Here is a 98,213-nt window from a genome sequence, read left to right as displayed (position 1 = left end):
GGGGCTCACCTCTTCCCATTTCGAACAGAGAAGTTAAGCCCGTTAGCGCAGATGGTACTGCATTTATGTGGGAGAGTATGTCGTCGCCTTTCTTTTAAGAACCCTCATCATTTATTTGGTGAGGGTTTTTTGTTATAATCATTTCACCCCTACGGGGTTTTCGTGATTCGATAATCGATTTTCGTAAGTCGAATCACGATTTTCGAACAACGACTCACAAACAAAAAGTCCCTAATCTTTATTGATCAGGGACTTTTGGCCTATAAGCAAATGTGCGTATTGGCGTATCCGCTTTAGAATCATGTCACCCCTACGGGGTTTTCGTGATTCGATAGTCGGTAGTCGAATCACGATTTTCGAACATCGACTTACGAACAACGACTCACGACAATCTGTTGAACAATAAATTCAGCATCTTCCAGAATTCCAAAAATAATACCTGATTTCTTTTTTCTTAACCACGGTAAACCGATAAAGTAAACATTTGATAGAGAGGTTACGCCATCGGTATGAATGGGAATAGCATTGCGATCGAGAATCGGAAGTTGTATCCACTTAAAATCAGATCGAAATCCGGTGGACCAAATAATCGTGTCGATTTCTGTAGTCGCTACTTGTTCGGCTAGGGATGTTGTCATAGTGGTGTCGGCTATGTCTGCGCTGTCTATATAGTGGTCAACAGTAGCGGTTATGGAGTTTTCTTGGATGTAATTATCAACTTTTTTCTTTAGTAATTCTGAAAATTGATCCGCATATCTAATGTTGGACTGTAAACTATGGTCAAAATAGAGTTGTTCAGGGTCGGTGTCGATAAAGCGTCCCAATAGGATGACGCCTTTTTGTCTTAGGCTTTGTAGGCTTATAGTATGACCATTAGGACCAACGCCCGATACTTGTGGTTGTGTAGGTTCGGGGCTTTTTGTAGCTTTTAGTTCGCTTGTTGTTTGATCCATCATACCCGTTTGATTCATCCAGTCCATCATGTCTAAACCGCGGTACCGCCTTGGTGAACGACCTACTTTGCCGGTAGCGAGATAAACTTTGTGGGTGGCGGATAGTTCTTCAGCGATTTGACAACCGGTTTGTCCACTGCCGACAATTAGTACTCTTTTTTTGGGAAGTTGGCTTGGGTTTTTATAATCCACCGCGTGAAGTTGCTGAATGTGAGTTGGTAGTTTATTGGCAAAAGTAGGAATTTGGGGTTGGTTTTGAGATCCTGTAGCAACGACTACTTGTTTTGTATGCCAGATAGCCTCTTGGCTGTCACTAAGGGTTTCAAGGCGGTAGAGATTTAGTTGTGAATCGTAAGATAGACTTCGTATCTCTGTGTTTTCGATTATGGGTAAGTGATGGGTTTCAGCATAATTCTTTAATTGGCTTGCAAATTCGATGTGGTTGATAAAGGCTTCTCGGTCTGCGTGTCTAGCTAAGTTTTGTCCGGGTAAAAAATTCATCCAATTGGGGGTATTCAATTTAAAAGAATCCCAGCGTTGAGATTTCCAGCTAGAACCTATTACTGTTTTTTCGAAGACGAGGTGATCGATTTTTTCTTGGGTGAGGAGGTAACTTACAGCTAATCCAGCTTGTCCAGCTCCAATTATGATTACATCGGTATAATTTTTATTGTTCATGGGTTTATTTTAAGTAATTTTGAGTAAACTTAACCTTAAGAAGTCAGGAGCGGGTAACGAATTTGGGGGTATTAAAGACGTTTTTGAGCTAATTATGAAGGAGGAAATCTATATACGACGCGATAATTTAAAGGAGAATCAATTTGTTGATTTCTCGGAGAAGAGTTATGAACTGTTAGTAGGAGATCAAACAGCTAAGTTGTTTGCGTTTAAGGAAACTGCTTTTCGAGGATTGCAAATAGTCCATTGTGATTATGATCTTAATAGTGACGAGCGTATTTCATTGGATATAGAAAGTGATGTCGTGGAAATGCATTTCCGCTTGTCGGGTAATTCAACGGCGGTTTGTGATGATGGATTGCAATTGTATATTAATAGTGGGCAGCATAGCCTGCTGTTTCACAATGATGGACAAAAGAAAATCGATATGCATCAATCAAAGAATCCGGGATCATTTTTAGAAATACGCGCTTCAATAGCGACTGTACAGGATGTTTTTACGGAAGGAAATGATTTTCAAAAACGCTTTTTTGAACACTTAAAGGAAGGACGCCACTATTGGGAAGGGTATACCTTACCAATAACAGCTCAAATGTATACGGTGGTTCAGCAATTGACTTCCTGTACTTACAGCGGTATGATGAAAAGTTATTTTCTAGAAGCTAAAATAATGGAATTAATGCTTTTACAGGCAGATGCGTATGCAAACCATGATCCACAAGCACAACAAATCAAATCGACTGATATTGATAAGTTATATGCAGTAAAAAACTATATAGATTTAAATAATGGTGCTCCTGCTAGTTTGGATTTTTTGTCCAAAAGTATGATGATACCAACAAAAAATCTAACTAGCGGTTTTAAACAGCTTTTTAATTGTACGGTATTCGAGTATAGAATAACAGTTATGATGCAGCAAGCTGTTTATTTGCTTCAAGAAGAGAAATTATATGTGTCCGAAGTTTCCGATCGTTTGGGTTATGCAAACCCGCAGCACTTTACTGCGGCTTTTAAAAAGCACTTTGGTTACCTACCGAGTGCCTTAAAGGCATAAAAACTTTTAAGAATAACTCGCTCGTTTAATGATTTATTGGGTATGATGGAGAGTTGTCCGACAATATAATCTGCAGCGTTAATCATTTTTGTCTCGTATAGTATAAGACACTTCTTAGGTGTCAATTAATCTGGGTGGAAATGTCTATTTGATAAAATATTGGATTAATTAGTGTTATAGTGTTTTTATATGGGTATTTTTAGTAGTATTGCACTGTTAAAAAAAACACAAAATATATGAATTCAATACCATGGCTGGCACTTGCTGTACTAGCAAGTGCACAGATGAACGCGCAAGACATCTCACTAGATTCTGTTTTAGATTATGAAATACCTTCACACGAAATTCGATATGGTGCGTTGAAATTGGCTTTTGGAGGAATCTTTGAAGGCGGATATGAATATGTATTTAAACCCAGACATGGATTTGGAACTAATGTCTTAGTTAATTTTAATCCCAAAGAATATGGAGAAGGTTATTACGAAGATTTTGCTATAAATCCCTATTATCGTTTTTATTTGTTAAAGACAAAAAATTACTGGGGTAAGGGATTGTTTGTTGAGGGGTTTTTAAACTTTTATACGGGAAGGGAATCTCCAAGTACGATAGAATTTGAAGGGGCTAATATTGTGGTAACTCATGAAGACCGCAGGTATTTTGAAACGGCAATAGGATTGGCTGTTGGGCAAAAATGGGTATATAAGTCTGGTTTTGTTTTGGAGCTTAAAGCGGGGGTTGGAAATAGTTTATTAGGAAATTCAGATGTTCAAGCCAATTTTAAGGGTGATGTCAGTTTGGGGTATCGTTTTTAGCCGTCAATGATGCATAGATGTTGATAACCAGAACTTTTAATTAAAATATTTTTGCAGAGTTAAAAATAAGTATTAATTTTGCACAGCTTTTAGGCCAGTTAAGTTTACTAAAAGTATTTTTAAAAGAAACCAACATCTTCTGACGTTTTATAGCTGGTATATAGAAACTTATAAAATTCAGAATACAAATTATTATCAGCACAAATGTCTGAACAAATAAAAACACAAGACGAGTTCTTACAAGATTTTAACTGGGAAAGCTACGAACACGGTATTGACGCTGTAGACGATACGCAACTTAAAGAATTCGAAAGCTTAGTAGACAAAACTTTCATCTCTACAGATGATGAAGAAGTTGTTGAAGGTGTAGTAGTAAGAATTACTGACAGAGATGCAATCGTTGATATCAACGCTAAATCTGAAGGAGTTATTTCTTTAAACGAATTCCGTTACAATCCAAACTTAAAAGTTGGAGACAAAGTTGAAGTATTAATCGACGTAAGAGAAGATAAATACGGACAGTTAGTTCTTTCACACAGAAAAGCACGTACTATCAAAGCATGGGATCGCGTTATTTCTGCACATGAAACAGGAGAAATTGTAAACGGTTTTGTGAAATGTAGAACAAAAGGAGGAATGATCGTTGATGTATTCGGTATTGAAGCTTTCTTGCCAGGATCACAAATTGACGTTAAACCAATCCGTGACTACGATCAGTACGTAAACAAAACTATGGAATTCAAAGTGGTTAAAATTAACCATGAATTCAAAAACGTAGTTGTTTCTCATAAAGCGCTTATCGAAGCAGATATCGAGGTACAGAAAAAAGAAATCATCGGTCAATTACAAAAAGGTCAAGTATTAGAAGGTGTTGTTAAAAACATTACTTCTTACGGTGTATTCATCGACCTTGGAGGTGTTGACGGTTTAATCCACATTACAGATCTTTCTTGGTCAAGAATCAATCACCCATCTGAGGTATTGGAATTAGATCAAAAATTAAACGTTGTAATCTTGGATTTCGATGACGAAAAAACAAGAATCCAATTAGGTTTAAAACAATTATTCGCTCATCCTTGGGATGCTTTAGATGCTAAACTTGCTGTTGGTGATAAAGTAAAAGGTAAAGTAGTTGTTTTAGCTGACTACGGTGCATTCATCGAAGTTGCTGAAGGTGTTGAAGGTCTAATCCACGTTTCTGAAATGTCTTGGTCTACTCACTTGAGATCAGCACAAGATTTCGTAAAAGTTGGTGACGAAGTAGAAGCAGTTATCTTGACTTTGGATAGAGAAGAGCGTAAGATGTCATTAGGTATCAAACAATTATCTCAAGATCCTTGGACTGATATTACTTCTAAATACCCAGTTGCATCTAAACATGTAGGTATCGTTCGTAACTTTACAAACTTTGGTGTATTCGTAGAACTAGAAGAAGGAATTGATGGATTGATTTACATCTCTGACCTTTCTTGGACTAAGAAAATCAAACACCCATCTGAATTTGTTAACGTAGGTGATAAATTAGATGTTGTTGTATTGGAATTAGACGTTGAAGGTCGTAAATTATCTTTAGGTCACAAACAAACTACAGCTAACCCATGGGACAAATATGAAGATGCTTTCGCAGTTGGAACTATCCATACAGGTGAAATCTCTGAAATCGTTGACAAAGGGGCTACAGTAGAATTTGGTGACGATATCGTTGCTTTCATTCCAACTCGTCATTTAGAGAAAGAAGATGGTAAAAAATTGAAAAAAGGAGAATCAGCTGACTTCAAAGTTATTGAGTTCAATAAAGAATTCAAAAGAGTTGTTGCTTCTCACACAGCAATTTTCCGTCAGGAAGAAGAGAAAAATGTTAAATCTGTAGAGGCGAATAACAATTCAAATGCTTCAGAAAAAACAACTCTTGGAGATATCGATGCTCTAGCAGAATTGAAAGAAAGAATGGAAAAAGGAGGAAACTAATCCTGGATTCAATCTATTATATTAAAAGCCCTAACGCGAGTTAGGGCTTTTTTTTTGTGCTTTATTTTTTGTGCGTTCCCTGCGGTCGGGCTTTCCGCACTCGCTTTTTTACTGCGCTGCGCTACGTAAAAAGAGCTCAGACAAAGCTCCAATCCCTAACGCCAATAGATTTCCAGCATATACAAAGGCTGTACAAAAAGCTTACAAAGTAGTTTGTTTGTTAGCGATTGATAGTGAGTTGTTTTGCTTGCGAATTACAAATAGTGTACAAATAGGATACAAAAGGGTAGTTAGCTTATAGCGTTGCTGTCAATATATATTACAATGCGGTGAGTTGTTGTTGTTTGCAATATGATATTTGGGCTTTAAGCTGGGAAGTAAGGGTATAAAAAAAAGGCCGTCTCATAATTTGAGAGGACCTTTTGATTTATTTTAAAAGAACGAAATGAAATTTAGCCTCTTTTCTTTTTGGCTGCTATAGCTCTTTTCTTTTCAACACCACGGTTGGTCGGTTTGGTTTTACGCGGGTTACGTTTTCCAGGACCACCGAGATTGACCTTTTTATTCTTGTCAGAACGCTCGTGAAAAGCAGCTCCTTTGGTTTCGTCTTTCTTATAGCGTTTTGGAGCACTTTTTTGAATCAAATGTTTCTTTTCGAATTCTAATAAACGATCAGAAATTTCAACTCCTTCCGGTATGTCTAGTGTTTTGATTTCGCGTTCCATCAACATTTCTGCAGCAAACTTAACATCCTCTTCTTTAGGGTCAATGATGCTGATTGCGATCCCCGTTTTGTCTGCACGACCTGTACGTCCAATACGGTGCATATATTGCTCAGGGCTCTCTGTAAACTGTAAGTTGATAACGTGGCTGATGTCTGAAATGTCCAAACCTCTGGCCATGATATCTGTAGTTACCAATCCGCGTAATTCGTTGTTTTGGAAATCTCTCATAGCCGTTAAACGGAAGTTCTGAGATTTATTGGAGTGAATAACCGTAAATTCTTCCGGATAAAGCACTTCCAGTTTTTCTAACACATAATCGGCGATTCGTTTGTTGTTGATAAAAATCAAAACGCGATTAAAGGTTTCTTTATCTGCTAATAAATGAGCTAATAAATTTAATTTGGTAGTGAAATTGGGAACCAAATACAATTGCTGTTCGATTTGCTCTAGTGGAGTACCTGATGGAGCTAGTGTGATCTCTTCAGGGTAATCAAAATAATCTTCGAGCATCTCATCCACTTCTTCTGTCATCGTGGCGGAAAACAGTATGTTTTGCCTTTTGGATTTCATCATCGAAAGGATAGAGGTAATTTGAAATCTAAAACCGAGATTAAGAATTTCATCAAACTCATCGATAACCAGTTTTTGCATGGCATCAAAACGCACTACACCGTCTAAAGCTAAGTCCATAGTACGCCCCGGTGTACCTACTAATACATCAACACCGGCGTAAACCGCTTTCTTTTGTGTATTGATATTAACACCTCCATAAATACCCAAAGTACGGATAGACATGTATTGGGTTAGTTTTTCGACTTCAGCAGCAACTTGTACTACTAATTCTCTGGTAGGAACAATTATGACCACTCTAGGAGTATCGGTCTTAGCAAATTTCCATTGTTTTAGGATAGGCAATAAATAGGCATAGGTTTTTCCAGTACCCGTTTGTGCAATTCCCATAACATCTCTTCCGGACAATATAGCTGAGAAAGATTTTTCCTGAATTGGGGTGGGGTGATTGATATTTAACTCACTTAAGGCTTTATCTAAAGCTTTAGGGAGATTAAAATGTTCGAAAGTGATCATAAAAATTCAATTTCGACAAAGATACGCTTTTTATTATTTTTAAATCGGCAGTGGGTAAGCCGATTAAATGATTTTTTTTATCACGCGTAGTTTATGGGTATGCCTGCCGCTGTCAACATTGCAGATACCAAGGTGGTCTAGGCGATCGATGCGCACCTTTCCATGAGCGTGAATGATGTAGTTGTTTTCCATGATGATCCCGACGTGAACGATAATGCCTTCTTCGTTGTCAAAGAACGCCAAATCACCGACTTCGCTTTCTTCTATAAAGCTCAAGGCCTCGCCAATAGTAGCTTGTTGCGAAGCGTCTCGCGGAATTTGATAACCGTTGATGGCATATACCATTTGGGTGAAACCCGAACAATCGATACCAAAAGGAGTTTTACCACCCCATAAATAGGGTGCATTTAAATACAGAAATGCTGTATTGAGTAAATTGGTTTTGGCTGATTTTCCAGTTAGTGTGGTACCTTCAAACGCAAATTGCTGAGTGTTGATTTGGGTTTGATTTAAAAAAGTAAGGTTGCTTCCCAGTGGAATTGGGATCAAAGCGTGATCAGCAGTAGTGATGAAATCAATTAAATCCCCACTGAGTACGGCGCTTTCCTGAGATAAATTTTTAAATTCGACCTCCGAAATAATTTGATATTGCTTGTTGTCAATCCATCCCTGATAGCGGTCAAAGGCCAATTCGATCAGCGACCATTTTGGCGTTTGCTCCAAAATGCTAAAATGCTCTCCAAATAAGACCTGCGTCACCATTTCACTGGTATCGGTGGGGTCTTTACGTAAAGGAACTATAGCGAGATTACAGATGGCAAACATGGGCATGGGATTTATGATACAAAAGTAAAAGATGAGTTTTGATTTTACAATCAAAACCCATCTTTTTGTGGGGTTATAGTATGTTTAGATTCTTTCGATAACCATAGCAGAAGCACCACCACCACCATTACAGATTGCGGCAGCTCCTATTTTTGCATTATTTTGTTCCAATACACTTAATAAAGTTACGATAATTCTAGCTCCTGAACAACCTAGAGGGTGACCTAAAGAAACCGCTCCACCGTTCACGTTAATTTTATCAGCATCTAAATTTAATATTTTAGCGTTAGCCAAACCAACTACTGCAAAAGCCTCATTGAATTCGAAGAAGTCAACATCTCCTAATTCTAAATTCGCTTTTTTAAGCGCTTTTGGTAAAGCTTTAGCAGGAGCTGTTGTAAACCATTGTGGCTCTTGAGCAGCATCTGCATAACCTTTGATATAAGCTAAAGGTTTTAGACCCAATTCCAAAGCTTTTTCTTCACTCATCAATACTACAGCGGCAGCACCGTCATTGATAGTAGAAGCATTAGCAGCAGTAACGCTACCGTCTTTAGTGAACACGGCGTTAAGTGTAGGAATACGATCTAATTTAACATTGGTGTACTCCTCATCTTTGGTAACCATAATTGGATCACCTTTTCTTTGTGGAACGGCAACTGGAACGATTTCACTATTGAACTTTCCAGCTTCCCAAGCTTGAGTGGATTTCGTGTATGAAGCAATGGCAAAAGCATCTTGCTCTTCACGAGAGATATTATATTCTGTAGCGCATAAGTCAGCACAAACTCCCATCGCATTATTGTCATAAGCATCGGTAAGTCCATCTTTTTGCATACCATCTACCAAAGTAGTAGGTCCAAATTTCTGACCGTTTCTCATCGGTAAATAGTGAGGAATCATGCTCATGTTTTCCATACCACCAGCAACAACGATTTCAGCATCGCCGCTCATAATAGCTTGAGCACCTTGCATAATCGCTTTCATACCAGAAGCACAAACTTTATTTACTGTAGTACAAGCAACTTCATTAGACAATCCTGCAAATATGGCTGCCTGGCGTGCTGGTGCTTGACCAACTCCTGCCTGAACAACGTTACCCATAATTACTTCATCAACAAGTTTTGGATCAAGGTTGATTTTTTCTAAGGCTCCTTTAATTGCAGTAGCACCTAATTTAGGGGCAGGAACTGTAGATAGGGCTCCCAAGAAACTTCCGATTGGAGTCCTTGCTGCTGAAACGATTACGATTTTTTTATTCATGATTGATAGTTTTTATTAGTTTGAATACGCGAATTTAATGATTATTCGGCAATTAAACGGTATTATTATCTTTCTAAAAGACTTTTTACGCCCGCTCACTAACGACTTTTGAAGAATTCGATAATTAGTATTTAAATTTTTAATTTTTTTATAATAACTAGGCGGCTGATAATTAGTGGTTTTGCTTTCGATGACGAAAATATTCGTGATTTTTGTCTCAAAACACTTGTGTGAATTGAAAAGTTGTAGTACGTTTGCAACCGCAAAGAGAGTAATTCTCTTTTGCAACGGAGAGGTGCCGGAGTGGTAACGGAGCAGATTGCTAATCTGTCGACGGGTGACTGTCGCCAGGGTTCGAGTCCCTGTCTCTCCGCAATTTTCGGGGTGTAGCGTAGCTCGGTTATCGCGCCTGGTTTGGGACCAGGAGGTCGCAGGTTCGAATCCTGCCACCCCGACCAATAAAACCCAAAAAGATTATGGTCCAATAGCTCAGCTGGATAGAGCAACTGCCTTCTAAGCAGTAGGTCCCAGGTTCGAATCCTGGTTGGATCACAAAAAGCCTCAACGAAAGTTGAGGCTTTTTTGTTTTATAGCAGTAAATTTACCTTCTAATTGAATTTTTTCGATACTGCTGCTAAAGCGACTAAACCTATACCAGCTTTTGGGCATTTTCGTATAATTAGGCGTAGCCAAAATGCGATAAAATAAAAAAGATGATTTTAAAAACAGAACGATTGGAATTGCGGCCGTGGCGTGAGACCGATGCGGTAACTTTATACGAATACGCTAAAGATGAGCGAATCGGTCCTATTGCGGGTTGGCCTGCACATCGCAGTGTTGAGGAAAGTGCGGAAATTATTAAAACGGTATTTGCGCATGAAGGGATTTTTGCGGTGACCTTAAAGGACGACAATATAGCCATTGGTCTCATTGGATTGCTGCTTGGTTCCAATAGTAATTTTGACATAGCAGCTAACGAAGGGGAGGTTTCGTATTGGATTGGCGTACCGTTTTGGGGAAGGGGATTGATACCGGAAGCGGTATGTGAAATTTTGCGTTATGGATTTGAGGACTTAAAACTGGAATCGATATGGTGTGGTTGTTTTGACAATAACGCACAGTCAAAAAAGGTACAGGAGAAATGCGGTTTTACATACCAATATACACAACAGAGTCGGTTGTCGTTTTTAGATAATGAAGAACGAACGGAATTGGTGAGTCGCATCACGAGAACAGCGTGGTTGCAAGGACTGGGACTGGGACTGGGATAAGTTTGTTAAAAGGAGTACATTGTAAATGAATTATTTAATCAATTGAATATGAATAGGTACCTGTTTAACTAAAAATAATCCCCGATATAAGTTTGTAATTAATAAAACTTTTTCTTACGTTTGCAATCGCAAAGGGGGTAATTCTCTAGAGCAAGGAGAGGTGCCGGAGTGGTAACGGAGCAGATTGCTAATCTGTCGACGGGTGACTGTCGCCAGGGTTCGAGTCCCTGTCTCTCCGCAACTTCGGGGTGTAGCGTAGCCCGGTCATCGCGCCTGGTTTGGGACCAGGAGGTCGCAGGTTCGAATCCTGCCACCCCGACAAAAAAGCTCTGACGAAAGTCAGAGCTTTTTTTATGCGCTAAAACGGCGCAAGCTTACTTAAGCGCCGTGATAGCGCATAAAAAAAGGATTAGCGCGTCTAGCGCTAAGTTGCTTTTTTGTCGAATCTCCCCTTTAGGATGCCGTAGCGCAGCGGAGGCAATCCTGCCACCTCGTTAATCCTGCCATTTTCATTTTGCTTAAGCGCTGTGATAGCGCATAAAAAAAGAGTTAGCGCGCCTAGCGCTAAGTTGCTTTTTTATCGAATCTCCCCTTTAGGATGCCGTAGCGCAGCGGAGGCAATCCTGCCACCTCGTTAATCCTGCCATTTTCATTTTGCTTAAGCGCCGTGATAGCGCATAAAAAAAGGATTAGCGCGCCTAGCGCTAAGTTGCTTTTTTATCGAATCTCCCCTTTAGGATGCCGTAGCACAGCGGAGGCAATCCTATTTATAGCTATTTTGTGAACTCCTTGAGTTTTTACAACATTATTTTCTTCAAAAGATGGAGCTCTTATTTTTATTGTAATAGATCAGATTTTAAAATATTTAATAGAAAAACATTTAGAAAACATTTTAATCCTGTATTGAGAACTGTTTTATAGTAAGAGCGAACAGACATATTTTCATCGAATCCTTCAAACACTTTTTTAATTAATGTTGCCTCTGGCTCACGGGGAATTATTGTTTTTGTTCCGTCTGGTAGGGATATATTCAGATAACCTATGGGCGCTCATCCCATATATCTCCCTTCCTTTTTAGCTTTGTGTATACCTTGCTTAATATTTAAAGATCTTCGGTCATTCTCTACTTCTGCTGTGACGATGTATATCGCCAGTAATACTTTGTTTTCAGGTACTGACATATTCAAAGATTGATCTGTAGCCTGAGGTTCAATACCGAGTTTTTGGAGCTGAGAAATCATGTAATAAGCATTCGCCGTATTCCTACTTAACCGATCCCAACGAGTAATTAGAATAACTTGCGGTCTATTAGATTTATTGATATTTAATTGTTTCATCATGGTAGTCCATGCTGGCCGTTCGAAATTTTTTGTTGAATGGTCTTCAAAGATGGTCTGGAAAATTTCAATACGATTGTCTTTGAAATATTTATTTAATTTTTCTTTCTAGCAACGCTGATAGTACCCTATTTGTGCATGTTCGTCTGTCCTGACTCTGAAGTAGATCATTGCTGATACCATGTCTTTCTCATGATAACGTTAAAGTTCTAAAAAAGAATCAGCTCCGCGTTAAATAAGACACTCTTATTTACGACTCAAATACGGTTTTCCGTAAATGAGAGAGCTCTTATTTGGTTATATTTGTCTGTTTAGTAATTGATTAAATTTCCATTTAAAAATTTTATAAATCCAAAATTACCTTGATAATACTGCTGTTATGAGAATAAAAAAACTCGAAATAAAAAATTTCAGACTTTTAAAAGACATTGAACTTTCACTTGAAGAAAAATCGACAGTAATTGTTGGAAGAAACAATTCCGGCAAGACATCTTTAACAGAAATTTTTAGACGACTTCTGTCTGATAAAACTCCTTCTTTTAGCTTGTATGATTTTAATATATCATCCGTAGAAAAATTTAAGGAAGCATTGATTCTCCATCTGAAAAAAGAAGAGCAGGATGAAATTAGAAAAATACTCCCTACTATAGAAATTAAGTTTACTATTGAATATAATCCTGAAGCTATTGACTTGGGTATACTTGGTGATTTTATTATTGATTTAAACCCAGAATCTACAACAGTAGTAATTATTATAAAATATCAATTACAAGATGGTAAAATAGATACCTTTTTTAATGGTATTCCCGATGATAGCCCAGAAAGTATCTCTGAATTTTTAAAGAACCTGAAAGAGAGAATACCACAATTACATGAAGTAAAAGTTTTTGCACAAGATCCAAATGATGATACCAATCTAGCATCCATGGAATATTCAAAATTTAGACAGCTTTTAGGCGCTGGATTTATAAATGCTCAACGTGGTCTTGATGACATCACCCATACAGAAAAAGATGTATTAGGAAAGGTTTTATCTAAATTATTTAAAACGGCAAATGTAACTACTGCTCCGGCCGATATGAAAGAAAAGTCAGAAGCTTTGCAAACCGTTGTCAAAGAAATTCAACAAACAGTAGATACTGAATTTAATGAAAAGCTTGACAAATTACTTCCAGCCTTAAAAATATTTGGTTATCCAGGATTAGCAGATCCTAATTTGAGTACTGAAACAACTCTAGACGTAGCGAATATACTTGACAGCCATACAAAAATAAGATATAGTCAGGGGAACGGATTATTTCTTCCTGAAACTTATAACGGATTAGGATCTCGCAATCTAATTTACATTCTTTTCCAATTGTTTGAGTTCTTCAGAGATTGGCAAAGCAGGCCAATAGCAAATGGTCTTTATATAGTTTTTATTGAGGAACCAGAAGCTCATTTACATCCGCAAATGCAACAGGTATTTATAAAACAACTCAATGAGATAGCATCTGAGTTTTCAAAAACATTAAACAATAATATCCCATGGCCTGTCCAGTTTGTAGTAACTACACATTCCACTCATATAGCAAATGAAGCTAAATTCGATGCTATACGTTATTTTCTGACTTCTAAAAACGAACAGAGAGCAACCAGAATAAAAGATTTAAGAAATGAATTTATTAACCCTGAATTACAAAAAGATAAAGAATTTTTACATAAATATCTTACTCTTACAAAGTGTGATTTATATTTTGCAGACAAGGCAATTTTAATTGAAGGCGCTACAGAACGTATCCTAATGCCTGTTATAATTGAAAAAATAGATTCATTAGCAAACGAAAATACACCTAAACTCAACCCACAATATATATCTGTAATTGAAGTAGGCGGAGCATATATGCATCATTTTTATAAATTTCTTGATTTTCTTGAATTAAGAACGGTTTTAATAACAGATTTGGACTCTGTAAGAGCGACAGTCCTAAAAGATAAAAATGATAAAGATAGAACAGTCTATTCTTCTCATCAAGTAGATGGCGCAACCCATAGCAGTAATTCTGGTATCAAGAACTGGTTTGACAAAGAAGCCAAAGGGCATATTTCTCTTGCTGACTTAATGGCAAAAACTCCTGAACAAAAAACTAATGGATTTAGGAGAATTGCATATCAAATCCCTGAATCTGGTAAAAATTGTTGTGCAAGGAGTTATGAAGATGCGTTTATGTTAGCCAATATTGAACTGTGTGCATTATCTGGTGATAATGATATTGAGCAGGCTCTTAATGCATATAAAAATGCTCCAAGAGATGATGACAAAACAGATTTCGCATTAAAATATGCCCTAGAAGTTACAGCGTGGAATGTCCCTTATTACCTTATTGAAGGATTACAATGGTTAGCTCAGTATCCTAACACTCCAGCCCCAGAAGTACAAAAAGTAATAGCAACTGTAATAGACGAAATAAAATGACACAAGTAGAAAACATGAGCCCGGCTGAAAAGGCTTCGATTAAGTGTATTGAAAAAGTTTTCGCCTCTTTAGCGGCTAATAAAAATTTTTTAGTAGAAGCTGGTGCAGGAGCAGGAAAAACCTACACTTTAATTAAAGCTTTAAAGCATCAAATAAAGAATAATAGTGATAGTTTCCTACGCTCGAACAAAAAAATAGCATGTATAACTTATACAAATGTTGCAAAAGAAGAAATACAATCACGTACAGATAACAACCCAATTATTTTCGCTGAAACAATTCATGCTTTTGGCTGGCATGTGATTAAAGATTTCCAAAAAGCAATACGTGAGCAAATTCCAAATCTAACTGATCGATGGAAAGAAAGAATTGAAGAAGTAGGGGGCATTACTCAACAAACAGTAATATACAACTTAGGATACCCGAAAATTACAGCAGATGAGATATTCCTACATCACGATGATGTTATAAAGCTGTTGACATATTTATTAGATGACAAAAAATTTCAAAAAATACTTACTAATAAATTTCCAGTAATTTTTATAGATGAATATCAAGATACAAATAAAAATCTTGCTGATGCAATTGTTGAAAATTTTATTGAAACAGAAGAAGGGCCTCTAATTGGTTTTTTTGGAGACCACTGGCAAAAAATTTATGGCAGTAATTCATGTGGTCTAATTACTGCAACAGAAGGTAAGCTTGAAATTATAGGTAAACAAGCCAATTTTAGATCAGACAAATTGATTGTTAAAGCATTAAATAAAATAAGACCAGAATTAGAACAACACGAATCTGACCCAGATTCAACAGGTGAAATTTTAATATATCATTCCAATTATTATACTGGAGAAAGAAGAACTGGCAACCATTGGAAAGATGATTTACCAGAAGTAACGGCACACGATTATCTATCAAAAACAATTACTAAGCTACAAGAAAAAGGTTGGAATATAGCTGCTGACACAACAAAAGTATTAATGCTTACAAATAGTGTATTGGCATCAGAGCAAAATTATCAAAACATATTTAAAGTGTTCAGTGATACAGATGATTATTTGAAAAAGAATGATGATTATATTTCATTTTTATCTGATGTAGTTGAACCCGGGTCAGTAGCTTTCCGTAATAAAAAATACGGCGAAATGCTAAATGCTTTTAATATGAATGCACCTCGTATTAGAAAACATGCTGATAAAGAAGCCTGGTATTCTGATATGACACGACTAATTGAGGCTCGCAATAATGGAACAATAGGCAATGTAATAGATATTTTAAAAAAAACTAAAAGACCAAGAATATCAAAAAAGATAGAAGAAAAAGAAAAACGTCATTTTGAAATAAATCAGAAAGCTATAGAACAGCAAACAGAAGAAGAAATTGCATTTGCAGAAAAGATTAAAAATATCAGAAGTATTCCTTATTCAGAACTTATTAATGTTGTGCAATATATTGATGATAAGACTTTGTTTTCAACAAAACATGGTGTTAAAGGTGCAGAGTTTGAAAATGTTCTTGTTGTATTTGGAAGGGGTTGGAACAACTATAACTGGAATCAAATGCTAGAATGGGCTACAAATGGTGTCCCTAAAGGCAAACAAGACTCCTTCGAAAGAAACCGAAATTTATTTTATGTTGCATGTTCCCGACCTAAAAAACGCCTAACCTTATTATTTACGCAAGAACTATCTGCGACAGCTATTACAACATTGCAAAATTGGTTCGGAAACGTAGTTGAGCCTTTAGTTATTCAATAATCGATCATAAAATACAAATGAAAATTATCGCCATTCGACCATTAGAAAATTGTCACCCTGAATATATAAAACTACTATCAACTGATACTCTATATTTTTTATTAAATAATTTTGAAATCGATGCTGAAGACAAAATCACTGAGAGAACTAGTCTCCCGATGCATTTTTTTTCTACACAAAAAACACAAATAAATATTCAGGCAATAGTTGGTAAAAACGGTTCAGGAAAAAGTACGCTCATTGAATTACTCTTTCGAGTCATTAATAATATAGCTTTTGATTATCAAAAAATTAAAATCGCTGATATACAGAAGTTAAAGAATCTAAAAGTAGAACTATATTTTGAAACCGATACTTTTTATAAAGTTAAAATTGTTGACGACAAGATTTCTTTCTTTAAATATGATGGAAGAAGTAAAAAAATAAATATTCCCATTAAACATGAAGCGATAGACCTAAAAGATTTCTTCTATTCTATCGTAGTTAACTATTCTCATTACGCTTACAATGCAAGTGACAACGATAAGTGGCTCGATGGATTATTTCACAAAAACGACGGATATCGTACTCCTCTAGTATTAAATCCGTTTAGGAAACAAGGAAATATTGATATTAATAGTGAAAATCATCTTGTTAAGTCACGCTTTATTACAAATCTGCTCCTGCCAATACCAGACAATCATTTCAGAAGTATTTCAAAGAATCTTTATGCCAGCGATTTAGAATTAAAAGTAAATAAGAATATCAGTAATAAGCCCTATAAAGAACTTTATAGACTGAATGACAAAACTTCGATCACGATGAGAGAGATAATTTTAGATAAAGACAATCTACTAAGAAAACTTGATCGTTACTTTAAATTTGGATATAAGAACCTTGATTTAAATAAATATCAAATTGCTATTGACTATGTTATTTACAAGCTGGTAAGTATTGCATTAAAATATTACAATCACGAAGACGATTATTTTCTGAAAGAAGAAAAGAAATTTAATAATTCAAAAATAGAGCAATTTTTTAAAGAAATATATGAAGACTCTTCACATATCACTTTAAAATTGAGACAAACTATCAATTTTCTAAAATTTAAACATATTGAATTAAAAGATCAGATAATATCTCTTGAAAATTTATCAAAAATAAATAATGACATTCTGAAACGTAAAACCATAAAAGCTGAAAGTATAGAACTTCTTCCTCCACCCATCTTTACTGTTGAGGTAGGACTAGCTTCAGTAAACAATAAAAAGAAGAGAGTGTCATTTAAAACATTAAGTTCAGGAGAAAAGCAAATGATTTATTCTGTCAGTTCTATCCTCTACCATATTCTTAATTTAGAGTCAGTTCCTTCTAACACTCAAAAAAGAACTGCATACAGATATATAAATGTAGTACTTGAAGAAATAGAAATGTATGCTCATCCAGAAATGCAAAGAACATACATTGATTATATTATAAAAAGTATAGAAAAACTTTCCCTTAAGCGAACTTTAGGCATCAATATCTGCTTTATTACTCATTCCCCATTTATACTGTCAGATATTCCTGAATCAAACATTTTATTTTTGAATGAAGTTGGGTTACCAGAACCATTAGCGGAGAAACTAAAAACATTTGGAGGAAATATTCACGATCTGTTAGGCCAAAGTTTCTTTTTAACAGAGGGAGCAGTTGGGGCATTCGCTTTAAATAAAATAGATCAGACTATTAAGACTCTAAAAGAAAAAAACATGGAAAACAGTACTGATGATGAAAGAAATGAAATATTAGAAAATATAAATATTATTGGTGAACCCTTTTTGAGAAACAAACTCTTGGATATGTATTATTTGAAATTTGAAAAACAAAAACGTATCGATGAACTAGAAGCTGAACTTCAAAAATTGAAATCAAATGGTTAATTTAAATCTAAATGATATTGAAGCTAACAACCATTTTAATACTGTAAAAGATATCATTCAATCAAGAATAAGAAATATTATAAAATCAGGAATAAGCATAAATGGTTGCAAAGCAAGTCCTTTTGGAGAATTAAGAAACTATTTACAATCATTATTGAACGATAATGAATTAGAAAGATTAATAACAGCAAGACCTAATACCTTAGAAAGAATTATTGCCAGCATCACTAACTTTTATCCTGATTTTATAGACTCTACTACTGATTCACACTTTGTTCTTTACAATATTTTTGTTAAAAACTGTTATGATAAATCAGATAAATTTTCTAAATACGATTTCATTACTAGAATAGATAGGGACACATGTCCATACTGTAATAGAAATTATATCTATTACATTTCCAGAAGTAAAGAGATTAAACCTCAAATAGATCACTTTTTCCCACAATCAAAGTACCCTTTCCTTGCAATGTCATTTTATAACCTTATTCCGAGTTGTCAAACTTGTAATGGCTTTGGAGCAAAGGAAGAAAAAGATCCATTAATAGTAGGCCTGACTAACCCATATTTATTAAAAAGCTCTGCTTTTTCATTCACATTTGAACCAGTCTCGAGCAGAATCATAAGTACATTGCTTGATAAAAACAGTATTAAAGTTAAAATCATCAAGAATATTCCAGGACATTTAGAAGTTTTTAAATTAAAAGACTTATATGAATTACATTCTGACCATGTTGTAGAATTAATATTTAAGAGTAAAATCAAATATTCAGACACTTATAGGACTTATCTTGAGAAATATAAAGAGAAAGGTTTAGAGTTTAGTGACAATGAAATCGACAGGATGATTTTAGGAAATTATGCTACAGAAGAAGATATTCATAAAAGACCTTTGGCTAAACTATATCAAGACATCGGAAAAGAATTAGGATTAATAAAATAACTAATAAATATGTGGTCGAGTGTAAATACTCCAAGTGTATCTTATTTTGTGAAAATATCGAATTTCGAAACGTCTTACATTAGTAAGAGCCAATAACATAAAATTATGGTATTGGGTGCGAAAAACGTTACTAAACAATAGTAAATTGGATAATATAAAAGATAAGAATATAAATTCCCTATTAAAACAAGAGTAATCAGACATTTTAAAGAGCTTATTTCTGGATAATCAATGGATTATTGAGGAATCATATGATCTTATTGAAATGATTAATAACTATCTAAGTTTAACTAAATATATTTTTGAAAATGAATACAACCAAAGAAGATGATGATCACGCTCGTTCTAATTTTGTTAAAGCACTCGTTCAAAACACAAATGCTAATAATGATAGATTATTAGACAATAATAAAATTCCAAAGAAAATTGTACAATTTTGGGATAATCTTGAAAGATTACCTGAAGATGTAAACGAGTGTATTCAAAGTTGGTGTCAACTCGAAACCTTAGGTTATGAAAGATTACTTTTTGATAGTAAAAAATCAGGAGAATTTATTCTCGAAAAATTGGGGCAAAGATATAAAAGTGCTTACGATAAATGTTATCATCCAGCAATGCAATCTGACTTTTTTCGCCTTTGTTATATTTTTATTGAAGGAGGTTGCTATATAGATGCAGATGATGTTTATAATGGTGCAGATATTAATCATCTCTTTGATGATGGAAGATTAAAGATTCAGCCACTATGTTATGACATGTCTACACATTTTATGGTTTCTCCATCTGTTTTTACCAAGTTTGGAGCAAATTCGGAAAGTTGGATTTTCTATTTCAATAATAATCCTCTGATAGCTAAAAGTAGGCATCCGATAATTGAGCAAGCCCTTTCTCTTGCTATCTCATTATTAGAAACAGATACAATTGATAGTTTACCTGAGATACAATCTACAACTGGTCCAGGTAACCTTACGAAATCAGTAATTGATATCCTAGCTGAAACGAATACAGAGGAACAATTAATTTTAGTATTAACTAATTGGGAGGATATTGCTGAAAGTAAGTGGCCCTTGAGCTATCGCAATGATGCAAGAAATTGGCGTTTGTCAAATGGTCAAAATTTTAAAGGAATCAATTGAATAACTATTTATGAGGAAAAATTCTAATTGGTCATCGCATTTAAAATATTTGTTTGGTACGGCACTAAAATATAGACGATTACTCCCTAATAAAAAATGTCAAGCATTTGGAGCCCAAAATAACAATTCAAGCTTCCTAATTAGCCATATTTATGTAATTAATTTGAAGCGTCAACCTTCTCGTTGGAAAGAGATTGATGCAGAATTAAAACAAATATTAGACATCTCAGGAACTAAGCTCAATAGCTTGGTAGAGCGGTATAATGCTATAGACGCAAAGGATTTTTTAAAAGATCCTATTAGGAATAATAATTTAGATCCAAATTATACACTTGAAGATCAACTTTTCGTAGAGCCTCAACCTCTTGCGATGCCGACTCATGTGGATCTTTATTCCCAAATCCGAATGAGTAGACCTGAGATAGCTGTTGCATATTCACACATAGAATTATGGAAAAGTATAGCTTCTAACAATAATGAGTATACTCTCATTCTGGAAGATGATATTTGGTTTAAACCTGGTTTTACTAAAGAACTCAATAAAGCTTGGTTAGAAATAAAAGAAAATGGACAAAGTAAATTTGATATACTTTATTTATCCTTTGAAGAGGTAAAGAACGGGGCTCCAAAAACTTTTATATCTAATAAAGTATTTCGTCCAGTCTGTGGTTTATGGAATCTCTCAGGTTATGTCATTTCAAAACAAGGGGCAGAAAAACTACTTAAACTTCTTCCGTGTAAAGGACCAATAGATTTATGGATAAATCATAAATTTAAATTTTTGAATGTTATCGCTACACATAAGTCTATAATCAATCAAAGACTTGATTTAGCCTCTACTAATTCATATTCAATACTGCCTACACTTACAAAAATTGGAGCTATTACCAGCGAGGGTGCAGCATTATTTCACAATACTCCAAGAGAAGTTCCAGTATTTGCGTTTGGTCCGAAAGATTCTGGGCTTACATCTCTTGCAATGGCATTGTCAATGCTTGGTTATCGATGTTGCAGTGATTTAGAAACTATACCAGAAACTGAATTTGATAATCTTATATCAGGAAAGAATCAACCGCTTTTCAACGCTTATGTTAATATTAGTGTCTTACAACAACATATCAGCGACTTAAAGGAGTCTTATCCCAATGCTAAATTTATTTTTACATTACATAAAAACGAATTGATGAACGAAAGTTATTTAGGATTAATTGAAAATCTTGATAAAAATAATTTTGTGGTTTTAAATTCAACAGATTTACATAAATGGAAGATTATATGTCAACTTCTCAGAACTGCACCTCCAGATTGTCCTTTTCCAGATTTAACAGATAGAGGAATTAGAATACTTAAAACTCAACAAAAGGAAAACAATAAAATTGTAGAGTTAGGAAAACTAAAGCACGACTCTTCTCCATGGGTGGTAGAAACTGATCGCCAATGGAGAGGGATTGATATAATTTGTAATGACCGAGGATTAAAGGCGAATTATACAATAAGAAAAGAAAAATTCAGGGTTTTAGATAATGAATTTTGGACACTTAGGAATGATACTTTTACTGATAATCTTGCTTTGTTTAGAGACGCAAATATAGAGCTTGATTTAAAAGAAGGTCTTACGTTAGTTGTCAAAAAAAACAATCTTGGTGTTAGAAAGTATAGTGCAGGAGCTATAACGAGTAACCGTCAATATTTGTACGGTAGATTTGAAGCTATCTTGAAAGCATCTAATGTCCCAGGAGTTATAACAGGTTTCTTTTTACATAGAGACTCTCCTCGTCAAGAGATTGATATTGAAATCGCTGGTAAAAACACTAATCGTCTACTGGTGAATGTCTTTTACAATCCTGGTGATGAAGGTGATAAATTTGATTATGGTTATCGAGGAACACCGACTTATATTGACCTTGGTTTTGATGCGTCAAAATCCTTTCATAAATATACCATTGAATGGTATGAATTTGAGATACGATGGTTTGTAGATGATTACTTAGTGCACAAACGTGTTGTATGGAATCCAACACCAATTCCGCATCTTCCAATGTCACTTCACTTAAATATTTGGCCATGTCGGTCAAAAGAACTTGCTGGAACACTATCTGACCGATTACTTCCTACTGTGACTATTTTTAAAAATGTAATAATTAACGCAAAACAATTATAAAACATGAATATACTTTCATTTAACCCTGGACATGATGGTTCGATTGCATATCTGAAAAATAATAAACTAATATTTTCAATTGAAGCAGAAAAAAATTCAAATTATCGATATTCTCCAATATCTAGCCACGATGTATTTCGTACTTTAAGCGAAATGAATGAAATTCCTGACGTTATTTGCACAGGAGGTTGGTGGCCCCGAGAGGAGCCGATAATAGGATTCTCTCAGCATGTAGGATATCGTGGTATTGAAAAAAGCAGTATTACAATACGGAAACAACAAATGTTAGGAAAAGAAGTGTACTTTTTCTCATCTTCACACGAGAGATCACATTTGCTTTCTGCTTTTGGTATGTCAAACTTACCTAAAGGAAGTCCTTTCTATGCTTTAATATGGGAAGGAGCAATAGGTGCCTTTTATGAAGTTGACTCAGCATTGAATATCAAACTTATTTCAGATGTATTGAATGAACCAGGAAATCGATATACTTCAATATATGGTTTGGCTGATCCAAGTTTTCCAAAAAACGCACCTTTTTCTAGGTTTTCTGATGCTGGTAAATTAATGGCTTTATCTTCTTTTTCAAAACGAAGTATTCCTACAATAGAGGAAGAAAAATTAATGAATTTTCTATTAGATTCTTCACATGTTCAACTAAGTTTATATGATGATCTTGAAAATGCACCATATTATAATGTTGGAGTTGAGGATAACGAATTCAGAAATTTTGCAGGTATTTTTAGTGATAGAGTTTTTGATATTTTTTATCAGTTTGCAAAAGCTAATTTAAAAAAAAAATTACCTCTTGTTATTGCTGGAGGTTGTGGATTAAATTGTGACTGGAATAGCAAATGGAAGCAAACAGGGCTTTTTTCTGAGATCTTTGTGCCTCCAGTAGCGAATGATTCAGGTTCTGCGATCGGAACTGCTATAGATGCTCAATTTTATTTTACCGGCACTCCAAAAATTGATTGGGATGTGTACTCAGGTCAGCACTTTGATGTTGATTGCAATATAAATTTAGATGAGTATGATATCCTTGAGGCTAATAATGAAAAAGTCGCCAAAATGTTAGCTGATGATATGATTTTAGCATGGATTAATGGCAAATATGAAATAGGACCTAGAGCCTTAGGTAATCGTTCAATTATTGCAGCACCTTTTAATGAGAGTATTAAGACAAGATTGAACGAAATCAAGCAGCGTGAGCAATTTAGACCAATTGCACCAGTTTGTTTAGAAGAAGATGCTACTCGTTGGTTTGGATGTAATCATCCAAGTCCATATATGCTTTATACCTATATTGCAAAAACTGATGCATTAGCAGCAGTTACTCATGTCAATAAAACAGCAAGAATACAAACAGTTTCGCCTGTATCAAATCAAAATCTTTATAACTTGCTTGAGGCTTTTAAGAAACTGACAGGTTATGGGGTTTTATGTAATACTTCGTTGAATTTTAATGGAAGAGGTTTTATAAACAAGCTTGACGACCTTTCACTATATACAATTCAGCATAAGTTAGATGGTTTTGTAGTAAATGGAAAAATCTACGTTTTAAAGTCTTCAAAATATTATCAAGATCATTTGAAAAAATGATATCATTCATAACCGTATGGACTTTAAGAGATGAGTAGCAATCTTACATATAATAGAACTTTTTCAAGAAACTTGAGGTCAACCTTCCATAAAGTAACAAGTATGTAAGGAATTTTCTTTAGATAGAGAAGGTTAGTTTTTATGGATTTGATCGAGTTAGTTAATACATGAAATATAACGCTTTAAAATCTATTTTGAGATTTATCGCGTTCTATTTCATTCAAAAATAAAGTTTTAAAAAATAGAAATAAATCTTATCTTCTGAGACCAATTTTCTCAAATCCTCCAAAAAGTGGTTCGAAAATTGTCCCGACAGGACGACAAAAAAGCTCTGACGAAAGTCAGAGCTTTTTTATGCGCTAAAATGGCGCAAGCTTGCTTAAGCGCCGTTTTAGCGCATAAAAAAAGAGTTAGCGCGCCTAGCGCTAAGTTGCTTTTTTGTCGAATTTTTCCTCTAGGATGCCGCAGCGTAGCGGTAGGAATCTACACGTAAATTTGTAATGCCATTGCTCTTATATTCTTTGAATTTGCTTTTTTTATAACTATCAAAGGTATTGACTTTTATGGTCAGGCAGTTGGAAACACCGCTATGAGTTTCTTGGAGCGATTTAGTAAAGTACTACAAAAAATATTTATATCATTCTTCCGAATACTTTTGTGTTTCTAACCTAAGAGAAAGCTTGTGTTCAGAAACAAAGCGCTAACCTCCCATAAATAAAAAAGCTGCGTTTGTCTATACGGAGAAGTACATTCTTCAATTAAATGCACAACTTAATATTGCAGTACCAAATCAAAAGATTTTGAATGGTGTTCCTATTATAAGCTATAGCCCTTTACTTCTATTTTATCAACTTTTCCAAGCGTAACATCATTTCCTCTTTTTCTTTCAACATACGCTCATATAAAGCTATTTTTTCTTCATGAAGTTGAACTAATTTGTCAATTGGATGAATGTTTTGCGTACCAAAAAAAGAAGCATAATCCCCAAAAGTATTTGCTATGATATTAACGGCTTGTTCCTCATCAAAATTTTCAATTGCTTCAACAGGAATCTTGAGTAATCTAGCTATTTGAGCAAGCATACTTTTTTCAACCGTTTCTTTTTGTTCAAGCAACGATATTTTTTGTTGGTTCCAATCATCACCAAGTTCAAAGGCTAAAGCGTCTTGTTTGATACCGAGCATTTCTCGAAAACGCTTAATATTTCTGCCATGATGTATTTTTTTGTGGGTATTGGTCTGGTTCATGGTTTCAAAATTACTATATTCTTTGAACTAAAGATAGTGAAATGCCTGTTAAAAACAGGTGATTCTATGTAAAATATAAGATTTATGTGTTTTTAACAAGAACCCAAATATGTTTATTTATAATATAACTTAAAATAAACGAAAATGAAAAACACAGAAATAAAACAAGGAAACTAATGATTTGTAAAAAATATATAAAGCGAAAGGATACTTCCTTTAACGTTTTTCCCATCGTTGTTCTAAGTGGAAAATGGTTAAAAGGAAAGCGGTTTTAAACCTGGTCATCAAATTGATGTGACCTATGTGGATCGTTGCAGACTACTTATTACTCTGGCGAGAGAACAACACTTCAAAATTCGCTAAGAAGAAGTTTGTTTTCTTGAGGCTTTTGATTGATATTCTATATTTTAAATAGGGCTATAATCCGCACAATATTTTTAGCATCTTAGCCACCTCAAGATCCATTCTTGAAAAGGCAAACCATTTTTTGCCCAGGTCCTTTAATGATGCTCCAATATGATAAAGCTCCGTACCGTCAATTATTATAAATCGGTCGTGAGCATCGGAGAAAATCTCAATCTCAATCGGAGGATATTGGCTGTTGTACCTTTGTAAATCCAGCCGTAACTGATTGCTGATGCTCTTGGTATATATTGTTGCGGTCACTTTGTGTATGCGTTTTCCTAACAAGGTAAGTACTGTATCATCTACATAATTATCAATAAGTATGATGGAGATTTTTGCATTTCGGATGATATTGGATACAAAAGTATAAGCATCAAAAATCTGCCCATCATAAAAAACACCTTTATCACTGTGTAGTTTATCTTTTTCCAATGCTTTAAAGATTGCTTCAAATTTTTGATCAGCTTCCAATTGTTTCAGTTCAATCTTATCCAAACGATGAAACAAAGAAGCGTTACTGATAAGTAAATGCCGCATTTCAACAAAGGCTTCCATAATTTCGACACTGACTTTAACGGCAATAGCTGAACGGAGTATGGCAGAAGCCATCGCAACACCTTGTTCAGTAAAAACATAGGGAAAATAACGTCTTCCGCCGTAGCTCAAACTTGAGGTTCCAATTTGGAACCTCAAGTTTTCAACTTCCTCTTTGCTCAGTTGAAAGCAGAAAGAAGCAGGAAACCTTTCAATATTTCTTTTTACGGCTTTGTTGAGATTCTTTGTTTCCACCTGATATAAGGAAGCAAGGTCGCTGTCAAGCATCACTTGCTTGCCACGAATGGTATAGATTAAATTCTCTATTTCTTTTTGAGCTATGATAAGTTTATTAGCCATTGTTTTTTCAATATTCTGATTATATGTAGGTTGAATGGTAAATATAATTATTTTTTCTTTTTATTTTCAAACTCAAATGAGGTTGTACAATCTTCTTTCAATACGATATACGCATCGAATTTTTTACCAGCTTTGCTTTTCATCCTTTTAATGAGTGTAGTTTTCCTTTTATTGATCAGGCTTTCAATATCGGCTATGCCGATATGTACGCCACACACATTGCGGAACTGAATCCAACTACAAACCTCATCTAGACATTTAACCAGTTTCTCTTTAATAGTCAATTTTTGATTTTTACATTTGGGGCAAGTAAGTTGAGGTAAGTTTTCTTGAATAATTGCAGATTTCATTAGCTCATTGGTAATCGCTTTAGCAAATGATTCCTGTTTTTCAGGAAAGCAATGGTTTCAAGTTCGCTATTTTTAATTTTTTTAATGCATCTGCATCAGTGATATAACTCTTAAAACTTGTCCAATCTCAATTGTTTAGGATGAATGCAAAGAAAACCTTACTTATAAATCGGAAGAATTTGGTTTGTGTTTTAAGGGGATGTTATTCATACTGTTGATAAACTGAGTTGTTGTCTGATTTGTTTGTGCTTTAAAGAACCTCATCAGATGGTTTGATTCTGAAAAATGGAGTATGTAGGCTATTTCGCTAATAGTTTTGTTGGAGTGTAGTAGTAAGTTTTGTATTTCAAAAAGAAGTCGTTGTTTTAGTAATTGAGTCGCTGTAGTATTAAACTGGGCTTTGACGGCTTTATTAAGCGAAATTCGACTGATGCCAAGCATTTCTGTATAATCTGCAATACGCTGCTTCTCCTTGATATGGATTTCCATTAGACTCTTAAAGAGAAAAGCGAAATTGTTTTCGGATTTCTTTAAAAGCAAGTTGTGTTGATTGGCGTATTGGCGATTCAGTGTTTGTAACAGATAGTACAACAAAGAGCGAATAATATGAACACTATCGGTTTGAGTATCCAGCAGTTCCTTTTTAATCTCTGTCAACAGTCCGCAGTATTTTAATAATTCATCCGTATTTATAGTCATTTTCAAAGGATGAACTAACTGATAAAAATAGAGTAATCGGTGAGTAAATAGTTTGTCTGCGAAAAAATCATTTAAAAAAGCTTCTTGAAAAATCAAAGAAGTTACTTCAAGGTCATTTGGCTCAAATTCCCATTTTCGTTTTTGGAATGGAGAAATAAAGATAATAGAACCTGCATTCAATTGAATTTCTTTTTGGTTTAGAAGCAGTACGCCCTTTGCTTTTTTAAAAAATAAAATTTCAAAATGATCGGTATCATAAACACCTAAATGGGTATAATCGATATCTTTTTCTGTCAACACATTTAATAGAAAATCAACACCGCATTCCGTTTTATGAAATTTAATCGTTTTCATATCTTACTTTTTAGTTTATAAAAGTAGTGAATTTTAAAAAAAGCAGCTCATACTGATAAGCTGTACCAAAGTATAGCGCTTATCAAAATGGTAGTATTCAATATCTTTTTGATACCTAAAAAATAACGCCTTGTATGGACCTTTGTATAGAACTCATCAATCCCAAAGACTTAATAGGGAAAAGTGGGATATTATTAAAAAGAAATATAGAAACTTATGAAAAGAAATCTTTTAGTAGCAATGACGCTGTTCGCTGGTTTAGCAATGGCACAAACTAATCCAGGGACAACGATAAGCGTTCAGTTGGTCAGAAACGCAACTTTGCTCCTAGAGTATGGGGGGAAAAAGATTTTGGTAGACCCCATGTTATCTCCTAAAGGAGTTATGGAGTCATGGGCTGGAATCGAGAAAAACCCTACAGTTGATTTAGTGGTACCTATACATCAAATCGTCGAAGATCTTGACTTGGTTTTGGTGACCCATGTACACCCTGATCATTTTGACGATGCTGCGAGTAAAGTTTTAGATAAATCTATAAGACTGATAAATCAGCCAGCAGATAAAACTTTTTTTGAAAAGCGCGGTTTTAGTAATGCAAGCGTTTTAGACGACCATATATTATGGAATACTATAAGTATCACGCGTATAGATGCGCAGCACGGCTCTGGCGAGGTACTGGAAATGATGGGCAAGACATCGGGCTTTGTATTAAAGGCAGAAAACCAACCGACGGTGTACATTGTTGGAGATGCAATCTGGACAGATGAAGTTAAGAGCACTATCAAAAATTTTAATCCGGACTATATCATTGTTAATTCCGGAGGGGCGTATATTCAAGGTTTCGACGCTACACCAATCATCATGGATGAAGCGCAGACGATGGATTTGATAGGACATAGTGGCAAGGCTAAGGTAATTGCTGTGCCTATGGACGCTTTGGATCATTGTCGGACAACTAGAAAATCTTTAAAACAGAAGGCTGCTGAATTCAATATCGGAACAGACAAATTGATAATTCCTCAGGATGGCGAAAAAATCATACTTTCTCTTTAAGCTGCATTAAATCCCTTAGTCACAAAGATGCTGTTTAAATTTTTCAACGTTCAAGGGAGTCGTTGTAAGCATAAATGAAAGGTTTGATATATATTTATAAAGCACCTTTTTATCATTAATGTCGACAAATTTATGTACCGTATTGTTTTTAAGCCATAGAATGTTCCCCAATTTAAAACAGGAGTTATGCTAGTTTACAACAGGGTGAAAAACCTTTGCGTTTAGCTAGAAAAAGCTTGGTACTACTGACAACAAGCTGAAAATTGAATTTTTTATTGCGGTTTTAATTATTTAGGTGATACTTTGTAACTTTGGAGTTCTAAAAACATTTATTACTTCACTCATTACAAAGCGTATGAAGACAATTAATCAGAGATTGTTTGATTTACTACAAAGTTATTTTAGCGCAATATCCGTAAAATCAAAAACGAAGCTGATTGAAGAGGGGCAGCGGTCTAAGCAGTTTTATTTCTTAAAAAAGGGTGTTTTAAGAGGATGGACCTTACATGATGGCAAAGAAATTACCTTTCAATTTTTGTATGAAGAACAGTTCTTCTGTAGTATTGAGAGCTTTTGGTATGACAAGCCCAGTCAATACACCTTGGAAACTCTCGAAGATGCAGATTTGCTTATGATTGATAAAGAGCGGTTACTCGAATTGCTAAAACGCGATTTGCCACTGCTACAAGCTTTTAATGAGTATATTATTCAACGGATGTTGGACTATCAGAAATTACTTATCGGGCGCATTAAAGATAATCCTGAAAAACGGTATCAGAAGTTAGTGACGACGGCTCCTGAGATTTTTCAACGAGTGCCACAACATTATATTGCTTCGTATTTGGGAATCACAGCTGTTTCGTTAAGTAGGATTCGAAATAGACTCTAATTAACAATTGTTATCGCAATTCTTGTTGCGGTGTTTCATCTTTGCTGTATCATTAAAATATTTAAAAGATGGAAACTACAGTTAAAGAAATGTTGCACGAGATTATTGAAAATCCGGTGTTTGACGAAAAAATAATTGATTCTTATTTTGCGTATAATTATCTACAAATCGTAGATCACACTCACTTAAATCTCAAGCAGTTTAAAAGCCATATTCAAAAATTAAAATCTCTAATAGCTAGGGTGGAAGTGGAAGTTTTGAACTGTGCCTCTAATGATAAATCCGTTTTTACCAAGCATTTGGTTCGTTCGATATTAAAAGATGGATCGAAACACACTCATAAGGTTTTTGCTGAATTTGTAATAAAGAATGGGAAAATTTTGAAATGTGAAGAGCTGACCTTTTTAATTGAGGGTTCTGAAGCGGGGAAAGATTTGGGGTCTGTATTGTAAATGATTACCGTGTTTTTTTTACAACTGAATTGGAATTACATATCCCAAATAAACGTATAACCATTTTTTCAGATGGTTTATAGAATTCCATTATAGTAATATGTTTCTTAAAAATACTCAAGCCTTTAAATACGATTCCAAAAGGTTAACTAAAATGCTCTCATTTGAGAAAAAAAATTCCCGAGTTATGACTTTTTAGGAGAATGACGGCATTCTAATATAAGTTCTAAATTCTTTCACTATACAAGTACTAGCTTCTCCGGAACTCGGTGGGAGCTAGGTTTTTTTGCTTGCGTACGAATTTGTTTAAGTGACTTTCATCGTTGAAACCAAATTCGAAAGCGATTTCACCTATTCGCATATCGCTATATTTCAATCTGTTTTCAATTAGGTTCATACGATAATGCGTTGCATATTGCTGAATGGTTTCGTCTGTATGTTTTTTAAAAAACCGACTAATGTATGTCTCCGAAAACCCAAGGTGTTTAGCTATAACTTCTAATCTCAATTGTTCAGGTTGATAGATATTACTCTGAATATATTGCAAAATATCCCCCACTTTTGTATCTGTCGATGCCTTGATTTTTTCAGGTAAATGAATAGCAATATTACGTGCAATGACCATAATCAAGGTATTAATTAACTGCTGTACCATATCGTTGCTATACAATTGCTGTTGACGATTCTCATCACTGATTGTACGGGTTAGCGATTCGACTAATTTCTTATCGTTTGGACTGTTTATCACACATCCTATCCTTAAACTGGTGTTATTGAGTATGTATTCCAATTGATGTACACTATCGGTACCCAACTTTTTATCATGGAGGTAGAAATTATTGAACTTAATAAATAAAAATTCAGTAGTCTCCTCAACATCAAAAGAGTATTTATCCTCAGGAATCAATAATAACAAATCTCCTGATTGATAAGGCGCTTTGTGATCATTAACCCATTGTTGACCCCGCCCTTTGACGATATATACAATCTGAAAGAAATTGAGAATATTATCACGTAGCGGACAGTCGTCAACTATCTCAACTTCGATCTCGTAAGGGCTATACATGTTTTCTGCTTTCATGTTGCAAAGATACCGAACAAGTGTTGATATGTACAAATTTTAAGGCTATTAATCTGTATAAATTTGCTTTGTAAAAATAAAATTATATATGAGAGAACTACAGCTTTATTTCAACCTAGATTATTTGAATGCATCCGTTTTCCTTAAAACCAATTAAAATGAAAAAAATAATTTATAGTATCACTGTACTATTTCTTTACAGTTGTTCTTCAAAAACTACTCCCGAATCTACTGAAAAACTTGCCTTACCTGTTATTGAACTAAAGCAAATAAATACGGAAACGTTTAAAGAATACCCAGCAACGATAGAAGGTATCATGGACATTGAAATTCGTTCTAGGGTAGATGGACATTTAATTCAGCTCTATGTTGATGAGGGGACCTACGTAAAAAAAGGAGATCCTTTATTTAAAATAGATGACTTGCCTTATTTAGAACAACACAATCACGCAAGAGCTGAGTTAACTGCGTCAGAACACGCATTGATAAATGCAAAATTAGAACTGGATAGACTTGTGCCTTTAATTGAAAATAAAATCAGTTCTGATTATGAATTGAAGATTGCAGAAACGAATTACAAAATAGCAATAGCAAAAGTTACGCAGACAAAGGCAGCAGTTGCAACAGCAAAAATTAATGTTGACTTTACAACGATAAAAGCTCCAATTTCGGGTTATGTGGGACGACTTCCTAAAAAGTTAGGAAGTTTAATTAATCGCGGTGATTTAGAGCCTTTGACAAGCATTTCCAACACTGACCAAGTTTTAGTATATTTTTCTTTAAGCGAACTAGATTTTATCGATTTTAAGGAAACTTATGAAGGAAATACCCTAACGGATAAAGTAAGGCAAGTGCCTGCAGTTTCTCTTCTGTTAGCAGATCATCAACTTTATAGCGAAAAAGGAAAAATAGATATGATTAATGGTCGGTTTGATAAAACGACTGGAGCGATAACTCTTCGCGCAATTTTCGCCAATCCAAAAGCAGTAATTCGATCCGGCAATACTGGAAAAATACAATTGCGTATAATGCATCAGCACGTTTTTTCGGTTCCCCAGTCCGCAACAGTAGATATACAAGACAAAACTTTTGTTTATGTACTCGATGAGCATAATAAAGTTCATGCTCAAGCGATTCAAATCATAGCCAGTCGCGGTAATAATTATTTATTCAAATCAGACTTACAATTCGGAAATCGGATTGTGACAAAAGGTATTGATGCGCTGGCGGATGGAGATGTCGTAACGGTTATCGAAGAAAATTTGTAATTACTAATACCTTATAAATCAAGTAAAAAAATGTTCAAAATATTTATTCAACGACCTGTATTAGCTACAGTAATCTCAATTTTTTTAGTCATGTTGGGGTTATTGGGCTTATACAAATTACCGTTACAACAATTTCCAGATATTGCTTTGCCTGCAGTTCAGGTCAATGCAACTTACCCGGGGGCCAATGCTGAAACTATTTTACGGTCGGTAGCTCCATCACTCGAAGAAGCAATAAATGGCGTAGAAAACATGAGCTATATACGATCTACCGCGAGTAATGACGGCTCCTTGACTATTGTTATTTATTTCCGTTTGGGAACTGATCCTGACCAAGCCGCAGTTAATGTGCAAAATCGAGTGTCTCAGGCAACAAGTCAATTGCCTCAAGAGGTTTTACTTGCTGGTATCACCACAACAAAACAACAAAACAGTTTGATTATGGTATTGGGTATGTACACGGAAGATGAAACTCTATACGACCAAACTTTTTTATCTAATTACGCCCAGATCAATATAATTCCTGAGATCAAACGAATTCCAGGAGTGGGAAAAGCGGGAATTGATGGTGGTGATAAAAGTTACGCGATGCGTGTTTGGTTAAATCCGACCAAAATGGCCAATTATAATCTAACGCCAACGGAGGTATATGAAGCCATAAATGACAACAACTTGGAGGCTGCGCCGGGAAAATTGGGGGCGAACAGTACGGAATCCTTCGAATACGTTATTAAATATAAAGGGAAACTAAATAAACCAATAGATTATGAGTCTATTATTGTAAGAATGCATACAGACGGTTCGTTGATACGGCTTCGTGACGTGGCACGTATTGAGTTTGGTGCGGCTACCTATACCAACCATGTACGCATAAACGGCAAACCGGGAATTAATATTGATATTTTACAAGCCCCAGGGTCCAATTCAAATGAAATACAAAAAACGGTTGCTGAGATTATGTCCAAAGCCGAGAAAAACCTTCCTCACGGAATAAAACAGGCTACTATATATAATACGAAGGAAGCTTTAGATCAATCTATAGAACAAGTAATATATACCTTGATCGAAGCATTTATTTTTGTTTTTATTGTGGTATTTCTCTTCCTACAAGATATTCGATCTACACTTATTCCTGCAATTTCAGCTATTGTAGCTATAATAGGAACCTTTTTTTTCATGTATATTTTTGGATTTTCTATTAATCTGTTAACTCTTTTTGCGCTTATATTATCGATTGGAATTGTAGTAGATGATGCCATTGTGGTGGTAGAAGCCGTGCATAGTAAAATGCATCAGGAGCATATGCCTGCTAAAGAGGCAACCCTATCGGCAATGAGTGAAATTACCCAGGCAATCATCTCGATTACCTTAGTGATGTCGGCAGTATTTTTACCTGTAAGCTTCACAGAGGGCTCAACAGGAGTATTCTATCGGCAATTTGCATTAACCTTGGCCATTGCGATTCTTTTATCTGCAATCAATGCCTTGACATTAAGTCCCGCGCTTGCAGCGATATTACTGAAAGTAGATCCGAAAAAAGATAAAGCGCTTAGTGTAAAAACGAGCTTTAAAGAGCGATTTTTTACTGGGTTTAATACGGGATTTGAGAAATTAACAAACAAATATGCTCGGACCATTAGGTTTTTAATACAGTATAAATGGTGGAGTATGTCGATGTTAATAGTCGTTGCATCCCTGACTTTATTTATTTCAAAGAAAACACCTACCGGTTTTATCCCTTCGGAGGATCTACGGTTTATAGTCATAGCCTTGTCTATGCCTGCGGGTACATCACAATACCAAACCGAAAAAACAATGCAAAGATCAGAAGCATTACTTCAACCATTGGAATCAAATGAAATTGTAAATGCACTGTACGGTTCTGATCCGCTTACAGGGACCACGAGTCCGTCAGCAGGAGCTATATTTATGCTTTTAAAGCCTGCTAAAGCTCGAGGCGAAATACAGGATATTAATTTAATCATGGAACAGATTAGAAAACGACTAACTGCAATTAAAGAAGCTGAATTTTTTGTTTTTACCGTGCCTACTGTTGCAGGTTTTAGTAACGTTGACGGTTTGGATATGGTATTGCAGGATCGAATGGGCAGGGATTTGCACGTTTTTGGAGATGTCTCAGATAATTTTATTAAAAAATTACAAGAACGTCCCGAAATTGATATGGCTTTTACCTCATTCAAATCCGATTATCCTCAATTAGAGATTCAAGTTGATAAGGAAAAAGCAGCTCAGTTGCATGTAAGGGTTAGGGATATACTAGAAACCATGCAAACGTATTTTGGAAGTACACAAGCTTCCGATTTTAATAGATTTGGAAAGTATTTCAGAGTGATTTTACAAGCAGATAAATCCGATCGTTCCGAGCTGTCTGCAATGGATGCTATTTACGTTCAGAATAAATTAGGCGAGAAAGTGCCACTTAATTCCTTAGTTCGCTTTGAAAGGAGCTACGGCCCAGAAACCGCTTCTCGATACAATCTTTTTAATTCAATCGGAGTTAATGCTATTCCTAATAACGGATACAGCACCGGCGATGCGATTAATGCTGTTGATGAGGTTGCCTTGCAATATTTACCGGCTGGGTATTCTTATGAATTTACTGGTATGACTAAAGAAGAGATTGCTTCATCTGGACAGTCTTTAATAATCTTTCTCATTAGTATTTTGTTTATTTACTTTATTCTGGCGGCTTTGTATGAAAGTTACATCTTGCCCCTTGCTATCTTGTTTTCTATTCCTACGGGTTTATTAGGGGTGTTTTTGGCAATAGGCATGGTTGGTATAGAAAATAATATTTACATACAGGTTGCTTTGCTGATGCTGATCGGATTATTAGCCAAAAATGCTATTCTTATTGTGGAATTTGCTATTCAGAGAAGGCGTTCTGGCAAATCATTACTAGCTTCTGCTATAGAAGCTTCTAAACTTCGTTTACGACCTATATTAATGACTTCTTTCGCATTTACAGCGGGACTTATTCCGATGATGCGAGTAACAGGACCCTCTGCCATGGGAAATCAGTCGATTAGTGTCGCTGCAACAGGTGGTATGTTGAGCGGTGTGTTATTGGGAATTTTCATTATACCTGTGCTCTATGTACTGTTCCAGTATTTACACGAAAAAATTTCAGGTAAAACTCAAAAATTAAATTAAATCATATGATTAAAAATATAATAATCGTTATAACGGTATTAGCGTTGACAGCCTTGTCTGGATGTAAGGTATCAAAGGTAGAAATTGATACACCAATGAATGCTTTTCCAGACAAATATCGAACGGACAATCTAATGGCGGAAGGACCTACAATAGGGCAATTATCGTGGCGATCTTTTTTCCAAGATGAACAATTAATTCAGCTGATAGAGATCGCATTAAAAAGAAATTCAGATGTTTTGATAGCACTTCAAAACATAGAAATTTCAAAATGGCACTTAAAAAATGCGCAAGGGGGAAATATACCTGATGTACAGTTAGAGATCTATACTTCTAGAGCATTTCCTTCCGAGTACAATGCGTTAGTTAACCAGAATAATACGCACATTGATGATTTTAAAGTTGATTTAGCGATGAGCTGGGAAGCAGATATTTGGGGAAAAATTAAAAATCAAAAAAAAGCAGATTGGGCAAGTTATTTACAATCTGGAGAAACTAAAAACGCAGTACAAACAGCTTTGGTAGCACAAATAGCGCAATGCTACTATAACTTAGTGATCTTGGACAACCAAATGGGTTTAGTTCAAAAAAATATCGAGTTAAGTAAGAGTACGACTACAGCAATTCAATTGCAATTTGAAGCGGGTAAAAGCACTTCATTAGCCTTAGAGCAATCAAAAGTCCAAGAACTAGAAGCTGAAAAATTAATACCCAATTTACAGTTGCAAATTTTGATTCAAGAAAATGTATTAAGTGCCCTGACTGGAGTTTTTCCCGATACGCAACAACGACAGCAATCTTTACAGTATATAGGAATAATAAATAATGTGCAAATAGGCATTCCTGCGATTCTTTTATCTCAACGACCAGACGTCAAAAGTGCTGAATTAGACCTTAAAATCGCCAATGCAAATGTGGGAATTGCACAGGCTGCATTTTACCCTACTTTAACTTTAAGTGCAAACGGAGGGCTGCTTGCATTTAAAGCGAGTGACTGGTTTAATATCCCTGCATCGGTATTTGGAATGGTAGCAGGAGGTATTAGCCAACCAATTTTACAACGCAGAACAATCAAGACAAAATACCAAATAGCACTAGCTAATCGGGAAAAAGCGGTTATTAAGTTTCGCGCAGCAGTATTGAGTGCAGTTACAGAGGTATCTAATGCCCTAGTACAATTAGATAAACAAAAGGAACAACAAGTGATTTTGGTCAAACAGAGAGAGGCTTTAGAGAATAATATAGTTAAGGTAAAGATGCTGTTTACTGGAGGGCGAGCTAATTATCTTGAAATATTAACTACTCAAAATAATTTGCTGACTTGTGATATGAATTACACTATCAGTAAACGCGACGAGTTATTTGCCCGTATCGAATTATACCGTGTTTTAGGAGGAGGATGGCAATAAAACAAAAATTCAGTAGGTTTTCTAAATATTAGTTTTAATTTCGGTCGGAATAATAAAATTTTAAATGCAAGATTTAAACAGAACAACGCCTGTTGGCGCAGTGGCATATTTTCGAAATTGTATAAAAGATGGGGATGTGAACGGAGCGCTGAGTTGCTTTCATCCGGAAGCGGTTTATATCGATAGAGATGGTAGGGAATTAAGGGGTTTGAACCAGATTGAGAAAGCCATGCAAGCGATTTGTGCTTTACAATTTCATATTAGCGGAGCTACTCCACATATATCCATTGTCGGAGATTTGGCTATGTGGATGGACCTTTGGGAAATGAGCGGCACTACTCCAGATGGGCATCCGATTCAGATGACGGGACATACCGCTTGTATTATGAAAAAAGATCAAGCCGGAAATTGGTTGTGGATCGTGGATAATCCTTTTGGTTCTGCGGTGTTGCAAGCAAGTGGATTATAAGAAACCTCAACTTATTTGTAAAATATAGATCGACTACAGTTTTATTATGAATATGGTGTTTGTAAGAAACAACAAGGTCAGGTGTTCGTTATAGTGGGATTGAATTTTAAAATTGTCAAATGGCACAAACTTCAGCAGTGTATTAAAACCTTTAAATAATGCAATTCAAAATAATATTTATTCTTATCTTATGTACTGTAAGCTTTGGTTATGGGCAAAAAAAGATGGCTAATCCTGAAGGATTTATTCAAAGTCAGAAAAAGAAAGTAGACCAGACATGGATACGAGAAAACCCGACTTTAAAACCTACAAAGTCGTCATTCTTCAATAAGAATAATGAGCATTTATATTTTGTGGGTATAGCTCAAATAAGCGGAGAAAACAGACCTTTTAGTTGGGATGACGATTTGTCTTTTCTACAGTATTTGCTGAATGCTAATCCTCAAACGACCATCACAGGAGGGAAAGCTGCGGATGACTATTTTAAAGGAACAAAAGTACGGTGGAATAATACGGTAGATGCCCTGCTTGTATTCGATAATCAGAACTATAAAACCGCAGTAGATTATTGGCATTTAGGGGAGGTTACAGAATGTGCGGAGACAATCATTTTTCCCAATCTTTTTTTTACTAATGTTTCGAATCTTTCTACAAGTGAGAATACGGGTATTCAAGGTTTGGTTTTATTGCCCTATAGCGCTAGTTTTAAAGTCAAAAGCAGTGAGGTCAAAGTAATTACCCAACAAAATCAAACCATCTCGGGCATGGGGTACGATATAGATAATGATGTTGTATGGGATGTTTTTATTTATGTAGAGGAAATTGATGAAAGCGCTTCCTATACCCGACTGTATCGCAATATCAGTGGACAATGGATTTGTACTGGAGTTCACTTAGATCAAGAGTGTGTTTAGGTTGTTTTAATACGTTTGTTGGAAAAGTAAAAAATGAATAAAATTTATATTTTAAGCGGATTAGGTGTCGATAGAAGAGTCTTTGATCGCATTGATTTTGGAAATCTTAACCCAGAATTTATCGATTGGATAGAAACGATTTACAACGAATCATTGGCTGATTATGCTAAAAGAATGGTACAATTAATTCCAGATGAGAATCCTATTCTAATTGGTTTGTCTTTTGGCGGAATGGTTGCCATAGAAATTTCTAAAATCATCCAAACGGAGAAACTAATCTTAATCGCTTCTGCAAAAACCAAATACGAACTCCCTTTACTTTATCGAATTGCAGTAATTTTGAAATTGAACAAGTTAATTCCCACTTTTTTTTAAAACAACAAAACTTTATACGAATTGGTTTTTTGGAGTTACTACAACGAAAGACAGACAATTGTTAAGGACCATTTTACTAGAGACGAACCCTCGTTTTTTAACGTGGGCAATTCGTGAAATTGCCAATTGGAACAACGAGTTTGTGCCCAATAATTATATTCATATTCATGGAAATGCAGACAAAATAATTCCGATTAAAAATGTAAAACACGATTTTCTAATTGAAGGTGGAGGTCATTTTATGACCGTAAATAAAGCAAAGCAAATTGAAAAAATATTTCTTAATAATTTGCGTGAAATCCGTGAAAAGAAAACTGAGTGAAATTTTTAAAATAGTCGAAAAAAAAAGTCATAGACACTATTACTTCAATGTTGAATAATACGCTATATTGCAAATCTCAGGAGTATACATAACACTAGTGAAAAAGAGTATAATATGGAGATAAAAAGTATAGAATATGACTGTTGATTTTGTAAAACCAACAGTCATATTTTCAATTGTAGGATTTTTCATTCCTGGATTTACAGCTATTGCAAATTTAGCAGTTCAGATGCTTTTAAATGGTTTAGGCGTAGAATGTACTATTGCATTTGAGCTGATTTGGATATTGTCAAGTATTGGTGCGTTATTGCTGCCTTTTCTGTTTTATAGATATTTAAAATGGTTGCCGCTTGAAAAATTAAAAACATTACCCATATTGTTGACGGTTTTTAATGCATTAGAATATGTTCTAATTCAATCGAGTTTGATTCCAGTGTTTACAAATGCACAAAGTCTCTGCTATGGAAATGGAGGCCAAAATGGACTTGAATTGGTTTTTACGGCGTGGATAGGATTACCAATTTTAATTTTATTAAGCTTTTTATACAACCAAATTCTTAAAAACAGAATTTTTTAGTTGGCACGAGATTGTGCCGCGAAAACATCAGTTCGATAAAGAAATAGATATAAGGTTTTAAAAACAAGTTGTATATAAAATGAAAATACCGACAATACACGGATATATTGAAAGAAGAATTTTAATAAACTTCATCGCAGATCCCAAAGTTATTGAGCAAATTGTGCCGCTACCTTTTCGACCCAAAATTTATAAGGGAAAAGCCATTGTAGGAATCTGTTTGATCCGACTAAAAAGCATAAAACCAAAAGGGTGGCCTGATTTTTTAGGAGTGAGCTCTGAAAATGGGGCTCATAGAATTGCAGTGGAATGGGATGAAGAAGGAGAAACAAGATCGGGGGTATATATTCCTCGAAGGGATACTTCATTACAGTTAAATGCCCTCATAGGAGGGAAATTATTCCCAGGTAAGCACAACTTCGCAAAATTCAATGTCAGTGAAAATGACGGAAATTATCATATTGCTTTTAAAAGCGATGATGACACTGAAATTGCGATTGAAGCTTCTGAGACAAAAAATTTTAATAAACAGTCTGTTTTTGAAACCATTGAAAACGCTTCTGTTTTTTTTGAAGCAGGGGACTTGGGGTATTCTCCAAATAAAAGTAATTTCGAGGGTTTGAAATTAAAAACTTATAGCTGGAAAGTTCAACCACTAAATGTTGCAAGGATTAAGTCAAGTTTCTTTGAAAACGAAGCTGTTTTTCCAAATGGTTCGGTGGTTTTTGACAACGCTTTGCTAATGACAAATATCGAACACGAGTGGACAACTGAAGCCGATAAATAAAAAGGCGCGTTTTACAGTGCTTAAACCGCATGTATAAAAACTTCAATCAAGTGTTTTCGTATGCTTTTATTTATAAATTAAAAATGGATAAGTGCCAGTTGTAAACGTCTAATAAAAAAAGAAACATGCTTAAAGAAATAAAAATATTTTTACTCGTAATAGGGAGTATATTACTGATATCGATAGGATCTTTTTTTCTTTTTTTACATTTTGCGTTTGACGGGGCTTTTACAGGACCTTCTTATAACAAAAAAGATCTTATTGAGAATTATAAAAAGAAAAAAGATGAAATAATTGAAGTAAGGAATTATTTTAAGTCAATATTGCCAGATGGAGCAGGAGTATCTATTGAATTTAAAAATGACGATGAACTATCGATATTTCACGTTAAATTAGACAGTGTATATCAGAGTAATTGGAAGCTAAATACAAAATCGCCTAAAGTAGACTCACTTCTTGTTGAATTGGGGTGGTCAACAATAGAACTTCAAACTCTAAAAGAGAAATTAGACAAAGCCAATTGTATATCTATAAAAGGTAGAAATCCAGTTGTTATTGGATGGCAAAGAAGTGGTATGGGGATGTTTTCTTATAATATTTTTAATCAAAATTTAGCCGATGATGAAATTCCAAGTTATAACGATGGCTGTAATTATATCTTTTATAAGACTAACGTGGTTTTAGAATATGCTGGGGGTGCCATTGGCGAGCAATGTTTTTCAGAATTGGATCGCAAATAATCGAGAGTGAAAATTTCAGTTGGTTAGACATGACTTATATGAAGTTATCAAAGATTAGCTAATAATTCAAGGTTGTAAAAACAATGTTATGTATAAATACTTAATACTTATGCAATCAATGGAGCGTTACATGAAAAATTAGAAAAGGAAGAAATAGAACAAAAGCTTTTAAATCAGTTTCAGATTTTAATCTTTGGGTGTAGCCCAATTGAGGATGTTTTTTGCTGTAAACATGTGGTCCTCGGCAACAAGGAACGGTCAGCATCGACTAAAAATCAACCAATTTAGATAACGAAATGTTCAAGGCATTGGCAACTTCCAATAAAGTAAAAAGTGTTGGGTTGACCTTGCCATTTTCGAGCTTTTCGATCGCCTGACGGTCTTTGTTGCATGCTCGCGCTAAATCAGACTGACTCCAACCACGCTGTTCTCGTAGTTTTACAATCTGCTTGCCGAAATCCATCTTTAGTTTTTCTCTTGTCATATAAAAATACTATAGTTTGATTTTGTTATTTATGTCTGTCGTATAATGTTGTGACGATGAAGAATTTTATTTAAAACAAGGTTTTACTCAAATAATGCGTAGCATGTCCCTTTGGTCTATCCTGTAAAGTGGCGAGTAGGTTATAACCGTTTTTCTCGTAAAAGGGTTTGGCTTGCCAACTGGTGGTTTCTACCAAAGCCTTTTCACAGTGATTTTGTCGGGCAAAATTTTCAGCTGCCTCTATCAATTGCTTACCGGTTCCTTGACCTCGACAGGCTTCGGACAACCACAACAACTCGATGTGTAACGTATTCCAATAACAACTGGCTCTAATGCCTCCTTTCACTTCATCCGCATCGTCCTTAGCAAATACAAAAAAGCGCACTTCCGCTTCATTTGGTTCAAGTTCTGGTATACTGGCTTTATTAAAATCAGTAATACCTTGGCTAATGCTTTGCGCATCAGTACTACTGGCAGTTGTTGTAATCGTTATATGCATTTAAAGTTTTTTTAGAGTTAAAAAATCAGAATGCCATCAATTGCGACACCGAATTATATATTGAAATTTATTAAAAGTTTAGAATATAAAACGCTAACAAATTATAAATCGAACTAAAATAGGCAATTCGATCCATTTTTTTTGCCTACGTTAATAAATAAATGGTATTAACAGGGTTGAAATAGGATGTTGATTGCGCGTAATGCTGTAGTAGTCGTAACAATTTTTCTATCTTTAGGCAAATCAAATTAGAATTAAAGACTTGAGTAAGGTCAAGTTGAAAATAAAAAAAATAAATATGAAGGAGTCTGGCATATCGCGAATGGATTTTATTAAACGCTCCGCGTTGGGATTGGGAGGAGCTGCTCTACTGCCGAGTATATTGCATGCAGAAAACCAAGACACCACCCCAGATGTTACCACTAAATCGATACATACAGAAAAAGACTATACGTTAAAGAACGTGAGATTAGAAGTGGGTTTTGACTATGAGGGCGATGAGGTGGTTGCAACAAAAACGGCGCTTTTTACCATTGAAATAGCCGATTATCGGATAAAGGATATTAGAGCCAATCAACCGGATTCGAAGGTTATGGATATGAAAGGAATGTTGATGCTCCCTTCTTTTAGAGATATGCACATCCATTTGGATAAAACCTTTTATGGAGGGCCTTGGCAAGCCGTAAAACGCAGAACAGGCGGCGTAAAGGGTATGATTGAAATGGAAAAGGAGCTTTTGCCCGAGCTGTTAAAAACATCGACACAGCGTGCTGAAAAACTGATTGAATTATTACAATCTAAGGGCAGTGCTTTTGCGCGTAGTCATGTAAATATAGATCCGACAGTAAAACTGGACTCGCTTAAAAATTTGCAAATAGCCTTAGAGAACAAGAAAAACGGTTTTGGAGCGGAAATTGTCGCTTTTCCTCAACACGGTGTATATTATACTGATAGTGTTCCTTACTTAAAAGAAGCGGCTAAAATGGATATAGATTTTATCGGAGGGGTAGATCCTTTTTCCATCGATGGAGCTATTGAAAAAACGATGGATCTTACGGTTCAACTCGCTTTAGATCATCAGAAAGGGATTGATATCCACCTACATGAATCGGGGGAATCTGGCGTTAAAACGATAAACTATTTGATTGATAAGGTCAATGAAAATCCAAGTCTAAAAGACAAAACCTATTTGAGTCATTGTTTTGCCTTAGGCAGATTGGACAAAGTTAAACAGGAGGAGATGGCAGAAAAATTAGCTGCCGCTCAAATTGGTATTGTATCGACCATTCCTTTTGGCGGATTGGTAATGCCCATTCCAATCTTGATGAAAAAAGGAGTAAAGGTATGGGTGGGAAATGACAGTATAATTGATCATTGGAACACTTTTGGAACAGGAAGTGTATTGGAAAAAGCCAATCTTGCCGCACAGTTATACGGATATTCCACGGAATTTGACTTATCGAGGATACTTAAATTAGCGACTTCAGATGTCTTACCTTTAGATGACAAAGGGGTGCAACAGTGGCCCAAGGTTGGCGATGAGGCCAATTTGGTGTTTCTCGATGCGAGTTGTTCCGCCGAAGCCGTTGCTCGAATATCACCCGTAACCGCATTGATATACCAGGGAAATAGGGTATTTTAAAACATATAATTATGAGAAAAAATTTTTTTTTATTCGTGCTTGCAGCCCCTCTAAGTATGTGGAGCTGTACGGCGAGTTCAACTGAAAATACAGAAGTTATGACAGATCAGGAAATAGTAAAATTAGTCCAAAACAATGATGTAAACGCTGTAGCCCAAGCTTTAAAAGCAGGTGCTAAAGTTCAGGCAACCGACAGTGATCAACGCAGTTTATTACTTATCGCTACGGTCAGAAGTCAGATCGAAATGGCGAAACTATTAGTAAAGCACGGAGCCGATGTCAATCAGCAAGCACTTAATTTAGACAGTGCATTTCTCTACGCTGGAGCGACTGGACAAACCGAATTGGTAAAATTGTATTTGGACCACGGTGCCCGTTTCGATGTGTTTAACAGATATAACGGTACGGCTTTGATTCCCGCTTGTGAACGCGGACATGTAGAAACCGTACGTTTGTTGGCCAATACTAAAGACTTTCCGATTGATCACATCAATCGCTTGCAATGGACTGGCTTGATGGAGGCAGTTGTTTTGGGAGATGGTAGTGTAAAGTTTCAGCAAATCGTTCAAATTCTAAAAGAGGCAGGAGCCGATTTAAGTATTCCCGATCGAGATGGAATCACAGCTTTACAACATGCTAAAGCTAAAGGGTACAAGGAAATAGAGCAAATTTTAAAAATTTAAAAATTTGGTATTACATTATATGTATAATTACGAATCTAGGTGGTTATAATAGAGGAATTTAATACTATTTGTTTTAATTGTTTACTAATTGTTTGTGTTGTATTTTTGAAAAAAATACCTAAACGAATATCTTATGTTTAAAAAAATAGCTTTTTTTGTTTTAGCTTCTTGTATGTTAGCTTCTTGCTCTAACGATGATTCTACATTGCAAAATCCTGAAATTGTAAACCCAGAAGTGGGAAATCCGATTATAGAGGGACAATTAAAATCACTAAAAGTTGTAAGTAACCTTGATGAACAAAACATTTTAAGTATGGTTGTTTTTAAGTTGCAGGACAGTAGTGCTAGTGGAAACATAAAATTCCTTGCATTGGCTGATAAACTAAAAAGTAATCTAGATTCGCTTACTTGGGAGATTAAGGGAGGAGCCACAAAAATGCAACTATTGCAAAAGCAAGGTGATTCTTATAGTGTTAAACTTGAATGGGGACATCACTTTTATCTACCAGGAACTTATACCACCTATTTAAAAGCGTATAAAGATGGCTTAGTTGTCGCAAAAGATTCAACGAGTACTCGAGTTTATGTGGATGGCGATTTTTTAAATATACAGTGGAACAAGCCCGATGGAAATTTCAATATGAATACCGGATTTATCAATAATGGTAATGAGGATTATAGTTTTTCTCTTTTCACTGAAAATCGAGATGGCATACTTTCGTCTATATTGAATGTTCGATTTGACGATAAACTATACGAAGGAAATTCAGATGATCTCGCAAATCGAGAATTGGAGGTGCTTACTAATTACATAACAACTTTGTATGGGGAGGCAAAATACCAACAAACGAACGAGTCAACTTTTATCGAATATAAGAAGCTGTTTAAGAGAACAGTGCAACAAGACCAAGTTTTAAAAATATGGGTTGGAAAAACTTCTAATATAGTTCTTTTAAAGAAAGCCACTTGGGCAGAATACGGACATGGATATGAAATCTATGCCGAACCCAAATCTTAATTTTCAACAATAATTGTTGAGATTTTACCTAAAAGGGACGGCAGTTATTTTAAATATTGCCAATGTTTATATCTGGTAAAATTTTTATAGTGCGCGTAAAAAAATCGCAATGATTTTACAGCCCTAAAGTAGTCTTTAAATCCCACTGTATTAAAATACGTAAAAAAGCCTAAAACTTCAATGTTTTGGGCTTTTTTGTTTTTCCACAATAAAAAATTTTAACAGCATTTGATTGGTCAAACTCACCGCTATGTTGCTGATCCCATTTCCTTTTTGATTTAAGTCAATGCTTCCAAAAATGAAGCGGTATAATTTTGTCGAATAATTGTATATAGATGCAAGAACTCGAAAAAATTATTTGGATATCGACTGTTTTAATCATTCTGATATCGCTAAAGGATAGGATCAAATTAGCTTTACCGATTTTACTGGTTTTGGCTGGATTGCTGTTGAGCTTGACTAGTTTTGTTCCATCGATTGACATGACTCCAGAGTTGATTTTTTACGTCGTCTTACCTCCGATATTGTTTGATGCAGCTTGGAATACGTCTATACCCGAATTTAAAAAGGAGTTTCCGAAAATTTCGATACTCGCTGTGGTTCTGGTGTTTTTAACCACCACCATAGTAGCGGTAGTGGTTCACAGTCTTATTCCTGGTTTCGGCTGGCCTATGGCATTTGTGTTAGGAGCTATTGTTTCCCCTCCCGATGCTGTAGCAGCTACGAGTATTACCAAAAGTATAGCTTTGCCCAAAAAGATGATTACCATCTTAGAAGGCGAGAGTTTACTCAACGACGCCTCGGCTTTGATAGCCTATAAATTTGCTGTAGTGGCTGTGCTCAGTGGTGGTTTTTCGTTTTGGAATGCCGGTTTTCAATTTGTTTTTATCAGTTTGGGTGGAATTGTTGCCGGTATCATCATTGGATTTTTGTTTTTAAGAATCTACCGATTCTTTAACGGTAATAGCAATGTCGAAACCTTCGCTGTGGTTTTATTGCCTTTTGCTACTTATAGTTTGGCAGAGCATTTAGGCTGTTCGGGCGTCTTAGCCGTAGTGGTGGTGGGGATGTATTTATCGTGGAATTCCTTTGTGGTTTTTACGACAAACAGTCGTATGCAAATGGGGCATTTTTGGGATGTGATTATCTTTGTAATCAACGGATTCGTGTTTTTGGTTTTAGGTATGCAATTGCCGAAAATTATTTCAGACACTCCCCAAAACGAACTGCCGCTTTTAATTTTCTATGGCTTTCTAATTTTTATCATCTTGGTTTTGGTGCGTTTGTGTGTATTGTTTGCCTTTCCCCTTTTAGGAGGTGCATTAAGAAATAAAAGTCAATCGGGCTTATCGCAGTCAAGCAAGGAGTATTTGATTATTTCTTGGGCAGGTATGCGCGGTGTGGTGTCGTTGGCAACGGCCTTAGCTTTGCCGTTAACGACCAGCGAGATGGTTCCATTAGCGCATCGAAACACGGTATTATTGCTGTCTTTTGTTGTGATCGTTTTTACCTTGTTAATACAAGGCTTAACCTTGCCCAAATTGATTCAATGGATCAAACCCGCTAAGGATTTAGATCGAGAGGAGGGGACCTTAAATGTTTTACTACTATACAAATCCATTTCGTTTCTAAAAGAATTTAGCGCGGATGATGTTGATATGAAGCAAGCCGCGACGACTATGCTGGAGAAACTGCAAGCGGAAAATCACAACCTCCTAACGGAATCGGAATCCGTTAAAGGGATCAATTCGAAAAAGGCCTATTTAAATCTGGAATTGCAATTGGTCGAATGGCAGCGTACAACATTGACTCAAAGTTATAAAATCGGCGCCTTTTCGTTGGAAACCATTAGGAAAAAAGAAATAGAACTCGATTTCTGGAAGACAACCATTGAACACGAAAGTGGGCAATCGTATTAATTCAACAAGTGTGGTGTTTATCAGTACAAACAGTGCGAATATGGAAGAGGTCTATTTACGATTGGAACGCGATTCACATGATTTAAATAATTTTTTTTTTTGACCTAAGTCAAAGTTTAGTACAGGCATTACTCACAAATTTGTACGTGTTATCACAACGGTGATATTTAATAAAAACAGCTATAGAGATGAAAGATATGTTACAGACATTTGGTATCAATGCCAAGGAAAGAGTAGAACGGGCACTCAGTGAATTACAAAACGGAAAAGGAGTTTTATTAATTGACGATGAAGATCGAGAAAATGAAGGCGATTTGATTTTCTCTGCGGAGAAAATGAATTTGGACAATATGGTGCAGATGATTCGCTATTGCAGTGGGGTGGTTTGTTTGTGCATGTCGCATCAAAAGGCTGATGCACTTGATTTACCTTATATGGTTACAGAGAATTCCAGTTTGTACCAAACCCCATTTACCATTTCTATTGACGCTCGAGTAGGAGCTACCACGGGACTCTCAGCTGCTGATCGACTCGCGGCTATCAAAGCGGCCAGTGCAGACAATGCTCAGCCTAATGATTTGGTGAGACCGGGGCATATATACCCTTTGCGAGCTCATAACGATGGTGTATTTGGTAGAATAGGTCATACGGAAGGCAGTGTTGATTTGATGCGTCTCGCTGGCTTAAAACCGTTGTCTGTCTTATGTGAATTGATGAATGACGACGGTACGATGTCGCGATTACCTGAAATTACGGCCTTTGCCTTGGAATGGCAGCTAACCGTGTTGACCATTGCAGATATCGTTGATTATAGAAAACAGTTTCCGAGTGAATAACCGCAATAACCCCTATCTCTAAAGATGAATAATACCCCTATTAAAAAAATACGCAGCGTTTTTACGGTCAAAAATAAAAGCTTCCTTACGCCACATTTTATTCGTGTGGTATTTGATATTCGAGAAGACCAATTACCGCTTTTATCCGAAGTTACTTCAGGGTCTAATAATAAAATTTTTATACCGCCTAAAGGAGTTAAACTGATTTATTTTCCGGAAAGAGGTAGAGAAATAAATTCTGAACTCGTTGCCAAAGTGCGAACCTATACCAATCGCAGCATTGATTTAGAGAAACGGGAATTAACCATTGACTTTGTAGTGCATGGAGAAAATGGTCCAGCTTCAGCATGGGCTATAAATGCTCAAGCTGGAGATTGTTTGGGGATTGGAATGAAACAAAGTCACAAACCGATACTGCCCAATTTGGAGTCCTATTTATTGGTTGGAGACGCTACAGCTGTACCAGTTATAAGTGCGATTTTGGAACAATTGGCTGTGGGGGTAACGGCCAAGGTGTTCTTGGAAGTAACTGAAAAAAGTGACGAATTGATGTTGTGTTCGGCAGCATCTGTTGATATAAGGTGGTTGTACAATCCAGAACCGGAACGGGGTAGTTTGTTGAGTCATTGTATAAAACAATTTCAGATGAACAACCCCGCTCAAAACAATTTTGTATTTGTAGCGGCAGAATACAGCACGGTAAAAGACCTCAAAGTATTTTTTAGAGTGCAACTTGGGTGGGATCCCGATTTTATCTCTACCACTACCTACTGGAAATCTGGGGCGTCCGAAGAAGCAACTGTTGAAAAGCAGCAAGGCACTTTATAAAGCGACTTTTTATCGGTAAATTTACAAATCACGGATTGGGAAAAAATGGAAGCACAATTAACTTCATATATAAAAGACAGAATAACCGTATCGGATGCGGATTTGGCAACGATACTGTCGTATTTTAAACCGATGCATTTGAAGAAAAACGAGTTGTTATTGACGCACGGCCAAGCCAGTCAACGCACGTTTTTTGTAAATCAAGGGTGCCTTCGGATTTTTTTCATCAATGAAGAGGGGATAGATTCTACCCGATATTTTGCTTTTGAAAATCAGTTTGCTACAGCATTGGTCAGTTTTATTACTTCGGAACCATCGGAAGAATTTGTCCAAGCCGTTGAAGAATCCGAAGTTTATTATATCACCCATACCGATTTTTACCACTTACTTGACGTCGTTCCCCAATGGGATAAATTTTATAGAATGTATCTTGAGATGGCCTATGTCAACAATACCAAAAGGTTGATGTCGATGATGATTCAAGATGCCTTGCAAAAATACCGCCAACTGTTAGATGAAAATCCGCGTGTTGTACGTAGGTTGTCGAACAAAATGGTAGCTTCGTATCTCAATATTTCCCAGGAAACCCTGAGCCGTTTAAAATCTAAACTCTAACTTTTTTTTGACTCAAATCAATGTTTTGAATGGTAAAAACCAGCAATTTTACCATATTAAAATGCAGATTATGAGCAGTCAAGAAAAAACTTTTGAGATTTATAGTGGGGTGATACTTCAAAAGCGTCAAATAGCCCTTCATACTTACCACATCAAAATTCAAAGTGCGTATTTTTCGAGGATCAAATACCAAGCGGGTTTGGCGATTGAAGTGTTTTTGTCTAATCCGTATTACGATTCGGGTAGTGTGGCACGTACGTATTCTTTTTGGAATTATGAACCGGTATATAACACGGTTGATTTGGCGATCAATACGTTCTCCAACGGCAGAGGATCCCGTTGGGTAAAATCGGTTCAACTGGGCGATGTCATCTTTTTTAAACCGCCATCCGCGCAAATACCCCTGGACGAAACCGCCGATGAATACCTGTTGATTGGCGATGTCACTGCGCTATCTCATCTATACGAAATTCATAGAGCAATAGCGGTGAGTAAACGCGTGAGTAGTTTGGTTTTTTCCGCTAATTCCGCTGATTTTTTTGCCGATATCGACAACAGTTTCCCATTGACTAGCATTATCGTAAATTCTTTAAAACCCGAGTTAATCGTGGAACACATACCCCAGTGTTTTTCGCAGCAAACACCCAATGCTATCGCCTATATATTTGGAGATTCTAAAACGACTTCCTTGCTAGAAAACTATTTAAAGCAACATCCTTCTTTTAATTTAAGAAAAATCCATGTCCAAAACTTTTGGGGTAAAGAATAAACAAAACAAACTTAATAACGCTTACAGGTTATGTTGTTCCATTATTAAATAAGATACTAAAAAAACATCTTAAATACAAGTGTCTAAGGTGTTTTTTTGATTAAAAGTAAGTGAAAGCCAATACAGAACAAAACGTGTTATTAAACAGCAGAGGAATTATTTTTTTTTATGAGTTGCATTATTTTTTCTATTTAGTACTTATCAATAATTCTCGTATATCAATATTTAAAAATTTTGCTATTTCATAAAGGGTTTCAACGCTCGGTTGTACTTCATTTGTACACCAACGCGAAACTGTAGATTCCGTTTTCCCCAAATGGTAGGCAAGATCTTTACCGCTGCTATTTTTTTCAGCAAGAACAGACTTTATTCTATTTAACTTTACTTTCGTCATACCGCTATTTATAGTCTTCTTATACAAATATCGTAAAAATATAAGTATGTGTAAATTGTCTTTTAATGGCAATAAAGTGTATTTTAACATTGATTTATTTGCATAGAAATATAATTTCATATATTTTTAACCTATAAATTTGCTGTTATGAGACAAGAAAAAAATACTGAGATAGAGAAAATACGGCTTATAAAAGTTTACTCCAAGTATGTTTATCGAATCAAGTCATGGCCACCAGTTTTTTTCCCAGAAATCAGACTTTGTGGGAAATGGTTACAGGAATTGGGTTTTAAGCCTGGTCAGACGATTAAAATAATTCATAAAAAAAGTAAAATAACAATTACCATAGAAAAGCAAAGTGAAAACTAGTGAATTTGTTTTATATGAACTGAGGTTCGGATTCTTATTATTCCTGTTTTTTAATGTATAGGTACTAATATATGCTGTTAATTAAGTGAGATTAACGAGTTTTTATAAAAAATTCAATATGTTTGCAGCCAATAATGAAAAATTAACTAACGAATAAAATACTTGCGCTGTGCCATGAAAAGAACCTTACAAATTACATTAAGTTTATTGACTTTTTCATTATTAATCGGATGCGATTTTATTAGCAATACTTTTGAGTTAAAAGACAAATCCAAAGCGTTTTTAGAGGCTCTAGTGAAAGAGGATTATAGTGCATTGACGGAACTGATGGCAATGGATCCAAAAATAGAACAAGAGGCGAAATTGGATACTTTAAAGCACGGTTTATCTCACATAAGCAAGCTTGTAGTAAAGAATTTTGGAAAGGACTTGGAGTACAATTTTGTAGTGGCGGAAAAGAAATTCTCAACTGTCGAAGCTAATAATACGCCACCAAATACCACGGTTGTCACTATGGAATTTCACAACCAAAAAGAATTTGGTGTGATTGAGATTTTGTTTGATGATCTTACTAAGAAAATCACATATTTTACTATTAAGGATGTGAAAGAACCCGTTCCCAATATGCTCTATTATTGGTTGTTTGGATTATTGGCTATTGCTGTACTGATTTTTAATGTATATGTAATTGTAAGAATAAAGCGTAGTGACCTAAAGAAAAAATGGTTAAAATACCTCGCAGTGATTTGTCTAAATGTTCCTTCGATCATTTACTCCGCTGTAGGAGGGCTGTCTTTTAAATTATTTTATTTTCAGTTTTTCTTAGGTATTGGTTTTAATACAGCCGGTTATCTTAATTCTTATTGGGTATTTGGTATTCCCCTTGGTGGATTGTATTGTCTTTGGATGTTGAAACAGAGAAAAGATCAAATCGAACTCGACTTGAAAAGAGCGAGTCTTACCCAAAAATATGCTGTTGAAAATGAGAAAACAACACTATTGAATCAAACTACTGAGGAATAACAAACTGTTCAAAGTTTTTTGCAATAAGAAATGTATAACATGTCATTTTAAAGAACGATAGGTAATATGTGTAAAATAAAAAGATATGAAATCTCAAATCAAATACCTTGAATTAAAGAGCGGATTTAGTAATGATGGACCGGCGTGGATTGGATTAGTTGTTTTCTCAAAGACAGGAAAAACACTTTATTTTGATGGTAAAGCTTTTCAAAGGATAGGATCAGATAGAATGAATGGGAATTTCTATGACATAGAGTCTGGAGATGAATATTGGATTTCCGGGGTTAAAAAAAATCAACAAGACAGGCATAATTTTGGAAAAGGTCTTGTTTATGTTGAAAAGAGAATTTTAGGCGATTATCTACACATTGTAAATCAAAAGGAGTTGGATACGAGGCTTTATGAGCTTGTAGAAGTAAATGTAGAAATTCCTATTTTGAGAGTGAATGAAATAGAAAATCAAAAGGTAGTAACGCGAACGCATATTGATGAAAATAGGCAGAAACTAGCAAGAACGGAATTGAGTCTTGAAGAATTAGACTATTTTATCGAACTTTACAAGGAGGACTCCATCAACGGACGTTATTTAAAAGGACGAAAATGGTCTCGTAATCTAATGAATGAATTAATAGTAGAAAGAGCTAACCGAAAATAATAAGCATAAGATTAAATAAAAAAATTGAAAGAAAAGATTAACCTTATTTTCAAACCCTTCATAATCATTTTAGTGTTATTAACCATTGGTTATACACTTGTGAATTGGTTGTTTTTTATTAAACTCGGACCCTTACCAGTTCGAAGTTCCATCAGCAATGTTATTATACCAATGGGGCTTAGTGGCCTGGCCATTTGGTTTTATTTACGGCCAAGATTAAAGCTGTTGAGTTTTAAAAATAAAGCTTCACATTGGCTTGATTTTTATGCTTTCATAGCATGGGTTAGCATAGTTATACCAGTATCCATTGCACAGCATTTTATTACAACCGCAACAGGAGAATTGACTGAGTTGAATTTTATTGAAGAGATTCCTTCATTACCCCCTACAAAATATTATAGCTTAAAACGATACTATATAGACAAGGAGTCGATGAGTTTTTATACGAGCTTTGGGGTAGGCGGTAGATACAGAGAGAATTTTGGAATGGAAATTCATATGGCGCTACCTATTTTTAAAAATACAAGAGCATCATTTGATCAAGAGCCCTTGGCATGGCTCGGACTTCATTATAGCCAAACCATTAGTAATCGTTTAGACAGGAGTGAAAAGCAATACTTATACCGACAATTTGAAGTAGAGAGTCTAAATGACTTTAAGCATAAAAAAGTTTCGGATTTTTTGTACTTTGAGAGAATCAATCCCGTAGAAAGTAAAGATGGATATGCAGACGCTATTCGGCAAAATCTGCGCTACCAAACCAATGAAATGGTTTTTATTGGGGTCAACGAACCCTTCGAAGCGCGGAATGGACGAAAATGGCATTGGTTTTTCGGTTCGCTATTAATAGGTCCTATGGTTTGGTTAATCATGATACTCATACCAAAAAAGGATAAGCGAGAATTGCTCAGAATAAAGTCGGGTAAATCAAATGAAGCTGCAAAGAAAGCTGTGGAAGAGTTGATTAGTATGATGAAATTAGATTCCGATTTTTTTATTACGCCCATACTAATTTGTCTTAATATAGTTGTCTTCTTGCTTTTTGTGATTAGGGGTTTGGGGTTTATTTCTTTCAAAGGGCAAGATTTGATATTGTGGGGAGCGAATTATGGGCCTCTAACAAAAAATGGCGAAGCATGGCGATTACTCACAAATGTTTTTTTACACGATGGTGTACTCCATCTAGTCAATAATATGAGTGGGCTTCTCATAGTTGGGCTGATTCTAGAACCTGTTTTAGGAAGAAAAAAATACCTGCTAATCTATCTGCTTACTGGTGTATTGGGAAGTTTAACGAGTATGTGGTGGAACGATAATATGATAAGTCTTGGCGCTTCTGGTGCGATATTTGGACTTTATGGAGTGTTTTTTAAGCCTACTTTTACTCAAATTTTTCCCTACTGATATTTCCAAAGTGTTTTTGATTGGTACGCTTCTATTTATTGGATTCAATTTACTTGTCGGTCTATCACCAGGTATAGATAATGCGGTACATATCGGTGGATTATTAAGTGGGTTTATCAGCGGATTATTTTTGTCACTAACATTAACTCGACCTTTAGAAAAAAACAAAAGACAGCGATGAAATGATAAAAAATTACTTAAATCGGGAAAGACGTAATTGTAAAACCAATTATTTTAGTCAAACAGCCTTTGGGAAACTAAAATCGAAGCCTATCTAAAAATCCCCATTTTAATCGTAGTTTTGTCAACGGTATTTTGCCTTTCACATTTAATCTCCCATCATTATGAGTACCTTATTTATCAAAAACATGGTCTGTAATCGTTGTATCCTCGTTGTTCAAAACGAAATGGACAAACTCGGATTGGTTGTAAAAAATATGACTTTGGGTGAAGTGTTGCTGGAAAAGGATTTAACTGCGGAAGAACGCGTTGCGGTGGAAAGCGCTTTGGTACCCTTGGGTTTTGAAGTTATTGACGATAAAAAAAGCCGGATGATTGAGCAGATCAAAAATGTAATAATCGATGTGGTCCATTATCAGGATAATGATGTAAAAACCAACCTTTCCGATATTTTAAGTGAAAAACTCCAACACGACTACAATTACCTTTCCAACCTGTTTTCGGAGGTAGAAGGCGTGACTATTGAAAAGTATTTTATAGCACAAAAGGTCGAGCGTATCAAAGAATTATTGGTTTATGATGAATTGTCTTTAAGTGAAATAGCCCATCGATTAAACTATTCCAGTGTGGCGTATTTGAGCAATCAGTTTAAAAAAGTGACCGGACTAACGCCAAGTCATTTTAAACAAATACGCGACGAAAAGCGCAAACCCCTAGATAAGGTTTAAGTAAATCTTACAAAACCCTCCCATAATAGTATAACAACTCCTACCGCTATAGTCACCAAATTTGTATTGTAAATAAAGCAATAGAATTATGGCGACAACAAACAATAAAGAAATAGTATATATCCCCTTAGAAAACGTCGATAGCGAACACTGCGCTTTAATCGTCGAAAAAGGCTTGGCTCAGGTAAAGGGTGTTGACAGTCCGAAGGTGGAAATCAACAACCGCAGAGCAGCACTTACCGTTGCCAACAACGAAACCATAGCTGCAGCTGTAAAGGCAATCAAAGACTTGGGGTACGGTGTTCCTACGGTTAAAAACACCTTTCCGGTATTGGGTATGACTTGTGCTTCGTGTGCGGGCAGCGCTGAAAGTATCGTCACCTATGAAGCCGGTGTGGTTAATGCCTCCGTAAACTTTGCTACGGGCAATCTAACGGTGGAATACCTTCCAAACATTACCGATGCTTCCAAATTGCAAAAAGCCGTTCAAGCTGTGGGTTACGATCTACTGATTGTGGATGAAAACAAACAGCAGGAATCGTTGGAGGCGATACATGAAGAAAAATTTAGAAAGTTAAAGAGCAAGACCATTTGGGCAGTAATCTTATCCTTACCTGTGGTGGTGATCGGTATGTTTTTTATGGACATGCCGTATGGCAATGAAATCATGTTTTTGTTTTCAACCCCAGTAGTACTGTGGTTGGGTAAAGACTTTTTTATCAATGCGTGGAAACAAACCAAAAACCGCTCGGCAAACATGGATACCTTGGTGGCTTTGAGTACGGGAATCGCTTATTTATTTAGTGTGTTTAATATGTTGTTTGCCGATTTCTGGCACCAACGCGGTTTGCACGCGCATGTTTATTTTGAAGCGGCTGCCGTAATCATTGCATTTATTCTTTTGGGGAAATTGCTCGAAGAAAAAGCCAAGGGAAATACCTCTACGGCCATTAAAAAACTGATGGGATTGCAACCCAAAACCGTAATCGTGATTTTGGCTGACGGAACTGAAAAACAAATGCCGATTGAGGAAGTCAATGCAGGCGATGTCATTTTGGTTAAACCCGGCGAAAAAATTGCGGTAGACGGTATGGTTACTTCAGGCAATTCGTATGTAGATGAAAGTATGTTAAGTGGCGAACCGGTTCCGGTATTAAAAACACCAGGCGAAAAGGTATTCGCAGGTACGATTAATCAAAAGGGAAGTTTTCAATTTGAGGCGGTTAAAGTGGGTAAGGAAACCATGTTGGCGCAGATTATCAAAATGGTACAAGATGCCCAAGGTAGTAAGGCACCAGTACAAAAGCTTGTAGATAAAATCGCTGGCATCTTCGTTCCCGTAGTTATTGGTATAGCGATTTTAACCTTTATCATTTGGTTGATTTTCGGAGGCGAAAACGCGGTAGTACAAGGATTATTAGCGGCTGTAACCGTATTGGTTATCGCTTGTCCATGTGCGTTGGGATTGGCTACGCCAACCGCCATTATGGTGGGTGTAGGTAAAGGAGCTGAAAACGGAATCTTGATTAAAGACGCTGAGAGTTTGGAATTGGCCAAAAAAGTAACGGCTATCATATTGGATAAGACTGGAACCATCACCGAAGGAAGACCTCAGGTTACGGGAGTAAAATGGTTAAGCGATAACGATATGCGTAAAGACGTTTTATTGAGTATTGAAAAACAATCCGAACATCCGTTGGCAGAAGCAGTAGTAAAACATCTAGATGGTGTTGCTGGTACGGAATTAACGCAATTTGATAGTATTACGGGTAAAGGAGCCAAGGCAGATTACCAAAGCGTTACCTATTTTGTAGGAAATAAAAAGTTATTGGCAGAAAACAACATCAGCATAGATGCTTCGTTGCAAACACAAGCCGATGATTGGGGAACCCAATCCAAAACCGTAATCTGGTTTTCAAACAGTCAGCAGGCTTTGGCGGTAATCGCTATTTCGGATCAAATCAAATCCACCTCGGTTGAAGCGATAAAAGAAATGCAGGAGATGGGCATTGACTTGTATATGCTTACCGGAGATAATGAAGCTACGGCTAAAGCCATAGCAGAACAAACGGGTATACTGCATTACAAAGCAGAGGTGATGCCACAGCATAAAGCTGATTTTGTAAAAGAACTGCAAAAACAAGGTAAAGTAGTGGCGATGGTAGGTGATGGTATTAACGACAGTACTGCATTGGCCACTGCCGATGTCAGTATTGCGATGGGTAAAGGAAGTGATATTGCGATGGATGTGGCCAAAATGACGATTATTTCGTCGGATTTAACCAAAATTCCACAAGCGATCCGCTTATCCAAACAAACGGTAGCGACGATTAAACAAAACCTGTTTTGGGCGTTTATATACAACCTGATTGGTATTCCATTAGCGGCGGGGATCCTGTATCCAATCAACGGCTTTTTACTTGACCCGATGATAGCTGGAGCTGCTATGGCTTTGAGTAGTGTCAGTGTGGTGAGTAACAGTTTGCGTTTAAAATGGAAAAAGTAAGGATTATGAAACGTAAATCTTACAAATCAAACCCAAAATTACATAAGATATAGCGTAGCATATTGTCGCAACTTTGTAGAGTAGAAAAACAATAAAAATTTAAGAAAAATGGAAAATAAAAAATTTCAATTCAAGACCAATATCAATTGCAGCAGCTGTGTATCTAAAGTCACTCCTTTTTTAAATGAGGCAGCAGGCGAAAACCAATGGGAAGTAGATACTACAAACAGATTTAAGGTGTTAACGGTAGCTTCAGAAGGAATTACGGAAAAACAGATTGTGGACTCGGTTGAAAAAGCCGGTTTTAAAATTGAAGCCGTAAGCGAATAAAAAGCAGCTGATATCGCTTGAAAATACGGTGATATCAGCTACCTTTAAATAAAGAAATTACAAGGCTTTATTTTCTTAAAAAATAAAATGATTACTATGAAAAATATAAAAAATACTTTGTTGGGGTTAACTGTTGCAGTAACCACCTTAACGGCTTGTAACAAGGCGGCAAACAAAGACAACAACGCTGAAATGAACACAGAACAGCACGCCAATCCCGATCAAATATATGCTTGTCCGATGCATCCAGAAGTAACCGGAGCTAAAGGCGACAAATGCAGTAAATGCGGTATGGAATTACAGGCTGTAAACAAGGAAGCTGCTGCTGAGATAGCGGTAAAGATTTCAACCACGCCAGCAGTTATCGAAGCGGGAAAAAGCACTAACCTTACTATTGCAGTAACGGATGGGCTAAAGCCGATTTCGTTAGAGGAGGCCCACGAAATGAAAATGCATTTGTTGTTGGTTAGTGAAGATTTGAGTTGGTTTAATCATATTCATCCCCAAGAGCAAAAAGATGGAACGTATACGGTATCAGAAACTTTTCCAAGTGGCGGAAACTATTTGTTGTTTACAGATTATAAACCGGTAGGATTAGCCGGAGCGGTTGATATGCAAAAGGTAGAAGTAAAAGGGACTACTGTGACTTCAAAAATGGATTACAAACCCAAGTTGGTGGCAGAGGTTGACGGTTATAAAATGACTTTGCTCAATGGAGCAGATTTTAAAACTAACAGCAGTCAAGATTTACAGTTTTCGGTAGAAAAGAACGGTAAAAAATTACAGGAATCCGATTTTGAAAACTATTTAGGAGCTAAGGCTCATATTGTAATGATCGGTAAGGAAGATAAAGATTTCCTTCACATACATCCAATATCCGACAAGCGTTTCCCAATCTATGCACAGACCCATATCAAAAAAGCGGGTGTTTACAGAATGTGGGCACAGTTTCAAGTAGGCGGCAAACTGCATACAGCAGACTTTACCGTAAATGTGGAAGAAGGAGCAAAAGGGACAGAAGAAAACCACAGCGGTCATCAACATTAAGCAACTGCAGTAAATTTATAAAGTTAATTGTCTAAAAAAACGATCAGCAGCCCGTCTGCTGGTCGTTAAATAATTTGTTTTGGTAGGATATTTTACAGGCTTTTGTCTGTTGATCAATACCGTCGTTTATCTCGCACCAGCACCTTTACAACAGTTGGCGTTTAATCAGCCTAATATGGTTATTCTCTATTTTCCTTTTAATGGGTTGCCAACGTATATTATATCTATAGTATAACTGGTGTATTTAACTTCCATTCGGAGATGATTAAAATACGGATTTATGAATACTTAAAACTCAGTTGCGGTTTTACAAGTTTCGTAATAAGGTCGCATCAATGGCTTTGGCAAGTTTTTCATCTACCTGATACAGTTTGGCATAATTCGGCCATTGCTGTACTATTTCCAAGACTTCTTCTATGATAATTTGTGGTTGGCGGATCGAGTTTTGCTGCGCAATGGTGAGCAGGTCGGAGCGTAAAAAATCTTTTCTTTTACCGTTGATGCTGAGGTTGTGTTGGCTAACCCATTCGCTATCTGGGCGGTAGGCATGGCAAATATCATAGGCGGGAGCTAAGTGCCATTTGCCGTTCGGTAGCATTAAAAAAGCGAAATTTTTGGTGTGATCATCGCAGTTTCTTGCTACTACATTAAACACCAGTCGGCGAAACATTTGTTCGGCTTCGGCATAGGAAAGTTTTAATAACCGCATGCTTTGAAATAATTGTTCGTAACTATAACTTGCAACTTGATTAAAATCGTAGTGTTGTAAGGCACAAAAAGTCTGTACGTGCAGTTTTTGGTTGCCTTTTAAACGATCAAAGCGTTTGGTCATAAAATGTGCCCGTCCTTTCTCTTCAATCAAGCGGCATTCCGTCATATCAATACCAGCATCGGTAGCCATTTTGTAATAGGCCATTTCTACACGACCGTATCCATAGGTTGTGCCGAATTGTGTGTCATTGACCCCATCGAATTTTATCAGCCAATGTTCAAAATCATCATCTTGAAGGGTTTGACCCGATTTGATTATTCCCTTGGTTTCATTGTAAGCAATGATAGCTTTCGGGCGTGCTCCACCCGCTGAGGTCCCCATTTTTAGTACGTCTAACAAAACGTCTTGCATTTCGTGATCGGTGTGGGCTTCAAAGCGTTCTTTACTGTCGAGTAGGTGCATCGTGGTTTCTATAAGACTAGAAAGTTCTATGGCTTTTGATGCAGCGTTGGTGGATAGGGTGGTGGGCTCAAATTCCAAAGCTCCCATTCCTCTATTACCAATAAAACACAGTAATTCAACGGGGTTTAAGGAGTTTTCGGGACGCCCATTTCGGGCCAACCAACTGTTGATTAATTCATTCCCATATCGGTCTGGCAAAGAATCGGCCAATAAACCAGCTAAGCCTTTAAAGGTGGCGGTATGTCGGAGCTCTGGAAAGGCGTATACCTCGGATGATAAGGGCATCTTTATCGGTGCAAGCTGTAAACCAGCTGAAATGAATTTTTTGTCGTATTCAAAAAAACCGAGATCTTGTTGTGAATCCCAGGCTACAGCACCAATTCTTTTTCCCCATAGTTTTACAAATGCAGTGGTTACCATAGTACGGTGTCGTTATCGCTTTGATTCTTTTTTTTAGATGCTCTCAGGCGTTCTCTTTCTGCTTCTTGTGCCAGCATGATGGGACTGATTTTTGGAACTGCCGTGAAGTGTTCCAGTACATAGAGCGCGTCGAGTACTCGTAGTATTTTTATGAGATTGAATACGGTGATGTTCTCTCCGCGTTCTGCTAGGCTTAACGTGGAACGACTCATAGCGGCTTGTTCGGCAAGCTGGTCTTGAGTGAGATTTTGACTGATTCGTCTCGATTTAATAAAAGTACCGATCTTTCTTAAAAGTGCTGCATCGCTATAATTCACTTGGTATGATAAGTCATTCATTACTCGTTATTTTATAGTTAATGATTCTTTTGTCATTCAAATTTATATATTTTTACTGGATTTAAAAAATTTTTAACACGTATGATATATCATTCATTAAGTCTAATTTTTATTACTAATGAATTGTTTTTCATTCGTATTTTAATTATTCTTAAGACTGTGGTAAAAATAGGTTTTAGCAAAATACAAAGCCAATTCTAATTCTAATTCTTTATTGCTTACATGCTCTAGTAATCACGACTGTGATTTAGCTTCTTTTAAATGAGAAGTGTGGTGTTATTTTGCAATAAATAAAAGCTATTTTTTATTCCAAAATTGCATATTGGGAAAGTTGTATTTACTGTTGTCAAATACCGGATCTTTGCCTGCTTTGAGTTGTTCGTTATAATCTTTAAAGAGCACCACCACTTTTTTGTGCAATAGCAAAATAGCGATGAGGTTGAGCCAAGCCATTAAACCTACACCGATATCACCTAATACCCAGGCGGTTTTTGCCGTGGTCATACAACCGATAAAGGTGGAGAACAATATGATGATGCGCAAGCTCCAGATCAATAGTTTGCTTTTGTTGTTGCGCATGACAAAGCTGATGTTGCTTTCGGCTATATAGTAATACGCCATAATGGTTGTAAAGGCGAAGAAAGTTAGGGCAATAGCAACAAATCCGCTACCGAGTAGGGGAAAGTGCTGTGAAACGGCAAATTGTGTGAATTCGGGCCCCATTTCTACCTGAGGTAGATTTTCAACAAGAAAACCTCCTTTGGGATTCACCACGTTATATTGACCGGTGAATAAAATCATTAAGGCAGTAGCGGTACAGACGAATAGGGTGTCTACATAAACGGAAAATCCTTGAACGAGTCCTTGTTTTACGGGATGAGAGACTTCTGCTGCAGCTGCGGCATGTGGAGCGGTTCCCTGCCCGGCTTCGTTGCTGTAGATACCGCGTTTTACTCCCCATGAAATGGCCAAACCTACGATACCGCCAAAAGTGGCATCGAGGCTAAAAGCGGAACTAAAGATCAGTGAAAAAACCGCGGGAACTTGATGGATATTGATGGCTATAATAATCAGCGACATCAATATATAAGATCCAGCCATAAAGGGTACCACGTATTCTGCTACGCGACTGATTCTCTTTACACCTCCTATGATGATGATTCCCAAAAGTACAGCCAATCCGATGCCGGTGTAATATAAGGGAATATCAAAGGCGGATTTTACCGCAACCGAGATGCTGTTGCTCTGTACACTTGGCAGTAAAAAACCGGTACTGATAATGGTTACTATGGCAAAAGCCCAAGCAAAAGCTTTGTTGTTGAGTCCCCGCAAAATATAAAAGGCAGGACCTCCTCGATACTGCCCGTCTTTTTCCACTTTATACATTTGTCCTAAAGTAGCTTCAACAATGGCCGAGGCACTGCCTAAAAAAGCAATCGCCCACATCCAAAACACAGCTCCCGGTCCACCCATAGCTATTGCGGTTGCTACTCCTGCTATATTTCCTGTGCCGACTCTGCCCGAAATGGCCAGTGAAAAGGCTTGAAAAGACGTAATTCCCTTGTCGGAAGCATTATTTTTAAAAAGCAATAAGACCATTTGCCTGAGGTAAGTGATCTGGGGCATTTTAAAGCGAATACTGAAGTAAACACCCGTTAATAAACATAGAAACACCAAAACATCACTCCAAACAACATTGTAAATCTTTTCTATTAGCAGTTCCATTTCTATGAGTTTAAATGTTAATGAATTGCTAAAGTATAGAAAACAAATGGAAAACGTAGCGTAGGTGCGTGTTTATTTTATCAAGTAATTAGGGTGAAATATGAGAAAATGTATAACAAACAACAAAAGAAAAACCATATTTAATTTTGTTTGCTGTATCTAAAATGCCAGATTTAGTAAAGAATATAACCACCTGCTAATCAAAAAATCTTGACACAGGCGGTTTTTTGATAAACGTATGAATTTGTAATAGGGATTAGCTAAGTATAGATTTAGCTATTTTTAGGTATGAGACAGCAAGGGAATCATCAGCTGTTGTTGTTTAAATACTGCTGCGAGATTTTCGGATACAAACAAAGTGAGGTCTTCATCTTTATAGCGCTCAAAAGGGGTGTTTAATCCCAGGGGGGTAAAGCCAAAACGTACGTTTGTTACAGGAGTGTGAGCCAAAGCACTGATCACGTTTTCGATAGGGCAACTTTCCAACTGATAGAGCTGTACTATATTTAAAGTGTTTTCTTCCATCTCTGCCACGGCTATGGTTTTTAATTGTTCCAAAAAGTATATAGCTTGTTTATAGCCAAATTCTGGATAGGCATAGGTATAGAAGAAAGCCAAACCTTTATTATTGGTATTTAGCGCAGCAGTAGGGATGGATTGCTCGACGTAGTTTTCAAAGAGTTCCAAGTCTGAAGAACGATCCAGATTTAGCTGTTGTATGATTTGCCCCGTATTAGCAAAAACACCGTTAAGGCTTGCTTGAAACTCTTCTACTGGAACAAATCCAAATTTTGGATAAAATTCCGTTACCGTATCGTTGGCAAATAAAAACATTCCGTCTACTTTATCGGCCCATTCCCCTTGAATGTATTCCATTAAAAAACGCGCCAATCCCTTTCTTTGATGTTTTTCAGCGGTCATTACTGTACCCAGCTGTGCCAACAGCATTTCTTTGGAATGTAATTGGGTTTTAAACAATGTAAGGGTAGTGTGTGCTACGATTTCTCCATCTGAAAAAAGGGTATATATACAGCAGGTATCATCCCAAAAAGTAGATTGATAATAATTTTCAAAATCAAATCCCCAAAAATTTCTTGTCATTGTATTAAACTTCAAGCGCAATTTTTCGTGATCTTGGTAATTTTTGTATAAGGAATATTCCGTTCCGTTTACTATTACTATATGAGTTTCCATAGTTCTTGTTTTTACTGCTGCAAAATTGCGAAGGCTTTCTCGATTTGCGATAGATTATAATTTGATAAAAATGTGCAAAAGGTCGTTTATGTGTATCTTTATATCGGAATCAACTAAAAGTTATCACAGTCACTATAAAAAAATGCAGTAATGAAAACGATAGGAGATCGTATATTGGTTATGTATACAGCTGATATATTGCCAGATGTATTTTATGAGGCAAATTACAATAGCAAGGGAATCTTGATTTCATTATGTGTTAAAGGTTCGGTACAGCTTCAGGTAAATTTACAGAAAACCACGCTAAAGGCAGGTGATTTGCTAACGGTTTTACCTCAAAGTATCGTAGAGGTAAAGAATTTGGAAAGCGACAGTTCCTTTTGTTGTTTGTTGTTCGATTTTAATGATATCTCGGAATTGGTGTTGCCGTCGGATTACAATTTTTTAAAAACCCTGTTTTCCCAACCGATAATTTCGTTGAGTGATGATAATCGGCTCAGTTACCAAACGTATTTTGACTTGTTAAAAAGCAATTTTGATAATTCTTATTCCAAATTTCACCCTCAAATCATCAAGTATTTGTTGTTTTCGCTAATTGGACAAATCAATGTCTTTTACCAACAGCAAGAAGCGTTGTTAGAGCCTTCCTCGCGAAAAGATATCGCTGTGTTTCAGTTTTACAATTCGGTGCATCAATATTATATGACAGAGCGATCGGTACAGTTTTATGCCGATTTACTAAAACTTACTCCTAAATATCTTACTACTTTGATTCGCCTACGAACAGGGATTTCTGCTTCCAAAGTCATTTCGGAAATGGTTATTATCAAGGCCAAGTCGTTTTTGCAGGGTACCGATTTACCGGTGTATGAGATTGCCCATCAGTTGCATTTTGCTGATGCCACCACTTTTTGCAGGTACTTTCGAAAACATACCGCCTTGAGCCCTCGTACTTATAGAGAACAAAAAAGTTAGTTTAAATAGGAAAGTTTCCTTGTCTTGTTGTGCTATCTAAATACTCCTAATATATTACCAGGGATTTGTAGCCCAAACAGCAGCATCGGGAATAAAACCGACATCGTCCATACTGAGCATGGCCTGTATTACATGTGCAATTTGTTCTGGTTTTAGTTTGCCTTCCTCCTTTTGTTGAGGTAGGCCGAGTTTGGTACCGAAATCGGTTAGCACTTCGCTGGGATTTACCTGCATCACGCGAACGTTATGTGGGCGTAATTCCGCACGCCAGCATTCTGTAAGCCCTGAAACGGCAAATTTACTAGCTACATAGGCCGATCCGTTGGCAAACCCACGTTGAGAAGCGGTTGATCCGATGTTGATGATATTGCCGTGATCTTGTGTCATAAAATGTTGTGCTGCTGCACGCCCAGCCATAAATAAACCTTTGACATTGATTTCCCAGATTTTTTGGAAATCGGCTGTAGTCGCATCGATCAGTTTAGCAAATCCGCCAATACCCGCATTATTGATCAATACATTGAGTCCGTCCATCTCGGATATAGCATATTCAAACAAGGCCAATACATCGGCTTCTGTACTGACATCTGCTGTAAATCCCCTTACGTCAAGTGCCGTTGCTGCTTGCTGCACGCTAGCCTCTTTTCTGCCACAAATGACTACCTGAGCACCGTGACTTCTTAGCATTTTAGCCGTTTCATAACCGATACCACTAGTTCCACCAGTGATGATTGCTTTGATGTTTTTTAGTTCCATTGGAGTAGTTTTTTAACTGTAATTATAAATAATTTATTAGAAATTGGAATTAGAAAGGTACGAAAATACGGAGTATCACAACTGCCGATCCTATAAAAAATTAAAGTCGGTGGATCGATAAAAAACACTATTTGTTTCGTTGTTGATGAAATACCCTCCTTAAGAGTAACTTTCTTTCATGTTTGGACAAAATGCTGCTGTAGCCTGTTGTTGAATATGCAATGAGTTTCTTACTACTGCTTTATATGGCGGCAGTTTCTACCATAAAAAGCCAAAAAGACTAGTGTACTGGTGTGATATTTTCTTTTTTAAAAAAACCATTAAAATAATTGCGTAGTAGAATAAAAGGGAATACCTTTGCACCGTTGAAATTTCGAACTTTTTGGTCGATTTCCCTTGTGAAAATAGCTTTAAAATAAGAATTCAGATTGTATTAAAAGGCAATAACAACATATCCTAAGTGAGGTCCAATAGCTCAGCTGGATAGAGCAACTGCCTTCTAAGCAGTAGGTCCCAGGTTCGAATCCTGGTTGGATCACTTAAGAAAAAGCCACTCATTGAGTGGCTTTTTTGTTTGTTAGAATTCTAGTACAAACTCTTCTTTCGGAGTTCTAACTTTTTTCATATGCTTGATCCAGTCATTCTCAAAGTCGGCATATCCGATATACATCAGAGAAACACTTTTTAATCCATGTTTTTTAAGATCGAGTATCTCGTCTACCAGCTCGTTGTTAAAACCTTCTACCGGTGTAGTGTCAATTTTTAATTCAGCCGCCTGAGCTAAGGCTAGTCCCAAGGCTATATAGGTTTGTCTGGCTGTATGAGCAAAATTGAGCTCAGCCGGTTGTTCCAGATAGATGCTTTTTAACTTGTCGGTATAACTGCCAAAACGACCTCGTGGCAAGCCGCGCTCATCGGTGGTAAAGTCATAGACCTTATCGATTCTTTCTGCGGTATATCTGTCCCAAGCAGCGAAAATGATTACATGAGAAGCATCTCTCATACACTCTGGGTTTAAAGCTCCTTCAGCGAGTTTCTCTTTGATAGCTTGATCTTTGACTACTATAACCTTGAAGGGCTGTAGTCCTGAAGAAGTAGGTGCTAAACGAGCTGCTTCGACTATTTTATCAATGTTTTCTTGACTTACTTTTTTTGTTGGATCGTACGCTTTCACCGCATGTCTCCAGTTTAAATTTTCTATTAACGACATTTTGTTTTATTTTGAAATTAGTATAAGTAACAGGGATAGCAATACAAGAAGTCCCTATGAACGAATGTTTTTCTAGCAGCAGTTTCCCATGCAAACACTTCCATTTAAAGGATACAAAACGGTGCCCGAGAAACTATAATGTTTACTACTAGTATATATCATCTATTTATTGATTTGAAACGCTGAGTTTAACTTCCATGTTTCCACGCGTGGCATTGGAATAAGGACATACTTTATGTGCTTGTTCTATCAATGATTGCGCTTCCTCCAGTGTTACTTCTGGGATATTTGCATGTAATTCCGCAGCAAGACCGAATCCACCGTCTCCTAATTGACCGATGCTTACCGTGGCTTTTACGCTGGTTTCTCCTGTTTTTATCTTGGTTTGTTTAATTACCAAGTTTAATGCACTGTCAAAACAGGCAGCATAGCCTGCGGCAAATAACATCTCAGGATTGGTGAAATCATCGTTTGCTCCTCCTAATGCTTTTGGCATACGTACATCAAGTGCTAAAATTCCATTTTCACTTTTTACTTGACCATTTCTACCTCCAGTAGCAGTGGCTCCAATTGTATACAATGTTTTCATAGTTGTTTATTTAAAATTCTAGTGATTATATCTTTTAATTCTACAAGTTCATTTTCTGTTATTTTCATCGAATCCATCAAACGATGCGGTATCTCTTTAGCCCGATCGTTTAGTTGTTTCCCCTTTTCTGTTAAAGATAGTTTGACGACGCGTTCGTCTTGGTCACTGCGTTTACGCACAACCATAGCTTTTTGTTCCATCCGTTTTAATAGTGGGGTCAAGGTTCCACTATCGAGAACTAGTTTTTCTCCGAGCTGACCTACCGTTTGCTCTTCGTTTTCCCAAAGTACCATCAAGACCAAATATTGCGAATAGGTGAGATCAAGCTCATCTAATAAAGGCCGATAATGATTGATGATCTCTTTCGCCAAGGTGTAGACCGGAAAACACACCTGATTTTTGAGATTTAGTTGATCTACCATCTTGTTTTATATAATTATACAACAAAGGTATATAAATTAGATTGCGCACAATATAGTTTTGCAAAACATTAATATTATTTTAGCTAATTTTTACAGTTAAGAGGAAATAGTTGTGGAGTCAGTGATTGCTTTTACTGATTTTCTTTTTGAAGAGGAAATAGTGACCAAAAACTATTTTTATGAAAAGAAACCAAATTACGTCTGTAAAATCTTTGTGGAAAACGTTTTTTTTTAAGGAAGGGGGGGATTAATAAATACGAGGTAGGTTTAGCACTTTTACGAGAATACGATACTGTATGTCATTTTAAATAGGACGGTTGGGATAAAAATCTTAAACAACGAGAAATATTTAAAAAATGATGTGGGAACGATACTTTGGAAAAACAGTATCTTTGAGGTCGTGTTTGAGTTCGAGATCGCGTTTGATTTTTCAGGACTTTTATTTAATGATGGTGTCTCTGTAGTATCTATACAAAAAATAATAATGAAAATAGTAGTCATTGATAATTACGATAGTTTTACGTTTAACCTGGTACATTATCTTCAAGATTTAGAAGAACAAGTAGTGGTATATAGAAACGACGAGTTTGCTATCGAAGATTTGGAGTATTTTGATAAAATAGTACTTTCACCCGGTCCGGGTATTCCATCGGAAGCGGGATTGTTAAAACAAGTTATTGCAAAATATGCCACGACCAAAAGTATTTTGGGCGTTTGCTTGGGACAACAGGCCATAGCCGAGGTTTTTGGAGGTAGCTTGGTCAATCTCAACAAACCGTTTCACGGTATCGCTACAGCGATCACGGTTACGGTATCAGACGAAGTATTGTTTAAATCGCTTCCCAATCAATTTGAAGTAGGTCGTTACCATTCGTGGGCGGTGGATGTCAATTCCTTGCCGGATTGTTTAGAAGTGACGGCTGTGGATGGGCAAGGTATCATCATGGCGCTAAGGCACAAGGATTATGATGTATGTGCTGTGCAGTTTCATCCAGAAAGTATTTTGACCCCGATGGGCAAGCAAATATTAGCGAATTGGTTGGGTAAATAAGTCGATTGGTTGATTTGCCTACTACTTATTCGAAAGCAAATCCTAATGTATGATAAAGTTTGTAATTAGGGAAATTACATCTTGTAGTACGGATATATGATCCAACATTAGAAAATTTGTAAACAAAAAGAGCTGTCTCAAATGAATGAAACAGCTCTTTGTAATATATTTAAGAAAGATTATAGGTGAATCACTTCGCCATAAGCATCAGCAACAGCTTCCATAACCGCTTCACTCATAGTAGGGTGAGGGTGAACTGCTTTTAATACTTCATAACCCGTTGTTTCCAGTTTACGAGCGATAACTGCTTCTGCAATCATATCCGTAACTCCAGCACCGATCATGTGGCATCCTAACCATTCTCCGTATTTAGCATCAAAAATTACTTTTACAAAACCGTCAGGAGTTCCAGAAGCTTTCGCTTTTCCAGAAGCCGAGAAAGGGAATTTACCCACCTTGATTTCGTATCCAGCATCTTTTGCTTTTTGCTCAGTCATTCCCACAGAGGCAATTTCTGGAGTAGCATACGTACAACCAGGAATATTTCCATAGTCCAATGGCTCTACATGGTGACCAGCGATTTTTTCAACACAAAGGATTCCTTCAGCAGAAGCAACGTGAGCCAAAGCTTGACCAGGAACTACATCTCCAATAGCGTAATAACCCGGGATATTGGTTTCGTAAAAATCGTTAACTAAGATTTTATCTCTATCTGTAGCGATACCCACTTCTTCCAATCCGATGTTCTCGATATTAGATTTGATACCCACAGCAGATAAAACGATGTCTGCTTCTAGGATTTCTTCTCCTTTAGCTGTTTTAACCGTTGCTTTAACTCCTGTTCCAGTGATGTCCACTTTTTCAACAGAAGCATTAGTCATGATTTTAATTCCCGCTTTTTTCAACGAGCGCTCAAATTGTTTCGAAACGTCGATATCTTCAACAGGAACAATGTTTGGTAGAAACTCCACTATCGTTACTTCCGTTCCCATAGCGTTATAAAAATGTGCAAATTCAACACCGATGGCACCTGAACCTACTACAATCATTTTCTTAGGTTGTTCCGCAAGCGTCATCGCTTGACGGTATCCGATTACTTTTTTACCATCTTGAGGAAGATTAGGCAATTCTCTTGAACGAGCACCAGTAGCAATGATAATATGGTCTGCTGAAAGTTCCGTTACCTTACCATCTTGGTCGGTTACGTCTACTTTTTTACCTGCTTTTACCTTACCAAAACCATTGATAACTTCAATTTTGTTTTTTTTCATCAAAAACTGAACACCTTTGCTCATACCGTCAGCAACGCCTCTTGAACGTGCAATTACAGCAGAGAAATCTTTATCAAAAGATCCATCTATGTTGATACCATAGTCAGAAGCATGTTTTAAATAATCAAAAACTTGTGCAGATTTTAAAAGCGCTTTCGTTGGAATACATCCCCAGTTAAGGCAAATCCCACCTAAGTTTTCTTTTTCTACAACAGCTACTTTAAAGCCTAATTGTGATGCTCTGATGGCAGTTACATAACCTCCAGGACCACTTCCTAATACAATAATATCGAATTTCATATCTATGTGTTTCTGTATAATTCAGCTACGAAATTAATCATTTAATTTCGTTATTAAAACTTTCGTAATTAAAAGTTCTTTTCAATTGATTTTATTTGAATATTCTGTAATTATCTAATGATTTACAGCTAATTTCTTAAGGAATCTAAATGTTTATTGTGCTCAATCTCTTTGGTGGAAAATTGCGAGTCATATAGATTTTTATAGTAACCGTCTCGTAAATTAATCAGTTCAAGATGAGTACCCATTTCGACAATTCGACCTTGATCCATAACGATGATTTTATCTGCCTTAACTATGGTTGCTAAACGGTGTGCAATGATGATAGAAGTTCGGCCTTGTGTTAAGTATTCGGTGGCATTTTGTATCAATTCTTCGGAGTAGGTATCCACAGAAGAGGTCGCTTCATCTAAGATTAAAATGCTAGGATTGCTGACATAGGCTCGTAAAAATGCAATCAATTGACGCTGTCCTGAGGACAACATAATACCGCGCTCCTTAACGTTGTAATCGTATCCATAAGGTAGGCTCTCGATAAAATCATTAATACCGATTTTGATCGCTGCGGCAATCACATCATCACGAGTGATATTCGGATTGTGTAAGGTAATGTTGTTTAAGATCGAATCGCTAAATAAAAACACGTCTTGGAGGACAACAGCAACTTGTTTGCGCAGGCTCTCAGTTGTAAAAGATTTAATGTCTGTGCCATCGATTGAAATCGTTCCCTTGTCCAGCTCGTAAAAATTATTCAATAAATTGATGATGGTAGATTTACCTGCGCCAGATGATCCGACGATAGCTACGGTTTCTCCCGCTTTTATTTTAAGGTCGATGCCCTTTAGTACTTCCACTCCGGGTATATAACTGAAGTGAACGTCTCGGAACTCAATATTACCATTGAATTGCCCTGCCTCTATTGTTCCTGTTTTTTCCACTTCGTCTTCAATCTCCATAATTTCAAAAACGCGTTCTGCGGCGATGATACCCATTTGCATCACATTGAATTTATCCGCAATTTGGCGCAGTGGATTAAACAACATGTTGATCAACATCGTATAGGCAAAAAGATCTCCAAATGTTGTCAAATGCCCCCCATTAGCAATGGACATTCCGCCATACCAGATAATAAAACCCAAAGTCAAAGATGAAACGATATCAGCTATCGGAAAGAAAATAGAGTTGTATAAGATGTTTTTTAACCAAGCGTTATTGTGTTTGTCGTTGATGTCTTTGAATTTTTCGTATTCCACCTCTTCTCTAGTGAAGAGTTGCACGATTTTCATTCCGGTCAAACGCTCTTGAATAAAGGTGTTTAAATTGGAAATCTGAGTACGTACTTCTTGAAAAGCGGATTTCATTTTTAATTGAAAAACACGAGTAGCATAGAGCAAAATGGGCATACCAATAATCACAATACAACTCAATTGCCAATTCATATAAAACATAATTCCCAATACCACGACCATTTTTAATAGGTCACTGACAATCATAAATAATCCTTGACTAAAAATACTGGCAATAGACTCAATATCCGAAACCGCACGAGTGACTAATTTACCAACGGGTTCATTGTCAAAATACCGCATTTTAAATGAGGTGATTTTATTGAATAATTGTTCCCTAATATCTTTGACAATATCTTGCCCGAGCCAGTTGGCCCAATAAACAAAGTAGAATTGCGACACCACTTCGAGTATTAATACAAGAGCCATGAGGCCTACATAAATTAGTAAACCCTGTCCGTCGTGTTTCTGAACGTAATCGTCCACGGTTTGCTTGAGCATATAAGGACGCAATGCCGCGAATATCGAAAGCGATATTGCCCAAACAATCACCCAATTAAACCGACTTTGGTAGGGCTTGGAGTAACTTAATATTTTTTGGAGAGATATAGATTTAATGGCTTTCATTCAAAATAGGGGTATGATACTCGGGTTAAAAATAATCCTTTTGCTGGAACTGAAAATCCAGCTTGACCTCGATCTTTACTTTCAATTATAGTTCTAAGGTGGTCTACGGTTGCTTTTCCAAGCCCGATTTGTACTAAGGTTCCCACTATAGCTCGAACCATATTTCTTAGAAAACGATTGGCGGTAATGGTAAATACCAAACTGTTCTGATGACGACTCCAGTTCGCTTGCGTAATCGTGCAATTAAATGTAAAAACATCCGTATTGCTTTTAGAAAAACATTCAAAATCTTCGTACTCAAAAAGTATCTTAGCGGCCTCATTCATTTTTTCTACATCTAAAGGTCGATAGTGATACCAACTCAAATCTTTTTTAAAGGCATCCTTAAATAAATGCACATGATATTCATAGGTTCGACTAGTCGCATCAAAACGGGCATGAGCCTCATCACCCACTGCATGAAAACCATAAACGACGATGTCTTCCGGTAAAAAAGAATTGATTTTGGGTACTATAGCCGTGCTGTTGATCACCAATTCACTATCAAAATGAGCATACATCTGTCTGGCGTGTACTCCCGCATCCGTTCTACCAGCACCCACTAATTCTAATGGTGTACGCAGTATGGTACTAAGTGCACTAGTAAGTGTTTCCTGAACGGTTTTGGCATTGGGCTGAGATTGCCATCCATGATAATAGGTGCCTTGATATGCAAATTCTATAAAGTATCTCAAAATTGAAGGTCAAAATTTATTTGAAGTACAAATATAATCTAATTTAGTCATTGGATGTTTTTACTCCAATAAAATTAATGTTATACAAAAGGAAAGGATGCTGTAGGTGATGGTCTTTTTGGGCATTGCCTTCGGCCCAGGCCTTTTGCTGTATCTTTTTATAACGCTATCGCTTAATAAAAAGGATGCCGCGTCAGTCCTTAATGCAAAGTGATATAATATTGTTTTTGGATTTATAGAAAGTCGGATAATAAAATCTAATATCACAAGCAGCCCAGTTAAAGATAAATTGTCGGAAATTATTTAATTACCTTTGTTTTTACAATTCAAAAAAATATCAAATGCGTTTTATAGTTTTTATGTTGCTAATGGTCTCTGTACAGGGATTTAGTCAAGAATTTGATCAGTTTTTTACCGATAAAACCTTGCGAATTGATGCGGTTTTTGCGGGAAATGTAGAAAGGAAAAGTGTTGTGATCGATGAACTGAACGAACTTCCTCAATGGGCGGGTCGCAGGCATCATTTGAGTGAGAATCACCTTAAGGGAAATGGTACGGTTTCGTTATATGACCTAAAAACGCAACAGTTAATTTATACACATAGTTTTAGTACATTATACCAAGAATGGTTGTCGACGGAAGAAGCAGAGAAGATTTCTAAAAATTTTGAAAACGTCTTTTTGGTACCCTTCCCAAAAGGGGCCGTTCGTATAGAAATCGCGTTAATTGACAAAAAGGGGAGCTATCCGGTAGTGTTAAGTCAGCAAATAGATCCAACAGATATTTTGATTCATAAAAAAGGTTACCAATCCCAAACGCCTCATGTTTTGTTGAATCGGGCAAAAGAGGCTAAAAAAGCTATTAACGTGGTTATTGTAGCTGAGGGTTTTCAACAAAATCAAATGGCTGCTTTTAGAGAATATGCACAAGTCACTATGGACGAGATTTTTGCACATCAACCGTTTGGGCAATTTAAAGATCGTTTTAATTTTTATGCTGTAGAAAGTGTTTCGCAAGACTCTGGGGTGAGTGTACCGCGGAAAAATGAATGGAAACGCACAGCGGTAGAGTCCAATTTTGATACCTTTTATTCAGAGCGTTATCTGACTACAGGACGATTAAAAAAGCTACATGATTTGCTAGCAGGTATTCCGTATGAGCACATTATAATATTGGCTAATACCGATGTTTATGGAGGTGGTGGAATTTATAATGCTTATACTTTAACAACTACGGGGCATGTGAATTTTAAACCTGTAGTGGTTCACGAATTCGGACATAGTTTTGCGGGACTATCGGACGAGTATTTTTATGAAACCGATGTGCTGAGTGATATGCAATCGACGGCATTAGAACCTTGGGAACAAAATATAACGACTTTAAAGGATTTTGATTCGAAGTGGAAAGATATGTTGGTTAAAAAAACGCCGATACCTACTGATGTCACCGATTCTAAAAAATATCCTGTGGGCGTTTATGAAGGTTTGGCTGGTAAAAAGATTTACAAGGCTACTTTAGATTGTCGAATGAAAACCAATACCGCTAAGGAATTTTGTTCGGTTTGCGAAAGAGCGATCAGTCGTTTAATACAGTTTTATACCGATTAGACGTGAGGGATTGAAAGTGAGGGATGGATTTTAAACTATTAAAAAAAGAATTAGGTGAAAAAGATATTATTGTTGTCTGATACGCATAGTTGCATAGACGATACTATATTAAAATATGTAGATCAAGCAGATGAGGTATGGCACGCTGGCGATATCGGTGCTATTGCTGTAACGGATACCATCAAAAAACATAAACCGTTAAGAGCTGTCTTTGGAAACATAGATGGCATTGAAGCGCGTGCTGAATTTCCTGAAGACAATCGCTTTGTCTGTGAAGGGATGCGTGTATGGATCACGCATATTGGAGGTTATCCTGGTAAGTATAATGCCCGAGTGAAGGAAGAACTTCGTCTTGATCCGCCACAAATTTTTATATGTGGGCATTCGCATATACTAAAAGTTCAATTTGACAAAAGCTTGGGTATATTGCATCTTAATCCTGGGGCAGCGGGGATATCCGGTTTTCATCAAGTGCGAACGATGTTGCGTTTTGAAATTGATCACGGGAAAATACAGAACTTGGAGATTATAGAATTTCCAAAGCATAAAAAAACCGAACCCTAGGGTTCGGTTTTTGGCGCACTAATAAACTAAGATGAAAGGTTTATCTTAATCGATCTACAGATTTTACGAGATCTTCATCCTTCTTGATGGCTTTGTTGGCCAAAACCAAAAATAAGATAGAAGCAATAGGGAGGAACATCCCAATACCTTTCTCAGAAACCACTTCCGTAGTTTCTCCAGATATCATTAGAGAACGATACACAAATAATCCTAGTAATATAACGTTTGATAAGAGGTTCAATCTGTTTAAAACAAATTGATTTTGTCTTTTTTTATAGGCTAATATACTGATTACACTTAAGCTCGTAGAAAGTCCAAATAAAATGGTGTAATACGAGTTTTCCATAAAATAAAAAGGAATCTCACCCGATGTTTTCCACAGGGGAAATACAAAAGGAAGTATTCCGGAGAAGACCAGCGCTAAAATTAAATATACGGTTTGAATTCTTTGAATCATATTTTATTCTTTGAAAAGACAAAAATAACGTTTCTTTTTTGTAATTTCCTATTGTTTTTTAAAATTAATTCGTAATATTGCAAGGCATAGCTGTAAGTGCTTCATATTATGGCTACTTCAAATTTGAAATACACTCCAAAAAAACACAACACAACAATTCCATTAAATTTAAACAATAAACATTTCTATGTTTGACATTTCTGTATTAAAAGAAATGAAGCTTCTCGAGCTTCAAGAAATTGCAAAAAACGCGAAGATTAGTAAATATCGTAATTTAAAAAAGGATGAACTTGTTTATCAAATTTTAGATTATCAAGCTGCTAATCCAGAGTCTGTTAAGGTCTCTACTGTAACTACGGAAGATGCTCCCATAGCAAATTCAGCTGAAAAGCCGAAAAGAAAAAGAGTAGCTCCAGAGGATAAATTAGAAGTTCCCCCTACTGAGAAAGTCGAAAATGACAAGCCAGTCGTTGAAAAACAGCAAGTAGTAGCGGAAGCACCACAAGTCAAAAAAGAAAATTCGGAACGAGTTGCTCCAGCTAAGCGGATACAAGAACGCCCGAGAACAGACAATAGAAAAGATACGGCAACAAAAGAATCAGAGGTAAAGCCAACCGAAGGTTCTAGAGAAGAAGTTGCTACAAGAAAAGAATTTGTTCCTAAACAAAGAATCAAAAAAGAGGTAAGACCTTCAAATACCGTTGAAGCGAAAGACCAAGAAAACAATAAGGCTTCACAGCCAATTCCTGCTAAAAAAGCGAATACCAATCCCAACAATCCCAATGCTAACCAAAATGGAAACTCCAATCAGAATGGAAACTCCAATCAGAATGGAAACTCCAATCAGAATGGAAACTCCAATCAGAATGGAAACTCCAATCAGAATGGAAATTCTAATCAGAATGGAAATTCTAATCAGAATGGAAACTCTAATCAGAATGGAAACTCTAATCAGAATGGGAACTCTAATCAGAATGGGAATTCAAACCATAACAATCCAAACCAACACAATAATAATCCAAATGCAGCGGCTAAGAATAAAAAGCAACAGTATAGAGAACCGGATTATGAGTTTGATGGAATTATAGAGAGTGAAGGGGTATTGGAAATGATGCCTGACGGATATGGATTTTTAAGATCTTCTGATTATAATTATTTATCGTCTCCAGATGATATTTATTTATCGCAATCTCAAATTAGACTTTTTGGATTAAAAACTGGGGACACGGTAAAAGGGGTCGTAAGGCCTCCGAAAGAAGGGGAGAAGTTTTTCCCATTAGTTCGTGTATCTAAGATAAATGGACATGACCCACAAGTGGTTCGTGACCGGGTTTCTTTTGAGCATTTAACGCCTTTGTTTCCTGACGAAAAATTTAAGTTAGACGAAAAACGCAGTACGGTTTCAACGCGTATCATGGATATGTTTGCTCCAATTGGTAAAGGGCAGCGTGGTATGATCGTGGCACAACCTAAAACGGGTAAAACCATGCTTTTAAAGGATATTGCAAACGCTATTGCGGCCAATCATCCTGAAGTGTATTTGATCGTTTTATTGATTGATGAACGACCTGAAGAGGTTACTGATATGCAGCGTAGTGTCAATGCAGAAGTTATTGCTTCTACGTTTGATGAACCTGCAGAAAGACACGTTAAGGTAGCTAATATTGTTTTAGAAAAAGCCAAGAGATTGGTGGAATGTGGTCATGATGTAGTGATTTTATTAGATTCAATCACGCGTTTGGCTAGAGCTTACAATACGGTGCAACCAGCGTCTGGAAAGGTTTTAAGTGGTGGGGTAGATGCCAATGCTTTACAAAAACCAAAACGCTTTTTTGGAGCAGCTAGAAATATTGAAAATGGTGGTTCATTAAGTATTATCGCGACCGCTTTAACGGATACGGGATCTAAGATGGACGAGGTTATCTTTGAAGAATTTAAAGGTACTGGAAATATGGAATTGCAATTGGATCGTAAGATTGCTAACAAACGTATTTTCCCTGCTATTGATTTGACTTCATCAAGTACTAGAAGAGATGACTTGCTGTTAGATAAGCAAATGCTACAGAAGATGTGGGCTATTAGAAACTATTTGGCGGATATGAACTCTGTTGAAGCGATGAATTCCATTAATGATAATATAAAGAAGACAAATAACAACGATGAGTTTTTAAAATCGATGAACGATTAATATTTAAAATTCTTGTGACTATATTAAAAGAGAAAAATCATATTTATGGTTTTTCTCTTTTTTTATGGCATTTTTTTTGTAGTAAAACAATTTGTCAAGCGGTTGATAAATAAAGGATTATTCTTTTAAGTACTGTTGAATAGGTCTAAAATTTTTGTTATATTTGAAGGAGAGTGTTTAAATTAATAGATATAAAATCAATAGTTATGAAAAAAGCATTTTTTTTAACAGTCGTGATGATGTTCATCGGGCTGGGCGCTTCGGCTCAAGATAAGGTTTTGACCAAAGAGCAATTGCCAAAAGAAATTCAAACTTTTATTGGAAAAAACTTTAGTGACAAGGTTTTTCTGACAGCAAAGTTGGATAAGGAGCTTTTGAAGACTACCTACGAAGTGAAGTTTGATGATGGGACAGAGTTGGAATTTGACAAGAATTCAAGATTGATTCAAGCCGAATGTAAATCTGGATTACCGTCGTCAGTGATTCCGGTTGCCATACAAGATTATGTAACCAAAAATTACGGTATCAACTATGTAGTTGAGTGGGAGTTAAAAAGTACCAATAGACAAGACATTAAGTTAAATAATGAAATAGAACTAGTTTTTAATGATAAAGGCAAGTTTATGAGATTAGACTAATTGCTTTTAATTTTTACGAAGAAGCCGAGCATTGCTCGGTTTTTTTTATGCTGTCTTTTTGCAAGACTCTAAAAAGGTCGATTTAAGCGACTTATTTTTTAATAGCAGCATTGGTTTTGCTGCAAAGATTATTGCTCATACAAGCTGCTGAAAGGTTCTTCCAGCGGTCTTGTGCGGCAGCTCCGCCCCATATTTGAGTAGCCCAATAGGGGTTGTCAATAAATGGATTCCTATTTCCTTGTGCGTAGGCATTTTTTGTATTTGCCAAATAGTTGTTGCGTTGAATTTCAATCTCAGATACAGGATCTTCGGCATTCCACTTTAAAAACAAATCGATCATACCATCAGGCGTGGCTTTGGTGCTACCATAACCCACGTTGTTAGGTAAGCAGCGAGTGTTGTATCTCAAATACATATACATCATCATTCTGGCGACATCCCCTTTCCATTCATCGCCGGGATACCAGCCATTTCCGGATTTTCCGGAATTTCCTAAACCGTCGGCAAATTTTAGGTTTCCTCTTGCCGCATTCCAATCGACATCGGAAGCTCTGATGTGATGGGCATCTGCGCCTGGTCCTGTAATATCGAGGTTGGGCTTTCCTAATGACTTGGCAAAAGTGTGTTCTCTGTTCCAGTCGCCTTTTGCTCCTCCGTTATCTTCTTTATTTCTAGTTCGACTTTGAATGCCTTTATTTGTGTTTTTCCATCCGTATAACAATAAAACCTTAGAAGGATCAGTCGGATCGAGATCACATATTTTAATGGCATTCCAAACTTGTTTGTAGCTAAGCTGTTTGGTATGGGTTGCGGTAATTTTACGAATCAATTGATTTTTAAAGGCAACACCTGTCAGTGAGAAATCGACACCTTGGTAGTAGGTAAGCTGATCTGCAGGTTGAGCAACAGTGGTATTATAAAACAAAAATCCACCGATAATGAGTAAAAGAATTCTATTCATAAGCGGTGGAATATTTATTTTAAAGATATTGTAATTATTTTTTTCTTTCCATTAAGGCCATATAGAATCCGTCAAAACCAGATTCAGACGAAAGAATTCTTCGGTCTTCAATCAGTTTAAATTGTGATCCGATTTCCGTTGTTAGGAAAAATGCAATTTGCTCTTGGTTTTCAGATGGAAGTATAGAGCAAGTAGCATAAACCAATTTACCTCCTGGTTTAACGATTTTAGAATAATCTTCTAAAACTTGTCTTTGCACCACTTTGATATTGTCTATAAATTCCGGTTGTAATTTCCATTTGCTATCTGGGTTTCTCTTTAAAACCCCTAATCCACTACACGGAGCATCGATCAACACGCGATCTGCTTTTTCGTGTAATTTTTTAATCACTTTGGTGGTATCTATAATGCGGTATTCAATGTTGAATGCAGCATTTCTTTTGGCACGAATCTTTAATTGCTTTTGCTTGCTTTCATAGATATCCATCGCGATGATTTGCCCTTTGTTTTCCATTAAAGAAGCCATGTGTAGGGTTTTTCCACCTGCGCCAGCACAAGTATCTACCACGCGCATTCCAGGTTGTATATCTAGAAAACGAGCTACTAATTGTGAAGAAGCATCTTGTACCTCAAAGAAGCCTTCTTTAAAAGCATCTGTTAAGAATACGTTTGCACGTTCTTTTAAAATAAGCGCATCGGGATAATTATCATCTAAAATAGTGTCAATGTCCAAATCCATTAGAATTGCACGCAATTTCTCACGAGTTGTCTTCAGTGTATTAACACGTAAAATAACTTGTGCTTGTTTGTTTTGTGCTGCCAATTCTTGAGTCCAAGTTTCCTCGCCCAATTCTTTTAGTCCCAACTCATCCATCCAGTCTGGAATAGATTCTCTGTATTTACGGATTTTGATAAGTTCGTCAAAACGCCCTTTTATTTTTCGAACTGGTGTTTTTTCAAAATATTTCCAATCTGGAAGTTTATAACCTCTTAATACGGCCCAAACAGCAAAGATTTTCCAAACTTCATCTCGGTTATATGGTTCTTTAACTTCAGCAATTTCTGCATAAAGTCGTTTCCATCGAACCATCTCATATATAGTTTCCGCAACGAATTTTCGGTCCGTGCTTCCCCATCTCTTGTCTTTCTTTAAAGCTCTTGATACAACTTTGTCGGCATATTCACCATCGTTGTAGATCGATAAAATTGAGTCAATTACGGTAAATGTTAAATTTCTATGTAGTCTCATTATAAATATAAAATCAGCCTGCAAAGATAGTGCTTTTCAGGCTGATTTTTAAAAATTATGGTTATTATTGTGTAAGGAATAACAATTATAGGTTTCCCTGACTTTATTTTTTATTGCGATACTGCTTTAGTAGTTTGCGATTAAAGTCGTCTTCAGTCTTGTTTAATTGAATGATTTTTTTAGCACTCAATACTTTTTGTACCTCTTGAAGGAAATTAGTTCGTAGGCTAAAGTATTCCGATTCGTAGTTAATTATCTTTTTTAAAGCCTCTTCCGCTTCTTTCTCCTGCATTTTCTCAATGGTTTCCATATCCGTATTTCGAATATAACGTGCCATCGGATTATTTCTTAAAGCGTGCATTTTCTCCGAGTAATTCGTGTACAGCGGCCAGAATTTTTCCGATTCTTTTGCAGTTAGATTTAATTCAGATGATAGATGAGCTATTTTTAGAGAATTGATTTGATCGTGATTGCCGCGGTCTTGGGCTATAATGCTGTGAGAGCAAAAATAAAGCAAACATAAAGTGATGAGTTTTTTCATATGTCTTTTACATTTTTATAATTAGGGTCATGGGGTATCGCATTTTCATTCAAAAGTGGTTTGTGTTCCACATTTTACTATCGACGATACGGTCTGATTATTCTTCATTTAAGTAAAACTCAATATCCGTACTAGTCAGCAGATAATCATCTATTTTTAGTTCGTTGAGATTTAGTGTTTTTTCAAATTCTTTAAAATCTTCAGCATTAAAATCTTGTGCGATGTCAGAAGTAGATGCGTTAAACTGTAAATAGTTTTCCATTTCTGCGGATTTTAGATCAACCTGATTGTTATTGGTAAACCAAAAACTCAGACCGAGAAGTACAACAGCACTCGCTGCTGCGCCGAAATAAACCAGTCTCGAAATAGACAAGCTTTTTTTAGGAGGTATAGCAGGGGTATTGTCCCACTTGGTAAACAATTTTCCGTCAAAATCCTCAAAATAACGATCCGGGACTTTAAAGTTCTCCTTTGATTCAGGTAGGGAATGTGATTTTTGTTCTTTCATCGCTTTGTAATCTTATAGGTTAGACTATAAAAAAACCTAAAGGTTTAATGGTCTTTTAAAAATAGCTCTATTTTTTTTACAGCATGGTGGTAGGAGGCTTTTAAAGCACCTACGGAAGTCTCTAGGATTTCGGAAATCGTTTGGTAATCTAAATTCTCATAATACTTCATCTTGAATACCAATTGCTGTTTTTCTGGTAGAGTAATCACCGCTTTATGAAGTAAAAGTTGAATTTCGTCTCCGTTATATAAATCATCTTCTTGAAGTTCTTCTACTAGAAATTCAGATAATTCGTTATAAGAAAATTGATTTTTATGTGCTTTTTGTTTTAGAAAAGTTAAGGCTTCATTGGTTGCAATTCGAAACATCCACGAAAATAATTTGCTTTCGCCTTTGAATTTATCGATGTTTTGAAAGATCTTAATAAAGGAATTCTGCAGCACATCGTCGGTGTCGGCATGATCTAATAGTAGCGTACGCAGATGGCTGTAAAGCGGTTTTTTATACCGGCTTACCAGATCCCTAAATGCGTCTTCTTGGGTGTCTTTTTGAGTTAATCGTTGAATAAATAAAGCTTCGTCTTCCAAAATAAATTGTAAGTGTGAAAGTTAAGCATTTTGAGCTAAATGCTACAGTTTGATAATTGTTTTTATTAGACTTGTTTTTATAAAAAGTGAACTTGCTTATGGGGAGGATGTACATGGGGAATGATTTTTTTTAATATTACTTTCTTTTTCTTATTTAAAAGGCGAAAGCGCGAATTATAATTTCGCATAGTTTTTATAAACGTTTACCTTTGTAAAAAAAACAATGATTAAGACCATTATATTTGATATGGATGGGGTTATCGTCGATACAGAGCCCGTACATAAATATGCCTATTACAAGCATTTTGATGAATTGGGAATTGATGTGACTCCTGAGATGTATGCCTCTTTCACTGGTAATTCTACTAGAAATGTTTTTCAGAAGTTAAAAGAACATTTTGGTCTGACACACGATGTGGAGGATTTAATATTGAGAAAACGTTTTTTCTTTAACGATGCTTTTGATACCAAAGAAGATTTGGAATTGATAGCGGGAGTAAAAGCGCTAATCGTTGATTTGTATCAAAATGATGTGCAGCTCATTTTGGCTTCATCAGCATCAAAGGGAACTATTCAAAGGGTTTTTACTCGTTTTGAGTTGTTTCCCTATTTTACAGATATAGTAAGTGGAGAAGATTTTCCAAAATCTAAACCGGATCCAGCTATTTTTCTACATGCTGCGTCACTTTCTAAAGCACCTAAAGAACAATGTGCTATTATTGAAGACAGTACTAGTGGTGTTCGTGCTGCCTGTGCAGCTGATATTTTCTGTATAGCTTATCACAGTGAAAATTCGAAATTACAGGATTTGACCGGCGCATCGTTTTTTGTAAAAGACTTTAATGAAGTCAATGCAGCGGTTATTCAAACAGTAAAACAACTTTAATAAAAAAAGGCTAGTCATAATTAGTGACTAGCCTTTTATATAAGGGATATGCAATTATAATTTGTGCATGTTATTGGCTAAGGTTTCGATAAATTTGCCAATAGGGCCTTTAACCATCATGGCCATCATCGGATTAAATTCACCTTCAAAATGCAACTGAACAGCTGCGTTTTCACCATCAATCGGTTCTATGTCTCCGATAAGTGTAAAGGGAAGTTTATCACTAGCAGCACCTAAAACAATTTTTGTAGGGGCTATTTGATCTTTTTTTCTCAATTTGATTTCGGGCATTCCCTTTAAACCGAAAATAAAAGAATCTTCATCTACCACTTCAAACTTAGCAATAGAATCCGGCATTAATTGTTTGAAGTTTTTGACATCGCTTAAAGCCTCAAAAATATATTCTGCGGACTTGGATACAGTAACCTTAGGACTTTCTAGTTTCATAGTATGACTATTTTGGTTTTTAAACAGATATATAATGTTGAATTGACTTTTGGAATTTAACCCAAAATGTTAGTGTCGGTTTTATATAATCTTTAAATTATTTATTTTGGACTCCAAATAGATGGGTTGGTACGCCATTCTTTTAAAGTTTCCAAATCGGATTCCGAAATATACTTTTTTTCTACCGCACTTTCTAATAATGACGAATAATTACTTAAAGTCATCAATTCAATTCCAGCTTCTTTAAAGTTTTGATCAGCAATTTCAAAACCATAGGTAAAAATTGCTGCCATACCCAATACATTGGCGCCATTGGCTTTTAAAGCTTCTACGGCTTGCAAGCTACTCTTACCTGTACTAATTAGGTCTTCGATCACTAAAACTGATTTACCGGCTTCCAATTGTCCTTCGATTTGGTTTTGTCTACCGTGTTTTTTAGGCTCGGGTCTTACATATACAAAAGGTAATTCCAATACTTCTGCAACCATTAATCCGATACCAATAGCACCTGTAGCAACTCCGGCAATGACGTCTGGCTTACCGTATTTGGCTTCGATATTCTGAGCAAATTCATTTTTTAGGAATTTTCTAATCTCTGGATATGAGAGTGTTATGCGGTTGTCGCAGTAGATTGGCGATTTCCATCCCGAAGCCCATATAAAAGGATTTTTAGGATCTAATTTAATTGCGTTTATTTGTAAAAGCAATTCGGCCGTTTTTTGTGCTGTTTCTCTATTAAAAATCATAGTACAAATGTATAAAGTTTTTGTAAACGACAAGCCTCTATTTCTGACAAACGAAATTGTAAAAGAAACTGATTTCCAATTGTTCTTGTTAGATAGTGTCGATATCGACAAAATTATCATTAAATATTTTCAAAATAAAATCCAAAAGGCTTTTCTTTATCATCCTAATGAAAAAGAAATTCTAAAAAAAATCAAAGAAAAGATTCCCGTTCAAAAAGCGGGGGGGGGATTGGTCTATAATTCCAAAGGAGAGGTCTTGTTTATTCTTCGAAATGGGAAATGGGATTTGCCTAAGGGAGGTATTGAGAAAAATGAAGAAATTGAGCAAACCGCTATCCGCGAGGTCGAAGAAGAAACCGGAGTTACGGGCTTGGAAATAACTAAGAAACTTCAGAAAACCTATCATGTATTTAAACGCAATGGCAAGTACAAACTTAAGATTACCCATTGGTTTGAAATGAAAACGGATTTTGATGGAGTGCCAGTTGGACAAATTGAAGAAGGGATAGAACAGGTTGCTTGGTTAAATAAAGAACAAATTCGAGAAGCCATGGAGAATTCGTATGAGAACATCAAACTTTTGATTGAAGAGTCAGATGTTTTATAAACCAGTAAATATAAAAAAAGGTCGGCAGTATATACTGCCGACCTTTTTTTTGGTTGTTATCTTTTAACAAAAACGGGTTTAGGAACCAGTCGTTGATAGTCGCCTTTGTTTCGGATTACATCTCTAACGATGCTGGAACTGATGAAGGAAGTGCTCGCTGCGGTTAATAAAAAGACCGTTTCGATTTTTGTCAAAAAGCGATTGGTATGAGCAATGGCTTTTTCAAACTCAAAATCAGCGGGATTTCGCAATCCTCTAAGTATAAATTGAGCGTCGTTTTCGATACAGAAGTCGGTAGTCAATCCGTGATACGTACGGACTTTAATCTTGGGCTCATCTTTAAAGGTTTCTTCGATAAATCGCTTTCGTTCATCTAAAGAAAACATATATTTCTTTTCGGCGTTGACACCTATTGCAACGATAATTTCGTCAAATAAGGGTACTGCACGGCAAATAATGTCAAAATGTCCATTGGTGATTGGATCAAATGAACCGGGGAAAACCGCTCTTCTCATGATTAAGATTTGTCAAGTGCCAAACAGATGGCGTTATCAAATAATGCTGCTAGTGAGATATTGGCTTCACGGGCCTGTTGTGGTAAGATGCTTTCGTTGGTCAGTCCCGGAATAGTATTCATTTCAAGTAAAAACGGTTCGCCGTTGACCAAAATAAATTCGCTACGAGAAAAACCCTCCATCTTTAAAATGATATATATTTTCTTGGTGATTTCACTGATTTTTAAAGCGACTTCTTCTGATATGCGAGCTGGTGTGATCTCTTGAGATTTGCCCATGTATTTGGCCTCGTAATCAAAAAAGTCGTTTTCAGATACAATCTCAGTAATGGGTAGTACTTTGACTTCTCCTTGATAGTTGATCACTCCGACAGAGACTTCTGTACCCTCCAGAAAACTCTCAATAATAATTTCATTATCTTCTAGGTAAGCTTTGTCAATCGCTGTTAAAAGCTCCTCGGAAGTTTTTGGTTTTGAAATTCCGAAACTGGAACCCGATTTATTGGGTTTTACAAAACAAGGTAGGCCGACTTTTTGAATAATAGCTTCTGTATCGATAACATCACCTTGATTGAGGTAATACGAAATGGCGGTTTTAATACCATAGGGTTTTAATACCGATAACATATCGCGTTTATTCATGGTTAGTGCAGCTTGATAATATCCACAAGAAGTATGAGGCATATTGATCAATTCAAAATAAGCTTGTATTAAACCATCTTCGCCAGGACTTCCGTGTATAGCATTAAAAACGACATCGAAAATTATTTTTTTGCCTTGGTAGATTATTGAAAAATCATTCTTGTCAATAGGGTACTCTTGTTCATCATCTGCAACAAATACCCATTTGTTTTTAAAGAGGTGAATTCTATACGGAACGTATTTTGAACGATCCAGCGATTGGTATACCACATTTCCACTGAGTAGTGATATTTTATATTCGCTAGAATACCCACCCATAATAATAGCTACATGCTTCATATCTAATGATTTTGTCAATTGGAGACCCTCGTTTTTTAGAGGGCTCTCAATTAAACAAATTTATAATAAAACATAGAAACAAAAAATCTTTTCTATTTTATATCTTTGTCAAAATTATATTTTTATGAGTATTAGAAAATTTATAACATCAAAAGCTTTTTTTATCAATATAGCTTTGGCAGTAATCATCATCGTGGTGATTAGTTTTGCGTCATTACGCTGGATGAAAAGCTCTACAAACCACGGTCAGAAGATCGCTGTTCCGGAATTGCGAAAAATGAAGGTCGATGCGGCAGAAGGTGTTTTGGAAGCAGTGCAATTGAAGCTGGTTATTTTAGATACTTTGGATTATGATAAAAGCGTACCTCCATTGTCGATTATTGAACAAGATCCAGCGGCAGGAGCAGGAGTAAAAGAAAATAGAAAGATTTACGTAAAGATAAATGCAGCGGGATATTCTAAAATAACCTTGCCAGACTTAAATCAATTGACCTTTAGACAAGCCATAGCTACAGTAGAAGCAATGGGCCTAAATTTGGGGACCACCACATATCAAAGTTATATTGGTAGAGATGTCGTATTACAAGTGAGACAAAATGGTAAAACATTAAAAGCTGGTGATAAGGTTTTAAAAGCCTCTAAATTAGATTTTGTATTAGGAGATGGTAGAGCGGGATTGTCTGCAGAGGCATTAGACGTAGCTCCAGAAATTGAAAACAACACAGCGGAATAAATGCAAGAAAATATCGAGTTCCAAGACGAATTAGAAGGGGATTTATACGAACATTACAAATTTGAAGCCTCTAAAGGACAAGCGCCTTTACGTGTGGATAAATTTTTAATGAATTTGGTAGAGAATGCTACTCGAAATAAAATTCAACAAGCCGCGACAAACGGTAATATATTTGTCAACGAGATTCCTGTCAAGTCAAATTACAAGGTCAAAGCCTTTGATGTAGTACGAGTATTGATGGAACAACCGCCGTTTGAAAATAAAATTTTACCGGAGAATATTCCATTGGATATCGTTTATGAAGACGATACGCTTTTGGTGATCAACAAAAAACCCGGACTAGTTGTACATCCTGGACACGGAAACTACACGGGAACCTTAGTAAATGCTTTGGCTTATCACTTTGAAAATTTACCTCTAAACAGCAGTGAGCGTCCCGGATTGGTTCATCGAATCGACAAGGACACCAGCGGTTTATTGGTTATTGCTAAAACCGAATGGGCGATGAGCGAATTACAAAGACAGTTTGCCGAAAAAACTACAGAAAGAGAATATGTGGCTTTGGTGTGGGGTAATGTGACCGAAGAAGAAGGTACGGTCGAAACTTATATTGGGCGACACGTTAAAAACCGAATGCAGATGGCCGCTTATGAAGACGAAGCAGATGGTAAATATGCAGTTACTCACTATAAAGTTTTAGAACGTTTGGGGTATGTTACGCTTGTGAGTTGTCGATTAGAAACCGGTCGTACACATCAGATTCGCGTTCATATGAAACACATTGGGCATACCTTATTTAACGATGAGCGTTATGGTGGACACTTGATTCTAAAAGGGACTACTTTTACCAAATACAAACAGTTTGTAGAAAACTGCTTTCAAATATTACCACGTCAAGCCTTACATGCTCAGACCTTAGGATTTGAACATCCGATAACCAAGGAGTTTATGCGCTTTAGTTCGGATATTCCAACTGATATGATGCAGTGTATTGATAAGTGGAGAAACTATTCAACAGCCAATCAACCTGAAGTGGAATAAGCCATGCGAAATGTCATTAGTATTGACTTATCAGAATATACCAATTTTAAAGATAAACTACTTCAGTGGGCACAACAGTTCCGCGAAGTAGTTTTTTTGGATAGTAATAACGCTGCGGAGAATTATTCCGAATTTGATTACCTGCTTGCAGTGGATGCCTTTACGGCTATTCAAACCGATTATGATCGGGCATTTCTCGATCTAGAAGCCTATTATTCCCAAACGAAAGATTGGTTGTTTGGTTATTTGAGTTATGACCTAAAAAACAGTGTCGAAAAATTAAAATCTTCGAATATCGATGGATTGGAATTTCCAGATTTGTTTTTCTTTCAACCCCAAAAAATCTTTAAAGTTAAGGGGGATATATTGGAATTGCATTACCTCAGAAATTGTGATGACGAATGGGAGAGCGACTTACAGAAAATTGAAGAAACCAGTTTGTTTACGGTTGTACCTACAGCAAATATTGAGATACAACAGCGCATTTCTAAAGAACAATATATTCAAAAAATCACGGATATGCTCGGCAATATTCAGGCGGGGGATATCTATGAGGCCAATTTTTGTATGGAGTTTTTTGCAGAAAATAGCACGATAGATCCGTTGCAAATTTATCAGGCATTAAATGCGATTTCTAGTCCACCTTTTGCTACTTTTTTTAAGAACAACAACCAGTACGCTCTAGGGGCTTCTCCAGAGCGCTATCTGAAAAAAATCGGTACTAAAGTAATCTCACAGCCTATTAAGGGAACTGCAAAACGACATCTACTTGTGGACGATGATTTGCAAGCTCGTATTGATTTGCAATCAAATATTAAAGAACGTGCAGAAAATATTATGATCGTCGATTTGGTGCGAAATGATTTGTCCAAAACGGCTATTAAAGGATCTGTAAAGGTGGAAGAGTTATGTGGAATCTATACTTTTAAACAAGTACACCAAATGATCTCAACAGTGGTGTCCGAGGTTTCTGTTGATACTTCTCCGATTGCAATTATTCAGTCGACCTATCCAATGGGAAGCATGACTGGAGCTCCAAAGATTTCTGCGATGAAAATTATTGAAGAATTGGAAGAATCCAAGCGCGGACTCTATAGTGGTGCTATTGGATATTTTAACCCTGAGGGCAATTTTGATTTCAATGTGGTCATCAGAAGTATACTCTACAATCACACCAAACGTTATATTTCATTCTCTGTTGGAAGCGCAATTACCTCTCTGGCCGAGCCTGAAGCCGAATATGAAGAATGTTTGTTAAAGGCTCAAGCGATGAAAAGGGTTTTACAACCGGTAAAAGAATAAATACCCGGTCCGCAAACACCACTTCTTAGGTGTGCTATGCCCATTAAAAATGTTGGTATGGGTACTTTCTAGTAAATTGTTCGGGACAACCCCATCTAACTTAAGCGCAAAAAATTACAGATTCACAAAAAATTATAGTTTCTGTAATTTTTTTGGCAAAAAAGAGGTTTCAAAAAACAAATAAAATATGTTACTTTGAGGACTTTAATTTGTAAAATGTTAGTAAAACTTAAAACTCACGTTCAGAATCGATTTCCGCATTTGCAACAGGCTAAACTTTTGTTGGCGGTTAGCGGAGGAGTTGATAGTATCGTGATGTTGCGTTTATTTGCAGAATTAAAGATGGATATTGCTGTCGCGCATTGTAATTTTCAATTGCGAGATAAAGAGAGTGATGGCGATATGGAATTTGTAAAACAATTGTGTAAACAATTGGGAGTTCCGTTTTTTGGCATCCGTTTTGATACAAAGCAGTATGCCCAAGTAAATGGAGTGTCGATTCAAATTGCAGCGCGAGACTTGCGCTATCAATGGTTTGATACCTTATTGTTAGACAAAAAACTCGATTTTCTTTTAACGGCACACCATTTAGATGATTCTGTTGAAACTTTCCTAATCAATTTTTCTCGGGGTACAGGTTTGGATGGTTTGATGGGAATTCCCGAACAAAATCATAAAATTGTACGTCCAATATTGATTTTTTCTAGAGAAGAAATTGAGCAACATGCTAGGGAGAATGGATGGGATTGGCGTGAGGATCATACCAATGCAGAAACCAAATATTTGCGCAATAAGATTAGAAAAGAAGTCGTGCCAATTTTTAAAAAGAGCAATGCGGGTTTTTTGAATTCGTTTAAAAATTCGATGATGTATTTAAACGAGGCACATAGCCTAATTGAAGATGCTTCAAAAGATTTTTATGATCGAGTTGTTATTGAAGAGGGAGAAACGCGGTATTTCTCCATTGCAGCATTAAAAACACGAGGGAACTATCTGGCTTACTTACATCACTGGTTGTTGCCGTTCGGATTTAAGAACTGGGACGATGTCGACGTATTAGTAGATGCGCCTACCGGTAAAATGATTTTTTCTGATACAGCTGTTTTGCTAAAAAATAGAGAGCAGTTGATATTGGCACCAAAAAGTGTTTTGGACGATGATAAGCAGGTATACGAACTTTATGAAAATGAAACTATAACTAAACCAATAATTATATCTAATGAACAACAAAATGAACGATTAGCCTATGAAGATAAAGACATTATTTTTATAGATAAAGATCAAGTAAAGTTTCCCTTGCTGCTTAGAAAGTGGCGTGAAGGCGATTCTTTTTATCCTTTGGGAATGCACGGATCTAAAAAGCTAAGTAAGTATTTTAAAGATGAGAAATATTCTCAAATTGAAAAAGAATCAGCTTGGATCTTGTGTTCTGAAACTCAAATTGTATGGATTGTCGGTGGTCGAATGGATGATCGATTTAAGATAAAAAGTACAACTAAAAACATTTTAAAAATTCAATTAATCAAATGAAAAAATTAGCCTATTTGCTACTTTTTTTAGTTTCCATTATTACGGTTCAGGCACAGATTGTCAATCCGGCAAAATGGAAATCTAAAATAGAAAAAAAATCAGAAACGGAATATGTGATTACCCTCGACGGTGTAGTAGATGGGAATTGGCATATGTACTCACAATTCACAGCTGAAGGAGGACCTTTACCAGCAGAATTGTTGTTTAATAATGAAAAAGGGAATTACCTCATTGCTGGAAAAGCAAAAGAGAGTGCGACTAAAACGGCTTATAACGATGTTTTTGAAGTAGATGAAACCTACTTTGATGGACCTGTTAAATTGGTTCAAGAAATTAAAATAACCAATAAAGACCTTAAAAACATTCAATTAGAATTAGCTTATCAAGTTTGTGATGAAGTTTGTATCAGTCAAAGTAACTTTTTTGTATTTGATCTTGCGACCATGAGCTCCTCGGAAGTTAAAAACTTCGAAGATGCTGCTGATTCCGTAACTGCTACTACTACAGCGGGTTCAGAAAATCAGGCGGTTACACCAATTAAGCCAGTAAAAGAAGAGCAAAAGGGATTGTTTAAAATCTTTTTTATCGCATTTTTATCTGGATTTGCAGCTTTGTTAACCCCTTGTGTATTCCCGATGATTCCTATGACGGTGAGTTTCTTTACAAAACAAAGTAAAACCCGTGCTAAAGGTATTCGTAATGCCATTTTTTATGGATTATCAATCATTTTGATTTATGTGGTATTGGGTACTATAGTGACCGCTGTTTTTGGAGCAGATTCGCTTAATGCTTTATCAACCAATGTTTGGTTTAATATCATATTTTTTGTTTTATTGGTGGTTTTTGCTACCTCATTTTTAGGAGCATTCGAAATTATGCTACCAAATTCATGGGCAAATAAAGTCGATTCTCAGGCCGATCGCGGTGGGTTTATTGGCATTTTGTTTATGGCGTTAGCTTTGGCGATAGTCTCTTTTTCTTGTACAGGACCTATCGTAGGGACTTTGTTAGTTGAAGCGGCTTCCAAAGGCGGAATTGCTCCGATCGTAGGAATGTTGGGTTTCTCAACTGCATTGGCTTTGCCATTTATGTTGTTTGCGATGTTCCCAGGTTGGTTAAACTCTATGCCGAAATCAGGTGGATGGTTAAACACGATTAAAGTTTCTCTAGGTTTCTTAGAGTTGGCTTTAGCCTTTAAATTCTTATCTAATGCGGATTTGGTTTTGCAAGCTCATTGGTTGGAAAGAGAAGTTTTCTTAGCTATTTGGATCGCGATATTTGGAGCTTGGGCTTTATATTTATTAGGAAAAATCAAATTGCCACACGATAGTCCGATGGATCATATTTCAGTAGGACGTTTGGCGATGGCTTTGTTGGTATCGACCTTTACAATTTATTTAATTCCAGGATTGTGGGGTGCTCCACTAAAAATCATTTCAGGATTCCCTCCTCCAATGACCTATAGTGAAAGCCCATATGGAGTAGGTAATTCCAAAGGCGGTGGTGCTTCTACTGAAGTAGAATTACCAGACGGTGCTAAATTGGGTGCCCATGATTTGATTGCCTTTACCGATTATCAAAAGGGAATAGCTTATGCTAAATCAGTAAATAAACCTGTTTTATTGGACTTTACAGGATTTGCATGTGTCAACTGTCGTAAAATGGAAGATTACGTATGGTCGGATCCAGAAGTATTATCTTTACTGAGAAAGGACTTTGTGTTAATTTCTCTTTATGTAGACGATAAAAAGGAATTACCAGAGGCGGAACAATATATATCACCTGAAACGGGAAGAAAAATTAAGACTATTGGTAATAAGTGGAGTGATTTTCAAATTACACATTACAAAGCCAATGCACAGCCTTATTACATTGTTTTAGATTCTGATGAAAAGGCATTAAACAGTCCGATCGGATATACGCCAGATGTACCGACTTACAAAAATTGGCTAATAGAAGGAAGTAGTAAGAAACAATAATTAATATAGAGATCATGAAAAATAAAATCGCTTTAGTGGCTTTACTGATGACTTCCTATTTTGGAACGGCACAGGTTCAAGTACCACAAATGAGTACCAAAGCAAAAATTGAACAGGTTGTTGGGCTTACGGATATCAGTATCGACTATACCAGACCGAATATGCGTGGTCGTTCTGTATTTGGAGATTTGGTTCCCTACGGAAGAATGTGGAGAACGGGTGCTAATGTCAATACCATGATTACTTTCGGTGATGATGTTGTTATCGATGGGAAAACATTAAAAAAAGGGACTTACGCATTGTATACCCTTCCAAAAGCGGAATCTTGGGACGTGATTTTTTACGCCAATACCAACAACTGGGGACTACCTGAAAAATGGGATGATTCTAAAGTAGCCTTAAAAACTACGGTAAAACCGATTGCTTTAACTCGTAACGTGGAGACTTTTACATTAGCTATAAATAATGTCAATGTCGATGCGGCTGATTTGGAAATTTCTTGGGAAAAAACCATGGTAGCTGTTCGTATTGAAGTACCGTCAGAGAAATTGGCTTTAGCGAGTATCGATGAGGTTTTAGCGGGTCCTAAAGCAGTGGATTATTATGCGGCAGCACAATACTACTTCTTGATCAATAAAGACATGAATAAGGCTTTAAATTGGATTAATAAGGCTATCGAGCTGAAAGGTGACGAGGCTCCTTATTATTTCGTGAGACTAAAATCACAGATCCAAGCGAAGTCAGGAGATAAAAAAGCTGCGATAGAAACAGCAAAAAAATCGCTGTCCATGGCAGAAAAAGCAAACAATGCCGATTATATCAAAATGAACAAAGACTCTATATTAGAGTGGTCAAAATAAAAAAAAAGGCTGTCGGTAAGACAGCCTTTTTTCATTTAGCTTAACGGGAGTTTCCTTTCTCGTTTTCTTATTAATAGTTTATATTTGCATCTTAACAACACATCCTTATTTTATGTTAACAGAACTGAATGCTATTTCACCTATCGACGGTCGTTATAGAAATAAAACCAATTCTTTAGCTGCTTATTTTTCTGAAGAAGCCCTGATTAAATATCGCGTATTAATCGAAATCGAGTATTTTATCGCTTTATGTGAAATACCTTTGCCACAATTACAAGGAGTTTCTCCAACTGTTTTTCCAGAATTGCGCAAGGTTTATCAGAACTTTTCTACAGAGGATGCATTGGAAATTAAAGAAACAGAAAAGACTACCAATCACGATGTCAAAGCCGTTGAATATTTTGTTAAGGCAGCCTTTGATCAATTGGGTTTAGAAGCTTATAAAGAATTTATTCATTTCGGCTTAACGTCACAAGATATCAACAATACAGCCATACCTCTTTCAACCAAAGAAGCTTTTCAGGAAGTTTATATGCCGCTTTTTATCAAGCTGGTCAATAAACTAAAAGCGCTTAGCTTGGAATGGAAAGACATACCGATGCTCGCGCGTACACATGGACAGCCTGCATCTCCAACTCGTTTAGGAAAGGAGATTCACGTTTTTGTGGAGCGTTTGGAAGAACAACTTCGCTTGTTGAATAACATCCCTTTTGCAGCTAAATTTGGTGGAGCTACCGGTAATTTTAACGCTCATCACGTGGCTTATCCGAAACAGGATTGGAGACAATTTGGAAATGATTTTGTCGAAACCAACTTAGGTTTAAAACACTCTTTTCCAACCACGCAAATTGAACATTATGATCACTTTGCTGCCTTTTTTGATGCTTTAAAGCGCATCAATACCATCGTGTTGGATTTGGATCGCGATGTGTGGACCTATGTTTCCATGGAATACTTTAAACAAAAAATTAAAGCAGGAGAAATTGGTTCTTCGGCTATGCCACATAAAGTCAATCCGATTGACTTTGAAAACTCGGAAGGGAATTTGGGTATTGCCAATGCAATCTTTGAACATTTATCTGCTAAATTACCCGTGTCACGCTTACAAAGAGATTTGACAGACAGTACGGTATTGCGTAATATTGGTGTGCCATTTGGACATACAATCATCGCTTTTGAAGCCACTCTAAAAGGATTGGATAAATTGCTGTTAAATGCAGATAAATTTGCTCAAGATTTAGAAAACAATTGGGCTGTGGTTGCAGAAGCTATTCAAACGATTTTGAGAAGAGAGGCATACCCAAATCCGTATGAAGCACTAAAAGACTTGACCAGAACCAATACGGGAATCAATAAAGCGTCGATGCATCAGTTTATCGAAGGGCTTAATGTCTCGGATGAAATAAAAGCAGAACTCAAACAAATTACACCAAGTAATTATTTGGGAATTTCTGTTTAAAAAAAACTGGGTATATGTGCGTATGCGCTTTTAGGCGAATATGCCATTCTCAAGATTAAAAATAAAAAAATTGGGCATCTCGCAAGATGCCCAATAAATTGAATTAATGGTAAAAAACCGCTATTACTCCGCAATAATCTCCCCTTTCATTAAGGCGTAATGTGCCGGGAACGTACACATGAATGGATAGGTTCCCGCCTCGGTAATTTTAAATTCAATAGTAGTTGATTCCCCTCCGCCAATTGTTTTGGTGTGGGCGATAATATTGTTTGTTTCTGACGCAGGAATATAATCGTTGTCTTTGGCAACAGCAGCTTTTTCTGCAAATGCAGCCATATCAACACCAGTCTTTAATACCACAAAATTGTGACCCATTACGGCTTTATCCATCTTACCGGTATGATGTAAGGTAAGTATGATGGTTTCGCCAACGGGTACTTTGATTTCGGTTTTGTCAAATTTCATGGTGTCGTCTCCAGAAATGCTCACTTCAAATCCTTCTTTTGGTGCGCTTTCTTCTGGACTAACAGTTACTTCTTGTGCTTCCGTTTTTTTACTATCTCCACATGATGATAATGATATACTAACTAATCCAATTGTACAGATAAGGAATATTTTTTTCATATTTTTTCTAGATTTTTGTACTGTAAAATTAGTTGTATTTTACATCCAATGATATGATAATTATCATGTTATAAAAAAAATAATAATATTTTTTTCTTGTGCTTATGTGTGCTGCTGTATTCTAAATTGGGACTCCATAATACTAGATTTTATGCCGGTGCTGTACTGTGACTTGCTGTGCCTACTTCAGTATTATATGTGATTTGGAGACGTTCCTGTTTGTTGAAAAAGCGTTACGGTGACTTCAGGCTGGAAAAGCTGGTGATTATTTTGAAATCTTTAGTAGTGTCAGTTGGAATCGAATTTTGTTTTCCGTTAAAAAACGGTTATTAAATTGCGTAAATATTTGATTTTAAAGTAAATTAGATTAAATTTAGTAAGTTGAAAGCCTGAAGGTATACAAGCTTAAATCACAGTTTATAAGATTATTATTGTGAACATAGGCAGTCGACGATATAGTAGTAGGGTCTTAATTTTTTTAAATAAAACTAGAATATGAAGAAACGCGTTTTAATGTTAGCAGGAGATTTTGTTGAAGATTACGAAGTTATGGTTCCATTTCAGGCCTTACTTTCGGTAGGTGTAGAAGTTGATGTAGTTTGCCCAGGCAAAAAGGCAAATGAAGCTATTGCTACTGCAGTTCATGATTTTGTAGGTTTTCAAACGTATATGGAATTGCGAGGGCATAATTTTATTTTAAACAAAACTTTTTCTGAGGTGAAAGTTTCAGACTATGATGGATTGTATGTATGTGGTGGGAGAGCTCCTGAATACATTCGTTTAAATCCCGATGTTATAAAGTTTGTACAATATTTCTTTGAAAAAAATAAACCGGTAGCGGCAATATGTCATGGTATTCAGATACTAACCGTTGCGGATGTGTTAAAAGGGAAGAAATTAACGGCTTATCCGGCTATTGGACCAGATATCGTGTTAGCGGGAGGTCATTATCAGGAAATCGCTGTTGACGCAGCGTATACCGACGGTAATTTAACGACTTCGCCAGCTTGGCCAGGACACCCAGCAATCTTAAAGGAATTTTATAAAATGTTGGGAATTGCCATTGTAAAAAATTAAAAGCATGGGTATTGTTGACACGGACTTGTAAAAGGGACTGATGAAGTGCAAAACATTTCTTATTTTAGCAAAACTAAATTAATACCATGATTACAGAAAAACAGTTTCAAGAAGAATTAGAGATCATTATAAAAAATGCGATAAGAGAAGATGTAGGTGATGGAGATCACAGTTCTTTGGCTTGTATTCCAATAGCGGCAGTAGGGAAAGCTCGTTTGCTGGTAAAGGAAGCAGGTATTTTAGCCGGTGTCGAATTTGCAAAGATGATTTTTCACTATGTTGATCCTGAATTGGCCGTTGAAGTCTTGATTACTGACGGAAGTAAAGTAGCCGTTGGCGATGAAGCCTTTTATGTTAGTGGTAGGTCACAATCTATTTTAAAAGCAGAGCGTTTGGTATTGAATTCTATGCAACGCATGAGTGCAATTGCGACCAAAACCAAAGTCTTTGTAGATTTGCTGGAAGGAACTGATACCAAAATATTAGATACACGCAAAACCACACCTGGAATTAGAGCTATTGAAAAATGGGCTGTAAAAATAGCAGGTGGAGAGAATCATCGTTTTGCCTTATATGATATGATTATGTTGAAAGATAATCATATTGACTTTGCAGGGGGAATTTCGAAAGCTATTCAAAAGACCCATGCGTATTTAAAACAAAATAATAAAGATTTAAAAATCATCGTCGAAGCCAGAAGCTTAGAAGAGGTAAGTCAGATATTAGAAAATGAAGGAGTTTAT

Annotated in this window: 91 protein-coding genes, 6 tRNA genes, 1 rRNA gene and 1 pseudogene (1 of these 99 only partly in view); 64 read left to right on the top strand and 35 right to left on the bottom strand. The window is 36.3% G+C overall.

Going from position 1 to position 98,213, the window contains the following annotated elements; genetic code table 11:
- Positions 1-92 (top strand): 5S ribosomal RNA (gene rrf / locus L1275_RS09325); the annotation flags it as partial.
- 276 nt (positions 93-368) lie between these two features.
- On the opposite strand, the gene L1275_RS09320 is transcribed toward rrf, so the two are convergent.
- A complete protein-coding gene (locus tag L1275_RS09320) occupies positions 369-1,631 on the bottom strand; it encodes an NAD(P)-binding domain-containing protein (protein ID WP_253472090.1) in 1,263 nt (420 codons plus the stop codon).
- Between the two features lie 19 nt (positions 1,632-1,650).
- On the opposite strand from L1275_RS09320, the gene L1275_RS09315 reads away from it, so the two are divergent.
- The 3 genes from L1275_RS09315 (at position 1,651) to rpsA (ending at position 5,465) form a co-directional block, all read left to right on the top strand.
- Complete coding sequence (locus L1275_RS09315) at positions 1,651-2,685, top strand: AraC family transcriptional regulator (protein ID WP_253472088.1); 1,035 nt, start codon at positions 1,651-1,653, stop codon at positions 2,683-2,685.
- 236 nt (positions 2,686-2,921) lie between these two features.
- Positions 2,922-3,497 (top strand): hypothetical protein, encoded by a 576-nt coding sequence (locus L1275_RS09310; protein WP_253472086.1) that lies wholly within the window; start codon positions 2,922-2,924, stop codon positions 3,495-3,497.
- A gap of 204 nt (positions 3,498-3,701) precedes the next feature.
- Positions 3,702-5,465 carry a 30S ribosomal protein S1 gene (gene rpsA, locus L1275_RS09305; RefSeq protein ID WP_253472084.1) on the top strand — a complete coding sequence of 588 codons (1,764 nt, stop codon included), beginning with the start codon at positions 3,702-3,704 and terminating at the stop codon, positions 5,463-5,465.
- A 452-nt stretch (positions 5,466-5,917) separates the two neighbouring features.
- On the opposite strand, the gene L1275_RS09300 is transcribed toward rpsA, so the two are convergent.
- From L1275_RS09300 to L1275_RS09290, 3 genes are all read right to left on the bottom strand, one after another.
- Positions 5,918-7,276 carry a DEAD/DEAH box helicase gene (locus L1275_RS09300; protein WP_253472082.1) on the bottom strand — a complete coding sequence of 453 codons (1,359 nt, stop codon included), beginning with the start codon at positions 7,274-7,276 and terminating at the stop codon, positions 5,918-5,920.
- A gap of 63 nt (positions 7,277-7,339) precedes the next feature.
- The gene (locus L1275_RS09295) at positions 7,340-8,101 is read right to left on the bottom strand and encodes a C40 family peptidase (RefSeq protein ID WP_253472080.1); all 762 of its coding nucleotides are present in this window, start codon (positions 8,099-8,101) and stop codon (positions 7,340-7,342) included.
- 84 nt (positions 8,102-8,185) lie between these two features.
- Positions 8,186-9,364 (bottom strand): acetyl-CoA C-acyltransferase, encoded by a 1,179-nt coding sequence (locus tag L1275_RS09290; protein WP_253472078.1) that lies wholly within the window; start codon positions 9,362-9,364, stop codon positions 8,186-8,188.
- Positions 9,365-9,653: 289 nt separating this feature from the next.
- On the opposite strand from L1275_RS09290, the gene L1275_RS09285 reads away from it, so the two are divergent.
- The 6 genes from L1275_RS09285 (at position 9,654) to L1275_RS09260 (ending at position 10,954) form a co-directional block, all read left to right on the top strand.
- Positions 9,654-9,737, top strand: a tRNA-Ser gene (locus L1275_RS09285).
- Positions 9,738-9,744: 7 nt separating this feature from the next.
- Positions 9,745-9,822: transfer RNA gene (locus L1275_RS09280), tRNA-Pro, on the top strand.
- A gap of 20 nt (positions 9,823-9,842) precedes the next feature.
- Positions 9,843-9,916, top strand: a tRNA-Arg gene (locus tag L1275_RS09275).
- A 161-nt stretch (positions 9,917-10,077) separates the two neighbouring features.
- Positions 10,078-10,635: a GNAT family N-acetyltransferase gene (locus L1275_RS09270; protein ID WP_253472076.1), complete on the top strand. Its 558-nt coding sequence runs from the start codon at positions 10,078-10,080 to the stop codon at positions 10,633-10,635.
- 154 nt (positions 10,636-10,789) lie between these two features.
- Positions 10,790-10,873: transfer RNA gene (locus L1275_RS09265), tRNA-Ser, on the top strand.
- 6 nt (positions 10,874-10,879) lie between these two features.
- Positions 10,880-10,954, top strand: a tRNA-Pro gene (locus L1275_RS09260).
- 730 nt (positions 10,955-11,684) lie between these two features.
- Here the strand turns inward: L1275_RS09260 and L1275_RS09255 are convergent.
- Positions 11,685-12,065: pseudogene (locus L1275_RS09255) on the bottom strand (recombinase family protein); the annotation flags it as partial.
- A gap of 286 nt (positions 12,066-12,351) precedes the next feature.
- Here L1275_RS09255 and L1275_RS09250 point away from each other — a divergent pair.
- From L1275_RS09250 to L1275_RS09220, 7 genes are all read left to right on the top strand, one after another.
- Positions 12,352-14,427 (top strand): ATP-dependent endonuclease, encoded by a 2,076-nt coding sequence (locus L1275_RS09250; RefSeq protein ID WP_253472074.1) that lies wholly within the window; start codon positions 12,352-12,354, stop codon positions 14,425-14,427.
- The gene (locus L1275_RS09245) at positions 14,424-16,184 is read left to right on the top strand and encodes a UvrD-helicase domain-containing protein (RefSeq protein WP_253472072.1); all 1,761 of its coding nucleotides are present in this window, start codon (positions 14,424-14,426) and stop codon (positions 16,182-16,184) included. The genes L1275_RS09250 and L1275_RS09245 overlap by 4 nt, the downstream gene beginning before the upstream one ends.
- 17 nt (positions 16,185-16,201) lie before the next feature.
- Complete coding sequence (locus L1275_RS09240) at positions 16,202-18,085, top strand: AAA family ATPase (protein WP_253472071.1); 1,884 nt, start codon at positions 16,202-16,204, stop codon at positions 18,083-18,085.
- Positions 18,078-19,028 (top strand): HNH endonuclease, encoded by a 951-nt coding sequence (locus L1275_RS09235; RefSeq protein WP_253472070.1) that lies wholly within the window; start codon positions 18,078-18,080, stop codon positions 19,026-19,028. The genes L1275_RS09240 and L1275_RS09235 overlap by 8 nt, the downstream gene beginning before the upstream one ends.
- Before the next feature lie 308 nt (positions 19,029-19,336).
- Positions 19,337-20,164, top strand: a complete 828-nt coding sequence (locus tag L1275_RS09230; protein WP_253472069.1) for a glycosyltransferase family 32 protein — start codon at positions 19,337-19,339, stop codon at positions 20,162-20,164.
- Between the two features lie 10 nt (positions 20,165-20,174).
- Positions 20,175-22,325, top strand: a complete 2,151-nt coding sequence (locus L1275_RS09225) for a family 16 glycosylhydrolase (protein WP_253472068.1) — start codon at positions 20,175-20,177, stop codon at positions 22,323-22,325.
- Between the two features lie 3 nt (positions 22,326-22,328).
- The gene (locus L1275_RS09220) at positions 22,329-23,924 is read left to right on the top strand and encodes a carbamoyltransferase C-terminal domain-containing protein (RefSeq protein ID WP_253472067.1); all 1,596 of its coding nucleotides are present in this window, start codon (positions 22,329-22,331) and stop codon (positions 23,922-23,924) included.
- 839 nt (positions 23,925-24,763) lie between these two features.
- Here the strand turns inward: L1275_RS09220 and L1275_RS09215 are convergent.
- The 4 genes from L1275_RS09215 to L1275_RS09200 form a co-directional block, all read right to left on the bottom strand.
- On the bottom strand, positions 24,764-25,171 hold the full coding sequence (locus L1275_RS09215) for a helix-turn-helix transcriptional regulator (RefSeq protein WP_253472066.1): 408 nt from the start codon (positions 25,169-25,171) through the stop codon (positions 24,764-24,766).
- Positions 25,172-25,588: 417 nt separating this feature from the next.
- Positions 25,589-26,470 carry an ORF6N domain-containing protein gene (locus tag L1275_RS09210; RefSeq protein WP_253472065.1) on the bottom strand — a complete coding sequence of 294 codons (882 nt, stop codon included), beginning with the start codon at positions 26,468-26,470 and terminating at the stop codon, positions 25,589-25,591.
- Positions 26,471-26,517: 47 nt separating this feature from the next.
- Complete coding sequence (locus tag L1275_RS09205; RefSeq protein ID WP_253472063.1) at positions 26,518-26,820, bottom strand: topoisomerase C-terminal repeat-containing protein; 303 nt, start codon at positions 26,818-26,820, stop codon at positions 26,518-26,520.
- Between the two features lie 162 nt (positions 26,821-26,982).
- Positions 26,983-27,873 (bottom strand): AraC family transcriptional regulator, encoded by an 891-nt coding sequence (locus L1275_RS09200; RefSeq protein WP_253472061.1) that lies wholly within the window; start codon positions 27,871-27,873, stop codon positions 26,983-26,985.
- 216 nt (positions 27,874-28,089) lie between these two features.
- On the opposite strand from L1275_RS09200, the gene L1275_RS09195 reads away from it, so the two are divergent.
- The 3 genes from L1275_RS09195 to L1275_RS09185 all read left to right on the top strand — a co-directional run bounded on the left by L1275_RS09195 (position 28,090) and on the right by L1275_RS09185 (position 30,267).
- Positions 28,090-28,926: an MBL fold metallo-hydrolase gene (locus L1275_RS09195; RefSeq protein ID WP_253472059.1), complete on the top strand. Its 837-nt coding sequence runs from the start codon at positions 28,090-28,092 to the stop codon at positions 28,924-28,926.
- A 355-nt stretch (positions 28,927-29,281) separates the two neighbouring features.
- Positions 29,282-29,815 carry a Crp/Fnr family transcriptional regulator gene (locus tag L1275_RS09190; RefSeq protein ID WP_253472057.1) on the top strand — a complete coding sequence of 178 codons (534 nt, stop codon included), beginning with the start codon at positions 29,282-29,284 and terminating at the stop codon, positions 29,813-29,815.
- 68 nt (positions 29,816-29,883) lie between these two features.
- Positions 29,884-30,267: a hypothetical protein gene (locus L1275_RS09185; protein WP_253472055.1), complete on the top strand. Its 384-nt coding sequence runs from the start codon at positions 29,884-29,886 to the stop codon at positions 30,265-30,267.
- Positions 30,268-30,517: 250 nt separating this feature from the next.
- Here the strand turns inward: L1275_RS09185 and L1275_RS09180 are convergent, their stop codons facing one another.
- Positions 30,518-31,348: an AraC family transcriptional regulator gene (locus L1275_RS09180; RefSeq protein WP_253472053.1), complete on the bottom strand. Its 831-nt coding sequence runs from the start codon at positions 31,346-31,348 to the stop codon at positions 30,518-30,520.
- Positions 31,349-31,506: 158 nt separating this feature from the next.
- On the opposite strand from L1275_RS09180, the gene L1275_RS09175 reads away from it, so the two are divergent.
- The 10 genes from L1275_RS09175 (at position 31,507) to L1275_RS09130 (ending at position 41,383) form a co-directional block, all read left to right on the top strand.
- A complete protein-coding gene (locus tag L1275_RS09175; protein WP_253472051.1) occupies positions 31,507-32,616 on the top strand; it encodes an efflux RND transporter periplasmic adaptor subunit in 1,110 nt (369 codons plus the stop codon).
- A gap of 30 nt (positions 32,617-32,646) precedes the next feature.
- Positions 32,647-35,790, top strand: a complete 3,144-nt coding sequence (locus L1275_RS09170) for an efflux RND transporter permease subunit (protein WP_253472049.1) — start codon at positions 32,647-32,649, stop codon at positions 35,788-35,790.
- Positions 35,791-35,795: 5 nt separating this feature from the next.
- Positions 35,796-37,199, top strand: coding sequence for a TolC family protein (locus tag L1275_RS09165; RefSeq protein ID WP_253472047.1), 1,404 nt, complete (start codon positions 35,796-35,798; stop codon positions 37,197-37,199).
- A gap of 64 nt (positions 37,200-37,263) precedes the next feature.
- Positions 37,264-37,668, top strand: a complete 405-nt coding sequence (locus L1275_RS09160) for a nuclear transport factor 2 family protein (RefSeq protein ID WP_253472045.1) — start codon at positions 37,264-37,266, stop codon at positions 37,666-37,668.
- 224 nt (positions 37,669-37,892) lie between these two features.
- Positions 37,893-38,582 (top strand): hypothetical protein, encoded by a 690-nt coding sequence (locus tag L1275_RS09155; protein ID WP_253472043.1) that lies wholly within the window; start codon positions 37,893-37,895, stop codon positions 38,580-38,582.
- 33 nt (positions 38,583-38,615) lie between these two features.
- The gene (locus tag L1275_RS09150; RefSeq protein ID WP_253472041.1) at positions 38,616-38,957 is read left to right on the top strand and encodes an alpha/beta hydrolase; all 342 of its coding nucleotides are present in this window, start codon (positions 38,616-38,618) and stop codon (positions 38,955-38,957) included.
- A 58-nt stretch (positions 38,958-39,015) separates the two neighbouring features.
- Complete coding sequence (locus tag L1275_RS09145) at positions 39,016-39,279, top strand: hypothetical protein (protein WP_253472039.1); 264 nt, start codon at positions 39,016-39,018, stop codon at positions 39,277-39,279.
- Positions 39,280-39,415: 136 nt separating this feature from the next.
- Positions 39,416-39,856 carry a hypothetical protein gene (locus L1275_RS09140; protein WP_253472037.1) on the top strand — a complete coding sequence of 147 codons (441 nt, stop codon included), beginning with the start codon at positions 39,416-39,418 and terminating at the stop codon, positions 39,854-39,856.
- Between the two features lie 79 nt (positions 39,857-39,935).
- A complete protein-coding gene (locus L1275_RS09135) occupies positions 39,936-40,643 on the top strand; it encodes a DUF2071 domain-containing protein (RefSeq protein ID WP_253472035.1) in 708 nt (235 codons plus the stop codon).
- Positions 40,644-40,768: 125 nt separating this feature from the next.
- On the top strand, positions 40,769-41,383 hold the full coding sequence (locus L1275_RS09130) for a hypothetical protein (protein ID WP_253472033.1): 615 nt from the start codon (positions 40,769-40,771) through the stop codon (positions 41,381-41,383).
- Positions 41,384-41,651: 268 nt separating this feature from the next.
- Here the strand turns inward: L1275_RS09130 and L1275_RS09125 are convergent, their stop codons facing one another.
- On the bottom strand, positions 41,652-41,846 hold the full coding sequence (locus L1275_RS09125) for a helix-turn-helix domain-containing protein (RefSeq protein ID WP_253472031.1): 195 nt from the start codon (positions 41,844-41,846) through the stop codon (positions 41,652-41,654).
- Between the two features lie 91 nt (positions 41,847-41,937).
- A complete protein-coding gene (locus L1275_RS09120) occupies positions 41,938-42,366 on the bottom strand; it encodes a GNAT family N-acetyltransferase (RefSeq protein WP_253472029.1) in 429 nt (142 codons plus the stop codon).
- Between the two features lie 298 nt (positions 42,367-42,664).
- Between L1275_RS09120 and L1275_RS09115 the strand changes: the two genes are divergently transcribed.
- From L1275_RS09115 to L1275_RS09080, 8 genes are all read left to right on the top strand, one after another.
- Entirely contained in the window at positions 42,665-44,008 is a 1,344-nt protein-coding gene (locus L1275_RS09115) for an amidohydrolase (protein ID WP_253472027.1), read from the top strand.
- A gap of 11 nt (positions 44,009-44,019) precedes the next feature.
- On the top strand, positions 44,020-44,691 hold the full coding sequence (locus L1275_RS09110; protein ID WP_253472025.1) for an ankyrin repeat domain-containing protein: 672 nt from the start codon (positions 44,020-44,022) through the stop codon (positions 44,689-44,691).
- Positions 44,692-44,824: 133 nt separating this feature from the next.
- Positions 44,825-45,709 carry a hypothetical protein gene (locus L1275_RS09105; RefSeq protein WP_253472023.1) on the top strand — a complete coding sequence of 295 codons (885 nt, stop codon included), beginning with the start codon at positions 44,825-44,827 and terminating at the stop codon, positions 45,707-45,709.
- A 335-nt stretch (positions 45,710-46,044) separates the two neighbouring features.
- Positions 46,045-47,628: a Na+/H+ antiporter gene (locus L1275_RS09100; protein ID WP_253472021.1), complete on the top strand. Its 1,584-nt coding sequence runs from the start codon at positions 46,045-46,047 to the stop codon at positions 47,626-47,628.
- A gap of 188 nt (positions 47,629-47,816) precedes the next feature.
- On the top strand, positions 47,817-48,464 hold the full coding sequence (gene ribB / locus L1275_RS09095; RefSeq protein WP_253472019.1) for a 3,4-dihydroxy-2-butanone-4-phosphate synthase: 648 nt from the start codon (positions 47,817-47,819) through the stop codon (positions 48,462-48,464).
- Between the two features lie 24 nt (positions 48,465-48,488).
- Entirely contained in the window at positions 48,489-49,292 is an 804-nt protein-coding gene (locus L1275_RS09090) for a siderophore-interacting protein (protein WP_253472017.1), read from the top strand.
- A gap of 45 nt (positions 49,293-49,337) precedes the next feature.
- Complete coding sequence (locus L1275_RS09085) at positions 49,338-49,907, top strand: Crp/Fnr family transcriptional regulator (RefSeq protein ID WP_253472015.1); 570 nt, start codon at positions 49,338-49,340, stop codon at positions 49,905-49,907.
- 70 nt (positions 49,908-49,977) lie between these two features.
- Positions 49,978-50,676 carry an FAD-binding oxidoreductase gene (locus L1275_RS09080; protein ID WP_253472013.1) on the top strand — a complete coding sequence of 233 codons (699 nt, stop codon included), beginning with the start codon at positions 49,978-49,980 and terminating at the stop codon, positions 50,674-50,676.
- Positions 50,677-50,863: 187 nt separating this feature from the next.
- On the opposite strand, the gene L1275_RS16575 is transcribed toward L1275_RS09080, so the two are convergent.
- On the bottom strand, positions 50,864-51,190 hold the full coding sequence (locus L1275_RS16575; protein WP_371923458.1) for a helix-turn-helix transcriptional regulator: 327 nt from the start codon (positions 51,188-51,190) through the stop codon (positions 50,864-50,866).
- 27 nt (positions 51,191-51,217) lie between these two features.
- On the opposite strand from L1275_RS16575, the gene L1275_RS09070 reads away from it, so the two are divergent.
- The 8 genes from L1275_RS09070 to L1275_RS09035 all read left to right on the top strand — a co-directional run bounded on the left by L1275_RS09070 (position 51,218) and on the right by L1275_RS09035 (position 59,312).
- The gene (locus L1275_RS09070; protein ID WP_253472011.1) at positions 51,218-51,439 is read left to right on the top strand and encodes a SymE family type I addiction module toxin; all 222 of its coding nucleotides are present in this window, start codon (positions 51,218-51,220) and stop codon (positions 51,437-51,439) included.
- Positions 51,440-51,613: 174 nt separating this feature from the next.
- Positions 51,614-52,462 carry a hypothetical protein gene (locus tag L1275_RS09065; RefSeq protein WP_253472009.1) on the top strand — a complete coding sequence of 283 codons (849 nt, stop codon included), beginning with the start codon at positions 51,614-51,616 and terminating at the stop codon, positions 52,460-52,462.
- A gap of 85 nt (positions 52,463-52,547) precedes the next feature.
- Entirely contained in the window at positions 52,548-53,117 is a 570-nt protein-coding gene (locus tag L1275_RS09060) for a hypothetical protein (RefSeq protein WP_253472007.1), read from the top strand.
- A gap of 225 nt (positions 53,118-53,342) precedes the next feature.
- A complete protein-coding gene (locus tag L1275_RS09055) occupies positions 53,343-54,521 on the top strand; it encodes a rhomboid family intramembrane serine protease (RefSeq protein WP_253472005.1) in 1,179 nt (392 codons plus the stop codon).
- Positions 54,522-54,865: 344 nt separating this feature from the next.
- Entirely contained in the window at positions 54,866-55,429 is a 564-nt protein-coding gene (locus L1275_RS09050; RefSeq protein WP_253472003.1) for an AraC family transcriptional regulator, read from the top strand.
- A gap of 88 nt (positions 55,430-55,517) precedes the next feature.
- Positions 55,518-57,935: a heavy metal translocating P-type ATPase gene (locus L1275_RS09045; RefSeq protein WP_253472001.1), complete on the top strand. Its 2,418-nt coding sequence runs from the start codon at positions 55,518-55,520 to the stop codon at positions 57,933-57,935.
- Positions 57,936-58,043: 108 nt separating this feature from the next.
- Positions 58,044-58,265 carry a heavy-metal-associated domain-containing protein gene (locus L1275_RS09040; protein WP_253471999.1) on the top strand — a complete coding sequence of 74 codons (222 nt, stop codon included), beginning with the start codon at positions 58,044-58,046 and terminating at the stop codon, positions 58,263-58,265.
- 96 nt (positions 58,266-58,361) lie between these two features.
- Positions 58,362-59,312 carry a heavy metal-binding domain-containing protein gene (locus L1275_RS09035; RefSeq protein ID WP_253471997.1) on the top strand — a complete coding sequence of 317 codons (951 nt, stop codon included), beginning with the start codon at positions 58,362-58,364 and terminating at the stop codon, positions 59,310-59,312.
- 307 nt (positions 59,313-59,619) lie between these two features.
- On the opposite strand, the gene L1275_RS09030 is transcribed toward L1275_RS09035, so the two are convergent.
- The 4 genes from L1275_RS09030 to L1275_RS09015 form a co-directional block, all read right to left on the bottom strand.
- Positions 59,620-60,906 (bottom strand): type II toxin-antitoxin system HipA family toxin, encoded by a 1,287-nt coding sequence (locus L1275_RS09030; RefSeq protein ID WP_253471995.1) that lies wholly within the window; start codon positions 60,904-60,906, stop codon positions 59,620-59,622.
- Positions 60,900-61,244: a helix-turn-helix domain-containing protein gene (locus L1275_RS09025; protein ID WP_253471993.1), complete on the bottom strand. Its 345-nt coding sequence runs from the start codon at positions 61,242-61,244 to the stop codon at positions 60,900-60,902. Before L1275_RS09025 ends, L1275_RS09030 begins: the two co-directional genes overlap by 7 nt.
- Before the next feature lie 297 nt (positions 61,245-61,541).
- A complete protein-coding gene (locus L1275_RS09020) occupies positions 61,542-62,969 on the bottom strand; it encodes a sodium:alanine symporter family protein (protein WP_253471991.1) in 1,428 nt (475 codons plus the stop codon).
- A 282-nt stretch (positions 62,970-63,251) separates the two neighbouring features.
- Positions 63,252-64,163 carry a GNAT family N-acetyltransferase gene (locus L1275_RS09015; protein ID WP_253471989.1) on the bottom strand — a complete coding sequence of 304 codons (912 nt, stop codon included), beginning with the start codon at positions 64,161-64,163 and terminating at the stop codon, positions 63,252-63,254.
- 150 nt (positions 64,164-64,313) lie between these two features.
- Between L1275_RS09015 and L1275_RS09010 the strand changes: the two genes are divergently transcribed.
- Positions 64,314-65,138, top strand: a complete 825-nt coding sequence (locus L1275_RS09010; RefSeq protein WP_253471987.1) for a helix-turn-helix domain-containing protein — start codon at positions 64,314-64,316, stop codon at positions 65,136-65,138.
- Between the two features lie 54 nt (positions 65,139-65,192).
- Here L1275_RS09010 and L1275_RS09005 read toward each other — a convergent pair whose 3' ends face one another.
- Positions 65,193-65,894, bottom strand: a complete 702-nt coding sequence (locus L1275_RS09005; RefSeq protein ID WP_253471985.1) for an SDR family oxidoreductase — start codon at positions 65,892-65,894, stop codon at positions 65,193-65,195.
- 464 nt (positions 65,895-66,358) lie between these two features.
- On the opposite strand from L1275_RS09005, the gene L1275_RS09000 reads away from it, so the two are divergent.
- A tRNA-Arg gene (locus L1275_RS09000) sits at positions 66,359-66,432 on the top strand.
- A gap of 39 nt (positions 66,433-66,471) precedes the next feature.
- On the opposite strand, the gene L1275_RS08995 is transcribed toward L1275_RS09000, so the two are convergent.
- The 3 genes from L1275_RS08995 to L1275_RS08985 form a co-directional block, all read right to left on the bottom strand.
- Complete coding sequence (locus L1275_RS08995; RefSeq protein WP_253471980.1) at positions 66,472-67,104, bottom strand: nitroreductase family protein; 633 nt, start codon at positions 67,102-67,104, stop codon at positions 66,472-66,474.
- Positions 67,105-67,270: 166 nt separating this feature from the next.
- Complete coding sequence (locus L1275_RS08990; RefSeq protein WP_253471979.1) at positions 67,271-67,693, bottom strand: organic hydroperoxide resistance protein; 423 nt, start codon at positions 67,691-67,693, stop codon at positions 67,271-67,273.
- The gene (locus L1275_RS08985; protein ID WP_253471978.1) at positions 67,690-68,115 is read right to left on the bottom strand and encodes a MarR family winged helix-turn-helix transcriptional regulator; all 426 of its coding nucleotides are present in this window, start codon (positions 68,113-68,115) and stop codon (positions 67,690-67,692) included. Before L1275_RS08985 ends, L1275_RS08990 begins: the two co-directional genes overlap by 4 nt.
- A 481-nt stretch (positions 68,116-68,596) precedes the next feature.
- Between L1275_RS08985 and L1275_RS08980 the strand changes: the two genes are divergently transcribed.
- The gene (locus tag L1275_RS08980) at positions 68,597-69,166 is read left to right on the top strand and encodes a gamma-glutamyl-gamma-aminobutyrate hydrolase family protein (RefSeq protein ID WP_253472092.1); all 570 of its coding nucleotides are present in this window, start codon (positions 68,597-68,599) and stop codon (positions 69,164-69,166) included.
- A 179-nt stretch (positions 69,167-69,345) separates the two neighbouring features.
- On the opposite strand, the gene lpdA is transcribed toward L1275_RS08980, so the two are convergent.
- The 3 genes from lpdA to truA form a co-directional block, all read right to left on the bottom strand.
- Positions 69,346-70,737: a dihydrolipoyl dehydrogenase gene (lpdA, locus tag L1275_RS08975; RefSeq protein WP_253471977.1), complete on the bottom strand. Its 1,392-nt coding sequence runs from the start codon at positions 70,735-70,737 to the stop codon at positions 69,346-69,348.
- A gap of 128 nt (positions 70,738-70,865) precedes the next feature.
- Complete coding sequence (locus L1275_RS08970; RefSeq protein ID WP_253471976.1) at positions 70,866-72,650, bottom strand: ABC transporter ATP-binding protein; 1,785 nt, start codon at positions 72,648-72,650, stop codon at positions 70,866-70,868.
- Positions 72,647-73,384: a tRNA pseudouridine(38-40) synthase TruA gene (truA, locus tag L1275_RS08965; RefSeq protein ID WP_253471974.1), complete on the bottom strand. Its 738-nt coding sequence runs from the start codon at positions 73,382-73,384 to the stop codon at positions 72,647-72,649. Before truA ends, L1275_RS08970 begins: the two co-directional genes overlap by 4 nt.
- Before the next feature lie 341 nt (positions 73,385-73,725).
- Here truA and L1275_RS08960 point away from each other — a divergent pair, with 341 nt between their 5' ends.
- Entirely contained in the window at positions 73,726-74,991 is a 1,266-nt protein-coding gene (locus tag L1275_RS08960) for a M64 family metallopeptidase (protein WP_253471971.1), read from the top strand.
- A 54-nt stretch (positions 74,992-75,045) separates the two neighbouring features.
- The gene (locus tag L1275_RS08955; RefSeq protein WP_253471969.1) at positions 75,046-75,555 is read left to right on the top strand and encodes a YfcE family phosphodiesterase; all 510 of its coding nucleotides are present in this window, start codon (positions 75,046-75,048) and stop codon (positions 75,553-75,555) included.
- A 40-nt stretch (positions 75,556-75,595) separates the two neighbouring features.
- Here L1275_RS08955 and L1275_RS08950 read toward each other — a convergent pair whose 3' ends face one another.
- A complete protein-coding gene (locus L1275_RS08950; protein WP_253471967.1) occupies positions 75,596-76,012 on the bottom strand; it encodes a DUF4293 domain-containing protein in 417 nt (138 codons plus the stop codon).
- Between the two features lie 187 nt (positions 76,013-76,199).
- Here L1275_RS08950 and rho point away from each other — a divergent pair, with 187 nt between their 5' ends.
- A complete protein-coding gene (rho, locus tag L1275_RS08945) occupies positions 76,200-78,200 on the top strand; it encodes a transcription termination factor Rho (protein ID WP_253471965.1) in 2,001 nt (666 codons plus the stop codon).
- A 206-nt stretch (positions 78,201-78,406) separates the two neighbouring features.
- Positions 78,407-78,838, top strand: coding sequence for a PepSY-like domain-containing protein (locus L1275_RS08940; RefSeq protein WP_253471963.1), 432 nt, complete (start codon positions 78,407-78,409; stop codon positions 78,836-78,838).
- A 91-nt stretch (positions 78,839-78,929) separates the two neighbouring features.
- Here the strand turns inward: L1275_RS08940 and L1275_RS08935 are convergent, their stop codons facing one another.
- From L1275_RS08935 to L1275_RS08915, 5 genes are all read right to left on the bottom strand, one after another.
- The gene (locus L1275_RS08935) at positions 78,930-79,799 is read right to left on the bottom strand and encodes an endonuclease I family protein (RefSeq protein ID WP_253471961.1); all 870 of its coding nucleotides are present in this window, start codon (positions 79,797-79,799) and stop codon (positions 78,930-78,932) included.
- A 34-nt stretch (positions 79,800-79,833) separates the two neighbouring features.
- Positions 79,834-81,048 carry an RsmB/NOP family class I SAM-dependent RNA methyltransferase gene (locus L1275_RS08930; protein WP_253471959.1) on the bottom strand — a complete coding sequence of 405 codons (1,215 nt, stop codon included), beginning with the start codon at positions 81,046-81,048 and terminating at the stop codon, positions 79,834-79,836.
- A 103-nt stretch (positions 81,049-81,151) separates the two neighbouring features.
- Positions 81,152-81,589, bottom strand: a complete 438-nt coding sequence (locus L1275_RS08925; protein WP_253471957.1) for a hypothetical protein — start codon at positions 81,587-81,589, stop codon at positions 81,152-81,154.
- Between the two features lie 97 nt (positions 81,590-81,686).
- Positions 81,687-82,097: a hypothetical protein gene (locus tag L1275_RS08920; protein WP_253471955.1), complete on the bottom strand. Its 411-nt coding sequence runs from the start codon at positions 82,095-82,097 to the stop codon at positions 81,687-81,689.
- Between the two features lie 44 nt (positions 82,098-82,141).
- A complete protein-coding gene (locus L1275_RS08915; protein ID WP_253471953.1) occupies positions 82,142-82,684 on the bottom strand; it encodes an RNA polymerase sigma factor in 543 nt (180 codons plus the stop codon).
- Between the two features lie 223 nt (positions 82,685-82,907).
- Between L1275_RS08915 and L1275_RS08910 the strand changes: the two genes are divergently transcribed.
- Positions 82,908-83,570 carry an HAD family phosphatase gene (locus L1275_RS08910; protein ID WP_253471951.1) on the top strand — a complete coding sequence of 221 codons (663 nt, stop codon included), beginning with the start codon at positions 82,908-82,910 and terminating at the stop codon, positions 83,568-83,570.
- Positions 83,571-83,624: 54 nt separating this feature from the next.
- On the opposite strand, the gene L1275_RS08905 is transcribed toward L1275_RS08910, so the two are convergent.
- Entirely contained in the window at positions 83,625-84,017 is a 393-nt protein-coding gene (locus tag L1275_RS08905; RefSeq protein WP_253471949.1) for an SRPBCC family protein, read from the bottom strand.
- Between the two features lie 101 nt (positions 84,018-84,118).
- Positions 84,119-84,763, bottom strand: a complete 645-nt coding sequence (pyrE, locus tag L1275_RS08900) for an orotate phosphoribosyltransferase (RefSeq protein WP_253471947.1) — start codon at positions 84,761-84,763, stop codon at positions 84,119-84,121.
- A 7-nt stretch (positions 84,764-84,770) separates the two neighbouring features.
- Between pyrE and L1275_RS08895 the strand changes: the two genes are divergently transcribed.
- Positions 84,771-85,370 carry an NUDIX hydrolase gene (locus tag L1275_RS08895; RefSeq protein ID WP_253471945.1) on the top strand — a complete coding sequence of 200 codons (600 nt, stop codon included), beginning with the start codon at positions 84,771-84,773 and terminating at the stop codon, positions 85,368-85,370.
- 56 nt (positions 85,371-85,426) lie between these two features.
- Here L1275_RS08895 and coaD read toward each other — a convergent pair whose 3' ends face one another.
- Positions 85,427-85,885, bottom strand: coding sequence for a pantetheine-phosphate adenylyltransferase (coaD, locus tag L1275_RS08890; RefSeq protein ID WP_253471943.1), 459 nt, complete (start codon positions 85,883-85,885; stop codon positions 85,427-85,429).
- Positions 85,886-85,887: 2 nt separating this feature from the next.
- Positions 85,888-86,865: a D-alanine--D-alanine ligase gene (locus L1275_RS08885; RefSeq protein ID WP_253471941.1), complete on the bottom strand. Its 978-nt coding sequence runs from the start codon at positions 86,863-86,865 to the stop codon at positions 85,888-85,890.
- Between the two features lie 124 nt (positions 86,866-86,989).
- Here L1275_RS08885 and L1275_RS08880 point away from each other — a divergent pair, with 124 nt between their 5' ends.
- From L1275_RS08880 to purB, 7 genes are all read left to right on the top strand, one after another.
- The gene (locus tag L1275_RS08880) at positions 86,990-87,598 is read left to right on the top strand and encodes a PASTA domain-containing protein (RefSeq protein ID WP_253471939.1); all 609 of its coding nucleotides are present in this window, start codon (positions 86,990-86,992) and stop codon (positions 87,596-87,598) included.
- A complete protein-coding gene (locus L1275_RS08875) occupies positions 87,599-88,639 on the top strand; it encodes an RluA family pseudouridine synthase (protein ID WP_253471937.1) in 1,041 nt (346 codons plus the stop codon). It begins immediately after the preceding gene.
- 3 nt (positions 88,640-88,642) lie between these two features.
- On the top strand, positions 88,643-89,941 hold the full coding sequence (locus tag L1275_RS08870; protein ID WP_253471935.1) for an anthranilate synthase component I family protein: 1,299 nt from the start codon (positions 88,643-88,645) through the stop codon (positions 89,939-89,941).
- A 216-nt stretch (positions 89,942-90,157) separates the two neighbouring features.
- On the top strand, positions 90,158-91,471 hold the full coding sequence (gene tilS, locus L1275_RS08865; RefSeq protein ID WP_253471933.1) for a tRNA lysidine(34) synthetase TilS: 1,314 nt from the start codon (positions 90,158-90,160) through the stop codon (positions 91,469-91,471).
- Entirely contained in the window at positions 91,468-93,450 is a 1,983-nt protein-coding gene (locus L1275_RS08860) for a protein-disulfide reductase DsbD (RefSeq protein WP_253471931.1), read from the top strand. Before tilS ends, L1275_RS08860 begins: the two co-directional genes overlap by 4 nt.
- A 14-nt stretch (positions 93,451-93,464) precedes the next feature.
- Complete coding sequence (locus L1275_RS08855) at positions 93,465-94,310, top strand: DUF2911 domain-containing protein (protein ID WP_253471929.1); 846 nt, start codon at positions 93,465-93,467, stop codon at positions 94,308-94,310.
- A gap of 112 nt (positions 94,311-94,422) precedes the next feature.
- Positions 94,423-95,769, top strand: a complete 1,347-nt coding sequence (gene purB, locus L1275_RS08850) for an adenylosuccinate lyase (RefSeq protein ID WP_253471927.1) — start codon at positions 94,423-94,425, stop codon at positions 95,767-95,769.
- Positions 95,770-95,892: 123 nt separating this feature from the next.
- Here the strand turns inward: purB and azu are convergent, their stop codons facing one another.
- Complete coding sequence (azu, locus tag L1275_RS08845; protein ID WP_253471925.1) at positions 95,893-96,393, bottom strand: azurin; 501 nt, start codon at positions 96,391-96,393, stop codon at positions 95,893-95,895.
- A 495-nt stretch (positions 96,394-96,888) separates the two neighbouring features.
- Here azu and L1275_RS08840 point away from each other — a divergent pair, with 495 nt between their 5' ends.
- Together L1275_RS08840 and nadC are read left to right on the top strand one after the other, a co-directional pair.
- Positions 96,889-97,470 (top strand): DJ-1/PfpI family protein, encoded by a 582-nt coding sequence (locus L1275_RS08840; RefSeq protein ID WP_253471923.1) that lies wholly within the window; start codon positions 96,889-96,891, stop codon positions 97,468-97,470.
- A gap of 86 nt (positions 97,471-97,556) precedes the next feature.
- Positions 97,557-98,213, top strand: partial view of a carboxylating nicotinate-nucleotide diphosphorylase gene (gene nadC, locus L1275_RS08835; RefSeq protein ID WP_253471921.1) — the 5' portion only. The gene runs 204 nt beyond the window's last position; 657 of the gene's 861 nt are visible here — the first part of the coding sequence; the start codon lies at positions 97,557-97,559; the stop codon falls past the right edge of the window.

The sequence above is a fragment of the Flavobacterium sp. HSC-61S13 genome, assembly GCF_024171535.1.
Classification (GTDB): Bacteria; Bacteroidota; Bacteroidia; order Flavobacteriales; family Flavobacteriaceae; genus Flavobacterium.
Note: the sequence above shows the minus strand (reverse complement) of the source record. Positions and strands in the feature narration are given on the sequence as shown.

Excerpts from the sequence above, each read along its gene's own strand:
- L1275_RS09320 (WP_253472090.1), bottom strand. The coding sequence starts at position 1,631 with ATGAACAATAAAAATTATACCGATGTAATCATAATTGGAGCTGGACAA.
- L1275_RS09310 (WP_253472086.1), top strand. The coding sequence starts at position 2,922 with ATGAATTCAATACCATGGCTGGCACTTGCTGTACTAGCAAGTGCACAG.
- rpsA (WP_253472084.1), top strand. The coding sequence starts at position 3,702 with ATGTCTGAACAAATAAAAACACAAGACGAGTTCTTACAAGATTTTAAC.
- L1275_RS09300 (WP_253472082.1), bottom strand. The coding sequence starts at position 7,276 with ATGATCACTTTCGAACATTTTAATCTCCCTAAAGCTTTAGATAAAGCC.
- L1275_RS09295 (WP_253472080.1), bottom strand. The coding sequence starts at position 8,101 with ATGTTTGCCATCTGTAATCTCGCTATAGTTCCTTTACGTAAAGACCCC.
- L1275_RS09290 (WP_253472078.1), bottom strand. The coding sequence starts at position 9,364 with ATGAATAAAAAAATCGTAATCGTTTCAGCAGCAAGGACTCCAATCGGA.
- L1275_RS09270 (WP_253472076.1), top strand. The coding sequence starts at position 10,078 with ATGATTTTAAAAACAGAACGATTGGAATTGCGGCCGTGGCGTGAGACC.
- L1275_RS09250 (WP_253472074.1), top strand. The coding sequence starts at position 12,352 with ATGAGAATAAAAAAACTCGAAATAAAAAATTTCAGACTTTTAAAAGAC.
- L1275_RS09245 (WP_253472072.1), top strand. The coding sequence starts at position 14,424 with ATGACACAAGTAGAAAACATGAGCCCGGCTGAAAAGGCTTCGATTAAG.
- L1275_RS09240 (WP_253472071.1), top strand. The coding sequence starts at position 16,202 with ATGAAAATTATCGCCATTCGACCATTAGAAAATTGTCACCCTGAATAT.
- L1275_RS09235 (WP_253472070.1), top strand. The coding sequence starts at position 18,078 with ATGGTTAATTTAAATCTAAATGATATTGAAGCTAACAACCATTTTAAT.
- L1275_RS09230 (WP_253472069.1), top strand. The coding sequence starts at position 19,337 with ATGAATACAACCAAAGAAGATGATGATCACGCTCGTTCTAATTTTGTT.
- L1275_RS09225 (WP_253472068.1), top strand. The coding sequence starts at position 20,175 with ATGAGGAAAAATTCTAATTGGTCATCGCATTTAAAATATTTGTTTGGT.
- L1275_RS09220 (WP_253472067.1), top strand. The coding sequence starts at position 22,329 with ATGAATATACTTTCATTTAACCCTGGACATGATGGTTCGATTGCATAT.
- L1275_RS09215 (WP_253472066.1), bottom strand. The coding sequence starts at position 25,171 with ATGAACCAGACCAATACCCACAAAAAAATACATCATGGCAGAAATATT.
- L1275_RS09210 (WP_253472065.1), bottom strand. The coding sequence starts at position 26,470 with ATGGCTAATAAACTTATCATAGCTCAAAAAGAAATAGAGAATTTAATC.
- L1275_RS09205 (WP_253472063.1), bottom strand. The coding sequence starts at position 26,820 with ATGAAATCTGCAATTATTCAAGAAAACTTACCTCAACTTACTTGCCCC.
- L1275_RS09200 (WP_253472061.1), bottom strand. The coding sequence starts at position 27,873 with ATGAAAACGATTAAATTTCATAAAACGGAATGCGGTGTTGATTTTCTA.
- L1275_RS09195 (WP_253472059.1), top strand. The coding sequence starts at position 28,090 with ATGAAAAGAAATCTTTTAGTAGCAATGACGCTGTTCGCTGGTTTAGCA.
- L1275_RS09190 (WP_253472057.1), top strand. The coding sequence starts at position 29,282 with ATGAAGACAATTAATCAGAGATTGTTTGATTTACTACAAAGTTATTTT.
- L1275_RS09185 (WP_253472055.1), top strand. The coding sequence starts at position 29,884 with ATGGAAACTACAGTTAAAGAAATGTTGCACGAGATTATTGAAAATCCG.
- L1275_RS09180 (WP_253472053.1), bottom strand. The coding sequence starts at position 31,348 with ATGAAAGCAGAAAACATGTATAGCCCTTACGAGATCGAAGTTGAGATA.
- L1275_RS09175 (WP_253472051.1), top strand. The coding sequence starts at position 31,507 with ATGAAAAAAATAATTTATAGTATCACTGTACTATTTCTTTACAGTTGT.
- L1275_RS09170 (WP_253472049.1), top strand. The coding sequence starts at position 32,647 with ATGTTCAAAATATTTATTCAACGACCTGTATTAGCTACAGTAATCTCA.
- L1275_RS09165 (WP_253472047.1), top strand. The coding sequence starts at position 35,796 with ATGATTAAAAATATAATAATCGTTATAACGGTATTAGCGTTGACAGCC.
- L1275_RS09160 (WP_253472045.1), top strand. The coding sequence starts at position 37,264 with ATGCAAGATTTAAACAGAACAACGCCTGTTGGCGCAGTGGCATATTTT.
- L1275_RS09155 (WP_253472043.1), top strand. The coding sequence starts at position 37,893 with ATGGCTAATCCTGAAGGATTTATTCAAAGTCAGAAAAAGAAAGTAGAC.
- L1275_RS09150 (WP_253472041.1), top strand. The coding sequence starts at position 38,616 with ATGAATAAAATTTATATTTTAAGCGGATTAGGTGTCGATAGAAGAGTC.
- L1275_RS09140 (WP_253472037.1), top strand. The coding sequence starts at position 39,416 with ATGACTGTTGATTTTGTAAAACCAACAGTCATATTTTCAATTGTAGGA.
- L1275_RS09135 (WP_253472035.1), top strand. The coding sequence starts at position 39,936 with ATGAAAATACCGACAATACACGGATATATTGAAAGAAGAATTTTAATA.
- L1275_RS09130 (WP_253472033.1), top strand. The coding sequence starts at position 40,769 with ATGCTTAAAGAAATAAAAATATTTTTACTCGTAATAGGGAGTATATTA.
- L1275_RS09125 (WP_253472031.1), bottom strand. The coding sequence starts at position 41,846 with ATGGATTTCGGCAAGCAGATTGTAAAACTACGAGAACAGCGTGGTTGG.
- L1275_RS09120 (WP_253472029.1), bottom strand. The coding sequence starts at position 42,366 with ATGCATATAACGATTACAACAACTGCCAGTAGTACTGATGCGCAAAGC.
- L1275_RS09115 (WP_253472027.1), top strand. The coding sequence starts at position 42,665 with ATGAAGGAGTCTGGCATATCGCGAATGGATTTTATTAAACGCTCCGCG.
- L1275_RS09110 (WP_253472025.1), top strand. The coding sequence starts at position 44,020 with ATGAGAAAAAATTTTTTTTTATTCGTGCTTGCAGCCCCTCTAAGTATG.
- L1275_RS09105 (WP_253472023.1), top strand. The coding sequence starts at position 44,825 with ATGTTTAAAAAAATAGCTTTTTTTGTTTTAGCTTCTTGTATGTTAGCT.
- L1275_RS09100 (WP_253472021.1), top strand. The coding sequence starts at position 46,045 with ATGCAAGAACTCGAAAAAATTATTTGGATATCGACTGTTTTAATCATT.
- ribB (WP_253472019.1), top strand. The coding sequence starts at position 47,817 with ATGAAAGATATGTTACAGACATTTGGTATCAATGCCAAGGAAAGAGTA.
- L1275_RS09090 (WP_253472017.1), top strand. The coding sequence starts at position 48,489 with ATGAATAATACCCCTATTAAAAAAATACGCAGCGTTTTTACGGTCAAA.
- L1275_RS09085 (WP_253472015.1), top strand. The coding sequence starts at position 49,338 with ATGGAAGCACAATTAACTTCATATATAAAAGACAGAATAACCGTATCG.
- L1275_RS09080 (WP_253472013.1), top strand. The coding sequence starts at position 49,978 with ATGAGCAGTCAAGAAAAAACTTTTGAGATTTATAGTGGGGTGATACTT.
- L1275_RS16575 (WP_371923458.1), bottom strand. The coding sequence starts at position 51,190 with ATGAAATTATATTTCTATGCAAATAAATCAATGTTAAAATACACTTTA.
- L1275_RS09070 (WP_253472011.1), top strand. The coding sequence starts at position 51,218 with ATGAGACAAGAAAAAAATACTGAGATAGAGAAAATACGGCTTATAAAA.
- L1275_RS09065 (WP_253472009.1), top strand. The coding sequence starts at position 51,614 with ATGAAAAGAACCTTACAAATTACATTAAGTTTATTGACTTTTTCATTA.
- L1275_RS09060 (WP_253472007.1), top strand. The coding sequence starts at position 52,548 with ATGAAATCTCAAATCAAATACCTTGAATTAAAGAGCGGATTTAGTAAT.
- L1275_RS09050 (WP_253472003.1), top strand. The coding sequence starts at position 54,866 with ATGAGTACCTTATTTATCAAAAACATGGTCTGTAATCGTTGTATCCTC.
- L1275_RS09045 (WP_253472001.1), top strand. The coding sequence starts at position 55,518 with ATGGCGACAACAAACAATAAAGAAATAGTATATATCCCCTTAGAAAAC.
- L1275_RS09040 (WP_253471999.1), top strand. The coding sequence starts at position 58,044 with ATGGAAAATAAAAAATTTCAATTCAAGACCAATATCAATTGCAGCAGC.
- L1275_RS09035 (WP_253471997.1), top strand. The coding sequence starts at position 58,362 with ATGAAAAATATAAAAAATACTTTGTTGGGGTTAACTGTTGCAGTAACC.
- L1275_RS09030 (WP_253471995.1), bottom strand. The coding sequence starts at position 60,906 with ATGGTAACCACTGCATTTGTAAAACTATGGGGAAAAAGAATTGGTGCT.
- L1275_RS09025 (WP_253471993.1), bottom strand. The coding sequence starts at position 61,244 with ATGAATGACTTATCATACCAAGTGAATTATAGCGATGCAGCACTTTTA.
- L1275_RS09020 (WP_253471991.1), bottom strand. The coding sequence starts at position 62,969 with ATGGAACTGCTAATAGAAAAGATTTACAATGTTGTTTGGAGTGATGTT.
- L1275_RS09015 (WP_253471989.1), bottom strand. The coding sequence starts at position 64,163 with ATGGAAACTCATATAGTAATAGTAAACGGAACGGAATATTCCTTATAC.
- L1275_RS09010 (WP_253471987.1), top strand. The coding sequence starts at position 64,314 with ATGAAAACGATAGGAGATCGTATATTGGTTATGTATACAGCTGATATA.
- L1275_RS09005 (WP_253471985.1), bottom strand. The coding sequence starts at position 65,894 with ATGGAACTAAAAAACATCAAAGCAATCATCACTGGTGGAACTAGTGGT.
- L1275_RS08995 (WP_253471980.1), bottom strand. The coding sequence starts at position 67,104 with ATGTCGTTAATAGAAAATTTAAACTGGAGACATGCGGTGAAAGCGTAC.
- L1275_RS08990 (WP_253471979.1), bottom strand. The coding sequence starts at position 67,693 with ATGAAAACATTGTATACAATTGGAGCCACTGCTACTGGAGGTAGAAAT.
- L1275_RS08985 (WP_253471978.1), bottom strand. The coding sequence starts at position 68,115 with ATGGTAGATCAACTAAATCTCAAAAATCAGGTGTGTTTTCCGGTCTAC.
- lpdA (WP_253471977.1), bottom strand. The coding sequence starts at position 70,737 with ATGAAATTCGATATTATTGTATTAGGAAGTGGTCCTGGAGGTTATGTA.
- L1275_RS08970 (WP_253471976.1), bottom strand. The coding sequence starts at position 72,650 with ATGAAAGCCATTAAATCTATATCTCTCCAAAAAATATTAAGTTACTCC.
- L1275_RS08960 (WP_253471971.1), top strand. The coding sequence starts at position 73,726 with ATGCGTTTTATAGTTTTTATGTTGCTAATGGTCTCTGTACAGGGATTT.
- L1275_RS08950 (WP_253471967.1), bottom strand. The coding sequence starts at position 76,012 with ATGATTCAAAGAATTCAAACCGTATATTTAATTTTAGCGCTGGTCTTC.
- rho (WP_253471965.1), top strand. The coding sequence starts at position 76,200 with ATGTTTGACATTTCTGTATTAAAAGAAATGAAGCTTCTCGAGCTTCAA.
- L1275_RS08940 (WP_253471963.1), top strand. The coding sequence starts at position 78,407 with ATGAAAAAAGCATTTTTTTTAACAGTCGTGATGATGTTCATCGGGCTG.
- L1275_RS08935 (WP_253471961.1), bottom strand. The coding sequence starts at position 79,799 with ATGAATAGAATTCTTTTACTCATTATCGGTGGATTTTTGTTTTATAAT.
- L1275_RS08930 (WP_253471959.1), bottom strand. The coding sequence starts at position 81,048 with ATGAGACTACATAGAAATTTAACATTTACCGTAATTGACTCAATTTTA.
- L1275_RS08925 (WP_253471957.1), bottom strand. The coding sequence starts at position 81,589 with ATGAAAAAACTCATCACTTTATGTTTGCTTTATTTTTGCTCTCACAGC.
- L1275_RS08920 (WP_253471955.1), bottom strand. The coding sequence starts at position 82,097 with ATGAAAGAACAAAAATCACATTCCCTACCTGAATCAAAGGAGAACTTT.
- L1275_RS08910 (WP_253471951.1), top strand. The coding sequence starts at position 82,908 with ATGATTAAGACCATTATATTTGATATGGATGGGGTTATCGTCGATACA.
- L1275_RS08905 (WP_253471949.1), bottom strand. The coding sequence starts at position 84,017 with ATGAAACTAGAAAGTCCTAAGGTTACTGTATCCAAGTCCGCAGAATAT.
- pyrE (WP_253471947.1), bottom strand. The coding sequence starts at position 84,763 with ATGATTTTTAATAGAGAAACAGCACAAAAAACGGCCGAATTGCTTTTA.
- L1275_RS08895 (WP_253471945.1), top strand. The coding sequence starts at position 84,771 with ATGTATAAAGTTTTTGTAAACGACAAGCCTCTATTTCTGACAAACGAA.
- coaD (WP_253471943.1), bottom strand. The coding sequence starts at position 85,885 with ATGAGAAGAGCGGTTTTCCCCGGTTCATTTGATCCAATCACCAATGGA.
- L1275_RS08885 (WP_253471941.1), bottom strand. The coding sequence starts at position 86,865 with ATGAAGCATGTAGCTATTATTATGGGTGGGTATTCTAGCGAATATAAA.
- L1275_RS08880 (WP_253471939.1), top strand. The coding sequence starts at position 86,990 with ATGAGTATTAGAAAATTTATAACATCAAAAGCTTTTTTTATCAATATA.
- L1275_RS08875 (WP_253471937.1), top strand. The coding sequence starts at position 87,599 with ATGCAAGAAAATATCGAGTTCCAAGACGAATTAGAAGGGGATTTATAC.
- L1275_RS08870 (WP_253471935.1), top strand. The coding sequence starts at position 88,643 with ATGCGAAATGTCATTAGTATTGACTTATCAGAATATACCAATTTTAAA.
- tilS (WP_253471933.1), top strand. The coding sequence starts at position 90,158 with ATGTTAGTAAAACTTAAAACTCACGTTCAGAATCGATTTCCGCATTTG.
- L1275_RS08860 (WP_253471931.1), top strand. The coding sequence starts at position 91,468 with ATGAAAAAATTAGCCTATTTGCTACTTTTTTTAGTTTCCATTATTACG.
- L1275_RS08855 (WP_253471929.1), top strand. The coding sequence starts at position 93,465 with ATGAAAAATAAAATCGCTTTAGTGGCTTTACTGATGACTTCCTATTTT.
- purB (WP_253471927.1), top strand. The coding sequence starts at position 94,423 with ATGTTAACAGAACTGAATGCTATTTCACCTATCGACGGTCGTTATAGA.
- azu (WP_253471925.1), bottom strand. The coding sequence starts at position 96,393 with ATGAAAAAAATATTCCTTATCTGTACAATTGGATTAGTTAGTATATCA.
- L1275_RS08840 (WP_253471923.1), top strand. The coding sequence starts at position 96,889 with ATGAAGAAACGCGTTTTAATGTTAGCAGGAGATTTTGTTGAAGATTAC.